Below are 96,164 nucleotides of genomic sequence, written 5' to 3' on the forward strand. Positions count from 1 at the left end.
TGCTCGTTCAGCCGGTGCTTAAAGATGCACCACGTCCGCATCCAACTTGTTATTGACGAGCATAACCGGCAATGCGAACAGAAACGAACATTCAGCAAAACCACCTTTTAGACCACCGCCAAATAACTAAAAAAAAAATTCAACCTGTTGTTTATCAATTCTTTAAACACAAAGATTAGTTCTTCAAAAACAAATGTATCAACACATAAAAGTGAAATAATCACACCTTCTCTTCTATACACCCTACTCTATCGGTATCCGGTACATCACGTCGGTAGCTCCCCCAAACAGCCCGTACCCCTTCTGCACATTCGAGGCCAGCGGGGCCGGCTCCGCGAAGGGGTTGCCGTAGCTTTCCTCGTAGCGCTGCACCGACTGGTAGAAGTCGTACGCTTCCCGGGTGATGGTGCTGATGGTTACTTCCACGAAGGCCGGCGCAGGAATACCCGGGTTTGTCGGGTTGTAGCCGCCCGTAAAGTAGCCCTGCACGTTCTGCCCCAGCACGATGGTGCGGCCGTTCACGTTCAGGTCGGCGTATACTTCGGGCCGGGAGTTGTAGCTGGCCGATAGCCGGAACCGCTCAACGTCCACCCCACTGTCGTTTTCGTCCTCATCCCGGTAATCAGGTCCCAGCGGCCCCCAGAAGCGGCCATTGGCATCCAGCACCCGGGCCGTGGCCAGGTAGTAGTCGGCGGTGGCGCCGTTGTCGGGCACGTTCACCGTGAGGCGGCCCGCAAAGGCGTATTCTCCCTGGTCGGTGGTGCGGCGAACAAAGGAAGCCTCACTGATGGTGGCCGGAGCGGGTAGGGCCATAGTACTTTCCGCCGTTTCCAGGCCCGGCAGGGTCGCCCGCAGCGTATAGCGCTGGCCCGGCTGCCCCGCAAAGCCGTTGCGGGGCACGTAGTAAGCGTCGAGGCTGTCCTGGGTAGTGGGGTTGTAGTAGCGGTACCGCCCCCGGAATTGCTCCACCACCTGGCCATTTGCGTCCAGCAGTTCCACCACCGCATTCACCGGCTGCCGCACCGGCTTGGTGTTGAAGTTCGACTGGCTGACGCTTACCGTCAGAAGGCGGTGGGGGTACGTCTGCCAGTACAGGGAGTCGGGTTGCTGGTTGCTGAGCACGTAGCTGAGGGCCAGGCGGGGCGTATGCTCGGGGGCCGGGATATCTACGGTGGTTTCGCAGCTGGCCAGCCCCAGCAGTGCTGCCAGCGGCAGCCATTGAGCTATAGTTTTCATAGCAGCGGCGTTAGAAGCGGAAGCTTTTGCTGAAGGACGGAATGATGGGAAACAGCGAAATCTGCCGGTAGGAAGACTTCTCGACTTCGTTGCCATTCTGATCGGTGCGGCCCTCCCGCAGGTACAGGAAATAGGGGTTTTTGCGGCTGTAGGCGTTGTAGAGGGAGAAGCTGTTCACAACTTCTCCCCAGCGTTTCTTCTTGGTATGGCTCAGGTCCAGGTCCATGCGGTGGTAGGCGCGCATGCGGTAGGAGTTGCGCGGGCCGAAGTCGTCGTACTGGTCGTACACGCCCAGGCGGTAGCGCCCTTCCGAAAGGGTTACCCCGTTGCCGGTGCCGTACACCCACGTGCCGGAGAGCAACAGGTTTTCCTTGAGTTTGTGAATAACCACCAGGGAGGCATCGTGGCGCCGGTCGTACTTAAAGGGGAACAGCCGGCCCTGGTTCAGGGCCGCAAACTTCCGCTCGCTCCAGGCCAGCGTGTAGCCAATCCAGCCGGTGGTGCGGCCGCTCTTCTTTTGCAGGAAGATTTCCCCGCCGTAGGCCCAGCCCCGGCCGCTGGTCACCTGGTTTTCCCAATTGCTGTCGGTAGTACCCAGGAAGCTGGCGCCTTCCCGGTACTCAATCAGGTTGTGCATGGGCTTGTAGTAGGCCTCCAGGCTCAGCTCGTAGTCCTGGTCGTGGTGGCGCAGGGTGCGGGCGGCACCGACGCTCAGCTGCTGGGCGCGCTGGGGCTTTACGCGGGCCGTGGAGGGCACCCACAAATCGGTGGGCAGCCCAATGCCGCTGTTGGCCAGCAGGTGAATGTACTGGGTAGTGCGGGCGTACGAGGCTTTAAATGCCCACTCGGGAGTGAGCAGGAACCGGGCCGCCAGCCGCGGCTCCAGCGACGGGTACAGCTTGCCATCCACCAGAAAGCCGTTCAGGCGCACGCCCCCGTTCACCTTCAGCCGCTCACTCACGCGGTAGTCGTCTTCGGCGTAGAGCGAGGCCTCGTGCGCGCCCAGCTGGGCCACCGAGTTCAGGGCCTCCGCCTCCACCGAGCCCTTGGCCTGAATGGCGCCCGGCTTAAAGGAGTGCAGGATGTACTGGCCCCCGGCCCGGATGTAGTGGTCCGGCGAAGGCAGGTAGTCCAGGTCCGATTTCAGGCTCACGTCCCGGATGTTGGTGAAGTAGCGCAGGCTGAACTTGTCGGTCTCGCCCTGGTTGCGGCTCTCCTCCTCCACCCCAATGTTGAACTGGTACTTGCTGTAGGTGAGGTGGGTATTGAGAAACAGCTGGTTGTTGAGCACCCGGTTCCAGCGCAGGGCCGAGGTAAGGTTGCCCCAGCCCAGCCCCGCCTTGTTGCTGTTGTAGTCCTCGTCTTGGTACTTGTCGCGGATGCGGGAGTAAAACTTGTCGTAGCCCGTGTAGGCGCTCAGGTACACCCGGTCACGGGAGCTGATTTTCCAGTTGAGCTTGCCGTTCAGGTCGTGGAAGAAGTAGCCTAGGGAGCCGCTGCTGTTCTCACTCGACAGCCCCGCCTTAATCAGCGGCTGGGCCAGAATGTCGATGTAGGTGCGGCGGGCCGAGAAGATAAAGGAAGCCGTATCTTTCTTGATGGGGCCTTCCAGCGTGATTTTGGAGGCAATAAGGCCCACGGCCCCCTCCCCGTGGAATTTCTCCATGTTGCCTTCCTTCATAGAAATATCCAGCACCGACGACAGGCGCCCCCCGTAGCGGGCCGGAAAGCCCCCCTTGATCAGCTCTACGTTGTTGAGTGCATCGGCATTGAACACGGAAAAGAAGCCGAACAAGTGAGCCGCATTGTACACCGGCGTACCGTCCAGCAAGATCAGGTTCTGGTCGGGGGAGCCGCCGCGCACGTACAGGCCGCTGGTGCCTTCGCCCCCGCTTTGTACGCCGGGCAGCAGTTGCAGCACCTTCAGCACATCGGTTTCGCCGAGCAGGGCGGGCAGGGTTTTGATTTGGGTGATGGGCACGTTGATGGTACCCATGCGCGTGCTCTGCGCAATTTTCTCTTCCCGGCTGCCCACCACTTCTACCCCGGCCAGCTCCGCCGACAAGGGCTGCAGCCGGAAATCGTGGGTCTGGCTGGCCTTGGCCGGCGCCGCCCACCGCCCCTTCTGGTAGCCCAGGTAGCTCACCACCAGGCGCACCGAGTCGGCGGAGGCGGGCAGCGTGAGCGAGTAAAACCCGTAGGTATTGGTGGCCGTGCCCTGGCCCGAGGACGGGTGCACCACCGCCACCCCAATCAGGTTTTCGCCAGTAGCGGCGTCGCGCACGTAGCCACTAATGGTTTGCTTTTGCTGAGCCTGGACAAAGCCCGGCACGAGCAGCAGGCCCAGCAGCCAGCCGCGTAATGGTTGTTTCATAGCGTAGAGTAGAGGTAGCAGAGCGTAGCAAACGGGGAGCAACTTGCCTTTGGCAAGAGCCCCCGCCGGGCTGGCGGGTTGCAACCGGCTCAGCACTTTTATGGGCTTTCGAAGCGTATTACCGCCTTTACAGAAAAAAGCCAGGCGCAATATTCCGTAAGTATCAGCTCGTTGCGCGGCAGCAAAAAGCCCCCGACACCGCACGGTCATCGGGGGCTTTTTGCTGCTCAGCGCATCGAAGGGCCCGACGCAGCCAGCTGGCTGCCTATTTTTTCTGGTAGGCGGCGTTCAGGTCGGCCAGTACTTCCTTGGTGATGTTGATGTCTTTGCGGCCGTAGGCAATAGCCCCGCCGGGCGCCGAAATCAGGATGAGGCGGTAGCCGTTGGCTTTTCCGTAGGCTTCCACCTGTTTATCTACCCGGTCCAGCACTTGCTTGGTCATGCGGGCTTCTTCCTCGGCGGCCTGCTGCTGCAGCTTCTGTTGCTCCTGCCCGCCTTTCACGCGCTGCATCTCCAGCTGCTGCTCGGTAGCGGCGCGCTGCTCCTGAGTGAGGGCGCCAGCCGTTTGCTGGTACTTCTGCACGGCGCTCTGAAACTGGCGGCCAATGGCGTCGTTCTGGGCGCTCCAGCGCTTTACTTTAGCCTCGAAGCTCTTCTTGGCCTCCTTCATGGCCAGGTAGCCTTCCAGCAGTTTTTCTGATTCCACGTAGGCGACTTTATCCGTATCGGCTACGGCTTCCAGGGCGGTGGTAGCCTGGCTGGTAGAGTCGGTGCTCACGGCCACTTTGCGGGCCGGGGCCGGCGTGGCGGCGGGCTTGCTGGCGAAGTGCAGGTAAAACAATACGGCCACCGCAATGACCAGTACCGCATCGATGACGAGGCGAAGGGGGTTATTCATTCGTGAAAAAAGAAGAAAACGAGAAATCAGCCCAATAACGGCTACCCAAAGAAACGGAAAATGCGGTAAGCTCCCGCATTTCGCTGCCCGGATATCTTTCTCGCCGCTGTTAAGCTACTGCCGGAGTGGCCGGGGCGTCGGGCTCATCGTCCTCCGGCTCGGGTTCCGAGAAACGCAAGGGCTTTTCCTCGAAAGGCGGGCTCAGATCCACCCGGCTCGGGGCTGCATCGGTGCGCCCCACGTGCAGCAAAGCGTCGCCCTGGTTGACGACGGGCATGTGGTTGAGGCCCACCACGTAGCCACTGACAATAGACTCCAGCTTCACCGACATTTCACCGTAGGGGTCGGTGATGGTGCCGAATACCTGGCCTTTCTCCAGGTAAGCGCCCAGCGGCACCTCACTGCGAAACAGGCCCGCAAACTTGGCCCGCAGCCAGGTATGACGCGGGCAGATGATGCTGGGCCGGGCCGGCGGCGCCGCGGATGGGGCCATGCCCAAGTGGTGCAGCACCCGAAACGTCCCGGCCATAGCCAGCTCAATGCCGGCCTCGTCAAACCGCAGCGACTCCCCCGTTTCGTACACGATAATGCGCCGGCCTTCCCGCATGGCCGCCTCGCGCAAGGAGCCGGGCCGCAGCCCGGAGTGCAAGGTAAACGGGGCCGCAAAGGCCGCCGCCAGCGCATCCGTCTCGGGGTCCTCGCCCAGCAGGCAGCGCACCTGGGAGCTGTTGGAGCGGGCCGCCCCGCCCGTATGAAAGTCGATGCCGTAGTCGACCAGGGGCATGATTTCGCGCATGAAGCGGTGGGCCACGCGGCTGGCCAAGGACCCGCGCGGGTTACCCGGAAACGAGCGGTTGACATCTTTGCCGTCGGGCACTTCGCGGGAGAAGTTCAGGAAGCCGTAAATATTGAGCAGGGGAATGGCAATGATGGAGCCTCGCAATGGCTGCAGCAGCTCCCGCCGGATCAGGCGCCGGATGGTTTCAATGCCGTTCACCTCGTCCCCGTGCATGCCGGCCATCAGCAGCACCGTAGGCCCCGGTACCGTAGAGCGGTACACGTTCACCGGCACATCGATAACGGTGCCGGAAGGCAGCTTGGAAATCACCAGCCGCGTAGTCACCCGCTCCCCTGGTTTGATGGTAAGGCCGTTGAGGTGGAAGTCGGCGGGCGGAGCAAAGGTGGCGGATGAGAGCATGCAGCAGGAAATAAGGCAGGGATAAGGCGCAGTACGCTGGCCGAATCAGAATACGGAATGTACGCTACGGCCGTCAATCCAGCACTATACGCCCAGCCCGCAGGGCTTAGGAACTTTGCTTATATCATCGTGGGAAACGGCTCAAAGCAACACCCTTCTTGCTGAGGTCTGACCGCGGTTACCTTAGCAATAGAACGCCTCTGCGGGGTCCCAATGGCAAAATGAGTAAGCAATGCTTTGGGGGCAGATCTACTCTACCACCAAGCGGGCCGTGCGGGCGGGCTGTGCGGGCGCGGTGGCCTGCAGCAAATAGAGGCCGGGGGCCAGACCCCGCACCGAGAGGCGCGGCCCCCGGCCGGTACGCACCTGCCGCCCCTGGGTATCGAGCAGGCGCAGGCTAGCGTTTGTGGGTAGCTCGGGCAGGCTCACATAGTCGTGGGCGGGGTTGGGAGCCAGGTGCAGGGCGGCGGTGTAGGCGGTGGGTGTGGTAACGGTGGGCAAGGAGCCAAAGATGAGCAGGGGCACGGGGCTGTATGCCTGCTGGCCATTACCAAGTTGACCGCCGGCGTTGTTTCCCCAGCCCCAGAGGGTGCCGTCAGTGCGGATAGCCAGGGTATGTGTAGATCCTGTCTTCACTTCTTGCCACGTTGTAGCCGTGCCCAGTTGTACGGGGGTAGTATGGTTCGGCAACAAGTCGCCGAGCTGGCCCGCGCGGTTATCTCCCCAAGTCCACAAAGTGCCATCGGTGCTGATAGCCGTCGAATGATGGTTATAGGCACTTACACTGTACCAAGTAGCATCTGTGCCAATTCGCTCAGGCATGGCCCGGTTTGTAGTGGTTCTATCCCCTAGCTGCCCCCGACTATTGTTTCCCCAGGCCCACAGCGACCCATCAGTGCGCACCGCCAGCGTGTGCGCTATGCCAGCACTTACGCTTTGCCAGTTAGTAGCGGTGCCTATCTGCACGGGCGTAGCCCGGTTGGTAGTGGTACCATCGCCCAATACCCCGCCGGTGTTACCTCCCCAAGCCCAGAGCGTACCATCGGTACGGATAGCCACGGTGTAGCCCGTGCCCGCCGCAACACTTTGCCACCTGGTAGCAGCACTTACTTGTTGGGGCGTCGTTTGAATAGTAGCTGAGCCACCCTCCGGAACACGACCCCACGTCCACAGCGACCCATCTGTACGGATTGCATCGGTGTGCATCTCGCCAACCGCTACAGCTTTCCAGTTGGTAGCGGTGCCCACTTGCGTAGGGGTACTTCGGCTGGTCGTGGTACCATCACCCAGCTCACCGTAAAAATTGAATCCCCAGGTCCACAGGGTGCCATCGGACCGGATGGCGGCGGATTGATTAATACCAGCAGCTACACTTTTCCAGGTCGGGCCGACTGCTATTTGCGTGGGAGTAGACTGGCCTTCGTTGGGAGTACCATTACCGAGCTTACCAAAGCTATTAGAGCCCCAGGTCCATAAAGAGCCGCCGGCCTGGACACCCATCGTGTATTCATTGCCCGCGCTAATGCTTTGCCAGGTGGCCGCGTTACCTATCTGCATAGGCAATACCCGGGTATTTCTGGGCAGAGCCGGAAAGCCTACCTGGCTGTCCGTGTTGTTGCCCCAGGCCCAGAGGGTACCATCCGTGCGCCAGGCAAGGGTCTGCGTGCTGGAGGAAACGTAGCTCCACGTCTTGGCCGTGCCAACCTGCACTGGGGTAAGGTGGTTGGTAGTAGTCCCATCCCCAAGCTGGCCGACGTCATTGCCTCCCCACCCCCACAGCGTACCATCCTGCCGGATAGCCAAGGTGTAGCCGCGGCCAGCGCTGGCGCTTTGCCAGTTGGTAGCCTTGCCAATCTGTACCGGGGCCCTGCGGTCGGTGGTGGTCCCATCCCCGAGCTGGCCGGCCCCGTTGAGGCCCCAGGCCCAGAGCGTACCATCCGTCCGGATGGCTACCGTGTGGTTGTCCTTGCAGCTGATGCTTTGCCAGGTGGTAGCCGTGCCTATCTGCACGGGCGCGGTCCGGTCGGTGGTGGTACCATCGCCCAACTGCCCGAGTTGGTTCTTACCCCAGGCCCAGAGGGTACCATCGGTACGGAGGGCTACCGTGTATAGAAAGCCGGTACTCACGCTTTTCCAGTTGGTAGCCGTTCCTACCTGTACCGGGGCATTACGGTCAACAGTAGTGCCGTCTCCCAGCACTCCCCCGTAATTATATCCCCAGCCCCAAAGCGTACCATCGGTTCGGATAGCTACGGTGTGCCAGGAATTGGCGCTGACACTTTGCCAGTTAGTGGCCGTACCTATCTGCACCGGCGTTTTGCGCATAGTCCGGGTACCATCGCCAAGCTGGCCGGTATTAGCTCCCCAGGCCCAGAGGGTACCATCGGCCCGGATGGCCATGGTATAATATTCGCCCGCACCTACCGTGCGCCATAAGGAGGTTCCTACCTGCGTCGGCTCGCTCTGCACAGAAGCACTACCGATACCCAACTGCCCATAAGTATCATCTCCCCAGGCCCACAAGGTTCCGTTGGGATGAATGAAGAGTGAATGATTGGTTCCAGCGGCCAGCTCCTGAGCCTGGGCAGCGTGCCGGCCACCGCCCAGAAGTACCGCCAAAACAGTCAGTAAACGGAAAGAGGTGCGGATAAACCGAACACGGGTAGCGGATAAGTGCTGCATAAACATAAATAATGAGGCCGGTAGCATTACCGGCCTCGAAACTAATGAAATACCCGGGGGATACGGCTCTCCTATTGCCGGTATTTTACCCAGTGGCAACCCGCTTTAGTCTGCCTGGGTATCGGGCATGGCCTTGGGGGCGGACTTGCCGGATTTGGTGGCTTTGGGCTTGCGCTTGCGGGCTATTTCGGCGGTGTATTCGATGATTTTGCCGGCAATATCGAGGCCGGTGGCTTTTTCGATGCCTTCGAGGCCAGGCGAGGAATTGACTTCCAGCACCAGCGGGCCGCGGGCACTTTGCAGCATATCCACGCCGGCTATGCCCAGGCCCAGGGCTTTGGTAGCCAGCAGGGCGGCGGCTTTCTCGGCCCGGGTGAGCTTCACCAGCTTGCCCGTGCCGCCCCGGTGCAGGTTGGAGCGAAACTCGCCTTCCTTGCCCTGGCGCTTCATGGCGCCCACTACTTCCCCGTTTACCACGAAGGCCCGCAGGTCGGCGCCCTTGCTTTCGGCAATAAACTCCTGCACAATGATGCGGGCCTTGAGGTTGTGAAACGCCTCAATAACCGACTGGGCGGCTTTTTCCGTTTCGGCCAGCACTACGCCCAGGCCCTGGGTGCCTTCCAGTAGCTTGATGATGACGGGGGCCCCGCCCACCTGCCGGATCATCTCGGGCACTTCCTCGGAGGAGTTGGTGAAGGCCGTTTTGGGCATGCCCACGCCGGCCCGGCTCAGGATCTGCATGGAGCGAAGCTTGTCGCGGCTGCGCACAATGGCCTGGCTTTCGATGGCCGTGCGCACCTTCATCATCTCAAACTGGCGCACCACGGCCGTGCCGTAGAACGTAACGGAGGCCCCAATTCGGGGAATAATAGCGTCGAAGCCGGTGAGGGGCTGGCCCTGGTAAATAATGCTGGGGGCACCCTTTTCGAGTACCAGGTTACACTGCAGATGATCAACCACTACCGCCTCGTAGCCGCGCTGGGCGGCGGCCTCTACCAGGCGGGTAGTGGAGTAAAGCTTCGGCTCGCGCGACAAAATCGCCAGTTTCATTGGAGGAGTGCTTAGAGGGGGTAGAAGGAGCCGAAGCGGACTGCAAAGATGCGAAACGACGCCTGGATTAGCGCTGATGGGCCGGACGCTGGGCCATGCGGTGCGAAACGTTACGCCGCATCACGTCCACCAGAAAACGGCCCTGGCGCAGCAGCGTGCGGCCAATAAGCACGGGGTAGCGCATGTCGGAACGGTCGGAAAGCGAGAATTCTGTTTCAAAATCCTCGTCGAACAGCCGTAACACCGCCCGGATAACGTAGCGTTCCTGCACCTCGCCGTTGGAGGAGCGAATATCCCGGAGCGAGAACGAGGCAAACTGCATGGGCGTGCCGTCGAAGTTGGGATGTGAGGGGTCGAGCAGCTGCACGTGTAGCACCTGCCGCCCATCGGGGCGGGTTTCCACGTGCATGTTGGAGCAGTGAATGGCCCCGGTATAAGCGCCGGTATCCACCTTTGCCTCTACGCCCCAGATTTGGAACTCCGGGAAGTCCACCAACTCGCGCCGCCCTACTACGCGCTTGGGTACTCGCTGCTTTCTCATGCGGGGCAAGATAGAGGCTAATGGGCGAATGTGGTTGAATGTGCTGCGCTTTGCTAAGGTGCTAATGAGGGGCGGTCATGGCGAAGAGGCACGACGTTATCCGTCCTGGGCAACGTGTCAGACCTGAAATGTAAAAGCCCTTTCCCGCTGCGTACGAGAAAGGGCTTTTTGGTAAAAGGTCGTGTCTGGTTTTGTGCAGGACAGATGGCTCGCGCCGCTCGCCATGACAGTTCCTCATTAGCACCTTAGCGAAGCGCAGCACATTCAACCACATTCGCCCATTAACTATCCTTTGTAGCTGATGCGGTACACGGCGTCGTTCTGGTCGTCGGAGACGAGCAAGGAGCCATCGGCCAGCACCAACAGGCACACGGGGCGGCCCCAGCTTTGCTGGCCCTGCAGCCAGCCTTCGGCAAAGGTTTCGTAGCCTAGCGCCTTTTTCCCGGTGGCATCGAGGCGCACGAGGCTGATGCGGTAGCCGAGCTTCTTACTGCGGTTCCAGGAGCCATGCTCGGGAATGAATATCTGGTTGCGGTACTGAGCCGGGAACTGCTTGCCGGTGTAGAACTTCATGCCCAGCGCCGCCACGTGCGGCCCCAGCTTCTGGGCTGGGGCCACGTAGGTGCCCTGGTTTTTGCCGGTGCCAAACTGCGGGTCGCGCACGTCGCCAGCAAAGAAGTACGGGAAGCCAAAGTGCTGACCGGGGCTGGTGGCGCGGTTCAACTCGTCGGCGGGCAGGTTGTCGCCCAGCTGGTCGCGGCCGTTATCGGTAAACCATAGGGCCTTGTCCTGGGGGCTCCAGTCGAAGCCCACGGTGTTGCGCACCCCGTAGGCTACCGTTTCGAGGCCGGTGCCATCGGCGTTGAGGCGGTTGATGGTGGCGTAGATGGGCTCTTCCGGCTCGCACACATTGCAGGGCGCGCCCACCGGCACGTAGAGCTTGCCATCGGGCCCGAAGCTGATGTACTTGAAGCCGTGCCACTCTTCGTTGGGCAGCTTGTCGTACACCACCACGGGCTTGGGCTTCTGCCGGAGACGCGCGGCAATGTTGTCGTAGCGCACAATGCGGTGAATTTCGCCCACGTACAGGGCCCCGTTGCGCACGGCTACGCCGTTGGGCGAGTTCAGGCCGGTGGCCACCGTCACCACTTCATCGGCGCGGCCATCTTTGTTGCGGTCGGGCAGGGCGTACACTTTGTCGTCCTTGGTGCCTACGTACACAGTGCCATCAGGGCCTACGGCCAGTTCACGGGCACTTTTCACGCCCTGGGCAAAGTAACTGATGACGAAGCCCTTGGGGAGCTTGATTTTGGTGAGGTTGGTATCGGCGGCCGTGGGCGCGGGGGCCGTCGTAAAAGCCAAAGCCAGCGGGGCCAGCACGGCAAGCGGAAGAAGGTGGCGCAGTTTCATACTGCCTGAAACCAGCCCGCCGCCGCTAAGGTTGCGTCATTTACCCTGAGCTGGCATTAGCAGTACTTATTGTTGCCCCTCGCGCTGGCGCAGGAGCCGCTCGTACTCACGTTCGGAAAGCTGCCCGCGGCCCAGGTTTCCGTAGGTGCCCAACCCCTGAAAAAACACGCCAATGCCCCAAAAAAGTGTCGACCACACGGGCCACGGCAGCGGGTCGGCGTCGCGGCCCGTCACGAACCAGATAACCCACAGCAGGGAGTTCACCGCCACGTACGTGAACAGATGGGACTTGAATTTGGCGCGGGCTTTGGCCATTCGCCAGAGTTGGGGGTCGCGGGGAGTAGTGGTCGTTTCCATGGGGCAGGCGTCGTTTTGAGGTGATTGATGCTTCAAACCTACCCGACGCGGCCACGCTTTTCCCTTTTACTTTGCCGAAGCGTCGATTCTCCGGGTTGAGGCGTCGAAACCACCTACCGAACGAAAATCCGCCTTATACTGAAGCTGTCTTTCTGCCAATTTTATGCCCTCTCCTACTCCACTTGCTTACTGGCGCGACGCCCCCGCCTTCGGCCGCATCCGCCTCTACCAGGGCGACATCACCAAGCTCGACACCGAAGCCATTGTGAATGCCGCCAACACCAGCCTACTCGGAGGCGGAGGCGTTGATGGCGCCATTCACCGGGCGGGTGGCCCGGCCATTTTGGAAGCGTGCCGGCAGATTCGGGCGCGGCAGGGCGGCTGCCAACCCGGCGCGGCCGTGCTGACTACCGGCGGCCGCTTGCCGGCGCGCTACGTTATTCACACCGTAGGGCCGGTTTGGCAGGGTGGCCACAAGCAGGAGCCGGAGCTGCTGGCTTGCTGCTACCGCCATAGTCTGGCCCTGGCCGAGCAGCAGCAAGTGGCAAGCGTAGCGTTTCCGGGTATCAGCACAGGCATCTATGGGTATCCCAAGGCTGAGGCGGCGGCTATAGCGGTGCGAGAGGCGCGGGCGTTTCTGGGGGAGCATGCGTTTCCCGGCACCGTGGTTTTCGTGGTTTTTGATGAGGAAGCCCGCCGCTTCTACGAACAAGCGCTGCAGGCCTGAGCTACCAGCGCACCTCGGGGTGCCGGCGCAGGTAGGCGGCCACATCGTAGAGCAGCCCACCGTGCCCCGTGTCCAGTAGCACCGTTTGCGCTCCTTTGATGCTGGCAATAAACCGCGCCAGCCCAGCGTGCGGAATTACTTGGTCGTGGCGGCCCAGGAAGAATGTGACTGGTATCTGGTGCTGATTGAGGAGCCGGCTGAGCTTTGAGAGCTGAAACGTGAGCGACCGAAAGCCCAGCCAGCTGCGGTACACGCGCAGACGCTTTTCGCGGCTGTCGAGCTGCCAGCGGGCAAAGCGCACGAGGCCGCTGTGTACCAGGCGGCGCTCCTCCAGGGTATCAAGCCAGCCCAGCAGGCGCTGGGGGCGCAGCACGGCCCGGCCCAGCACCCCGCGCATCCAGGGCGGATACGTAGCCAGCGAATACCAGAACTGCCGTTGCAGGCCGTCGGGGGCAATCAGCCAGAGCTTTTCTACCCTTTCGGGGTATTGTTCCAGCAGCGTGAGAGCAAACTTGGCGCCCATACTAAAGGCCAGCAGCCCGAAGTTGCCCACGTTTTCCTGCACCAGTACATCATTCAGCAGCTCGCCCAGGCGGTTTTTGTTGAGCGGAGCATCGGGATGGGCCAGGCGGCTGCGGCCGTGGTAGAACAGGTCGAAGCTCAGCACTGAAACATCCGGTCCCAGTACATCCAGCCAGCTGCGCCAGTAGCTTTCCTGCTGCCCGTAGCCGTGAAACGCCAGCACCACCCGCGGCCCGGTTCCATAGCGCCGGTAGTTGAGCAGGGTTTTCATGGGGCTGGGTGAGGTGAGGTGACACGTAAAAGCCGTGTACGGCTGATGTGGCGCGGGCGGTGGATGGCCGCTGGAGCGGCCGACAGTCAAAAGACTAGCTTCTATTCTTCGGCGGGCAGACGCGTCAGCAAGCTGGCTAATTCTGCCGCCAGCGCCTAACGCCCCTTACCTGTCACCTCATCAGCCATTTACAGCTTCGATACGCCGCCGGACACGATGAACTTCATGACTTCACTGCTGGGCAGCTCCAGGTAGGTTACGCTTTCCTTGGGCACCAGCTGTAGCTCGCCCGAGAAGTTGTAGGAGTGCGGATAGTATACGGCCATCAGCTCGGGGCGGTGCAGGCCGGCAATGTCGTCGCAGGTGGCAAAGCCGAGGCGGTAGGCCTTGGTTTCCTGGTTCACGCACACCAGCACCGGGCGGTTAAACTTCTGGTTGTCGCCTACGAAGGCATCAAACAGGTCCTTTAGGCTGGAATAGATGATGCTCACCAACGGGGTGCGGTGCAAAATCCGCTCGGCCAGCACCAGCAAGGGGCGCACGGCCAGGGAGCGGGCAACAAACCCTACCACCGTGACAAGCACAAACATGGTGAGCAGCCCCAGGCCGGGGTATTTTTCACTGTCGATGTTCATCAGCCCATCAACCCAGAAAAACAGGGCCACCAGGATGTACACCGTCAGCACGATGGGCGCTACCAGCAGCAGCCCGTTGAGGAAATATTTGATGAGTTTACCCATAGCAGGCGGAAGCTACGCAAGAAAGCCCGGCCAAAATGGCCGGGCCTGAGAAAATGACTACACGCGAATCAGGCGACGGATCTATACGGCCGCTTCGGGCACAGCGGAAATCCGGTCGGCTACGCGCTGCATCAGCCACATGGGCGTGCTGGTAGCCCCACAGATGCCCACCGAGTGCGCGCCCTCAAACCAGGTTTCATCCAGCTCCTGCTCGTTTTCCACGAAGTAACTGCGCGGGTTGGTTTGGTTGACGACGGAGAACAGAGCTTTGCCATTGGAGCTTTTGCGCCCGCTCACAAAGATGATAATGTCGTGCTCGATGGCAAAGCGGCGCAGGGCCGGCTCGCGGTTGCTTACCTGCCGGCAGATGCTGTCGTTGGCATCAAAAGCCTCCAGGGAGCCCCCGGCCGCCTGAATGCGCTCCTCCATCAGCTGCTTCATGCGGTAGAAGCCCGCCGTACTTTTGGTGGTCTGGCTGAACAGGGTAACGGGGCGCGTGAAATCAATCTGGCTGAGGTCCTCCTCGTTCATCACGATGATGGCGCGGTTACCCGTCTGCCCGTTCAGACCCGTCACTTCGGCGTGGCCGGGCTGGCCGTAAAGCACAATCTGCCCATCCTGGCGGGTGGTAGCATCAAAGGCGTGCTTTACGCGGTTCTGGAGCTTGAGCACCACCGGGCAGGAAGCATCAATCAGCTCCAGGTTGTTTTCCAGGGCCAACTGATAGGTTTCTGGCGGCTCGCCGTGGGCCCGAATCAGCACTTTGCAGTCGTGTAACGTTCCTAGCTGCTCCCGGTCGATGATGCGCAGGCCCAACGCATGCAGGCGCTCCACCTCCATACGGTTGTGCACAATATCGCCCAGGCAGTACAGGGTGGACTGGTGCGCCAGCTCGTCTTCCGCCATTTGAATAGCAAACTCGACGCCGAAGCAATACCCGGAATGTTTATCGATGGTAACGTTCATAGATTCTTTCTCAACAACGCTGGCCAAGATGTGGTGCAACTTTCGCGCCCGAAATGTACGGGCCGCTAGCGCACGGATTCACTGCCGGCCCAGTGGCCGGAGTTAGCCGCGGCAGTAGCCAGTAATACGGCCGACACGCGCTCCAGGACGAAATCCACCTGCTCGTCGATGGTAATATGGGACGTATCGAGGAGCACCGCGTCGGCGGCCCGGCGCAGGGGGCTTTCGGCCCGCGTGGAGTCGAGGTGGTCACGCTTGACGAGGTTGTCGATAATAGCTTCGAGTTCTACCTGCTCGCCCTTCACGGCCAGCTCCTCCTGGCGGCGCAGGGCGCGCGTGCGGGTATCGGCCGTCATGAAAATCTTCACCTCGGCATCGGGAAACACGGTGGTGCCGATGTCGCGGCCGTCCATCACGATGCCGCGCTTGCGGCCCATGCGCTGCTGCTGGCGTACCATAGCATGGCGCACGGCCGGAATCACCGAAACTTCGCTTACGGAGTTGGAAATGCGCATCTGCCGAATTTCGTCCTCGCGAATTTCTCCGTCCAGGCACAGCTCGTTGCGGCCCGTGCGGCGGTTACGCTTAAACGAAATCGTCATATCGTGCAGGGCCTGCTCAATGCGCGGCAGCTCCTCGAAACCAATGCTGTGTTCCAGCAAGTACAACGTCACTGCCCGGTACATGGCTCCCGTGTCGATGTAGGCATAGCCTAACTCAGCGGCAACGGCCTTGGCCGTGGTGCTTTTCCCGCACGAGGAGTAGCCATCAATGGCAATGACGAGTTGTTTCATGATGAGATGGATCGGCGCGGGGGCAAAGGTAGCGGTATCCACGTTCTCCGCGTTACAGCTGCCGGTGCTAATGTGGGCGCCACCTCCCGAAACAAGCTCAGCACGGCATCGACGGCGCCGTGCAGCAATTGTTTTTCAACGGAGCCGAACGGGTTGACAAACGTTCGGCTGCCGAGCCGGATGCCTACTTCCCCGTTGTCGGCCCGGTGCCACTGGCCCCCGAAGCTGCGGGCAATGCACTCGCCCAGAAAGCACCCCAGGGCGTTGATGACGCCGGCCCGCTCGGTTTCGGGCACGCTAGCGCGTTCTTTCTCAATAAACTGCGCCAGCGTTTGCACGGCTTTCTCGTCGAAGGACGAAATGTTCAGGTTTTGCCGCACTGCTTCGGCGGCTGCACGTAATTCTTCCACTGCTCATTGCGACCAGCTTCTCAGCTGACCAGTTTACTCAACCATAGGTGTGTTTCCGGGTGGACTCAGGGTGGGTTGAGTAAGTATATTTAATCAGTGCGGAAAAATGAAATTATTCTTCAAAAATTCTTATTTTATCCAGCTTTTGCGCTGTTGCGGGGCCTCCAACCGCTGCGGAATAGAAGCGAAAAAGGTGGATACCGACTGCTCTAAGCCTTTTTTCAGCTGCTCGCTTACCAAGAAGAAGGGGTTGAAAAATAGTCTTCCGGCCAGCCCCACGCCCGTGCTGCCATCGGGCCCGGCCGCCCACTCACCCTGATACGTGTCTACCATGCACTGCCCCAGAAAGCAGCCCAGCGCCATTATCACGCCTTCGCGGTCGGCCGGTTGAATAGCTGGGCGCTGGACCTCAATCAGGTCGGAAAGGCGCTGCACGGCGGCGGCGTCGAAGGCATTTACCTGGAGCTGCTGGCGTACGGCTTCGGCAGCGGCACGCAGGGAGGCAAGGGGAGATTCGGAAGACATGAATGATCAATTAGAACTATTGCTGGCCGGTGGGTTGTGATTTTGTACGCTCCCACTGGATGTAGGTGGTCAGGATTTCGCGCAGGTGTTGCTTCCCTAGTTTGCCTGCCTTGATTTTGGTGGCTAGTTCCGGACAATCACCAACGAGTGGCAGCATGGCTTTTTCGAAAGCGCCTCTGGTAGCAGGGACCCGCACTCCGTCGCCGGTACGTGGCTGGACGACCAGGCTATACTGTTCCGTGACGCCGAGAGCCAAGACGCCCACCGCCCCGGGCACACTATGCTCCAACTCAAAAACCGTGAAACTGCCTGCCCGGTAAAGCTGCCTGGCAAAAGCGCTGGACAAGCGACGTCGGGCCGAAATATCTACTCCCCGCACCACTCTGAAGGTGTCGAGGGCCAACACGAACGTTTGCACTTCGTTGGGTTGGTACTCCGTAATCTTTTTATCGTCGGGGTTGCGCACCCGCAGATGCTCACCGGCATCAGCGTACAACTGACCAGCACGCCAGCTCCCATCCTGCAGCTGGTAGACACCTGGCTTATACGTAATAATTTTCGGCAAGGCATTATTTCCGTACTGGGCTTGCGCCGAGCCGGCCAGCATGCCCAACCCAGCGGAGAATAGCAGCTTATAGATAGTAGTATGCTTCATATGGACATATTTTAGGCATTAGAATAACCCCTGCCCCCTAATGACTTTCGCAGGGGCACGGAATCTTACCGCTCTTGGCTTTGCGCTTGTAGGAGGCCGTTTTCTTTTGCAGGGACGAGTTGCGCGCGCAGCCCGTAGCGGCACTGCCCACCAGAAGCAGCATGCACGCGACCAAAAACAGGGAAATACTCTTTCTCACGGCAGAAACCTTGCTAAAATGTACGTAAAGTTAAGGTTCTTTACCCCGCAATGCCACCCGTTGCCCTTGTAGTATGCTGCCTATGTCTGCTGATTTTTCCCTGCTGGCCAATGTGGTCGACTTGTTTGCCAACACCATCCGCCCGGCCACGGTACGCGTAGCGGCCGGGCGCATTGCGGCCGTTGAGCCTACCGGCGCCACCGAGCCCGACGCCTCCCTCCCCTACGCCCTGCCTGGCTTTGTAGATGCCCACGTGCACGTGGAAAGCTCCTTGCTGGTGCCCGCAGAGTTTGCCCGGCTGGCCGTAACACACGGTACCGTGGCTACGGTGTCCGACCCGCACGAAATCGGGAACGTGCTGGGCGTGGCGGGTGTGCGGTACATGCTTCAGAGCGCGGCGCAGGTGCCGTTTAAGTTCTGCTTCGGGGCCCCGTCGTGCGTGCCGGCCACGCCCTTCGAAACGGCCGGGGCCGAAATAACGGCCGCCGACATCGAGCTATTATTCAAAGACCACCCCGAAATCGGGTACCTGGCCGAGATGATGAACTGGCCCGGCGTGCTCGGCCGCGACGCCAATGTCATGGAGAAAATCAGGCTGGCCCGGCAGTACGGGCGCCCCGTGGACGGGCACGCGCCCGGCCTGCGCGGCGAGGACGCCCGCCACTACGCTGAGGCGGGCATCAGCACCGACCACGAGTGCTTCACGGCCGAAGAAGCCCTGGACAAGCTGGCCGTGGGCATGAAAATTCTGATTCGGGAAGGCTCGGCGGCCCGCAACTTCGAAGCGCTGATTGACTTACTGCCGGCGCACTACGAACACCTGATGTTCTGCTCCGACGACAAGCACCCCGATACGCTGGTGCTGGGCCACATCAACCAGCTGGTCCAGCGCGCCGTGGCCCGGGGCCAGGAGGTGCTGAAGGTGCTGCGCGTGGCCTGCCGCAACCCCGTGGAGCACTACCGCCTGCCCGTGGGCCTGCTACGCGTAGGCGACGCGGCCGACTTTATCATGGTCGACGACCTGACCGATTTCCGGGTGCGCCAAACGTACCTGGACGGGCAGCTGGTCGCTGAAAACGGACAGACGCGTATTCCGGCCGGGCCGGTGGCCGTGGTCAACAACTTTGTGGCCTCCACCGTGCGGGCCGAAGATTTTCAGCTGCCTGCGCCCCAGCCCGCCGCTACGGTGCGCGTGATTGAGTGCTTCGACGGGCAGCTGATTACGGCCCGCCACGACGTGCCCGCCCGCACAGAAAATGGTCTGGTGCTGCCCGAGGTAGCGCGGGACGTTCTCAAGCTAAGTGTAGTGAACCGCTACCAACCGGCCGCGCCGGCCGTGGCCTTTATCCAGGGCTTTGGTTTGAAAGGCGGCGCCCTGGCCAGTTCCGTGGGCCACGATTCGCACAACATTACGGCCGTAGGCTGCGACGACGAAAGCTTGGCCCGGGCCGTAAATCTGGTAATGGAAGCCCGCGGTGGCTTGGCTGCCGTCGGCCCCGACGGGCAGGAGCTAGTTTTGCCACTACCGGTGGCAGGCCTGATGTCGGACCGGGAAGGCTACCACGTGGCCGAGGCCTACGCCGCCGTGGACGCGCTGGCCAAGCAGCTCGGCTCCCCGCTCCAGGCCCCGTTCATGACGCTGTCGTTTATGGCCCTGCTGGTGATTCCCAGCCTCAAGCTCAGCGACAAAGGTCTGTTCGATGGGGAAGCTTTCCGGTTCGTGGAAGCCGTGGTGTAGTGGCAAGCAGCGTTTTCGCTGTCATTGCGAGCAGCGCGAAGCAATCCGTCCCGGGCAATGGACCAAGCCCTGGGCTGTGAAAAGCCCCTGACATCCGCGGGGACGTCAGGGGCTTTCTGGTAGAAGAACGGGGCCGGGTTTGTTCAGGACGGATTGCTTCGGCTCTGCCTCGCAATGACCCGTCACCTACCCGTCATGACCGCTCAAAAACGCTTTTTCAGCAGCTTCTGCATCTTCTCCTCCGTCAGGGGCTTGGCCAGGTACTCCACATCGGGGTACTGGGCCACGCGGGCGGTGTCGGCGGCGTGCATGGAAGTGGTAAGCACGGCCATAACGGTTTGCCCGCGCACGGCATCAGGCAGCTTGTTGAAGAGCTCCAGAAACTCGAAGCCGTCCATACCGGGCATTTTCAGGTCCACGAATACCAGGTTGGGGGCATCGGCGCGGGGCTGCGCGTTTGGCCCGCCCCAGAGTTCCTGAAAGGCCTGCTCGGCCTTGGAAAACGTCTGAATTTGCTCGGCTACCTCCAGGCGGTTGAGCAGGCGGTTATTCAGGAAGCTGGTGGTTTCGTTGTCGTCGACCAGCACAATGCGCTGCAACTTCTGCGTCATAAGGAAGAGGATAAAGCCGGCAGGGGAAGGTACAGGGGTAGCTTAGAGCCAGCCCTGGGCCTGCATCCAGTCGTCGTTGTAGATTTTGCCGAGGTAGCGCGTGCCGTGGTCGGGCAGGATGATAACCATGGTGTCGCCCTCCTTCAGGTGTTCTTTGGCGTATTCGAGGGCGCCATGCACGGCCGAGCCGCACGACCAGCCCACGAACAAGCCTTCTTCTTTGGCCAGGCGGCGCGTCATCACGGCCGCATCCTGGTCGGTTACCTTGATAAACAGGTCGATGAGGTCGAAGTCAACGTTCTTGGGCAGAATGTCTTCCCCGATGCCTTCGGTCTTGTACGGGTAGATTTCGTTTTCGTCGAAAATACCCGTCTCCTTGTACTTCTTGAACACCGAGCCGTAGGTGTCGAGGCCCACGGCCACGAGGCTGGGGTTCTGCTCTTTCAGGTACTTAGCCGTGCCGCAGATGGTGCCGCCGGTGCCCACGCCGCAGGCCAGGTGGGTGATGGTGCCTTCCGTCTGCTGCCAGATTTCGGGGCCGGTGCTTTCGTAGTGGGCCGCGGTGTTGGAGAGGTTGTCGTACTGGTTGGGGTAGAACGAGTTGGGCGTTTCCTGGCTCAGGCGGCGCGCCACGGAGTAGTAGCTGCGCGGGTCTTCGGGGGCCACATCAACGGGGCACACTACCACCTGGGCGCCCACGGCCCGCAGAATGTCCTGCTTTTCCTTGCTCTGCTTGTCGCTCATCACGAAGATGCACTGGTAGCCCTTGGCAATGGCGGCCAGGGCCAGGCCCATGCCCGTGTTGCCGCTGGTGCCTTCGATGATGGTGCCCCCGGGCTTCAGAATACCGGCTTTTTCGGCATCTTCCACCATTTTCACGGCCATGCGGTCCTTCACCGAGTTGCCGGGGTTGAAGTATTCCACTTTGGCCAGCACGGTGCCCTTGATGCCGTCGGCTACTTTATTGAGCTTGACCAGGGGCGTGTTGCCAATGGCTTCAACAATATTATTCAGGTACATTATCAGAAAAGGTCATCTGGGTGAGAGCCGGCAAAGGTACGGATTTGCCGCCGTAGCCCGGGGGCCGGGCCGGCTTTCCTGGAAAGTCCTCCACCCGCCAAGCCCCATCGGCTTCTGCCCCGCCCGGCCCATGGCAAACAAGGCTTCGCGCTCCACCTAAAAAAGCCTACTTTTGCCCCGCCGATGCCTTTGGCTGCCGGCGAAATTCCCACCCTCAACCCGCAATTTTCCGCTAACCCCACTTCTATGAGTGTTCTGGTCAACAAGGATTCCAAAGTGATTGTGCAGGGCTTTACTGGCTCCGAAGGCTCGTTCCATGCCCAGCAGATGATTGAGTACGGCACCAACGTGGTGGGCGGCGTGACGCCCGGCAAAGGTGGCACCCAGCACCTCGACCGGCCCGTGTTCAACACCGTGGCCGAGGCCGTAGAGCAGGCCGGCGCCGATACCAGCATCATTTTCGTGCCCCCGGCTTTCGCCGCCGACGCCATCATGGAAGCTGCTGATGCCGGCATCAAGGTTATCGTGACCATCACCGAGGGCATCCCCACCAAGGACATGATTGCGGTGAAAGAATACCTGAAGGGCCGCGAAGGTCTGCGCATGATCGGGCCCAACTGCCCCGGCGTAATGACCGCCGGCGAGTGCAAAGTGGGCATCATGCCCGGCTTTATTTTCCAGAAAGGCCGCGTAGGCATCGTGTCAAAGTCGGGCACACTGACCTACGAAGCCGTTGACCAGCTCACCAAAGCCGGCCTGGGCCAGACCACGGCCATCGGCATCGGCGGTGACCCCATCATCGGCACCACCACTAAGGAAGCCGTGGAGCTGCTCATGAACGACCCCGAAACCGAAGGCATCGTGATGATTGGCGAAATCGGCGGCGGCATGGAAGCCGAGGCCGCCCGCTGGATCAAGGAAACCGGCAACAAGAAGCCCGTAGTTGGCTTCATTGCCGGCCAGACGGCCCCTCCCGGTCGCCGCATGGGCCACGCCGGTGCCATCGTAGGCGGCGCCGACGACACGGCCGCCGCGAAAATGGCCATCATGCGCGAGTGCGGCATCCACGTGGTAGACTCGCCCGCCGAAATTGGCGACACCATGCTGCGCGTGCTGAGCGGCAAGTAGAGTTCGGCTTTCTCCGTAAGCTAAAACGCGGCGCTTCCCCTGGCTGGGAGGCGCCGCGTTTTTTGTTTTAGATAATCTCGTCGGGCCAGGATGTTAATGATTGAGCGACGCTTATTTTGCGCCATCTTTTCGCCTTATCTCCTTGCTACATGAACAATCTGCACGCCGACGCCAACCTGCGCGAATGGGCAACTTACCTGCATCTTTCCCAGCTGGCCGGGCTGCTGGTGCCCGGGGCGGGCTACATCGTCCCGATTGTGCTGTGGCAAACCAAAAAGGATGAAATTCCGGGCCTCGATGCCCACGGCAAAATGGTCGTCAACTGGATTATCAGCACTCTGATTTACGGGGCGGTAGGTGCGCTGCTGTGCATCGTGCTGATCGGTATTCCGCTGCTGATGGCCCTGGGGCTGATATCCATCATCTTCCCCATCATTGGCGCAGTGAAGGCCCGGGACGGGGCCTTATGGTCGTATCCGCTGTGCCTGAAGATTATTTCCTAGACGCAGCCGGGCGCATCCTTATCTGCCCCATTGTAAACGGCCAAAAGCCGGTACCACGACACCGTGACGCAGCAGTGGCGACAGAGTCGCGTGGGGCAGTCGGTGGTGCTGCAGGAAGCCGCGTTTGAGTAATAAGCTATTTATCGTTTTATGTGTCGATGCATTTTTACCCTCTGGATGGTCCTTTTGCTAGTGGGGTTATTAAGCCCTTGGCCGGGTTTCAGCCAGGTTGCTACGTCCGACTCGGCTTACCGGCATGTTATTCTCCCTGAAGTAGCCGTGCAGGTGCACCCCAGGGCCCGGCTGCTGCGGCCCCCCGGCGAATCGCGCGGCCTGTACACGTCGTTCGGACATAAGCTGCTCCCGACCAGCCGGGTGGCCGTGTGGCATGGCCCGCCGGACAGCACGCGCACCTACCGGGTGCGGGCCGTGCGCGTACGGCTGGGCGCCCGCACGCCCGAAAAGGCCAGCGGGTTGTTTGAGGCCCGCCGCAACTTTCAGGAAGGCCGCGTAGCCCTTTGGCTGAGCCCCGGCACCCGCACCCTGGCCCCCGACGCTACCCGAAACCTGCTGGCCCAAAAGCTGCTGCTCACACCGGATAACGCGGGCGAAAAGAAGGGCTGGCTGCGCTTCGATGTGGCCGACCAGCGGGTAGTAGTGCCAGCTCAGGGGCTGTTCATCGTGGCCGAAGGGCTGACTACGCACCCGCAGGAAACCTACGTACGCCGCCGCATGCTGGTGCAGCCCCTGGATGGCAAGACGCCGCCCCAGGACCTGAATCTGCAAAATCCCAAGCTTAAAAAAGGTGACGGGGTGAGAGTGTATTCCTACGCGGAGGTTGCCCCACCTTCCGGCCCGCCCCGGCTGGCGGCCGAAAGCCTGTTCCCCACCTTGGCCTACCGCATGGTGGAGGAGCCTGGGCAGTGCCAGAGCTGGGTGTGGCGGGCTCCGACCGGCAAACAGCCCGCCCGGTGGATGTCCGTGACGGAAGTGCAGACGGCGTTACGCCAGCGGGAGCCCAAAGCTACCTACGCGCTGGACTTTAACTTCGACCTGGAGCTGGAAGTAGAGGAACTCTGAGCGGCCGTACGCGGTGCGCCTACCCGCGCCGCAGCTTCCCACGCACAAAAGCGCCCGTCCGGATAGCCGGACGGGCGCTTTGTTTAAAGAAAGGTGGTATTTACTGGCCCAGCTTGGCTTTCAGGTTGGTGTCCAGGGCCTCCAGGAACTCCTCGGTGTAGAGGTAGTCGCGGCCGTGCTCTACTTTGTTGCCGTGGATGCAGACGGCGAGGTCCTTGGTCATCTTGCCGCTTTCCACGGTTTCGATGCACACCTGCTCCAGGGCGTGGCAGAAGTCAATCAGCTCCTGGTTGCCGTCGAGCTTGCCGCGGAACTCGAGGCCACGCGTCCAGGCGAAGATGGAGGCAATGGGGTTGGTGCTCGTGGGCTTGCCTTTCTGATGGTCGCGGTAGTGGCGCGTCACGGTGCCGTGGGCGGCTTCAGCCTCCATGGTGCCGCCATCGGGCGTTACCAGGGTGGACGTCATCAGACCAAGTGAGCCGAAGCCCTGGGCCACGGTGTCGCTCTGCACGTCGCCGTCGTAGTTTTTGCAGGCCCACACAAAGTTGCCGTTCCACTTCAGGGCTGAGGCCACCATGTCGTCGATGAGGCGGTGCTCGTAGGTGATGCCGGCGGCCTTGAACTTGTCTTGATAATCCTGCTCGTAAATCTCCTGGAAGATGTCCTTGAAGCGGCCGTCGTACTTCTTCAGGATGGTGTTCTTGGTGCTCAGGTACAGCGGCCAGCCCTTCATCAGAGCCTGGTTGAAGCAGGCGTGGGCAAAGCCGCGGATGCTTTCGTCGGTGTTGTACATGGCCAGGGCCACGCCGTCGCTCTTGAAGTTGAACACCTCAAACGACTGCGCCTCGCCACCGTCCTCGGGCTGGAAGGTGATGGTGAGCTTGCCCTTGCCCTTGGTTACGAAGTCAGTGGCGCGGTACTGGTCGCCGAAGGCGTGGCGGCCGATGCAGATGGGCGCGGTCCAGTTGGGCACCAGGCGCGGCACGTTCTGCATCACGATAGGCTCGCGGAATACGGTGCCGTCGAGGATGTTGCGGATGGTGCCGTTCGGCGACTTCCACATCTGCTTGAGGTTGAATTCTTTTACCCGCTCCTCGTCGGGCGTGATGGTGGCGCACTTGATGCCCACGCCGTACTGCTTGATGGCGTTGGCCGCATCGATGGTCACCTGGTCGTTGGTCTCGTCGCGGTACTCGATGCCCAGGTCGTAGTACTTGATGTCAAGGTCCAGGTAGGGCGTAATCAGCTTGTCCTTGATAAACTTCCAGATGATGCGCGTCATTTCGTCGCCATCAAGCTCTACTACGGGGTTGGCTACTTTGATTTTGGTCATGTCGGAGGAGTTAGATTAAGTAGAAGGTTGGCCAAACAAGGCGGCTAAGGTACACGGCGCCGCCACAAGTTCTGGCATACCAGCCCCGGATTTCCGGTTGCTCCCGGCTGCCGGGCCTCAGCGCCTGCCCTCCTGCCCGCCCACGCTGAAGATGAGGCCGAAATTGAAGACCGAGTTGGCGGCCTTCATGTACTTGCGGTGGCGCAGGCCAAAGTTGCTGCCGCTGATAAACTGAAACTGCACCGGCCCGAACAGCCCTACCCGCGTCCAGGTGATGGGCTCGAGCAGGATGTTGGTTTCGGAGGGGCCGGGCTCGTTGTTGAGCTTGAAGTCGTACATGTTCATATAGCTCACGCGCAGGGCCGTGCCGTAGCTCACGGGCCAGTCGCGCTGGAGCAGGTGCACGGTTTTGCTGTCCTTGGAGGAGTAGTTCACCTGCACGAAGTACTTTTCGAGGCGGGCGTCGCGCCGCTCCGTCACCTCTCCTTCCCGGGTGCGCTCGGTGCGGCTGCTCTTGCCGAAGCCATAGCCGGCGTAGGCTTCAATCACGCGCTTGTCGCGCAGGCGGGTGAAGTAGCCCACGCCCAGCTCGCCGAAGTCGTGGTCCAGGGCTTTTTTCTTTTTATCGGTGTGCAGGAAGGAGGCCGTGCCGATAATGCCCAGGTGGTTGGTGGCCGCGTAGGCGCCCTGGGCCGTGAAGTTGCCCTGAAAGTTGACGTGGGCCCCGCCGCTGAACTCGCCCTGCTGGGTGAGTAGGGGCGCGTTGGGCGCGGGCGGAAAGTACATGGAGGCGCAGCCGCTCAGCAGCAGCGGCACCCCGGCCAGGGCAGCTCGGAAGGCATGTTTCATGAGGTTTCGGAGAGGATGGTCGGGGGCAGAACGACAAAAACCCGGTTTCGTTGTGTAGCCGTGGCCCCCGGCGCGCCGTATGGAAGGCGGCGCGGCGCTACGGCCGGGCTTCACGTAGTTTTTTTTATGGCAGTGGCTACTCTTTCCTGCGACGCATTGATTATCGGCTCGGGCCAGGCCGGCAACCCGCTGGCTACGGCCCTGGCCCGGGCCGGCCGGAAGGTAGTACTGGTGGAAAAAAACCTGCTGGGCGGATCCTGCATCAACTACGGCTGCTCGCCGGTGAAAGCCATGCTGGCCTCGGCCGAGCGGGTGCAGCAGGTGGCCACGGCGGCCGAGTACGGCGTGCAGGCCAGCGCCCCCCGCCCCGACCTGCGGGCCATTGTAGCGCGCAAGGACGCCATCATTCAGCAGCTGCGCGACGGGGTGCGCCGCAACCTCACCCGGGAGCAGGCCGGCATCACGGTACTGCACGGGCACGCCGCCTTCACGGGCCAGCACACGGTGCGGGTAACCCTGGAGGGCGGCCAGGAGCAGCTGGTAACGGCCCCGCTCATCTTCATCAACACGGGCACGCGGGCGGCCGTGCCGGACGTGCCCGGGCTGGCGGAAAGCGGATTTCTGACCAACGTGGAAATCCTGGACCTGAAAGAGCTGCCCGAACACCTGCTGATTCTGGGCGGGGGCTACCTGGGGCTGGAGTTCGGGCAGATGTTCCGCCGCTTCGGCAGCCGCGTGACCCTGGTCGAACACGCCGACCGCCTGCTGGAACACGAAGACTCCGACGTGTGCGCCGCCATGCAGGCCCAGCTGGCCGCCGATGGCGTGGAGCTGGTGCTGGAGGCCGAAGTGCGGCGGGTGTCGCGCAACAAGGCGGGGCAGTACACGCTCACGGCCAGTACTCCCGATGGGGAGCGGCGCCTGCACGGCACCCACCTGCTGGTAGCCACCGGCCGCACGCCCAACACCGACGACCTGGGCCTGGACGCGGCCGGCATCGAGACGGATGAGCGAGGCTACGTGCTGGTGAATGAGCGGCTGCAAACCAACGTACGCGGCGTGTACGCCCTGGGCGACGTGCACCCGGGCCCCCAGTTCACCCACCTGGCCTACGACGACTACCGCGTAGTGCGCGACGCGCTGCTGCACGGCAAGCGGCGCTCGGCCAAGGCTCGGCCCCTGCCCTACGTGGTGTTTACGGAGCCCCAGCTGGGCCGCATCGGCCTCTCGGAGCAGCAGGCGCGCCACCAGAAGATTCCGTACCACGTGGCTTCCATGCCGGTGCGGGTGGTGGGGCGGGCCCTGCAAACGGGATACACCACGGGCTTTATGAAAGTGCTGGTGGACGAGCGGCGCCGCATCCTGGGGGCCGCCATTTTCAGCGAGCAGGGCGGGGAACTTATGTCGATGATTCAGCTGGCTATGGCGGGCCGGCTCACGTGTGAGCAGCTGCAGGACACAGTGTTTGCCCACCCTACCTGGGCGGAGGCACTGAATAACCTCTTTGCGAAGCTGGTAAAAGCCCGCTAGCAGCTGTTGGGCGACGAGGCTGGCGGGATGCAGACTTTTTCATAACCTTGCTACTGCATTTTCTGCTGCTGGCCACGTATGCTCCAATTTCGCTCACTCCTGTTCGCCCTGGCTGCGTTGTGCTGGCTGATGGCCTGCGAATCTGCCCCGCCTGCTACTGCCACCCGTAGCCTTGCTACCAGCCGCCCACTGCGCACCCCTGTTCCGGCAGCCGGCAGCGCAACGGCCAATTTCGCAGTCCCCAAACCTAACTCCGAATATGCCGGAGTGTACGCCGTATCAGATACGGCTATCTGCCCGCTGTTCATCACCATCACCCGCCAGGGCAATGCCTACTTGTTTTCCTGTACCAACGGCCGCACGACGAAAGGCAACGTACAAATCAGCCGGGAAGCCGATGGCATGTACTTCACCTTCGTTGGCCTGAAGGGCGAGGACCTTGAGGAGGATATTTCAGCCAGCTGGGAGGACGGCACCTTGCGCATCCAGAACTATGGTAACTCCATGAACGAGTACACCCGCTTCGGCAACTGCGACGCCAAGTACCTGGAATTACGGCGGCAGTAGCTGCTACTTCCTCACCCAGCTAGCCCATATCCAGCGGAGCGTACCTTGGACCCGGCTGAATATATCAGTTATGCACTGTCACAATGGGGACAATAGTTGCCTATGGCAAGTCCGATGCATAGCGTAAGTTTGCTGAACGCCTGGCAGCTCCCGGCTGCGGTACTTACGCTTACCTGGGTTACACAATGAAACTATTCTTACCGCTGCTGCTGGGCTTACTGGGGGCCGAAGCTGCACAGGCCCAGCTCAAACTGGGCGCTACCGGGCTGATAGCGGGCTACACCACGCTCAAGGTGGACCCGCGCTTACAGATGGTGGGCCGGTTCCCGGTATACATCGGCGACACGGATATGGACAACATCCGGGTGGGCGCCTACACCACGTTTCAGCTCCCGCACGGCCTACAGCTGCGGCCGGAGGTCTCCTACGTTAATCATAGCATCTGGATGAGTGCCTGGAACCCCGACATGGACCCCATGGTGGACGATGCCAACTGGATAATGTCTACTATTCTACCGAACTATAAGCGGGCGGAAGTGGCGCCCCTGGTGGTGAAGCAGTTCAAGTACTGGCAGCTGCACACCGGCCTGTTCGGCTGGTACCGCCTCCCCGACCCGAATGCGGACCAGGTGCCCAGCCCACGGCCCAACCGCTACATCTTCTACGACATCGAGCAGGGTATTTCGCCCTTCGTGGGCGGGTTCAAGCTGGGCGGGGGCCTCACCCTAGGCCGCCTGCACGCCGATGTGAACTACAGCCGGACGCTCACCAGCATCACCAAGCGCACCATTATGCACAACGGAGTGCCCACGCCGTTTTTCCCCCGGCTGCACGCTTCCAGCTTCACCTACGACCTGCGCTTTGATTTGTACAAGCCGAAAGAGTAGGTAAGCGCAGCCTTGAGTAGTACGCCACGCTTCGTAAAAACGCCCGCCGCAACGTTCGTCGCGGCGGGCGTTTTGGTAGTACCTATTTAGTCCCGGCTGCTGAATACGGTGGCTACGCCGATGGGTAACTGCTGGTACTGCGCGACGAACTGGTGCAGCAGTGGCAACAGCTCCGGCACGGTGTTGCGGAACGTGCGGAACGCTACTACGCGCAAGGTGGGCAACAGCGCCAGGTTTTGCTGGAAGGGCAGGTTTTGGTCGGTGGTGAGGAGGAAGTCGAAGCCCGCCGCGGCAGCTTTGGGGAGGAGCGCGTCGTCGGGCTGGGCAGACCAGCTGGCTTCGGTTACTGTCTGTACATCGAAACCGGGTAGCTCCCGTTTCAGTCGCCGGGGAAGGCATTCATCAAGCAGCACTTTCACGCAGAAAGTCGGGCGAGGTCAGAAACTGCTGGGCGCGGTCGAGCAAAGCAAGGGCCTGCTCCCGGCGCACGGCGGGAAAATCGTCGAGGAAAATTTCCAGCGTTTCGCCGGTTTCGAGGTAATCGAACAGGGTTTTGACCGGCACCCGCGTACCGGCAAATACGGGCGCACCGCTCATCACGCGCGGGTCGACGGATACAAGCTGACTGCTCATGGTGCTGGTGGTTTTTGGCTTTGCTAAGTACGAATATTTTTACCTGACCATCGTGCAGAGCGGAGCGAAGCATTTCGCGTGCTGATGTTGTGCTGGTAATCTGATTACTACACTAGCGAGATGCTTCGCTCCGCTCTGCATGAAGGTTTAGCTTACTTTATAAATCAAACCGCCCGCCGCAACTCTCGTCGCGGCGGGCGGTTTTATCACTACCTCTCCCCTACTTGGCGTAGGCTACGGCGCGCATTTCGCGGATAACGGTGATTTTGATCTGGCCGGGGTACTGCATTTCCTTTTCGATTTTCTGGGAAATTTCGTAGCTCAGCTCCTGGGCGCGGTCGTCGGTCACGTTGTCGGCATTCACCATCACGCGCAGCTCGCGGCCGGCCTGGATGGCGTAGCACTGCAGCACGCCGTCGAACGACACGGCGGTTTCTTCCAGCTGCTTGAGGCGCTTGATGTAGCTTTCCATCATCTCGCGGCGGGCGCCGGGGCGAGAGCCGCTAATGGCGTCGCAGGCCTGCACCAGGGGCGAAATCATGGCCGTCATCTCGATTTCGTCGTGGTGGGCGCCGATGGCGTTGACCACGTCGGGGTGCTCCTTGTATTTCTTGGCCATTTCCATGCCCAGGATGGCGTGGGGCAGCTCGGGCTCCTCGGTGCTCACCTTGCCGATGTCGTGGAGAAGGCCGGCGCGCTTGGCGTGCTTCACGTTCAGGCCCAGCTCAGCGGCCATGGTGGCGCAGAGGTTGGCTACTTCGCGGGAGTGCTGGAGCAGGTTCTGGCCGTAGCTGGAGCGGAAGCGCATGCGGCCCACCATCTTGATCAGCTCGGGGTGCAGGCCGTGGATGCCCAGGTCGATGATGGTTTTCTCCCCGATTTCCACAATTTCCTCGTCGATGTTCTTGCGGGTTTTGGCCACGATTTCCTCGATGCGGGCCGGGTGAATGCGGCCGTCCTTCACCAGCAGGTGCAGCGAAAGGCGGGCCACCTCGCGGCGCACCGGGTCGAAGCCGGAGATGATGATGGCCTCGGGCGTATCGTCCACGATGATTTCGACGCCGGTAGCGGCTTCGAGGGCACGGATGTTGCGCCCTTCCCGACCAATAATCTTGCCTTTTACGTCGTCGGATTCAATGTTGAAAATCGAGACGCAGTTCTCGATGGCGTGCTCGGCGGCGGTGCGCTGAATGGTTTCGAGCACCACCTTTTTAGCGTCTTTCGTTGCCGTAAGCTTGGCCTGGGCCACCACGTCCTTGATATAGGAGCTGGCCTGAATCTGGGCCTCGTTCTTGAGGCTTTCCACCAGCTGCTCGCGGGCTTCGGAGGCCGTGAGGCCCGAAATGGCTTCGAGCTGCTGCTGCACCAGGCGCTGCTTTTCGCCGAGGTCGTGGCGGGTGGTTTCCAGCTCTTCTTCTACTTCCCGCTCGCGCTGCTCCAGCTTGGCCAGCTGGTTTTCCAGGGTTTGGCGGCGCTTCTCATCCTGGGCATCCAGCCGCTCACGCTGCTGCTGGGCCTGGGTTTCAATCTTTTCGCGGGCAATATCCAGCTCCTTTTCCTTGCGCTGAATCTGCTCGAGCTGCTTCTGGGTGGTTTGGGTGAGCTGCTTAATGCTTTGCTCCTGCTCAACCACGGTAGCGCGGCGCTCCGTCAGTTCCTGCTCCAGGGCTTGTTTCTGCCGGCGGCTTTCCTGCTCAAACTCCTGCTTGAGGTTGCGGAACTTGTCCTTGGATTGCTGAATCCGCTCGTCGCGGATGCGGTTGGCCTGCTGCTCGGCCTCCTGCAGCAACTGCTGGGCGCGGGCTTTAGCGTCGGCTTCGTGGTCCTGCCGGGCTTTGCCAGCCAGCAGGCGCCCCAGCACAAAGCCAACCGCGAGGGCCGCTATGGCTAAGACAATATAAATAGTTTCGGACATGAGCTATGGTTTTGGAAAGTGAAGAAACCCATAGCAGAGAACTGCGAAGCCGCGGGCCCCGGAGCCGTTTGCTCCCCGGGCCCGCGGGCTCCAAAACGTACGCGGCTCCGCCGCTACCCGAGTACTACCCCCGACAACAGCTCATCCAGGCGCGCCAGGCGTTCGGTTAGAGCTGCATCGGTACCGTCCTTCTCCTTGCCCACTTTCAGGCGGTCGGCCATGGTGGCCAGGGCCAACATGGCCAGCAAGTCCTGCTTGTCCTGAATGCCGTACTGGTCCCTGAATTCGCGCAGCCGCTCGTTGAGCATGCGCCCGGCCAGGCGCAGCCGCTCTTCGTCCTGGGCGGCTACCCGCATGGGGTAGTCGCGGTCGGCAACGCGGATTTTGATGGATAATTCAGTCATCAGCAGGTGGGCTGGCAGGGTAGATGGTCGTTACTCCCTCAAATAGGCAAGGCACTTATCTATTTCGCGGATGTATTCGTTGAGGCGAAGTTTTAGCTCGTTAACGTTGGCAGGTTCTCCTGCTATGGTATTGACAAGTTTAGTGATATTCTCCTGATTCTGGAAATCCTTCAACTGCCGCTCCCGGTCCCGCACGTCGGCGCGCAGTTGCTGAACCGTGGTGTGGGCGTCGGCCAGCTCCTCGCGCAACTGCTGATAAGCAGCCACTAAGGTGGTTACCTGCCGCTCCAGGCGGTCGAGTTGGGCAAGCTGCTGAGTGGAGGCCATTGGCAAAAGAGTTTCTGGTTTCTGGCTGCTAGTTTCTGGTTAGCGACCAGCATTTCGTGCTTATAGGTAGTGGGCAAGGCAGCAACTGGCGGCGCAACGGCATAACCCGGGCATCTAAACTAGAAACAAGCAACCAGAAACCAGAAACTCATTTCCGAATCAGCGCGCCCGCCTGCTTCTCGAACTGATCAATAAGGCGCTGCATCACCCCGTCGATGGCCTGGTCAGTGAGGGTTTGCGTGGGGTCTTGCAGGAAGAAACTCACGGAATAAGACTTTTTACCGGTGCCCAGGTTTTCGCCCTCGTACACGTCAAACACGTTCACCTGCTGGAGCAGCTTTTTCTCGGCGCGGCGGGCAATCTGCTGCAACTGGTCGAAAGTGACGGTCTTATCGACCACCAAGCTCAGGTCGCGGCGCACTTCCGGGAACTTGGGCAGCTCGCGGGCCACCAGGGTGTTTTTGTACTTGCGCATCAGCCAGTCCCAGTCCAGCTCGGCGTACCACACCGGCTGCGACACGTCCAGCTGCTTGAGCACCGTGCCCGACACGGCGCCCAGCTGCGCTACCGGCTGGTTCTGGGCCAGCAGGGTGAGCCCACCGGCCAGGTAAGGGTGCTGCACAGGCTGGGAAGCGGGCTGCCCAAAGCCCAACGAGGCCAGCACCTGCTGCACCGCGCCCGCCAGCTGGTGGTAAGAAGCCTTTTCCGATTTCTGCTGCCAGGTTTCGGCCGAGGCATTGCCCGTCAGGTAGAGGACCAGCTTGTTCTGCTCAGTGTACTGCCCATCGGCCTGGCGGTGGTAGGTTTTGCCGAACTCATAGAGCTTCAGGTCGCGCTGGCGGCGGTTCACGTTGTAGCGCACCACCTCCAAGCCGCTGTGCAGCAAGGTAGGGCGCAGCACGTTCAGCTCGGCGCTGTTGTAGTTGAGCAGCGGCACCAGGGTTTCGTCCCGCTCCCCGTTCTTTTCGAAGTACAGGGAGTTGGTGATGGAGTTGGTAATGATTTCCGAGAAGCCCTGCCCGCTCAGCAGGCGGGCCGTGTTCTGGCGGATGATTTCCGGGTCGGGGTTCGGGAACTTAGCCAGGTAGCTGGCCGAGTTGTGCGGGCGCAGGGCCACGTGGTTGTAGCCGTAGATGCGCAGTATCTCCTCAATAATATCCGCCTCCCGGGTCACGTCCACCTTGTGCGGCGGCACCGACAGAATCCACTCGGCGTGGCCAGCTTCGTCGGTCAGCTCCTCGCTGATGAGGATGTCGAGGTCCGTCAGAATCTGACGGATGCGCTCCGGCGCTATGAACTGGCCCACGAGCTTTTCCACCCGGGGCAAGCGCAGGCGCACAGGATTGTGGCCAATGTGTGTCGGGTATTCATCCACGATGGGTGCGGCCACGGTTGCACCGGCCACTTCCTGCAGCAGCAGGGCAGCGCGTTTCAGGGCAATGAGCACCATGTTGGGGTCGGTGCCACGCTCAAAGCGGAAAGAAGCATCGGTTTTGAGCTGATGCGTCTGGCCGGTTTTGCGCACCACGGCGGGACTGAAATAGGCGCTTTCCAGGAACACACGCGTAGTACCCTCCGACACCCCGGAGGTTTTGCCCCCGAACACCCCGGCCAGGGCCATAGGCTGGCCTTCCGCGTCGGCAATGACGAGGTCGGCGGCTTTGAGGGTACGCTCGGCGCCGTCCAGCGTCACGAACTTCTCCCCTTCTTCCGCCCGCTTCACGCGCACGTGGCTGCCGGTAATCTGGCTGGCATCGAAGGCGTGCAGGGGCTGGCCCAGCTCGTGCAGCACGAAGTTGGTCACGTCCACCACGTTGTTGATGGGCGAGAGGCCAATGCTGCGCAGGCGACGCTGCAGCCATTCCGGCGAGGGGCCTACGTGCACGTTGTCCAGCAGCAAGCCGGCGTAGCGCGGGCTGGCCGCAGCGTCTTCCAGGGTCACGCGGATGTTTTGCGCAGCCTCGGCAGGCGCATGGAAGCCGCTGATATCGGGCAGGTGGCAGGGCTGGCGCAGCAGGGCACGCAGCTCGCGGGCCACACCAAAGTGCGAAGCCGCGTCGGCGCGGTTGGGTGTCAGGCCAATCTCGAACACTGAATCGGAGCCCAGGCCGAAGTACTCGGCGGCGGGAGTACCGTTGGGCAGGTCGGTGGTGAGCACCATAATGCCGGCGTGCGAGTGACCCAGCCCGATTTCATCCTCGGCGCAGATCATGCCTTCGGAGGCCGCCCCCCGAATCTTGGATTTCTTGATTTTGAACGGCTCCCCTTCGCTGGGATACAGCATAGCGCCTTCCAGGGCGACTACTACCCGCTGCCCGGCCGCCACGTTGGGCGCACCGCACACAATCTGACGCGGGGTAGCGTCGCCTACGTCCACCGTCGTCAGGCTGAGCTTGTCGGCATCGGGGTGTTTTTCGCAGGTGAGCACCGTGCCCAGCACCACACCCCGCAGGCCGCCTGGCACGCTTTCCAGCTCCTCAATGCCTTCTACTTCCAGGCCCGAGCCAGTGAGCAGGCGCCCGATTTCCTCAGCGGGTTTGTCGGTTGGAATCAGGGTACGGAGCCAGTCGAGGGAAATTTTCATTAGAAATGCAGTCGTCAGAAATCAGTAATTGGCGTTGGTCCAGGCCAACAGGCCAGGCAAAGGTACGGATTTGCGCTACCGCAAAACGCCCGGTTTTTTGCCTACGGTCAGGTTACTCTTTGTCTCCGGCAGCGTGGTCGGCGTGGTCGTGAAACTCCTTTTCGCCGGCTTCAATGGCAATAGGCAGCCGGTTATCGGTGGGCGGCACGGGGCAGGCGTAGGCGTCGTTGTAGGCGCAGTAAGGGTTGTAGGCCTCGTTGAAGTCCAGCGCCAGCTCGGTGGCACCGGCTGGGGGCAGGGCCGCATCGAGGTAGCGCCCCCCGCCGTAGCTGGTGAAGCCATTGGTTTTGTCGGTGAAGGGCACAAACAAGGTGGAGTCCTGCCCATCGGCCTTCAGAAATAACGTGAGCTGCTGGGGTTGCTGATTGAGCTGAAAGGAGGCCCGACCCCACCGCAAGTAGTTTTCCGCCTTGCCATCGGTCAGGGCCATGCTCACCGTATCGGGCCGGGAATAGACTTCCAGCTGAGCCTCCACGCGGTAGTCCGGGTTGGGGGCAAAATAGCGCAGGCTGTCGAAGGTGTCGCGCTGCTCCTGGCTGAGCGGGGAGCCATCTACGCGGCGGAAGGCGTCGTTTTTCTCCTGCCGGGTTTTGCGCAGGCGCACGGCGTACTGGTTATCGTTGAAAACAAGGTCGGTCAGGAAGTAGCCGATAACAACCAGCAGGCCCAGGCCGATGAGGAATTTGGGAGTAAGGCGCATGCGGCAAAGGTAATTGCTCGTTGCCCGTTGTCCGTAGCCCGTTTCCAGATTAGGCCCTACTCACCTAATGGCCAGTTCACCTTACAGCATGCCTTCATCGGCGAAGCTGTAGTAGCCCGCGTCGGTGTAGATAAGGTGGTCGAGAATGGGTAGATCCAGGAACTGCCCGGCTTCCTTGAGCTTGCGGGTGAGAGCAATGTCGGCCGCCGAGGGGTTACGGTTCCCGCTGGGGTGGTTGTGCACCAGAATAACCGACGAAGCCAGCTGCTCCAGGGCTTCCTTGAAAATCAGCTTCGGGTCAGCCACCGTGCCTGCTACGCCGCCGCGGCTGATGCTGACCGTGCGCATCACCACGTTGGCCCGGTTCAGTAGCACCACCCAGAACTCCTCGTGGGGCAAGTCCTGCAAGTGGGGCTTGATGACGCGGTAGATATCGGCGGAAGAGCCGATAACCGGGCGGGCCGCGGCTTCGGTTTCTTTGCGCCGCCGCCCCAGCTCCAGCGCGGCCACAATGGTAATAGCCTTCGCCTCGCCAATGCCTTTCTGCCGCATCAACTCTTTCACCGACATGCGGGCCAGCGCGTTTAAGTCGTTCTGCACCGCGCTGAGCACCAGTTTGGCTACATCTACGGCCGAGAGGCGGGCGGTGCCGGAGCCCAGCAGAATGGCCAGTAGCTCGGCATCGGAAAGGGCCGACCGGCCTTTTTGCAGCAGCTTTTCACGGGGCCGGTCTTCCTCGGCCCAGGCTTTGATGCTGAAGGATGTCGGCGTCGCGTAGTGCAGGGGGGCCGTGTCGGATATTAATTCGGATAGCGTCATAGAAGGCTGCCTAAGATAGAATCCGACGGAATTATGCAAAAAATACAATAACACCCAGATCAATAAAGTAAAAAGCCAAAATTTTCGTCTTCTACTTTTGCCAGGGCGCCCCTGAACTAAAAGACTTGCGCCTGGTTTTGCCTCCTGATATGTCTCGACTAACTGGTTCTCTTTTCTTCCTGGCGGCCTTGCTGGCGGCCGAATGGTATAGTTTTCAAGCCGTGCGGGCCCTGGCCCCCGCGCCCGGCTCCCCGGCACGCCGTTTGGTGCTGGCCGGCTATTGGCTGCTGACGGTGGCCGTGTGGGCGCTGGGCATCTGGGCCATGAGCAACCGGCGCGAGCATCCTTCCTTTAAGTCGTACCTGGGCGGGGTGCTGCTGGCCATGCTGGCCGCCAAGCTGGTGGTGCTCATTCCGCTGCTGCTGGAAGACCTGGTGCGCCTGGGCCGCTGGGTTTGGCAGGCGGTGAGCCGGCCAGCGGGTAGCGGCAGCGGGCCCGCTATTTCGCGGAGTGAGTTTCTGAGCAAAGCCGCACTGCTGGCCGGGGCCGTGCCTTTCGTGTCCTTGCTCTGGGGCATGGTGAAGGGCGGCACCGATTACACGGTGAAGCGCGTAACGCTGCGTTTTCCCAACCTACCGGCCTCGTTCGACGGGTTCAAGCTGCTGCAGATTTCTGACCTGCACTCGGGCTCTTTTCACACCAAGGAGCCGCTGCAGCGGGCCGTGGCCCTCATCAACCAGCAGCAGGCCGATCTGGTGGTGATGACCGGCGACCTGGTAAACAACCTCGCCACGGAAGTAGAAGAGCACATCGATACGCTGGCGGGCATCCAGTCCAAACTGCCCATCTTCTCCATTCTGGGCAACCACGACTATGCCGACTACGTGGAGTGGCCCACCCGCGAGGAAAAGGTGGCCAACCTGAACCGCCTTAAGCAAAACCACGCCAAGATTGGCTGGCGCCTGCTGCTCGACGAAAGCCACACGCTTGAGCGCAACGGCGAAAAGATTTCCATCATCGGGGTGGAGAACTGGGGCGCGCAGATGCGCTTTCCCAAGTACGGCAACCTGGCCAAGGCCCACGCCACTTCCGGCGACGCCCCGTTCAAGATTTTGCTTTCCCACGATCCTTCCCACTGGGATGCCCAGGTGCACGAGTACCCCGATATCGACCTGACGCTCTCGGGCCACACCCACGGCATGCAGTTCGGCATCAACCTGTCGTTTCTGAAATGGAGCCCGGTGCAGTACGCTTATAAGCAGTGGGCGGGCCTCTACCAGCGCGGCAAGCAGTACCTGTACGTAAACACCGGGCTGGGCTTCATCGGCTACCACGGCCGGGTGGGCTTCCTACCCGAAATCACCGTGTTCGAGTTGAAGCGCGCTTAAGCCGTTCTTTTTGTTTACTTCTGAAACGCCACTGGTCTTTTGCCCAGTGGCGTTTTCGTTGTAGGGGTTAGCCCTATTGGTAACCGTGCTCCAAGCACTACCGTATAGGCTCCATCTTCCCTAACTCTCCCTTCCCCCTCCCACCAAACTGCTCTTTATCAAATGAAAAAGACCTTGCTTTTGCTCTCGTGTGCCGTGGCACTGACGATGGGCGCCTGTTCGCAGGAAAAAACAACCGACACCGCCACCACCAACATGGAAGGTGACGGTATGACGACCACCACCACCACGACGACAACGACGATGTCGCCGGCTATGTACACCAAGGAAGCCGTGGAAAGCCGCGCCGACCGGATGGCGGCTGACATGGCAGCTAAGATGAAGCTGGACGACGCCATGCGCACCAAAGTGCGGACCGTCTATGTGAACCGCGGCATGCGCATGAGCGAGCTGGCCAACAAATACGCTTCTGATACGACCGGCATGGCCGCTGATATGCGCAACGTATACAGCGAGGCCGATATGGAAATGAAGCAGGTATTCGTAGATCCGGCCATGTACACGCAGTACGAAACCGACCGGATGAGCTACTACGACACCAATTACATGGACGACACGAGCATGTCGGCTGATGCTTCCGGCTCTTCCGATGCCAGCATGGAAGCCAGCTCGAAGACCAAGTACGACGATGGCTCGAAAGTGAAAGTAAAAAGCGACGGTGACGTAAAAATCAAAGACGCCGAAGGCAACAAAACCAAAATGGACGCCGACGACGGCACCGTGAAGGACAAGCCGGAGAACGGCGACAAAACCGTTATTAAGTAAGCTCAGTCCGGCTGCCTTGGCCGGATCCTTGCTCTTCAAAAGCCACGCCGTGCAACGGCGTGGCTTTTTTTTGCCTCCTTTGGAGCCAGCCCGTCGATGAAAACGGCCGGCTGGGCGTTTTTCCCTGAGCTCCTACCCGGGGGTTGTATTAGCTTTGTACCCAGGATGTCTTTTCGATTGCTGCCCGTTGTTTTACGCACCCTACTGGGCTTTTTGGGCCTGCTGCTCGCTAGTCAGGCAGCGGCCCAGGTACGCGTGACGGGCTCCATAGAAGAAGCAGCTACGCGCAAGCCAATTCCCGGGGCCTCGGTAGTGGTGCAGCGCACGCGCCAGGGCGTAGTAGCCAACGAGGAAGGCGACTTCGGCATTACAGCCGGCCGCACCGACACGCTCATTTTTCGGGCCGTAGGTTTTAAGTCGCAGCGGTTGCCGCTGGGTGGCACGGGCTTGTCGCAGCTGATCGTGCAGATCAAGCTGGTACGCGACAGTATCCAGCTGGGCGAAGTGAAGGTGCGCAGTGGCCGCCCCGACGAAGCTACCATCAACCGGGCCCTGCGCAATATCAAGCGCCCCAGTACGGCTCCGACCAGCGCCGTGAAACGCCCCCCGGCGCCCAAACCCCTGTTCCCCGTCGATTCCATGGCGCCCAAGCCCCCGACTCCCTCCCTGCAAAGCCCGATAAGCTTGCTCTACGACCAGTTTTCGCGGGAAGGCAAGCAGCGGCGCAAAATGGAAGAGATTCAGGCGGCCGAGCAGGCCGCCGCGGAAGCGGCAAAAAACCGCAAAGCCCGCCAGCAATACAACCGTAACTTCAAGGATAATACGGGCTACGAGGTAGAGTAAGGGCTGCTGCTGCCAGGGCCCAATGTGGGCATTTCCGCGGCAGTTACCTTCAACCATTCAACCAGCCTGCCGTACAGTTGGGGTATGCGAATTGGTTATCCCTGCGTCAACGAATCGTTGCCGTGCACCTCGACTTCAACTTTCCGGCTGGCCTCCTACTCCGAGGAGCGGCTGGTACAGGCCGTCAGCAATAACCTGGCGTGCCTGCAAAATATCCTGGAGTACAACGTAGCGCACGGGCTCCTGTTCTTCCGCATGGGCTCGGGCCTGGTGCCCTTCGGCTCCCACCCCATCAACACCTTTCCCTGGCAAACGCACTTTGCGGCTGAACTGCGGGCCCTCGGCGACTACATCAAAGCCCACAACCTGCGGGTTTCATTTCACCCCGACCAGTTTGTGGTTCTGAACTCGCCCGACCCCGGCATTGTGGAGCGCAGCATCCAGGAGCTGGTGTACCAGGGCTCCTTGCTGGATCTGATGGGGCTGGACTCGACTATGAAGCTGCAAATCCACGCTGGTGGCCTTTACGGGGATATGGAATCGGCGCTGGCGCGCTGGATAGCCACCTACCACCGTCTGCCCGACGCCGTGAAAGCCCGCTTGGTGGTGGAAAACGATGACCGGCTGTACAGCCTGCGCAACTGCCTGCGCCTGCACGAAGCCGTGGGCGTGCCGATTCTTTTCGACAACCTGCACCACGAGTGCCTCAACCACGGGGAACCTATGGCTGAGGCATTACGAATGGCGTTTGCCACCTGGCATCCTACCCGGGACGGCGTACCCATGATGGACTACAGCGCGCAGTCCGTTGGTGAGCGGAAGGGCAAGCACACGGCTTCGTTGGACGAGGGGCTGTTCCGGGAGTTTCTTACCCACCTGCACGGCCACGACGCCGACATCATGCTCGAAATCAAAGACAAGGAAGCCAGTGCCCACCGTGCCTGCGCCATCATGCACGACATAGGCTTGCTGGTGCGCGCCGCCTCTCCCACCGTTTCTTCTTAACTACTTATCCCCTTTCCTACCTACATGGCACAGGAACCCACATCGGCCGATATGCTGGCCAGCACCATTCATGCCCTGCAAGCGGGGCTTACGCAGGTACCACTCAGCGCGGCCATGGATGCTACCGAGGCCTGGCAGCAGCAGTTCCTGCAAAGCGGCCAGCCGGAGCTCCAGGACATAGCCCGCGAAATCGGCAACCTGCAGTCGTTGCTGACGGAAAAGCCTTTAAATGGTCCCGCCATTGGCCGCTCCCTGAGCTTGCTGGGCAGCCAGGTAAGCCAGCAAACGGCGGCGGCCCCGGCCGAACGCCAGTTGGGCCTCTCGCAGCTGAGCACCCTGCTGCTGCGCCTGGGCGGGGAGCTGGAAACTGACAACAACGGTCAGTAAACTTCTTACTTGCTAGGCCAGAGCAGCTTCTGCTTTAAAACCATCCGAACACAAAACCGCCTCAGCATTCTGCGTAGCAGGACGCTGAGGCGGTTTTGTGTTGCGGCTACCGGGCAGGCTAGATGTACATAGCGTACGCGTCGGGCTGGTAGCTGGCGGTGATGCCGTCGGCTTCTGTGCCGAAGGCCTGGGCCAGATCCGCTATAAGGTCCTGCGGGTCTTCCACGCCTATCGACAGCCGAATCATCTGGGAAGAAATGCCCATTTCGCGCTGCACCTCGGGCATAATGTCGGAGTGCGTCATGGTGGCCGGGTGCTCGGCCAGGCTCTCGGTGCCACCCAGGCTCACGGCGAGCTTGATCAACTTGAGGCGGTTCAGAAACTGGAACGCCTCGGCCTCGCCCCCTTCGATATCAAAGGAAATCATGGAGCCGGGCGAAAGGCACTGCTGCTCGTAGATGGCCTGCTGAGCGGGGTCGTGCTCCAGGTGCGTGAGGTAGTAGGTCCGCGCCACCTGCGGGTGCTCGCGCAACCAGTCGGCAATAACCTGGGCGCTCTGGGCGGCCCGCTCCATGCGCAGTTTCAGGGTTTCGAGGCTGCGCATCAGCATCCAGCCGGTGTTTGGGTCGCACATGGTGCCCATGAAGGTGCGCATGGCTTTGATTTCCTTCATCAAGGGCTTGGAGGCCAGCACGGCCCCGGCAATCAGGTCGGAGTGGCCGCCCAGGAACTTGGTGGCCGAATACAGCACCACGTCGGCCCCGTGGTGCAGGGGGTGCTGAAATACGGGCCCCAGGAATGTGTTGTCGACCACTACGCGGATGGGCTGCTCCTCCGAGCCATGCTGGCGGGCTACTTCGGCGCAGGCTCGCAGATCCACCAGGTGGTTGGTGGGGTTGGCGGGCGTCTCCACGTAAATCATAGCCAGGCGGCCTTGCACAATCTCCGCTACCTGCGCCGACAGCTCTTCCTGACTGGCCTTGGGCGAAAAGCCTACGGCCGTGATGCCAAAGCGCGGCAGCACCTGCTTGAGAAAGAAGTCGGTGCCCCCGTACACGGGCTCGGAGTGCAGGACCACGTCGCCGGGCTTGAGCAAAGCCAGCAGCGTGGTGCTGATGGCGGCCATGCCGCTGGCGAAGGAAGCCGCTTCCTCGGCCCCGTCCCAGAGCGTGAGGCGATGCTCCAGAATCTCCAGGCTGGGGTTGTTGAGGCGGGAGTAAATCAGCCCCATTTCCTCGTCGGGGTCGGCCTGGCGCAGCCCGTAGGCCAGCTCAAAGAAAGCTTTGCCTTCCTCGGCGTTCCTGAAAACAAAGGTGGATGTCTGGAAAATCGGGCACTTGATGGCGCCTTCGCTCCAAGCCGGGGTGTAGCCGTAGCTCATCATCAGGCTCTCGGGCCGGAGACGGTGGCCGTTGATTTCGGCCGCTTCCTGTAAGGGTTTCATGGTGGGTGGGGATGGGTGGATGGGTTTGCGAAGGTAGAAATTTGCTTATAGCTGGCGGTACTTTATCGGCTTGCAACGCGTTACCGTCGAGCTGCTCTGGCCCCAAACCCGGGCTGCAACACCCGCCTATTGCCAGTCGCTGCTGTGGCAGGAATACCCAGGGCTTACTTTTTACCAGCGGCCGTAGATACTACCTCGTTAAGGCTCATTACGGCTGTTTTTTCACCCAGGGGCGCGGGCCCAAGCTCCTGCTTAGGCCGGTGACAGCGGGCACGCTGAAGGCGTTTTCAGCAACCCGCAAAAAGCCATAAGCTCGGCTTTGAAACGTGAGAAAAATCAGGTAAACTACTGATACCAGTCATGGAGCTGGTTGCCGGGGGGCGGCACCTTTGTGCGCAGCTCCGGGGCCAAATCCTAGCTGGCCAGCTGTCCTACCTCTTTTTCTCTACCACCATGAAAAACATCCTGGTTCCCACCGATTTTTCGCCCGAAGCGCATTACGCGTTTGAAGTTGCCGTGCAGCTGGCCCGGCGCACGGGCGGGCGCGTGCTGGTTCTGCACGTGGTAGAAATGCCCGAAACTGCCCAGTTCAGCACCTACGGCGGCCCGGTGACCGGCGATGAAACCGCGGGCGCGCACGGCAGCCTGGAGGAAGTATTCGTGCTGAAGCTGCTGCAGGCCACCAAGCGCCGCATGCACCAGCTCATAGCCGAAGCCGCCGAGCGGGCCCCGGAGGTGCCGGTGCAGGACATGGTGCACACGGCCCGCCTGCACACGGCCATCCTGCAGGTGATTGAGGAAAAGCAGATCGACTTGGTGGTGATGGGCGCCCAGGGTCATACCGTAGCCGAGCACTTCTTTATGGGCTCGAACACCGAGCGGCTGGTGCGCACCGCACCCTGCCCGGTGCTGGCCGTGAAGCACCCCATGCCCAATCTGGACGTGCAGAACCTTGTTTTCCCCTCCGATTTCGCGGCCGAAGCCGATTGCGCGGCCCCGGAGCTCCGCGCCATGCTGGCATTGTTCCCGGAGGCCACCCTGCACCTGCTGAACGTGGTACCAAGTGCGGCCCAGCGCGCCCCGGCCCTGGAGAAAATTACCCGGTTTGCCCACCGCCACCAGCTGGCGCGCACCTTGTCGGCGGTGGTAGAAGCGGCTAGTCCCAGCGTGGGCATTCCGGAGTATGCCCAGCAGGTGCCGGCCGGGCTGGTTATTCTGCCCACCCACGGCCGCACGGGCCTGAGCCGGTTTTTGCAGTCCAGCATTGCCGAGCAGGTAGCCACCCACACCTTTCCGCCGGTGCTCACGTTCCGGCTGGGACATAGCCGCGGCCTGGCCGACCCAACACCGGCCGCGGGTGCTACGTTACAGTCGGCATGACGAAAGCCGTTTTCATTGCTACCGCCGAACCGTATAGTGGCAAGTCCCTGGTTGCCCTGGGGCTGGTGAACATGCTCCTGGGCCAGGCACGCCGGGTGGGCTACTTCAAGCCCATCATCGACTACGACCCCGCCCAGGAGCCCGACCCGCACATCGATACCGTTGCCCGGTACTTTAAGCTGCCCTTCGCCTACGCCGATACCTACGCCTACACCCGGCCGCAGGCCCTGCAGCTGCTGGAAGCCGATGCCCAGGGCGAGCTGATTGACGTGGTCATTCACAAGTTCAAGCAGTGGGAAGAAGCCTACGACTTCACGGTGGTGGAAGGCAGCGACTTCCTGGGGCCGGGTACGGCCATTGAGTTCGACGCCAACGTGTCCATTGCCAAAAACCTGGGCGTACCGGTTATCCTGGTCGTGTCGGGCGAAGGAAAGAGCACGGCGCAGGTGGTCAGCTCGGTGCTGACGCTGCTGCGCACCTTCGAGGCCCGCGAGGTGCCGGTGCTGCTGGCCGTGGCCAACCGCGTGGCCCCCGAGCAGGCCGCCGACGTGCAAACCCTGCTGCGGGCCCAACTGCCCGAGGAGGTGCTGCTGGCCGTGATTCCCGAGGATCCGCAGCTGCGCCACCCTACCATGCGCGAAATTCACGCCGGGCTGGGCAGCAAGCTGCTGTTTGGGGAAGCCGGGCTGGGCAACCAGGTCGACAACTATGTGATTGGGGCCATGCAGGTACCCAACTTCCTGAACTATCTCAAGGAAAATGTACTGATTGTGACGCCCGCCGACCGGGGCGACATCATCGTGTGCGCCCTGCAGGCCAACCAGTCGGCCAGTTACCCGCGCGTGGCGGGCATTGTGCTTACGGCCGGGGCCGAACCCGACGAGCCCATCATGCGCCTGCTCGAAGGCCTGCCCAACGTGGTGCCCATCCTTACCATGCCCACCGGCACCTTCGAAACCACCACCCGCGTGGGCGCCATCAAGTCCCGTATCACCCCCGATACCCCGAAGAAGATTCAGCTGGCCATCAGCACCTTTGCGCGGTACGTGGAGGTAAAGGCGCTGGAGGAAAAGCTCATCAGCTTCCAGCCCGAGGGCATTACGCCCCACATGTTCCAATACCGGCTGCTGCAGTGGGCCCGCCGCCAGCGCCGCCACATTGTGCTGCCCGAGGGCAACGACGACCGGGTTCTGCGGGCCGCCGCCCTGCTCCTGCATCAGGATGTAGTGGACCTGACCATCCTGGGCAACCCCGCCGACGTGGCTGCCTCGGCCAAACGCCTGGGGGTGCAGCTGCCAGCCGGCCACGTGCGCGTCATCGACCCGGTGAACTCGGAGTACTACGCCGACTACGTGGAAACTTTCTACCAGCTGCGCAAAGACAAGGGCGTAAACCACGACATGGCCCGCGACCTGCTGCGCGACGTGTCGTACTTCGGCTCGATGATGGTGTACAAGGGCCACGCCGATGGCATGGTGTCGGGGGCGGTGCATACTACTCAGCACACCATCCGGCCAGCCCTGCAGTTCATCAAAACCAAGCCGGGAGTGTCAGTGGTGTCGTCGGTGTTCTTTATGTGTCTGCCCGACCGGGTAGCCGTGTTCGGCGACTGCGCCGTGAACCCGAACCCCACGGCCGAGCAGCTGGCCGAAATTGCCATTTCCTCGGCTGAAAGCAGCCTAGCCTTTGGCATTGAGCCGCGCATCGCCATGCTTTCCTACTCCTCTGGCACCTCAGGCGCCGGAGCCGACGTGGAGAAGGTGCGCCTGGCCACCGAGCTGGTGCGCCAGCGCCGCCCCGACCTGAAAGTGGAAGGCCCCATCCAGTACGATGCCGCCGTGGACCCGCTGGTGGGCCGTCAGAAGCTGCCCGGCTCCGAAGTGGCCGGCCAGGCCAGCGTGCTCATCTTCCCCGACCTGAACACCGGCAACAACACCTATAAAGCCGTGCAGCGCGAAACCGGCGCCCTGGCCATCGGCCCGGTACTACAGGGCCTCAACAAACCCGTGAACGACCTCAGTCGCGGCTGCACCGTGGACGACGTGTTCAACACCGTGGTGATTACGGCTATTCAGAGCCAGCTGGGGTGAAAAGACGTTAGAACGCCATGCTGAGCGGAGCCGAACCATCTCACTAGTGTGGCAAACCCTACGAAGCAGCAAATTTCAATAACCCGCGCAGCAATATGATGGGATTTTCGGCCCGCGCTTACTTCGCGTGGGCTTTCAGCAGAGTCAACAGCTCTTGGTTGAAGCTGGATTTCTTTGTCTCCAGAGTGGCAAAGAAATCCGCATCGAACTGCTCGATTAGTCCCACGGCGCGCTTGGTTGCTGCTGCTCCTTCTGGCGTGAGGGTTATGGTCTTGGCGCGCGTGTCGGAGTGATGCTCCTGCCGGTTGACTAGCTGTTTCCGCTGTAGCGTCCGGATAATGGTGGAGGTCGTCATCGGGTCGATTTTGCTGTGCACCGATAAATCAATCTGGGTAATGCTGTCTTTCTGCTTCGACAACCACAGCAAACTGGCCAGTATGACGAATTGCGGGTGGGTTAAGTCAATACCATCCAGTGCCTTCTTGATGCCTCGCTGCCAAAGGGTGGTCACCTGCCAAAGCAGAAAGCCGGAGCTTTCCTCGGCCGCGTTTACGCTGAAGTCGTTAGCTACTTTTTTCATATCGACTGATTAAAGCCCTTACAGCGCGCTGGCGGTTTCAATCTGCTTCTGCATATCAGTTGGCAATGCGTCCACAATAGTCTGCGCAACAAGCTTAATCCATAGAAAGGACAAAGGCCCCTGAACCGATAAGGTGTTGGTGATGCGCAGGCCCTCGGGCGTTTCTTCAAACGTGTGCTTGTCGTACATCTTAGCCAGTGGGAAGCTGGTCACGTCGAGGAAATGTTGGTTAACCTCCGTTTCCAACAATTTCACTTTCACTTTAGGGCCACCTTTGGGCTTTAAAGTAAAGTGGCTGCCCTTTTCGAATCGGCCTTCCAGTCGGGCAAATTCGATGCCTTCGTCCCACTGGTGCCAGTTGTTGACATCAGCAAAGAGCTTCCACATTTGTTCTTTGGTCACGGCAGTGGTGACGATTGAGTGCGACTTAGTCCACATAGTTTTTGATATGATATGTACAAATATAATATGTATACATATCATATCAAACATCAACTATGACTTTTTCGCTCTGAGTTACTGCTTAACCACACGGCCAGGACATTGCCGCGCAGCATAACGCTTATAAATAGCACGCAACTTCTTTTTTATTAATCAATTACGCCGTAAGCTTTTTTAGAAACAATGTCTACTTAACGCTTTCTGCTATGAAGCGCCTTCTATAGGCCAGACATCGTATTTCATACAGCACATACTGAGTATACCAACTTATATACTGACTACATAGGTCACTTCGCGGCTCTGTCTTCCTTAGGAAGACGAGCAGTAACTATGGATTAACCTCTTGTACTTTTTAATCCCATCAGGAGCCATTTCAGACACTATGACAACGAGCTTACCGCAGGGCAAGTACACGCAGTCAGTTGATACAAGCTTCGCACACAGCCTACTTTCTCTGCTAGTTTTGCCGGCGTCTGAAATCAGTGCTGCAGAAGCAAGCTTTCGGAAGCAGATACTGGTAGCCGACCAGCGTTACTTTGTTTTTGCTGCTTATGGCAACTAACTAACCATAGAAACTTGCCAAACCCGGTACAACCCTCCTCAGGATCTACATGCACATCTTCGTCATCAACTCCGGCAGCTCTTCCATCAAGTACCAGCTGTTTCGCTGGCCCCAGGAGCGGCCCGTGTGCAGCGGGCTGGTAGAGCGCATCGGCGCGGACCAAGCCACCATCACCCACAAAGTCTTTGCGCTGGATGCTCCGGAGATGCCGGCCACTGAGCAGCGCCTCACCCTGCCCCTACCCAACCACGAGGCCGGTTTGCGAGAAGTTGTGCGCCTGCTCACGGCCGCCCCCAATGGCGTGATTCAGGACCCGGCTGACATTGCCGTGGTGGGCCACCGGGTGGTGCACGGCGGGGAGGCATTTGCGGCTACTACTTTGATTACGCAAGCAGTGAAAACCGAAATCCGGCGGCTGTTTGCCCTGGCCCCCCTGCACAACCCGGCCAACCTGCTGGGCATCGACGTGGCGGAGCAGCTGTTTCCGCAGGCCCGGCAGGTGGCGGTGTTCGACACGGCTTTTCACCAGACCCTGCCCGAGTACGCCTTCCGCTACGCTCTGCCCGAGGCGTTGTACACCGAGCAGCGCATCCGCAAATACGGCTTCCACGGCACCAGCCACCAGTACGTAGCCGCCCAGGCCACAGCGTACCTGGGCCTCCCCGATGCCCGCCTGATTACGGTACACCTGGGCAACGGCTGCAGCGTAGCGGCCGTGCGCGGGGGCCTTTCCCTGGATACCAGCATGGGCTTTGGCCCCCTGGCCGGCCTGGTGATGGGCACCCGCACCGGCGACCTGGACCCTTCCGTGCTGCTGCATTTGCTGGGGCCGCTGGGCTACTCTCCCGAGCAGGTGAGCACCCTGCTGAACAAGGAAAGCGGGATGCTGGGCCTCACGGGTAGCAGCGACATGCGCGACATCGGGGCGGCCTTGGCGGCTGGCGACGCCCGCGCCCAACTGGCCTACGACCTCTACGCATACCGCATCCGCCAGTACATTGGGGCCTACGTGGCCGTGCTGGGCGGACTGGATGCGGTAGTCTTCACGGCCGGTGTGGGCGAAAACGACGCCTTGGTGCGCCGCCTCGCGTGCCAGGACATGGGCTTCTTTGGGCTGGAGTTGGATGAGGCAGCCAATCAGCAGCGCATCCCTGGCCTGCGGGAAATCAGCCTGCCTTCCTCCCGGGCGAAGATTCTGGTGGTGCCGACCAATGAGGAGCTGGAAATTGCGCGGCAGTGCGCGCAGTTGCTGGCTTAAGCCAGAAGCTGTCTTTTCGTTGTTGGCATACCCTGTTGCGTATGCCAACAACGGGAAATGCTGGTTGTCAAAGCATGGTTGGCGCTAAATTCAGGTTACGTCGAAGCTATTCGGAAAGTCTGCTTTCCCGCTTTAATTGTCATTCTGAGCGGAGCGAAGGACCTTATCACGCTTGAACGGCTTGTTCTGCTATGACAAGGTCCTTCGCTCCGCTCAGGATGACAACCATTTTTGACTTTAGTAAACAGCTTCGTCATGCTAAGCGCAGCCAAAGCAGCATACTTCCCAAACCCGCCCTTAGCTCAGCCAGTCGATGCCAGGGCGCAGCCAATGCTGGGTAGCTTCTTCGGGGGAGCCGGGCTCGATGGGAAAGTTGTAGTGCCACTCACACTGGGGCGGCAGGCTCATCAGGATGCTTTCGGTGCGGCCGCCGGTTTCCAGGCCAAACTTCGTGCCCCGGTCGATGGCCAAGTTGAACTCGGCGTAGCGGCCCCGGCGCACCAACTGCCACTGCTTCTGCCGCTCGGTGTGAGGAAGGCCGGCATTCTGGCGCATAAGGGTAGAATACGTACGCCCATACACCTCGCCTACGGCCTGCACGAAGGCGAACAGCTCCTCAAACGTGCCATCCTGGCCCACCGTCAGCCGGTCGAAGAAGATGCCGCCGATGCCGCGGGTTTCCTGGCGGTGGGGCAAGTAGAAGTACTCATCGGCCCACTGCTTGAAGCGCGGGTAGTAGGCCGGGTTATGCTGGTCGCAGACCTGCTTGATTTGCTGGTGAAACCAACGGGCCTGGGTTTCATCCACGTAGATGGGCGTCAAATCCAGCCCGCCGCCAAACCAGGCTTCCCCGTTGCCGGCCTCGAAGTAGCGCACGTTCATGTGGGAAATGGGCACGAGCGGGCTGCCCGGGTGCTGCACCACCGACACGCCCGTGGCAAAGTAGTTGGGGTCGGGCATGAGCAGGGTGCGGGCCGCCGCCTCACTTATGCGCCCTTCCACGGCCGAGAAATTTACCCCACCTTTTTCCAGCACCGCGCCCTGGCTGATAACGCGCGTGCGCCCTCCGCCCCCGCTGTGGTGCACCCAGGCATCTTCCCGGAACGTGCCGGTACCATCGGCCGCTGCCAACTGCTCACAGAGCCAGTCCTGAAACCAGCGCATCCACTCCGCTACCGTAGCCCGCACGGCTTGCGGCGCGGCCGGTGCATCATTTGTAAGTACCATACTAGTAAACGTGAAAAAGATGAGAAGTTAGCCGGCCGTAACCGGGGTAAAGCGCCCGGCCGCAGCAAGCGGCATTCCCTGGGTCAGCCGCCGGCTTTCGGCCGCCTGCCGCAGGTGACACTGGGCACAGCAGGTTTCCGTGGGCAGCTGGCTGGTGGGCAATAGCACCAGCGGGATGCGCAGATGATAGGCGTTGGTTTTGGTGTAGTGCGGGTGAAAAAAGCGGCGCACCAGGCAGCCATCGGCAGTAGCCAGCACGAGCAGCTGAGCCGCCTGCTGGGCGCAGAAGTCGCTGAGGCCTTCCAGGGCGTCTTCCTCCGGCAGTAAGTGCCCGGTAGCCTCGGGCAGGTGGGCCCGGGCTTCCATCAGCGCCTTTTTGAGGGGCGCCAAACCCACGTGGGTAGGCGCGTAGAACTGCACTAGGTCGAAGTGGGCTCCGGCCGGGCGCGTAAGCTGGGTCAGGAAAGGCAGGCGGCGCGCATCGAGGTGCGTAAAATCCCCCGACACCACCACGCGGCTGGGCAGCTCGTGGCGGCTGGGCAGCTCGTGGCGGCCGGGCGGCACCACCAGCACCGGGCAGCTCACGTGTTCCGGCAGCAGCATGGGCGTGGTGCCTTCAGCTGTGGCCGTGGCGCAGTCCATGAGCGTGAGGCCCAGCACCACCAGGCTCGCGCAGTAACCATTCACCAGCACTTCCAGGCCCTGGGCCAGGGGCTCAGCCAGCAAATGATAGTGATAGGTGATGCGCCGGCCGCTCTGCCGGGTTAGCTGCTGGTAGCGCAGCCGCTCGGCCAACGCCTGCAGCTGCCGCAGCAGCGCCGCCCGCCCCTCGGCCCCGGTACCCGGCGGGCAGCTATGCACCAGCACAATTTCGGCGGGCAGGCGTAGCGCCAGTTTGTTGGCATACCCCAGCGCGTTTTCGGCGGCGGCAGTAAAGTCAATGGGCACGAGGAGGGTCTGCATCGGGAGAAAGAGGTAAGGAGAAGGAAAACGGGAGGAGCAATTAGCGCGCGGAGGCGGCCTGAGGCACGCTCTGGCAATAGTGCACCGAGGCGGGCTGGCCTACGGGCGCCGCTACTGCCCCGGCCGTGCCCAGCTGCGGACTCAGATACGGAATGCCCAGCCCCAGGCCGCGCAGGATAAACAGGGCCGCCAGGCCCAAGGCCATTACCGGCACGGCCTGGCGCAGGCGCATACGCCACGGCAGCGGCACCAGCTGCCCGCTCAGGGACAAAGCCAGCATAAGCGGCACGGTGCCCAGCCCAAACAAGGCCATGTAGAGCACGGCGCCCGGCACCCCCGGGGCGCTGATGGCTCCGGCCAGGGCCAGGTACACCATGCCGCAGGGCAACAGGCCATTGAGCAGGCCGGTGGTGTAGAGGGCCCGGGCCGTGGGCTGCTGGAAGTAGTATCCCAATTGGTTTTTCACGGCGCCTAGCCCCCGGCTCAGCCCCAGCGCCATAGATGCCCGGCTGGTGTAGCGTTCCGGCACGGCCACCAGCAGCAGAATAAGCAGGCCCGAGGCAATAGAAAGTCCCTGCTGCCAGCCAGCCAGCCGCAACCCCTGCCCCACCATACCGGCCACGGCGCCCAGCAGCGAGTAGGTCGTGACGCGGCCCAGGTTGTAGAGCACCCGCCCCCGCACGTAGCGCCAGCCCACGGGGTTGCCCTGACCCGGCAACGCCAGCGCAATAGCCCCGCACATGCCCACGCAGTGGAAGCTACCCAAAAACCCAAATAAGAAACCAGCCCAGAGCATACGTGAAGGAGGGAATGGATACGGCAGTAAGCCCGCTTACTCGCTGATAGAAAGCTCTTTTTCCAGGAAATACTGCTGGTTGCCGGCCGTGAAATCAACCCGCAGGCGCCAGAGACCGGGCTGCAGCTTGCTGGTGTTCAGCTCCTGCAGGGCCGGAGTGCCAGCGGGCGCGAAGGGCAGCTTGAAATCCAGCTTCTGATCGGAAGGCCGGAAGAAGTGCAGCGTGCCCTCGATAGCCTGCCCGCTCAGGCCGGCCGGCAGCGCCAGCTTCAGGCGGTGAGCTGCGGCCTCGTGGGTGACGACCACCGGCGCGGGCAGGGCCGCCGTGCGCGCCACCGACTCCATGCGCTGCTGGTAGGCCAACTCCTGCTGGTAGTAATCGGGGCTTACCAGGTCGACGCTGGTGCGCATGGCCTGCTGCACCATAAAGCCGATGTAGCTGGCAAAGAGCACGAAGGCAGCAATGATGGCGTAGGGCCAGATGGTGCGTTTAGGAGGAGCTGGGGTAACCATAGCAAAGAAGGTGAGAATCGTTGGGGAGGCAGGGCGCGGGCTACTGCGGCGGCCCCAGAAACTTGGTATCGGTTTCCGTAATGAGCTGGCCGCCGCTAAACACCCCAATGCGAATTTCCTGGTTGGTAGCGTGCAGGGCCGACTTCGGCAGCTCGGCAAAAAACACGCCTTCCGTCAGGCCCTGGGCGGGCAGCGTGAGGCCGTCTTTGCCCACCAGCGCAATGGTGCCGCCGGCCGGCTCCAGCACCCGCAGGGTGATGGGGTACGGGCGGTTGGTTTTGTTGATGACGGAGATGTTGTAGAGGTTGGAAATGGTACCCCGCTCCGTTTTCTGGAACAGCTGCCCCGGGGTGCGCAGCACCGTGGCCTGCACGTTGGAGCGCGACACCAGCAGAAAGGTGAGCACGCTCAGCAACACCACCAGCACCCCCGAGTATACTTTCATGCGGCCCGTCAGCCGGAACGTGGTGCCATTGGCAATGTCGTTTTCCGAGGCGTGGCGGATCAGCCCTTTCGGCAGATCTATCATGGCCATGATGTTGTTGCAGGCATCAATGCAGGCGGTGCAGTTGGTGCACTCCAGCTGCTGGGCGCCATTGCGGATGTCGATACCCGTGGGGCACACCTGCACGCACTGGTGGCAGTCGATGCAGTCGCCGGCGGTGCGCTGCTGGTTTTTGCGCAGCTTCTCGCGCGGCTCGCCACGCTTGTAGTCGTAGGCCACCACCAGGCTGTCTTTGTCCAGGAGCACACCTTGTAGCCGGCCGTAGGGGCAGGCAATGGTGCACACCTGCTCCCGAAACCGGGCAAACACCGCGTAGAATACCCCCGTGAACACCACCATGGAGGTGAGGCCGCCCAGGTGCGCGGTTAGCGGATCGGTCACAATCTTCACCAGCGCATCCGAGCCAATGATGTAAGCCAGGAAGGTGTTGGCAATCAGAAACGAAATCAGCAGGAACAGCGCGTGCTTGCTGGTTTTGCGCCAGATTTTGTTCCAGGTCCAGTCGGCGCGGTCCAGGGCTTTCTGCTGGGGCGCATCGCCTTCCAGCCAGTACTCGATGCGCCGGAACACAAACTCCAGGAAGATGGTCTGGGGGCACACCCACCCGCAGAAAATACGGCCGTAGACTATCGTAAACAGGATAATGAACAGCAGAAAGGTCAGCGCCCCTATCAGCAGGATAAAGAAATCCTGGGGCCAGAAGATCTGCCCAAGGATGATAAACTTCCGCTCGGGCAGGTTCAGCATCAACAGGGGCAGCTCCCGGAAGCGCAGCCAGGGCCCCGCAAACAGCAAAGCCAGCAGGCCGTAGCTGATCCACTTGCGGGCGCGGTAGAGCGGGCCACTGGGCTGCTTCGGGTACAGCCACACGCGCTTGCCGTCAGCATCCACCGTGGCGATGGAGTCGCGGAAGTCGTCGTTGGGGTGAAAGGTGGTAACGGACATGGCGGGTGGCGCGAGCGGGTGGCTGCGGCGCCTGAACGGTGGGTAGGAAATGCGAGGCGGGCAGCCCGGGCTAGAGCTCCTTATCGCCCTGGGGCTCTTTGGCGCCAGCGGGCTTGGAGCCTTTCAGGCTTGCGATAAAGGACGACACCTGCAGAATCTGCTTGCCCGAGAGCTTGCCCTTCCAGGCCACCATGCCTTTGCTGGTGACGCCGAACTTGATGGTTTTGTACACGTGGTTGATTTCGCCGCCGTGCAGCCAGTACTCGTCCGTCAGGTTGGGGCCTACTTTGCCCTCGGCGTTGGGGCCGTGGCAGGGCGCGCAGTTGGTGGTGAAGATGGTTTTGCCGGCATCCAGGTCGGCGGGGGCTTTCAGGGCCGCGTAGGTAGTCAGCTTGTTGGGGTCGTCGTTATCAGCCGACACCAGCAGCGTGGCTTGTTGCATCTCGGTTTCGTACTCCGCCGTTTGCAGCTGCCCGGCCTGGGCCACGTGGTAGTAGCCCATGTAAGCCACCGCAAACACAATGGTGACGTAGAAGCCGTACTTCCACCACGGCGGCAGGTCGTTGTCGAACTCCGTGATGCCGTCGTAGTCGTGGCCCATCAGCTCATCCTTGTTCTTACCGGTTACCAGGGCCGGGTCGCCGATGAGCAGGCCCAGTACCTGGCCGCTCCAGGTGTCGTGCACCGTGGGCAGCTCGTAGAGCTTGCGCAGCTGGGGCTTCATCTTCACGATGATCATGGTGAAGAACAGCACAAACACCAGCAGCACCAGTGCCAGGGTACTCAGCAAAAACCAGAACAGCAGCATCTGCGTGTCGGCCCCGGCGGGCTTGGCGGATTCGGCTGGGGCTTGCGCCAGGGCGGTACCGGCTTGCAACAGCAGGACCGCAGCGGCCAGCGCCCGAAGAGAAGTCAGGGAAAAACTTAACATACAGCAGCTCCTTTCTGCGTGGAGGGGGTTTGGTCTTGAGTAGCGGGAGTTTGGGCGGCCGGGGGGCGCTGCACGGCGGAGGCTACCGAAGCACCGGCCACCAGCGTGAGCACCAGCACGATGCCTAGTACGCCCAGCAGCAGCCAGAACAGAATGGTAGAGCCCGAGGTAGCGGGGGCCGCGGCGGGGGTTTGCGCCCCCGCCAGGTAGCCGGTAAGCAGGCCGGTAGCCGTCAGCAGCACGGTGCGTTTGGTTAGCATAGCGCGTCGGGTTCGGAGTGAGGGGCCGCGGTTTCGTCGTCGCCGAGCAGGGGCATCAGGCTCATGGTGTGCAGGTGCTGGCGGTTGGCAATGACCACCCAGACCAGCAAGCCCAGGAAGAAGAGAAAGAAGATGCCGAAGGAGATAAGCGGGTATATCTCAATGCCGGCAATAGATTGCAAAACGTTCTTGTACATGGCAGTAGCGCAGGTTGGGAGGTAGGTACCGGGCTTTACTGAGCAGCCGCGGCAGCCTGCTCCGGCTTCACTTTGATATCGGTGCCCAGGCGCTGCAGGTAAGCAATGAGGGCCACGATTTCCTTGTCCGACCTTACTTCGATTTCCTCCTTCTTCAGCTCCTGCACAATGCCCTGGGCCTGGCGGCGGGCATCGGCCACGGCCTGCTTATCGTAGCCGGCGGGGTATGGCGTGCCCAGCTGCTGCAGCACCCGTATTTTCTTGGGTAGGGTGGAGTAGTCGATGTCGTTTTCAAACAGCCAGGGGTAAGGCGGCATGATGGAGCCCGGCGACATGCTGGTGGGGTCGAGCATGTGGTTGTAGTGCCAGGAGTGCGGGTACTTGGCACCCACGCGGTGCAGGTCGGGACCGGTACGCTTGCTGCCCCACAGGAAGGGCCGGTCGTACACAAACTCGCCGGCTTTGGAGTACTCGCCGTACCGCTCGGTTTCGGAGCGGAAGGGGCGCACCATCTGAGTGTGGCAGTTCGAGCAGCCTTCCTTGATGTAGATGTCGCGGCCCTGCAGCTCCAGCGAGGTATAAGGCTTCACCGAGGCAATGGTGGGCACGTTCGACTTGATCAGGAAGGTGGGAATCATTTCCACAGCCCCGCCGATGGCAATGGCTACGGTGGCCCACACGGCCATCTGCACGGGGCGGCGCTCAATCCAGCGGTGCCAGTGGCCGGCGTCGGCGTGGGGGTCCTCGGCGGCGGGCAGCAGGGCGGGTGCCTGGGCTTTTTCTGCGGCCAGCAACGAGCCGGCCTGGGCCGTTTTCACCAAGTTATAGAGCATCAGGAACACGCCGCTCAGGTACATTACCCCGCCAATACCCCGCAGGTAGTACATAGGCACCAGGTTGAGCACGGTTTCCAGGAAGTTGGGGTACTGCAGCATGCCCTCGGCATTAAACTGCTTCCACATCAACCCCTGGGTAAAGCCGGCCCAGTACATAGGCAGGGCGTAGAACAGAATGCCCAGGGTGCCAATCAGGAAGTGGGCGTTGGCCAGCTTCTTGGAGTAGAGGGGCGTGCGGTACAGGCGGGGCCACAGCCAGTAGAGCATGGCGAAGGTGAGGAAGCCGTTCCAGCCCAGGGCGCCCACGTGCACGTGCGCCACAATCCAGTCGGTGAAGTGGGCAATGGCGTTGACGTTCTTCAGGCTGAGCATGGGCCCTTCGAAGGTGGCCATGCCGTAGGCCGTAATGGCCACCACCATAAACTTGAGCACCGGCTCCTCGCGCACCTTATCCCAGGCCCCACGCAGGGTAAGCAGGCCGTTGATCATGCCGCCCCAACTGGGCGCAATCAGCATCACGGAGAAGGCCACGCCCAGGCTCTGGGCCCAGTCGGGCAGGGACGTGTAGAGCAGGTGGTGCGGCCCGGCCCAGATGTAAATAAAAATCAGGGACCAGAAGTGAATAATGCTCAGGCGGTACGAGTACACCGGCCGGCCCGCGGCCTTGGGCAGGAAGTAGTACATCAAACCCAGGTAGGGCGTAGTCAGGAAGAAGGCTACGGCGTTGTGCCCGTACCACCATTGCACCAGGGCATCCTGCACGCCGGCGTAGGCCGAGTAGCTTTTCATGAAGCTCACCGGCACCTCCATGGAGTTGACGATGTGCAGAACGGCTACGGTCAGGAACGTGGCAATGTAAAACCAGATGCCCACGTAGAGGTGCCGCTCCCGGCGCCGGGCAATGGTGCCGAACATGTTCCAGCCAAACACCACCCACACCAGCGTAATGGCAATGTCGATGGGCCACTCCAGCTCGGCGTACTCCTTGCTGGTGGTGTAGCCCAGGGGCAGGGAAATCAGCGCGCTCAGAATAATGAGCTGCCAGCCCCAGAAGTGCACCCGGCTCAGGGTTTTGGAGTACATGGCGGCTTTGCACAGGCGCTGCAGCGAGTAGTACACCCCCATGAAGATGCCGTTGCCCACGAAGGCGAAGATGACGGCGTTGGTGTGCAGGGGCCGGATGCGCCCAAACGTGGTAAACGAGGTGTGCAGGTTGGCATCGGGCTGGGCCAGCTGAAACGCGGCCAGGATACCCACCAACATGCCGGCAATGCCCCAGAAAATGGTGGCTATGCCAAAGTCGCGGACAATCTGGTTGTCGTAGAAAAACTCGTCGACCGCGCGGGACACCCGGCTCTGAACCAGCGGCGGCTCAGGAGCGGTGAGAGGCGAAGTAAAGGCAGCTTGCATGGGGCGAAGAAGTAGTGGTTTTACTTCTTCAAAGGTCCTGCCTGCTGCCCGCCGGAAGCATGACGAACGTCAAGGCCCCGCTTGATAGATGTCAATACCGCCCGCTTTTCAAATTCGCCTACGGCTGCTCTTCCTCATCAAAGAGCATGCGCACCGAGGGCGTGTAGGCGTCGTCGTACTGCCCGTTGCGCACGGCCCACAGGAAAGCCCCCAGAAACGTGAGGGCCACCAGCAGACTCACGAAAATCAACAGAAAAATAATGGTCATGGGGCTTGGGGCTTGATAGGTGTTAGAGACGGTAGCGCCGGGCTGCCCAGCGCACGAGCAGGGTGGCCACCACCATCACGCTCAGGGAGCTGATGGGCATCAGAATGGCCGACACAATGGGCGTGAACTTGCCCTGCACGGCCATGGCCAGGCCAAACCCGTTGTAGGCAAACGACAGGGCGAAGGTGATGAGCACGGCCCGCAAACACGCCCGCGAGAAGCCCAGAAACGTAGTAAGCTGTCCAAAGGCGCTGACGTCCAGAATAGCGTCGCAGGCTGGGGAGAAGTTGGTGAGCTTGTCGGTGAGGGCAATGCCGGCATCGGCCGCGCGTAGGGCTCCGGCATCGTTGAGGCCGTCCCCGATCATGACCACGGTGTGGCCCTGGGCGCGCCGCGCCGCAATGTAGGCCAGCTTGTCGGCGGGCGTCTGCTGGAAGTGCAGCTCGGCATCTTCCCCAAACAGGGCGCGCAGCCGGTCCTGCTCGGCGGCCGTATCCCCCGAAAGTACGGCCAGCGCGTAGCGCCCTTTGAGGCTGGCCAGCAAGGCCGGTAAGGCCGGCCGGTACACATTGTGAAACGTATAGTACCCGGCCGGCTCCCCATTCAGCCCCACGTACACGCGGGTTTCTGAGGTAGCGCCGGCGGCCAGAGCCACCCCGACAAAAGCCGCCGAGCCCAGCCGAACTTCCTGTCCTTCCACCACCGCCGTTACCCCCTGCCCCGCCACTTCCCGGCAGTCCGTCGGCTGCAGTGGTTTTACGTTCAGCTCCTGGGCCAGGCGCCGGCTTAGCGGGTGCGTAGACTGAGCTGCGGCCGTGGCTACCAGCTGCTTTTCCTTTTCTGATAAGGGTCGGCCCTCGTAGGCTACTTCCGCCTGGTGGGCGTCGGTGAGGGTGCCGGTTTTGTCGAACACCAGCGTATCGGCCCGGGCCAGGGTTTCTACCACGCCCGCGTTTTTCAGGTAGAGCTTGTGGCGGCCCAACACGCGCAGGGCGGCGCCCAGGGCAAACGGCGTGGCCAACGACAGCGCGCACGGGCAGGCAATAACCAGCACCGAGGTGAAGGCCTGCCACATCAGGGCCTGGTCGCGTGGGGCCCAGTAGGCCAGGGTGCCGGCCGCCAGCACCAGCGTAACGGCCACAAAGTAGCGGCCCACGCGGTTGGCGTAGGTTTCGAGGGTGCGGTGCGTTTCTTCCTTGGCAAAGGCGGGGTTGTTCCAGAGCTGGGTGAGGTAGCCCTGCGACACCTCCCGCGTCACTTCCAGGTCGATGGCCTCGCCCAGCTGCCGCCCGCCCGCGTACACCAGCTCGCCCGAGGCGCGGGCCACCGGCGTGCTTTCCCCCGATACAAAGGAGTAGTCAATCTGCCCGGCCCCGCGCAAAAGCACGGCATCGGCCGGAATAACCTCTTGGTTGCGCACCCGGATGCGGTAGCCCGGCTTCAGCTCCTTCACCGAAATGGGCTGCTCGCCAGCGGGCGTGAGTTGGGTGACGGCCACGGGGAAGTAAGACGTAAAGTCGCGGTCGAAGCGCAGGGCGTCGTAAGTGTGCTGCTGCACCCACTTGCCAATGAGCATGAAGAAGACGAGGCCGGTAAACGAGTCGAAGTAGCTGGGGCCGCTGCCCGTGAGTACGGCGTAGGTGCTCACCCCAAACAGGGAGGCCAGCCCCAGGCTGATGGGAAAATCGAGGTTGATGTAGCGCTGCCGCACGCCCTGCCAGGCCGAGCGAAAAAAGCCCTGGGCGCTGAACAGCAATACGGGCAAAGCCAGCCCCAGACTGAGGTAGCCAAAAAACCGCCCGAACCCCTGCTGCAGGCTTTCCACGAAGGAGAAGTAGTCGGGCAGGGCCAGCAGCATCACGTTGCCGAAAGCAAAGGCGGCCAGCCCCAGCTGGTAGTAGAGCGTGCGGCTGGCGCGGTGGGGCTGGGCGCCCAGGGCGGCCAGGGTAATCTGGGGCTCGTAGCCCACGGAGGCCAGCAGCTGCACCACGGCGCGCAGGCTGGTTTCGGCGGTGAGGTAAGTGATGGTAATTTCCTTGCGCAGAAACTGCACCCGCGCCTCCACGATGCCGGCGTTCAGGCGGGGCAGGTGCTCCAGCAGCCAGATGCAGGAGGTGCAGTGCATCTGCGGGATGCTGAGCGTGAGGCGGGCGCGCGTGTCGGAGCGGAAGGCCAGCAGCTGCTCCTGCACCGACGCGGTGTCGAGGTAGTCGAAGCGGCCGGGCAGCTCCACGTCCTGCACTTTCAGGCCGGGCTGCGCATCCAGCCGGTAGTAGGTGCACAGGTTGTTGGCCTCCAGCAGCTCGTACACGGTGCGGCAGCCGGCGCAGCAAAAGGGCACCTCCCCCAGCAGTAGCGGCTCGGGCGGGCAGTCGTCGCCGCAGTGGGCGCAGGCAAGATGAGTAGCGGGGGGAGCAAGAACAGCGGCAGGCACGGCAGGCACAGAAAAGTTTAGCTACAAAGCTCCGCCCCGGTGGCGCCCGGTCCGATGAGGGATGTCACCCCGCACCATGATTGATGTCAGGTACTCGTACGCCCGCGCGCCACATCTTTGCAGCAAGGTGCCGCTTCATGACAGTGCCTTTTCTTTTCGTGCTACCCTCTTTTCTTCCCTTGTTATGTCACGCGCTTTGCTTTCCCTGCTGCTGGTAGCCGCCCTGTTTCTGTGGGCCGGGCTGGTGGTCGGTATTTCCTTTCTGGAAGCTCCCCTGAAGTTTACGGCTCCGCACATCACCACCGTGCTGGGCGTCGGCATCGGGCGCATTGTGTTTGCCGCCCTCAACAAACTAGAGCTTGGCCTGTGCGCCGTGGGCTTACTGAGCGCGGCCGGGCTGCGCGCCCCGGCGCGGGTGTGGTGGGGCCTGGGGGTATTGAGTCTGATACTGCTGGTACAAACTGTGGGGTTGCTGCCCGCCCTCGATGCCCGCGCCCTGGCTTTGCAGGCCGGCCGGGAGGTGGCCCCTACCCTGCTTCACCCTACCTACATCGGCTTGGAAATTACCAAGCTGCTGACGCTGTTGTACACCGGCAGCACGGCGTTTTACTGGCTGCTCCAGCCGGCCCCAGCCGCCGTTGGCGCGGTGCAGCCCCGGCCTGCCGTTTTCTCGTAGTATTCCTTTCTGCTTTTGCCATGCCCCCATTCCGCCCCGATATTCACACCGAAGCCGACGTAAAAACGCTGGTAGACGCCTTCTACGACAAGGTGAATGCCGACCCGCTGCTGGCGCCCATCTTCAACGATTTTGCCCGCGTGAACTGGGAAGCCCACATGCCGCAGATGTACGATTTCTGGAGCGGGCTCCTGCTGCACACTTCCCGCTACCGGGGGCGGCCTTTCCTCAAGCACATTCCCCTGCCCATTGCGGGGGAGCATTTCCAGCGCTGGCTCGAGCTGTTTTTTGCTACCGTTGATGAGCTGTTTGCCGGACCGGTAGCCGCCGAGGCCAAGCTGCGGGCCCAAAACATTGCCCACGTTTTTGAAAGCCGACTGCGCCCCAATCCGCTGTCTTTGCTATAAGCGCTGGCTTAGCAAACAACGCCGTTCTTGTTCGGCGGCAACGCCCGCTGGGAGCTTGCTGCCGAACGAGAACGGCGTTTCAAATACGTAAGCCTAGCCTTTGCGGGGTGGCAGGGAACTGCGGCCAACTCAGGCCGGGCCGGCGGCGGCCAGCAGCCTGGTTACGCTGGCCTCGTCTTCGGGCAGGCCCTGCTGCCGCCACAGCTCCACGCCCTGGCGTACCAGCACGCAGGCCGGCAGCTCGGGGGTGCCGAAGCTGCGTACCACGGTGGGGTGGCGGGCCTCATCTATTTTCATGACGCGCACGGCAGTTCCCAGCCGCCGCTGCAAGGCTCGCAGGCTGGCCGCCACGTGCGTTTGCTGCTGCGCTTCGCTGGCCGGGGCCAACAGCACCAGCAGCACAGCCGTATCGGAGGACAAGGCAGGTGAGGGCGGAGAAAAGGGCATCAACGAAGAAATTAACGTGTAGCCGTAAAATTACCTGCTGGCCTGCCTGGCAGTCCATGAGCCTCCTCACCCCAGCGGTTGACAATTGTCATCACCCCGGATGGCTGCTTTTTTTTGCGCTACTTTGGGCGGGGCGGCCGTCTAAGGAAGACAATAACCGTCTCAGCTCTGTTTCTCCTATGACCACCGATTCCCTTGCGCAGGCCCTGGCCCACACGCTGCTCGCCCAGGCTACTGAGTTCGTGGGCGTATATGATGGCACGCGGGGCTGGTTTACGCAGGTAAACCCGGCCGGCGCCCAGCTGCTGGGGTACCCCTCCGCCCCCGCCCTGCTGGCCGACCCCACCCGCGCCCTGCGCACTCCGCTGCTTTCATCCGCCAATTGGGCCGCCCTGCTCGACCAGACGCGCCGGCAAGGCCCGCAGGTACTGGAAACCGACCTTACCCGGCTGGACGGCGAAACCCTAAGGGCACGTTTGGAGCTGACGTATTTTGCGGCCGACGGGGCGCCTTATTACCTGGTGCGCCTCAGCCAGCAACACGACCGGCTGCAGGAGGCCGAGCGGGAGCTGGCCCAGAGCGTGAGCCGCTTCGAGGCTATTTTCGCCAACGCCACCATTGGCATCATGGTGTGTAACCGCGCCGGCACCATCGTGTCGGCCAACCAGATGGCCGACCAGCAGTTTCGCTACCAGGCTGGGGAGCTGGTGGGGCTTTGCATTGATGCGCTGGTGCCCACTATGCCCGGCCGCAACCACGAGCAGCTGCGCGCTTCTTTCAACGCCCGCCCCTCCGTGCGGGCCATGGGCGGCCACCGCGGCGAGCTGGAAGCCTTGCGCAAGGATGGCTCCGTGTTTCCCGTGGAAGTCAGCCTGAGCTATTTCTACCTGGACGAGGAGCTCTACGTGGTGTCCTACGTGCTCGACATTACCGCCAAGCGCAACGCCGACCGGGCCCTGCTGGCCGAGCAGCAGCGCGTGGAGCGGCTCAACGCCGACCTGGAGCAAAAGGTAGCCGACCGTACCCACGCCCTGCTCAACACCCTGGAGCAGCTGGAGCAGCGCCAGGATGAACTGGCCAAAGCCCTGGCGGCCGAGCAGGAGCTGGGCGAGCTGAAGTCGCGGTTTGTGAGCATGGCCTCGCACGAGTTCCGCACCCCGCTCACGGCCGTGCTCACCTCGGCTTCGCTGATTGAGAAATACCCCGCCACCGAGCAGCAGGACAAGCGCGTGCGGCACCTGGACCGGATTCGGCAGTCGGTGAATCACCTCAACGACATTCTGGAGGAGTTTCTGTCGGTGGGCCGCATTGAGGAAGGCAAGGTGCTGGCCCGCCCGGCCCGCCTGCACCTGCCGGCTCTGGTACAGGATGTGGTGGCCGATGTGCAGGGCATGCTCAAGCCCGGCCAAACGGTAGTGCCCGCCGTAAACTGCCCCGCCGACGTGTGGCTCGATGCCTCCCTCTTGCGCAAGATTCTCGTCAACCTGCTTTCCAACGCCATTAAGTACTCGGGGCCCGATTCGGTGGTGAGCCTACGGGCGCAGTGCCAGGCGGGCCAGCTCACGCTCAGCGTGCAGGACCAGGGCGTGGGCATCTCGCCGGAAGACCAGGAGCATTTGTTTGAACGCTTTTTCCGGGCCCGCAACGTCACCAACGTGCCCGGCACCGGCCTGGGCCTGTACATTATTGCCAAGTATCTGGAGCTCATGCACGGCACCATCTCCCTGCAAAGCACCCTGGAGGTAGGCACCACCGTCACGATTACGATTCCCTATGAAAACCATTCTCCTGATTGAGGACAACGACTTCATCCGCGAAAACACCGCCGAGATTCTGGAAATGGCGGGCTATACCGTGGTAGCCGCCGAAAACGGCAAGGTAGGCGTGGAACAGGCCCTGCGTACCCGGCCCGACCTGGTGGTGTGCGACATCATGATGCCCGTACTGGATGGCTACGGAGTGCTGCACATCTTCAACCAGAACCCCCAGCTGCAAGGCGTGCCCTTTATTTTTCTGACGGCCAAAACCGAGCGGAGCGACCTGCGCCGCGGCATGGAGCTGGGCGCCGACGACTACCTGACCAAGCCCTTCGAGGAAAGTGAGCTGCTGAGCGCCATCAGCAGCCGGCTGGCGCGCTTCAGCCACCTCAAGCCCACCTACGACCTGCAGGCCAACGGGCTGCAGGAGTTTCTGCAGGATGCCCAGCAAACCGCCAGCCTGAGCAGCCTCACCCTGGACCGCAAGCCCCACTTGGTGCGCCGCAAGCAGGCCGTATACCGGGAGGGCGACGAGCCTACGCGCCTGTATTTTGTGCAGGCCGGGCGGGTGAAAACCACCAAAACCACGGCCGCCGGCAAAGAGCTGATTACGGGCATATACCAGGCGGGCGAGTTCTTCGGCTACAAGGCCCTGCTAGAACACAGCCCCCACCACGACTCGGCCATTGCGGTGGAAGACGCTACCCTGCTGCACATTCCGGGCGAGGATTTTATGCAGCTGCTGCTACGCAACCCCGAGGTAAGCCAGCAGTTTATTCACCTGCTGGCCGGCAACGTGCGCGAGCGGGAAGAGCAGCTGGTGGATATGGCCTACAACTCCCTGCGCAAGCGCGTGGCCGACGCCCTGCTGCGCCTGCACGAGCAAGCCAGCACCAGTGCCCCCGAGCAGCCCCTGATCCAGCTTTCCCGCGACGACATGGCCGCCCTGATTGGCACCGCTCCGGAGTCGCTCAGCCGCACCCTGAGCGAGTTCCGGCAGGATGGCATTATCGAGCTGAACAATAAGTTTATTCGGGTGCTGCTGCCCGAAAAGCTGCGCCGCGCCAACTGGTAGGGGCTATTCCGGCGGCCGGAGCACGTACTCCGGGGTGGCCGGGCTTGGGCGCCTGCCCTCAGCATTGCCAAAAGCTGCGCGGCTCCGTATAAAGCTCCTCTGTGCACGTCCGGTGTCTGCCCGTCAGGGCATGGGGCACGTCTTGCCTGGCGGTACCAGACGCTCTGCATGGCCCGGCGCCCGGTCGTTTTGCCCTACTTTATCCGTGAGTATGTCCAGCTTCTTTCCGTTACTGCAGCCGCTCCTTGAGGGAAGCAATGCGGTGTACTTTGTGTACCACCTGGAAACCCAACAGATTATCTACGTCAGCGCCGGCTACGAACACCTGACGGGCGACCCGGCCGCGCACGTAAACGACGATTTGCCCTACTGGCTGGAGCGCCTGCACCCCGATGACCGGGAATATCTGCGCTACCGATTTGCCCACGCCGCCCCGGGCGAAGTGGTGCAGGACGTGGAACTGCGGCTGGCTCAGCCCGATGAAGGCACCCAGTTCCTTTCGCTCACGGCCTGCCGGGTAGCGGAGCCCGATGGCCCAGGCTACCTAAGCGGCCGCCTGGAGGATATTACCCGGGCCAAGGAAATGGAAATCAATTCGCAGAAGTTCAACACCAAGAAAAACGCCACGCTCGAAATTCTCTCGCACGACCTGGCCACGCCCCTGGTGCTCCTGCAGCAGCTCACCGACCAGCTCACCCAGGAAGTGCAGGGCTCCTTACCGGAGTCGACGCAGCGGCTGCTGGAACTGATGGAGCGTACCAGCCGGCAGGGCCTCAACCTCATTCGCGACTTCGTCGACAACGAATTTCTGGAATCAGCCAACGTAGAGCTTAAGTGGGACCGGGCCGCCCTGGGCGTGTGGATGCGCACGACGGTGGAGGAATACCAGCGCGCCCAGCCCCACCTGCACCTGCAGGTAACGCTGGCCGTGCCGGCGCACCCGCTGTACGTGCGCATGGATATCAACAAGTTTCAGCAGGTTATCAACAATCTACTCAGCAACGCCCTCAAGTTTACTCCCGATGGGGGCCGGATTGAAGTGCGGGTGGAGGCCCACCCCGGTGTGGCCCGCGTAGTCGTAGCCGATACGGGTATAGGCATTCCCAGCAACCTGCAGCCGGGATTGTTTGAGAGGTTCACCAAGGCCCGCCGCCCCGGCCTGCGCGGCGAAAAAACAACCGGGCTAGGCATGTCGGTTATCAAAACCATTGTGGAGCTACACGGGGGCCAGATCTGGCTGGACAGCGCCGAAGGAAGTGGCTCCACCTTCACCCTGGAAATACCGGCTCTGCCGGCCTGAATTTTATCCCGCTTGCTGGCGGCGAACATAGTAGCAAAAAAAAGCCCTTCCCGATACCGGGAAGGGCTTTTCAGTGGAGCTGCAGGGATTCGAACCCTGGTCCAGACAAGGAAGGCGTCGAGCTTTCTACGTGTGTAGCTATGCTTGATTTGTTCGAAGCAGCCGAGGCGCACATCAGGCCTATAGGCTACCCTTATCTGCTTGAGTTTCGCTTGGGCGTCGCAGCGCCACCCAGGCTATCCTTATGCTTTCGACACCCCGAACTCGTCCGTGAAAAGGAAGACGGACGCGGGATGATGGCTAGTGCTTAGTACCTAGACTAGGCAGCCATGGCGTACGAGTAGTCGCCATTTATTGGTTGGAGGATTTTTTGGCGGGAGATTCATCCAACTCCCGACACGCTTACTCGCGACTTGCACGAGCTGTCAATTCCAGTCAGCCCCAGATTAGAAAGAACGAAACCACCCGAGAGGTGGGGTGCGAAGGTACGCACATCGGGGAATAAACGTTGCGAGCCCGCCAAAATGTTCCTTTGCTTCGCACACACCGTGTCAGCTCTGCCGTACTGTTGCCAGATAACCAGCGCGGCTTTTCAGTTTGGTGGCTAACCTCCATCCTATCCACACTTGCAGCGGCACCAGCACTACCATCAGCACCCGGTACCAGAGAGGGGCTCCGCGTAGCGGCCCCAACACAGCTAGCAGGTCAGAAAGTAGAAACAGACCGGCGAGTACCAGCAGAATAATTTTCCGGTGCGTACCACCTACCAAGCTCACTACCAAGCCAGCCGCAACGCCAGCTAGAAAGACGAGGCCGGAAGAAAGCGTTGCCGCCAGCGTGGTAGTGGGCACCCCCATTACCACGCTACCCGGTTGCACTTGGTTGAGAAGCCAATCGTGCGGTAGGTTCACGAGGATGACCATCAGAAATCCTAGCACAATGCTACCAATACCGCGAAAAATCAGACCTAGTGTGTGCATGCAGGGTGTAAGAAACAAAGCTGTTGTTAAAGCGCATTTCTTTTCAAGACTTGGGTCGCCGCTAAGCTGGTGCACCTTCCTGGTTCCCTACCCGACAGTTTCTGGCCTTTGTTCTGTGGCAGCTACTTCACGGCCGTAGGCTGGAAGCCGGGGGCGCCGGTTTGCCACAGGCCGAAGCTCATCAGGTCGGCAATGCTTTCAAACTGCTTGAGGCGGGAGTCGCCCATGCCGTGGCCGGCTTCGTAGTCGGTGAAGAACAGCACGGGCTTGCCGCCGGCCTGGCTGGCCTGCAGGCGGGCCGCAAACTTGGCTGGCTGCCAGGCAATAACGCGCGGGTCGTTGAAGCCGGCCGTGACGAGCGTGGCCGGGTACCGGGTGCCGGGCTTGAGGTGGTGGTAGGCGTCCATTTCCAGTAGGGCCTTGGCTTCGTCTTCCTTGGTCATGGTGCCAAACTCGGGCGTGTTCACGGGGCCGTTCGGCGAGTTTTCCATGCGCACGGCGTTCATACAGCCTACTTCCGGAATGGCGGCGGCAAACAAGCCGGGGCGCTCCGTCATGGCCCGGCCAATGAGGATGCCGCCGGCGCTACCCCCGTTGATGGCTATTTTGCCGGGCGCGGTGTAGTTGTTTTTCGTCAGGTATTCGGCGCTGGCAATCAGGTCTTTCCAGGTGTTAGGCTTGGTGGCTTTCTGGCCGGCCTTGTGCCAGGCCTCGCCCAGCTCCCCACCCCCGCGCACGTGGGGTACGGCCAGGATGCCACCCTGCTGGGCCCAAAGCAGGAACGGGGGCATAAACGTGGGCTCCATCGAAATAGAATAGGCCCCGTAGCCCACCATAAGCGTAGGGGCCGACCCGTCGCGCTTCAGGCCTTTCTTGTAGATGATGGACAGGGGCACCAGCACGCCGTCGTGGGAGGGCACCATGATTTCCTCCACCACCAGGTCGTTAAACTCGGGATACTGCGCCTCCGACGACAGGGCTTCCGGCACGAAGCGGCGGCCGGCCACGTCGTAGCGGTACCGCTTGCGGTCGGCCGTCCAGCCGCCCATGGTCACCCACAGCTCCGAGGACTGCACGTTTTTGCCGGCCAGCTCCAAGCGGCCCGCCGACTGCGGCAGCTTCAGCTCCTGCACGGTTTTGCTGCCCTTGGGCACGAAATAGAGCTTGGCCTCCACCCCGTTGCGGCTGCGCACGAAGTACAAGCCGTCTTTGGTGGTTTTCAGCTGCTCATCCAGGATGGCCTCGTCGGCGGCTTCGGGCACCAGCACCTCGGCCGCGGCCACGCTGGGCTTGCTCACGGGCATGCGCATAATCTTCTGGCGCGGCGTATTCCTGGACGTCACGAAGTAGATGTACTGCTCGTCGGATACGAAGTTGGTGACTTCTTCGGCGGGCTTAAACAGGGGCTGCCAGGGCACATTGGGCTTGGCGAGGGCCGCGGCCGGCGCGTAGTACGCCTTGAGGTAGCGGTCCACGGAATACAGGAAGCCGTAGGCCAGCTTCGCGTCCCGGTCGATGCCGGCGTACGGATAGTCGCTGGGCTTGATGTCGAGCTTGGGGTAGAGTTGGGTGGAGAAGATAGGCTTGTCCTGACTTTGGGGGGTGCCCACGCGGTGCAGCACGCACTGGGTTTTCTGGCGGGCGGCCATGTCCTTCAGGTCCCCGTTGTTGTAGGGCGTGTAGGTCAGGCTCTGGTTGTCGGGCAGCCACTGGCCGCTGCCTCGGTTGAGCTGGAGCTGCTCGGGGTAGAGCTTTTTGGTTTTCACCTCCATGATGAGCGTACGGCCCAGCTCAGCGCCTTTCTCGCTGAGGCCGAACGACACCTTCGAGCCGTCGTCGCTGGGCGAAAAACCGTTGATGTTGAACACCTTGCCTTTCTCGTAGCTCTCCGGATCGAAGAGCAACACCTCCTGCCCCTGATACCCGTCGCGGCAGTAGAGCTTGGGCTGCTGGTCCTGGGGGCGCGACTTAAAGTAGAAGTAGCGGCCGTTGTCGGTCACGCGGATGTCCGTCACGCGGGCAGCCTTGCGCTGGTCCATGGCCACCATCTGGTCGAGCAGCTGCTGGCGACCTGGAATGGCGTTGAGGGTGCGGCGGGCGTACTCGCTCTGGGCTTTCATCCAAGAAGCCACGGCCGAGTCCTGCAGGTTTTCGAGGTTGCGGTAGGGGTCTTCCACCTTCACTCCGAAGTAGGTATCGGAAGCGGACTTAGCCGGAGCCGCCGGCAGCCCCGACTGGGCCATGGCCGCCGGGGCTGCCAGCAGAAGAGCGAGAAACGGGAACGTTGTTTTCATGCGCAGAAAGGAAAGAAAGTGAAACGCTGCTACCACTTGGCCGGCGCATTGGCTACTATGCCTACCCCCGCCGCCGAATAGGTTAATTTACTATTTATCAACCACCTAAAGAAACGCTATTCCTTTACCCCTCGCTTTCACGCAGGTCGCAAACTGTTGCGCTCAGGTCTTATTCCACGAGATTTTACCGGGGGCTAGCGCTTCACCAGCTCCACCCGGCGGTTTTTGGCTTTGCCTTCCTCGGTGCTATTGTCGGCTAGGGGCTTGGTTTGGCCCAGGCCCTTGGGCTGTAGCCGCTCGGCCGCAATGCCCTGGGCGGTGAGGGCCGCTACCACGGTGGCCGCCCGTTGCTGCGAAAGCTGCTGGTTGCGGGTAAAAGCGCCGGTGTTGTCGGTGTGGCCTTCCACGGTGAGGCGCAGGGCGGGGTCCTGCTGGAGCAGCTTCACGATTTCCCCGATGCCCTGGGCCGCGTCGGGGCGCAGGGTGGCCTGGTCGGTGTCGAAGTTGAGGTACACGGCCACGTGGCCGTTGGCGTCCAGTGCCTTCTTCATTTCCTCGGCGGGCATCAGCTTGGCCGTCATCGGCAGGGCCTTGCGCTCCACAACGGTCAGCCAGTAGCCATTTTTGTTTTCGTAGGGCTCATACACTTCCACCCAGACTTCGCGGTCGGGGGTGCGCACCACGTACACCCCGGCTTTTTCGGCGCTCCAGATGCTGTAGTTGCCCCGGTGACGCTTTTCCTGCATCTGGAGCTTGCGGTTTTGGAACTCCTCCATGTTACCCTCCCACACGGTTACGCCGCCCAGGTCATGCACCAGCTTCTCGTAGGTTTTCTGCACCTGATAAAACGAAGCGCCATCCCCAACGGCTTTGGTGGTCATCAGGCGGCCATCCACTGGAATCAGCTTGGTGCCGTCGAAAAATTCGTAGCGGTCGAAAGCCACATCCTTGAGGTAGTCCTTGGCCGACGTGGACATCATGTTGCCCTTAGGGTCACCTTTCTGGTAGCCATCGAGCAGGCTGAAGTAGGGAAAACCACCGAGCTTGGGGTTCGCCACCGGTACCTGGCTGATGTCGAAGCCGGCAGCAGCCGTATCGGCCGGGGCGGCGGGCGGCGGGGCCGGTGCAGCCTCAGGCTTGGCCTGGGTGGTAGTGACGATGGCGGCGGGCTTGGTGGTGGGTTGGTCGGCGGGCTTGTCGGGGCCGGAGCAGGCTCCCAGTAAGCCCGCTGCCAGCACGCCCAGTTGAATATGGAAAGAATACTTCATGGTACTACGTAGGATAACTGGCCGGTGAATCTGCGCTACTTCGCCTGGTAGTTGACCTGCAGCTGCAGATCCGTCAGCGTGTTGATATCATTGAGCTTGGGGGCATTGGGCGGGAAGGTAAAGGCCTGGTACAGGAGCGCGAAATAGAGCAAAGTGCCCCCACCCGCGTTTGCGTCATCCTTGATCTGCTGCTGGTTGAGCTGGAAGCCCACCGACAGGCTGGACTTGGAGAGCGTAAACACCTGGAAATCGTAGGTGTCGCCGCTGCTGGTCACGCGCAACACTTCCTGGTTGTTCTGCCACGACCACGTCAGGTTTTCATTGGTACCGTCGGCTTCCTCCATAGTGCCCTTGCCGTCCGACGTGAAGCGGTAGGTGTACTGTTCATCGGCCGGCACTGTGTAGGTGCCCGTCACGCCGTTGACGCGCATGTTCATGTCATTCAGCAGCCAGCCTTTGCTGGTCAGCATGTCCGTGCGGGAAGGCTCGTTGTCTTTGTCCTTTTTGCAGGCTGCCACCGTCAGCAGTAGGCCTATCAGCACGAGGTAATGGCGGAAGGTTTTCATAAGAGAGGAGAAAATAAGTAAGTGAAAAGTTGAGGTGAAAGGCTTAGCGCCGTGCGCTGATTTCGGGCGTCCGGGCCGACTCGGCCGTGGGCGTGAGGGCGCTGAGGGAGTAGATGTAGAGCGTGCCGGGCTTGGCAGTTTGGTCGAGGTAGCGGGTTTGAGCGGCCGTGAGCGTAGCCACGCGCTGGGCCGTGGGCTGGTCGCGCTGACGGCGGTAGAGGGCGTAGCCTTTGGCCGGGGCTACCGCCGGCCGGCTCCAGCTTACCTCAAGGCCCGTAGCCACCGGGCGGGCCACCAGCTGACCCGGCGGCACCAGCGGAGCACCCGTCACGCGCACCACCATCACCGGCGACAAGGGGCTTTCATTGCCCTGGGCATCCACGGCGGCCACGGCGTATTGGTAAGTCTGGCCGGCTTTGGCAGCCGCATCAGTGTAAGCCGGGGAAACCAAATCCGTGGCCAGCCGGGTGAAATCTGAGGCCCGTGCCGGGCTGGCGGCCGCCGTAGCCGAAGCCGCGCGGCGGTACAGGCGGTACGCTACCACGGCGGGGTCGCGGCGGGCATCATCCCAGGTGAGCTGCACGGCCGAGCCCGCGGCGTAGGCACTCACCCCCAGCGGGGCCGTCACTGGCATGGCGCGGTTGGGCCGGGCCGCCGCCAAAGCCGAGAAAGGACTCAGCTGCATGTTCTGGTTGGCATCGCGCACGGCGTACACGTACTCGCGGCGGCCGTTGCGGGCAGTGGTATCCAGAAACGTCAGCACGTTGCCCCGCAGCGGCGGCGACACCACCACCAGGGAGTCCTGGGCCGAGGTGCCGCGGTACACATAGTAGGCATCGTGGGTGAGGTCGGGGGCGGCGGGCTGCCAGCGCAAGCGCACTCCCTTCCCTTCCGGCTCGGCCGTGAGGGCTACGGGAGCCAGCAGCGCGGCCATGGTTCCGGGCTGGTGGCTGGCAAAGGCCGTGGCCGAGGTCGTGCCGGGCGTGGGAATACCTTTCGGCAACAAAGCCCGCAGGCGGTAGTGGTAGCCGATGTTGGGCAGCAGGCGGGTGTCGAGGTAGCTGGTAGCCGTGGCCGGAATGGTGTCGAGGCGCACGTAGTTGCCACGGGCGTCGCGGGAGCGTTGAATTTCGATGCCCGCCAGATACGCCTTGCGCGGCAGAGCGGGCCAGCGCAGTACAATGCCCGTTGTGGTATCGTGGGCGGTGGCACGCTGCACCAGCGGCATGCGCCCGGGCGTCACGGACAGCACGTAGGCCGTATCGGAGGCCGGGCCGGGGTTGCCCACAAAGTCCAGGGGCTCGAGGTAGTAGCGGTACATGGCCTCGGGCTCTACCCGCTGCTCCAGCACGAAAAACGCCGAGTCGCGCACCTGACGCACCAGCAAGCGGCCAGGCAGCAGCGCGAAACTTTTTTCGCCCGGTCCCTGCCGGTACACGCGTCCAAACACGGTGCTGGCCCCGGGCTGCACGCGGGCAGCCCAGCGCACTACCACCGATGAGTCGCGGCCGAGGCTGCGGCGGGCGCGCGGGCGCGGCAGGGAGCTGCGGCGGCCTATTTCCACGGTTTTCTCCAAGGGCTTGATGGCTGCCGCGGCGGCCTTTTCCGGCTTAAAGCCCGAGGCCGGAGCCAGGCGGTATATATAGCGGGTGCCGGGCGTAGCCTGGGCCGCCGAGGCATCGAGCATCACCGTGCCCAAGGCCCGGCGCAGGTTCATACTCAGGCCATGCACGCCGTAGCTGTCGAGGTTAGGGTGACTTTCCACGAAGGTCCACACCGCCTCGTCGGAGGGCAGGCGCAAGCCGGCGCGCAGCGCGTCGATGGTAGCCTGCCCGGCCAGCTCCCGGAGCTCAGCCAGGGATGTGGCCGCCCGCAGCACGGCTACTTCCCGAAAGTCGTTGGAGCCGGCGGCGGCGCGCAGTAGGCGGGCGCCCAGCAGGGTTCCGGGGCCGGGCTCGGGGCGGTTTTTGGCCAGCACTACCCACACGCCCTCTGGCGAGGGGTACGCAGGTAGCTCGGCATTTTTGGGTGCCGGAGCTTGGGCGCTGACCACCGCAGCAAGCAGCGTCAACAAGAACAGTAGAGTTAAGCGTTTCATAAAAAGTCAGTTGTCAGTATCCGGTTGCGTTTTGTCAGAGATGCTTCGACTCCGCTCAGCATGACGGCCTTATGCTCTCAGCTGCTTCGTGAATTGGCAACTCAAAACTTGAGATAGGCATCTACCCCGTCGTTGGAGGTGTAGGTGACGTGCAGGTTGGGGTGCACGCACACCTTAGCCCCGGTGGGGATGGTGCATACTTCACAAGACTTCCAGCCAAGGGTGGCGTAGTAGCAGGGGTCGACGCAGCCAGCTTCCCAGCAGATTTTGGTGGCGCAGTCATTGGTACAATCCCCGAAGGAGGCAATGAGGTGGGCTTCGGCTTCGCCATCGAAGTTCCAGCCCTGGGTTGGGTTGTAGCCCCCGCTCACGGCGTATTTGGCCCCAATGTCCACGCTGCCCAGCGTATAGCCGGCTACGCTCAGGTCGGCGCCCCCGCCCCAGGCCGCCGCGATGCGCAGGCTATAGGCGTTGTCCTTGAAGTTGGCGTTGAGGGCCATTTCTCCATCATTGTAGAGCCAGGCCTTGCCCGTTACTTCCAGGAAAGAAACCGACCAAGGGTTATCCTTGCTGCGCCCGAAGTGCGAAGTCCCAAGTAGGTGGGCGCCGTTCACGGTAGTACCACCCGAGAGGTAGTTTTTGTCGATGAAGTAGGTGTACTCGTTCATCTCGGGGTGAGCCGCTAGGTTCATATTCTGGGCCGCCAGAATGTTGGTATTGGCATCCAGCAGCCCCAGCAAGCTGGAGTGGGCGTACATGCCCAGGGCCCAGTAGGTGTCGTTGGCTTTGCCGCTGACCACGATTTTGCCGCCGGCCGTGGCCGAGCTGACCACGGGTATGGGGTCGTAGTTGATGAGAATCTCTACTGAGGCTAAGGAGTTGGGGAAATCGAGCACCAGCTTAGCATCGGATATAGCCTTGTCGAGCACCGTCAGGCTGGCCGTGCCGGTTACCACCGGGCCGGGCTCTACCGTTACCTCAATCGGCTTCAACGCCAGGCCGGCCTCTACCCCCACAAAGCTCACCGTCCCTCCTACCGACACTTTTTTCAGTTCCCCGCCACTAAAGCCAATGCCGCCTGAAATACCCGTTAGAGCCAGCCCGGGGCCCACGGGAATAGGCGGCGTGCTGGTCTTAATTTTGGCGTCAAACTCCACGAGCCCGTTTACTTTGGCGTAGGCGAAGTCCGTCTGCACGTCCAGCACGCTGATGACCTTCAGGCCCAGGTCGCCCTTAAAACCATTGTCCTTGAAGCTGATGCCGCCGCCCAGCGTGCCTACCCCAATGGGAACGTGCAGGCTCGCATCGAACTTGGGCGCTTCCCCCTGGCGGTACTTTATGTTGCTTACCTCGGCCTGCACCACTGGAAGCTGCAGGCGCAGGTCGCCCAGCACATCAATGCCCAGGGTGCCGATGGAGTTGAACTTGACGCCGGTGATGTTGAGTTCGGCCATGTCCAGGAAGGTCAACTTGTAGTCGGCGGGTACCTGGGCCGAGAACTTGCCATCAGAGCGTACCGTGAACGACTCGATGGTAACCGTCTTATTGATCAGCCCCAGCGTGGTTTGCGCGCCCCCGCTGAAGAAAGAAGGCCCCTCAGCCAGCTTGCCAAAGGCCAGCGGGCTGCCCTTCACGGGCTTGAACCGGGCCAGCCCAAACACATCCAGCCCCACTTCGGGCAGGGCAAACTTGCCCCCGTAGAACTGCTTGGGCCCAATGGCCAGATCGGCGAAGCTGATGTTGGTGGCTTCCGAGCCGGGCACCGTCACTTTCACATTGCCGTTCAGGCTGAAGCCCTGCTCGGTGAGGCCACCGCCCGTGAGCGTGAAGCCAAACCCACCGATGGACACGGCTACCGGCGGCGAGAAACCCAGCTTGGCCGTTTTGATGCTGCCATCGGTGCCTATCCACAGTTGCGACACCTGAATGGCGGCTGAGCCCAGGCCCGGCACGCTTTTCAAATCCACGCTGCCCGTCAGGTGGAGGCCGTCGGTGGCTACGCTGCTCTTGGTCAGGTCTACGGCAGCCCCAAAGCCGTATAAGTCCAGCCCCACCGACTTCACGGTGCTCCGGATTTTGAGGCCGTTGGTGTAGGGCACGGTGCCGTCCGAAGTCAAGACCATGAGCGGCGGCACCGTACCGGTCCCGTTGGCCTCGCTCAGAAACAGCTTCACGCCGTCCTGCCAGGTCCAGCCCAGGGCCGAGCCCAGGGAGCTGAAGTTGGGTACTACCATGCCCGCCAGCTGCCCCTTGGCGGGGTTGCCGGCTTGCATCTGCACCTTCAGGCCAGTGGGCTCGACCACCAGCACGGGCAGGTATTTGAAGGCTTTGAGGGCCAGCTCGGTGGCGTCCGTCAGCACAAAGTCCTTGCCTTTGGGGCGCGGTAAGCCGGTTTTTCCTACGTGGATGGGTATGTTGGCAAACTCCAGGCGCGTAGTTGCCGCTACGCCAAACGCGGCGTTGCCGGGCAAATTCACGAAGGCCCCAGTCAGCAGGGTATCGGCACCCAGCGTGAGGGTTTTCACTTCAATGGGGAAGCCCAGCAGCTTGTCGATGGCAAAGCCCGCGTTGGTGAGCGTGAAGTCGACGGTGGCGGTGGTGCCGGGCGCAAACTTCCTGGTCTGGCTCTGGCCCACCAGCCCCGACTTGGTTGCGTCGAGCGTCCAGCTGCCTTTGGGCACGCCCACTAGCTCGTACTGGCCGGTGGCCGAGGTCTGCACCGTCAGCTCGGGGCGGCCCTGCACCCGCACAGTGGCTCCGGCTACGGCCAGGGTGCCGGCGCGCACGGTGCCCTGCACGCGTGTGCCGGGGGCTAGCTTCACGGTAAGCAGCGTGGTGGCGCCATCTACCGCTACCGTCACGTCCTGTAGGGCGGGGACGTAAGCTACTGGGCCCTTGGCCGGGCCGCTCACGCGCAAGCTCACCGGCCCGCCGGGAGCTTTGGCGAAATACGTCTGTCCATCGGAGCCCGTAGTTTGCTCCAGCGCGGGCTCTGCGCCCGCAAAGGCGACCAGCGCCCCCTGCAAAGGCTGACCGCTGGCCGAGTCGAGCACCGTTACGCGCAGGCGGCCCACCAGCTTGGTTAGCGTGAACTGGCCCAGGTCCTGGCCGGCCCCCAGAGGGGTGCTGGCATTCACCCCGAGCCCACCCAGGTAGCCCGTCAGCGCGTCTTTGTCGGAAAACAGGCCCCCGGCATATGTATTGGCGCTTCCTATGCTTACTTGGTAGCCCGTCTTGCTGCCACTTCCGGAGTTGTTGTTGCCAGCGGAAGCGGGGTTGCCAGCTCCCGGCAATTGAAACGGCGGGGCACCGGCTACCTGCAAGCTGGAGGCACCGTCCAGGGTGTTGCTCAACTGCTTGGCCGCGCCCTGCATTTCCTTGGGCGTTTCGATGTTGAAAAAGGTACTGGAGCTGTTTACCATCACCAATTTGCGCAGTTCCTGGAAGCCCAGGCGGCTAATGATCAGCGTGTCGGAGCCGGCTTGGTGGGTGGTCAGGAAGCGGCCGTATTCGTCGGTTTGCCAGGGCTGGCCACCCGTGCTCCAGCGCATACTGGCCTGAGCCACGGGGCCACCTTCACTGCTGTTTACCGCGCCCATCACCGGGTGCAGGGTCACATCCACGGGTATAGGGTCGCGGGTGATGATGCCGGCCGGACCGGTTTTGTTGAGCTTAAGGTTTTCTTCCTTCCAGCCTTTCCCCACTTCCGCACCGGGCAACACTTCCAGCGTCATAGGTATGAAGCTTACGCCAACAGTCGTGATGGAGAAGCGACCCTGGGCATCCGTTTGGGTGGTGTAGACTTTGCCGCTGCCGGGCGTGGAACGGGCCAGGCGGATGTTGGCTCCGGCAATAGGCGAGCTGTCGTGCTGGCGCACCACGCGGCCGCGCACCTGGGGCGGGTTGCTGTTGAGCGTGTAGGTTTTAGTGACGGTGACGACGCCTTCCTCGTAGTCCTGGGTGCCCGGCTGCACGGCTATCGAGGTGGTGAAGTCACTATAGCCGTCGGCTTTGAGGGTGATGAGGTATTTGTCGGCCGTGCCTTCCAGGTTCGGAAACAGGCGGGTAAGGTCCTTATCGGCCGTGGCTGCTTGCGTCACGACGGTGCACTGGCCCTGGGTGGCGCTGTTGGGGTTGTCAAATACCACGGTGGGCCGGTTGTCGGCGGGCAGCTGACCTTCCTGGCGGGCGTAGGCGCGGGCTTTGGGGTCGTACCAGTTGCTCAGGCGCAGTACCTGCACCTGCACGGGGCCGGTAGCCGCCTTGGTGGCCGATTCCATCACCTTTATTTTGAGCCGATAGGTGTTGGCCATACACACGCCTTCGCCTAGGTCGTAGCCACCCTCGGCGGCCGTTTTCAGGGAATACGCGGCCGGCTCGGAGAAAAAGCGGGGGTTGACCACTTCCACGTGCAGGTAGCCAATTTCCTCGGGCTTGCCGTCAATCAGCCATTTGATGTAGGCTTTGGTGCCGGCAGGTTGGGCCGCCGGGTCGTCGAAGGGTGTGGGCGACACCACCCCGATGCTGAAGTTGCCTTGGTCGTCGGTGGTACCGTGGCCCAGCACTTCCTCCCGCTCGGGGTTCAGCATGGGGTCGTTCCAGCCTACCTGGCCCTTGCTGATGCGGTGGTAGCGGTACACGAGCCGCACTTTGGTAAAGCTCAGCGGAAACCGCCCGGAGCCCAGCAACGGCGTGAGCTTAAACTCCGGGGCGGCGCCGTACTCCTGAATAGGGCCAATGTCGCCGGGCTTGCTGGATTTGCCCGCGCCGCTGTTGTAGGTGCCATTGCCCACCAGCACGCCGTTGAATACGCCGCCACCATTTACTACGGTGGTGCTGCCGAGGTCGGCGCCCGCCTTGCCGCTGGCACTGCCTTGCATCACGCTCACCAGTGGTCCTGTGGTAGTTGTGTTGGTGCTATAGGTGCCGGTGGGATTCTGGCTGGCCGAAGGCGCAGCGGCACTGCTCTGGCTGCTGCCCCCGGTTTTGCCAGCTTGCATCGCCCCGATAATAACCGCACTGCCGCTGCCGCCGGTGGTAGGGTCGAGCATGGCCGCGTAGGCCGCGCCCTGCATTTCTACGCCCGGCGCGGGCACCGAGGCAAACGATACGCCGCCTTCCTCGCTTTTGCGGAAAGCCCACAGCACCCGTCCCCGAATCTGCACCGCGGGCATTTTTATGTCGGTTTTTATCTCCGAAATGGGCTTGGTGGTGCTTTTGGGTGGCTTGGTGGTGACTACGGGGCTGTTGCTCTTGGGGGGCGTACTGGTTTCGCCGTACACGAAGGTGCCTACCTCGGACCGGCCGTTGTTACGGAAGGCGGCGCGGCCCTGCGGGTCGCGGGCCGTAACGGCGTAGGCGTAGCGGCGACCCGGAATCAGGGCCGGCTCGCCGGGACCGTAGAGCAGCGTGGTTACGCCCAGCACGGTGCGCTCAAACAGCGGAGGCGTGGTGCCGGCCAGGAAGGCGTCGTTGGGGTTGCGGCGGTTGTCCGACAGCTCCACAATGCGCACCTCGTACTCAGTGGTAGCCGCCGCGCCGGCCGGGCGCGTCCAGGTGAAAAGGATGTTCTGGGGGCTGCGGGTTTTCACTACTTCGTCGGGCGTTGGGCGCACGAGTTGGGGCGGCTCCAGACTGCGCAGCAGAAACGACTTGCTGCACCCCAGCGGGTTTTCGGCTGACAAGGGGCGCAGGGTGGTGTAGTCGAGGGCGCGCACGCAGATGGTGTAGGTGCCTTCGGGCAGGCCATTGCCGCGCACCATCTGCTGCAGGGTGATGCCTGAGTACGTCAGCTGGTTTTCGTCGAAGAGGCGGCCCAGCTCGTCCTGGTCGAGGCGGCGGGTTTGCAGGGCGGCCAGCTCCAGGGGCCGGGCCGAGCGCACCTGGTCGCGGGTGCGGGCCTGCACGCCATTGTCGCCGGTGAGGGTACCGGCAAGCTGCAGCTGCAGGGGCTGGCGCGTGGTGTTCGTGAGCGTGACGACGAGGCGGTTAGGCTGGTCTACGTAGTCCGACAAATGCGTGGAGTAGGGTGGCAGGGCCAGCACCGTCACGCGCACCTCCGTGCCCGACTGGGCCCAGGCCCGCGGGCCACTCAGGAGCGCCAGCAGCGGCAGTAGCCACCACCAGCGGCCCGTAGTACGAGTTGTTTTCATAGCAGCAAGAGAGAAGGTAAGAGAGGATTCAAAGCGTGAAGGCATAGCCAATTTCCCCGCGCGTTTCGCTGTAGCGGCGGTTTTGGGTGGTTTCGTCGCCGGTGGGGTAATGGCCGGTGAAGGCCACATCGGTGCGGAAGGTGTGGTGGCGGCTCACGCGCCAGGCGGCTCGCAGCCCTCCGCCTACCAAGCGGCTGGGTTGGTCGGCTCGGAGGCTGCGCAGCAGGGAGCCGCGCACGCCCAGGCGCATCCGTCCGTCTTGCCCAAAAGCCTGGTCGGCGTTGAGCTGGAGGCCGTGGTCGCCGTCGTCGCCGGTGGCTAGCTTGAGCTGGGTGTAGTTGTAGGTGGCGCCCACCGAAAAGCGGCGCGGCACCCAGGTAAGCTGGTAGCTGAGAAAGGCATTGTAGGACGTAAACTCGCCCAGCTTGCCCAGCTCATCGGGGCTCTGGTCGCGCAGGATGGCGCGGTCGGCGCTCAGCAGCACGGTGTGGCCCCAAGTTTCGCCAGCGTAGGTGTAGCGCGGGGCTACGCTCAGGCTTTGCTGGGTTTGGGTTAGCCGAAACGTGTCGGCGACCTGCACGGCCCCGGGCTGCTGGTCGGTGGTGTAGTTGGTGTAGCTCACATCCAGGCCCAGCCGCTCGGTAAACTCCGCGGAGGCATTCAGGGAGCCAATGAGGCGGCGGCTGGTGAGCTGCTTTTGCTCGCGCAGGTTGTCCTGCTGAATGCCCACACTGCCCGTGAGGCGCAGCTTCTGCTGCCAGAGCGTGAGCGTGGGCACCAGCGTGAGGTTCTGCACGTCGTCCTGGAAATAGTACGCGCCCATGCTCTGGAACCCCGGCGACACCCGGCGGTAGCGCACTTTCAGGCCGTTGCCATTGTGCTGGTAGCCGGCCGCCGCCTGCCAGGCGGTGTAGGCTTCGGTGGAGCCATTCACGGCAATGAGCTTGCTGAGCGGCTGGCGCAATGCTTTTGGCAGGGCGTCCTCCACGCCTAGGGAGCTACCCACGTCGCGGGTGAAAAAGCTGAGGCCACCGTCGGCTTCCAGCAGCCAGTCTTTTTTGATGGTGAGGCGGCCGCTCAGGCCCAGCACTAGGTTGGCGGCGGGCAGCACCCGGTTGTTGGCAGCCCCAGTGGTTTCGGCCAATTGGCGGGTTTCGCGGCTCACGCTACTGCTGTCGTCGCGGGCCCGCACTAGGCTAAGGTCGATAAAGGACTTCTCGGTGCCGAAGCCCAGTTTGCCGGCATAGCCCTTGCGCGAAAACGAAAACGGCATCAGGGAGCCACTCACGGGGTCGACGCTGGTGGCCCGGCTGAAGCGGCCCACCATGCTGGCAAAGCGCAGCTTGCCGGGGTTTAGCTCCACGCCCCCACCCAGCACGGTGTGCCCGGCCAGGGTGAAGGGCGAAAATGTGAGGTTGCGGTAACCGGCGTGCACCGTCACCCACTTATAGGTGGGGCTTAGACCAAACTGGTTGAAAGGCTGGCGAAACCGCCGGTCCTGCTCGCTCAGCACAAAGCTCACGGGCACGGCAATGCCGTAGATGCTCAGCGTAGGCGAACCGGCCAGCACGTAGGAAAACGGCTTGCGACGGGCTTCAATGCCCTGGGCCCGGTAGAAAATGCCGCGCACATCCAGCGTGCCCGAGAGCGTAACGGGCTTCTGCTGATCGAGGGTGGCTATATCCTGCGCGGCGGCCGGTGCGGCCAGCAGCGCGCTCAGGCCGAGTAAAGCTCCCCCTACCCCGCACCAACCGGCGGGCTTCCAAGTTTTCATAGCAGTAGTGGAATGGCGGGTGAAAAGCGGCGCGGCCTACCGGAAGCGGTGGAAGCTGAAGGTGCCGTTGGTAATGGTTTGGGTACCGGTGCCGTTACCGAAGGGCACAGCCCCGGCCGTGAAGCTGAACGTACCTTCCAGCTTCTGCGTGGCCTTATCGTAGGCCGTCACTTTGATGGTACCATTCACGCTGCCGCTGGCACTAAGCGTGTTGTATAGAGCGCCAGTCTGGCCGTTGCCTACCACAATGGCCCCTACCGAACCATCATCCTGCGCGGAGCTTTTCTTCAGCTCGTAGGTACCCACACCTTTGGCATCCAGCCCATCAATTGCCAAGCTCAGGGTTTCTTCGTTGATATTCTGGGAGGCCGAAATTTTCATCACATCCTTCACGTACATATTGTCGTCGTAGAAGGCCCCGGAATAGATGGTGCTGGTAATGGTTTTGCCGTTGCGCGTCCAGGTTACCGTGCCGTCGGAGTCGGGTGCGGCATCTTCCTCATCATCTTTGCCGCAGCCGGAAAGTAACAAGAAGGAACAAGCCAGCAGCAGCGGCCGGAACAGAAAGGAAGTCGTTTTCATAGCTGTGGGGTGGTAGAGTGAAAACTGGTTAGTATTTGTAGACTGACTTGAAGTTGAAGGAGCCGCTGGTAACCTCTACCGAAGGCCCAAACGTGCCGCCCGTGTTGCGCACGCGGGCTTTAAAAGAGAAAGTGCCTTTCACGTGGGTTGTATTGGGGTCCCACTCTGTTATTTCCACTGTACCCGCCGGGCTGCTGGCGGCCCATATGCTGATGTAGGTGCTCTTCGAGCCGGTCATTTCGGTGAGGCCACCGCGGGAGTTGCCATTAGGCACCAAGGTGTAGGTGCCCTTGCCGGTGAAGTTGTCGATGAGCACGCTCACTTGGTAGGTCTTGGAGTCGTCGGCCAGAATGAGCAGCTCCTTGTTCTTGTCGTCGGCACTGCTGGGGCGGTAGTGGCCCTGGGTCTGCACGTTGCTGCCGAAGCCGGCGTACTCGGTGCCGCTCACCTTCCAGCGCACTTCATCGCCGCCGTTCTGGGTGGTGGGGTCGGGGTCGTCTTCCTTGTCGCCGGAAGAGCAGGCCGTGAGTAGTGGCAGACACACGAGCAACGAGAGCAAGCGGAAAGCCAAAGGGTGGTTCGTTTTCATGAGCTTGATAAGAGAAGATGTTTCGCAGAAAGATTCTCAGATGAAATGCGCGTTTTCCGGGAGGCGCTAGCAATGGCCCAAAAGTGCGGCCCCAGGATCCGAAAGGCATTCATCCTCGTCGCAAAGGCATGCGCACAAGTCGCACGCAAGCAAATGCGACGTGCGCTATACCGGCGCGGCCGGGCGCACCATTCCCCAGCAGGGCACCGGCAGCCCCGGCCCGGGCAGTTCGCCGTAGCTGGCTACTTCAAACCCTAGCCGCTGCCCAAAATGAACCGCCGCCAGCGTGTGTACATTGGCGTAGCAAGGTGCGTAGCGGGCCCCCAGCGCCGCCAGTGAGGCGCGCAGCAGCGCCCGGCCCTCACCCCGCCGCTGCACGCCCGGGCGCACGCCCAGTGCCAGCAGGTAATGGTGCGGCAGCGGCAGCACCTGCTGGCGTATTTCATCCTGCTGATGCTGCCAGCCCACCAAGCGCCAGAACCGCGACCAGCCCACGCCCAACGGCCAGGCCAGCTGCCCGGCTTTCAACACCTGCTGCCAGGAAAAATCGGCCGCTTCGGCCGGTAGCCACACGGCCACGGCCTGTCCACTAGGGCTGGCATACACGCAGCCCGTGCGCAGGGCGTAGCGCACCACTAGGCGGAGGTAGTAGTTGGGCTGGGTGGGGCAGTTTGGTTCCGGCCCAAACAGGGGGTCGGCCGCGTAGGCTTCGGCTAGCAGCCCGGCAGCCCAGCTTTCATCGGAAGTAGTAAGGCGACGGGCCGGAAGAACCAGGGTGTGCATAGCGCCAGCGGGTTAGAGCAAGTGCCAGCAAAGGACGCCGGGAGGCGCGGCCACGGCATTCACGCAGGTCGCAAAGGCTTGCGCACACGTCGCGAAGGGAAGTTTCTAGTAGGTAATTTCTCGTTGTTGGCCAGCCCATCAATGCTGAGCTTGCCGAAGCATCTCCACCGCTTCGTCTCCACAATTGAGTCAGCCAGCGGTAGAGATGCTTCGACTCCGCTCAGCATGACGGGCTATTGACTGAAACCAATCGTTAGCGGCATCAACTAGCAACTATCAACTCGAAACTAGGCTGGGCACCTCGCTGGGGGCGTAGCCGAAATGGCGGGAGAAACTGGTGCTGAAGTGGGCCGGGGAGTTGAAACCGACCTGATAGGCAACTTCCGACACCGTGCCGGAGCGGGCGGCCAGCAGCACGTGGGCCCGCCGCAGCCGCAGCCCCCGGATAAAGTCGCTGGGGGCTTGGCCGGTGAGGGCCTTGAGCTTGCGGTGGAGCTGCGCCCGGCTCAGGGCAACCTCGTCGCCGAGCATTTCCACGCTGAACTCCCCGTTGTCGAGGTGGCGCTCAATGGCTTGCTCCACTCGTTTCAGGAAACACTGGTCGAGGGAAGGCAGGGCCGACACGGCAGCCGCGTAAGCCGCATAAGAATCGGGCAGCGCGGCGGCGGCCGGGTTTTCCGGCGAGGCATCGGGCACAGCCGCCAGCAGCCCTAGTTGCGTTTGGGTGCCCCTGCGTAGCGCCAGCAGGTTGCGCACCTGGGCACGCAACTCCCGCGGGTCGAAGGGTTTGGGCAGGTAGGCATCGGCCCCGGTTTCGAGGCCGGCGAGGCGGTCGGCGGCTTCGGCGCGGGCCGTGAGCAGCACAATGGGCACGTGGCTGGTGGCCAGGTCAGCTTTCAGCTGGCGGCATAGCTCCATGCCATCAAAGCCCGGCATCATCACGTCCGACACAATCAGACTGGGGACCATTTCGCGTGCCATCCGCACTCCTTCTGGTCCATCGGCGGCCTCCAGCAGGCGGTAGCCCGCGCTGGCCAGGGTTTCCTGCACGAAAGCGCGCACCTCGGCGCTGTCGTCTACTACCAGCACCACTTCGGCATCCTCAGCGGGCTCGGGCAGGGTGGTTTCCATTGGTAGAGGCGGCGCAGTACTCGTAGGGTTCGTGACTGGCTGCGCGGGCACGGCTGAGAGCAGGCCCCGCGGTAGCCTCACTACGAAGGTGGTGCCAGCGCCTGGGGTGCTCATCACCTGCACCGTGCCTCCGTGTCGCTCGGTCAGTTCCTTCACCAACGCCAGCCCTACCCCACTACCACCCGAATCGGCACCGCTGCTCAGTACCTGATAAAACCGGTCGAACAGGTGCGGGAGGTGACTTGGCGCAATGCCTACGCCAGTATCCTGCACGCTCAGGACCACGGTGCCCTGGGGTGCCAGCGGCGTGGGCGCCTCGTCGTGCACGGCCAGCGTGACGTGCCCCCTGGCGGGCGTGAAGCGCAGAGCATTGGCGAGCAGGTTGCTCACCACTTCCTCCAAGCGCGTTACGTCAAAAACCAAAGGCACCGGCTGGGCGGGCGCGGCGAGGTGCAAGCCAATCTGCCGGGCGGCGGCCAAGTGCTGAAACCCCGCTAGCCAGGCCCGGGCCGAGGCTGCTACGTCGCCGGCCTGGGGCTGCAGGGTAAGGCCCCCCGCTTCCAGCTTGCTCAGGTCCAGCAGCTGGTTGATGAGGCGCAGTAATTTGCGGGCATTGTCGCCGATGCGCAGGCCGTGGCGGCGGGCCGGGGCGGGCATGGCTTCGTCATAGGCTAGCTCCTCGGCCGGGCCCAGGATCAGCGTGAGCGGGGTGCGCAGCTCGTGGCTGATGTGCGTGAAGAAGTCGGTTTTCACCCGGTCCATTTCCTGCAGGTGCACCAGCGCCTGGTACTCCAACTGCTGCTGGGCCCGCTCCCGCTCCCGGCGCTGGGTGTTGCGGCGTACCACGTAGAAGGCCCCGGCCACGCCCGCCGCGTACAGCGCATAGGCCCACCAGGTGCGCCACCAGGGCGGGCTAATGGTGAAGGACAGCCGGGTAGGCTGCGCATTCCAGCGGCCCACGTTGTTGGCGGCCTTTACCTCAAAGGTGTAGCTACCCGGCGGCAAGTTGGTGTACGTGGCCGAAGTAGCCTCGGCGGGCTTGCTCCACCGCTCGTCGAAACCCGCGAGGCGGTACTGATAGCGGACTTTGGTAGGACTAGTAAGGCTGATGCCCACAAACTCAAAGGCCAGCTGGTTGAGATGGTGAGGCAAGGTGAACCCCGAAGCCAGCACGGTGTCGCGGCCGAACACGCGCAGGTGGGTGACGTGCGTGCTGGGCGGCACGGGGTTGGGGCGGGCCTGGCGCGGGTCGTAGCGCATGAGGCCATTCACGGTGCCGGCCCACAGCAGGCCGTTAGGCTCCAGCAGCACGGCGTTCTGGTTGGTTTCCTGACCCAGAAAGCCCTCGGCAGTGCCGTAGCTCACGGTGCGGCGCGTGGCTGGGTCAAATAAATCCAGGCCCAGGTTGGTGCCCACCCACACCCGCCCCCGAGCATCGCAGCGCACGAAGTAAGGATTATTGGATTTCAGCCCGGCTTCCGGTCCGTAGGCTTTCAGGCGGCGCCCATCAAATTCCAGCAGCCCTTCATTAATGGAGCCCAGCCAGAGGTGGCCGCGCAGGTCTTCGGTAATAGAGCCGATGCTCAGGTGGTCGGTGCGACCGTCGGCGCGGCGCAACTGGTCGGGGCCGTCGGCCTGCACATCTACGCGCACCAGGCCTCGGTCGTCGGTGCCCAGCCAAAGCGTGCCTTCGTGGTCCCGGAAAGCGGCCCACAGCGCGTTGGTGCCCAGGCCCGAGCTGGCCCCGTAAGTTCGACTGGCGCCGGTGGCAGGGTTGAGCACCACGGTAGCCCCGGCGGCGGCCGTCACGGCCCACACGCGGCCTAGCTTATCCTGGGCAAACTGGCGCACATTCTGGCCCACCAGGCCCGGAACGTTGCTCAACTCCTGCCAGCGGCCGGTAGCCGGCGTGTACACGGCCACGCCGCTACCCCGGCTGCCCAGCCAGATACGGCCCTGCGCGTCCTTGAACAGGGCCCGCACAAAGTTGGCCGCGTCGCCGCCCGGGCGCCGGTAAGCCAGCCGAAACTGCCGGCCAGCGGGGTTGTTGGGTCGAAATTCCCACAGGCCCAGCCGAGTGCCTACCCAGTACTCGCCCGGCGCTACGTTCACAATATTCTGCACGTCGGCCCCGCCGGGTTCGTTGCGGCCCCCCAGCCCTTCGGCCGACCCAAACAAGGCAAACTGCTCGTCGGGAATATGCTGGAGGATGCCGTCGTCGAGCACCACCCACATGCTGCCTTCGCGGTCTTCGAGCAAGCCACAGGCGGTTTGGTCGCTGAGTAGGCTGTGCTGGGGAAAGCAGCTGACGCGGCCCGTGGCTGGCTGGTAGCAGCTAACGCCCGCCGCCGACACGGCCCACACCCGCCCAAGGCGGTCGGGCAGCACCCGCTGGGGCGCGGAAGCGCACAGGCCCTGCTCCTGCCCTATCAGCCGCAGCTGCCAGGGCTGAGAGGACGAGGAACGCGTGAGCTGACCTAAGCCATTTTTCAACCCCAGCCAGTACGCATTATCGGAGGCGCGGTGCACCGAGTACACGCGTTCCTGGCGGATGGCGGCGGGCAGGGCCGCTGTGGCTTCCTGCAGCGGCTGCCCGGTGCTGGCGTGTACAATGACTACGCCCTGGGCAGTAGCTACCCACAGCTCCTGGGCAGCGCCGGCGGCTATTTGAAAGATTGTGTCGGAAGGCAGGCCTTGCGGGGCTGCTAAGTGCCTAACCGGGCCGGAGCCGGCTTGCGGCAGGTGATATAAGCCGTTGCCGAGGGTAGCTACCCACAGCTGCTGGTTTGGGGCTGGCAAAAGCTGGCGGATGCTGGCATTGGCGCGCCACTGGGCCGGGCCCAGCTTGCCCACCTGCCCATTCTGGCTGATGGCCGTGATGATGCCGGCTGCGTGGCCCAGCCACATGCCGCCCGGAGCCGGGAGCAGACTGCTCACGTGGTTATCGGGGAGGCCCTGGCGGGCATCGAGGGTCTGGAAGCTGCGGCCATCAAACCAGCACACCCCTCCCTGCGTGCCGGCCCATAGCCGCCCGCCCGCATCCTGGGCCAGGCAGTACACGGTGCTTTGCGGCAGCCCGTCGGCCAGGCCATACACGCGGGTAGCCAGGGTTTGGGCGCGGCTGGTACCCATACCGACTACCAGCGCAACGGCTAGTAGCCAGCAAAAAGAGCGTAAGCCGAAACGGGCGGAGTAGTGCAGCATCGGCGACGGTGGAGGTTGGTTTGCTACCGAAGTACCCGAAGGGTTTTTACTGGTAGAAAAATCAGATAAAATGGCACTATAAAAACAGGTTACAAGGTGACATATCCGCTTATCGTTCTCAATCACATGATGATGTGAAAGCCTCAGCTGAACTGTACCACCATTGCAAGCTGGGTCAAAGCTACCGGCTATAGTCCTAGTGAAAATGAGTAAGATTACCTACTGGCGTAAGTAGGCTATTCCGGCGTTGTCGTTATCTTCCCGAATGATTCGTCTGCGCCACGCCGATTTTCTCCGCCTCAACCAGGCTATTGAGCTGGTCCACGCCGAGGCCGGGCCGCGGAGGTTGTTTGGGCAGCTATCGAGGGCGGTGATGCTGGCTATTTCGGCCGAAACGGTGTGCTTCGACGGCTACGACCTGAGTGGCCGCATTGGCCACCTGGGTGCTTACCCCGAAGGCTTGTTTGGAGCCGACGACTTTCCCCTGCTTGGCAACCACATTGTCGAGCACCCGCTGTTTCCGGCCATTATGGAGCAGCGCCGCTCCGAGCCCCTGCGCACCAGTGACTTCTGCCGCATGCCGCAGTACTTTCGGACCACCCTGTTCAACGCCTTTTACCGGCCCCTGGCTCTCACGCACCATATGATTCTGGGGCTGGAGCTGACGGATTATGGCTGGGTAACCTGCGCGCTGGCCCGGCGGCGCCGCAACTTCACCGAGGCCGACCGCCAGGTGCTGCACCTGCTCAAGCCCCACGTGCAGGTAGCCGTGCGCCACGCCCGCACCGTAGCCCGCCTTCAGACCCAGCCGCCCGCTGCCCCGGAAATGGCTTTGCTCACGGAGCTTACGGCCCGCGAAACCCACGTGCTGACCCTGCTCAGCCGGGGCCTGACCGACAAGGAAATAGGTCAGCAGAGCGGCATTAGCACCCGCACGGTGCAGAACCATTTGCAGAACATCTACAGCAAGCTGGGCGTGACCAATCGCACGGCGGCACTGGGGCAAGTATTGGGACGCGGGGCGTACTAGCGGCCCGGATGGGGCGGAATCGGGCGGGCGGTTGCGTATCTTTGTGACTAGCTCGTATGGAAAATTTCGTTGTTTCGGCCCGTAAGTACCGCCCAGCCACGTTTCGCAGCGTGGTGGGGCAGCAGCACGTTACTACCACCCTGCAGAACGCCATTGCCTCCCAGCACCTGGCCCAGGCGTTTCTGTTCTGCGGCCCCCGCGGCGTGGGCAAAACCACCTGTGCCCGTATCCTGGCCAAAACCATCAACTGCGAGTTTGTAGAGCAGCACGTGCGCCAGGGCCGCCCGGTATCGGAATTAATCCAGACCCAGCCCGACATCGTGCCCACGGCCCTGCAACAGGCTGCCGACCCCGACAACACGCCCTTCGAGCTGGAGGCCTGCGGCAAGTGCGCCTCGTGCCGGGCTTTCCAGGAAAGTGCCTCCTTCAACGTGCACGAGTTGGATGCCGCCTCTAACAACTCGGTGGAAGACATCCGCAGTCTGGTTGAGCAGGTGCGCTACGCCCCGCAGCAGGGCCGCTTCAAGGTGTACATCATCGACGAGGTGCACATGCTCTCGAATGCGGCCTTCAACGCCTTTCTGAAGACGCTGGAGGAGCCGCCAAGCTACGCCATCTTCATCCTGGCAACGACGGAGCGGCACAAGATCATCCCCACCATTCTGTCGCGGTGCCAGATCTTCGACTTCAACCGCATTAAGGTGGACGACATGCGCAAGCACCTGCGCTATGTGGCCACCCAGGAGCATATTCAGGCCGAAGACGACGCCCTGCACCTGCTGGCCCAGAAAGCCGACGGCGGCCTGCGCGACGCCCTGAGCATGTTCGACCAGATGGTGACGTTCTCGGGCCAGAACCTGCGCTACCAGGACGTGGTGCAGAACCTGCACATCCTAGACTACGAGTACTACTTCCGGCTGGTAGACGCGCTGCTGACGGAGAACCTGAGTGCCACGCTGCTTTTGTTGGATGAGGTGATGCAGCAGGGCTTCGATCTGCACAACTTTGTGGTGGGTGCCGCCGAGCACCTGCGTGGGCTGCTGGTGTGCAAAGACCCCGTGACGGTGCAGCTGCTGGAAGTGTCGGACAACATTCGGGCGCGCTACGTGCAGCAAGCCCAGGCCGCCCCGCTGGCGTTCCTGCTCTCGGCCCTGAACCTGGTGAGCTTGTGCGACCGGGAGTTCAAGCAAGCCAAAAACCAGCGCCTGCACGTGGAGCTTACGCTCATGAAGCTGGCGTACCTGAACGGGGCCGTGCAGTTTGCCCGTGACTTGCAGGCAGCTCCGGCCAACGCCCCGCAAGCATCGTCGGACAACGGCGAGGCGAAAAAAAAAAGTAGTGTAAATCCTGAAGCGGCCCCTGCCCCGGTAGTGGCCGCCGCCAACGGCCAGCCGAGTACGAACGGTACCGCCGTATCCCCGACTAGAGCGGCAGCTAGCAGCCCGCCCCTGGCCCACGCTCCCGCCGACCCCGAGCCCATTGTGCCGGTAGAAAGCGGCGTGGAGGAGCTGCACGACACCCCGAGTGTGGAAGATGAGGCAGCTACGCAGGTGCCTCCCACCCGCCTGGTGCGCGACACAGTACCGCACGTCGATACGGGCCGCCCCAGCGTGGCTGGCCACGAGCCCGGCGACGCTCCGGTGGTAGCGGCCCCCATACGCCCGCTGCCTTCGCTCACCAAGGGCCTGGGCGTGGCTTCCAAGCTGCCTAGCCTCACGGCCATGAAAGAGCAGGCCGCCCGCCAGAGCGCCGCGCCCAAAACTGCCGTCATCGAGGAAGATGCCCCGAGTGCAGCAGCCGGCTCGTTGCCCGCCATCGACGATGCCCGCCTGCAGCAGGTGTGGAACGAGCTGAAGGAGTTGCGCAAGGCCGGCAGCATGAGCGAGTACACGGTGCTGAACCGCCCGGTGCAGGCCGATGAGCGGCACGTGATTGTGCTGCGCGTAGACAACCCCGTGCAGGAAGATGTATTCAACGACTTCCGGGCCGATTTCCTAGGGGAGCTGCGCCGCCGCACGGGCTATCCGCGCCTCACGGTGCAGGTGGAAGTGGTGGAGCAGCAAAGCACCGGCCGCAAGCTCTACACCTCCGCCGATAAGTTTGAGTACCTGGCCGAGAAGTTTCCTGCCCTGGTTGCCATGAAACAGCGCCTGGGTCTGGATACCGACTTTTAGAGCTTGGTTGGTTTGTGCTTTCGAGTCATGCTGAGCGAAGTCGAAGCATCTCTACCGCTTCGTCTGCATACCACTGCAACGAAGCAGTAGAGATGCTTCGGCTTCGCTCAGCATGACGTTCTAAAGAAGGATTTAAGAAACTCAAGCACGTTCTTCTACCAATATGCTGATGTGGGGGCTTCGCCTCAACCTGCCCTTGTTTTCGTTCTATTTCGGCGGTGGGTATGCAGGGTAGGTTGTAGTGCCGGGGAGGACGAAATGGATATACTCACTATGAAGGCACTCTTAACTCATCCTTTAGGAGCGCTCCGCGGGCTACTACGGAGAAATACTATTTCGCGCCGGTAGGCAGCGGCTATTCTTCACCCGCCATTGCGAGCAGGTAGCGCACCAAGCCCAGGCAGAAGCTTCCCGGCTTGAGCGAGACACCAAACCTGCGTTGTGGTAAGGCTCCGATGTGGAGGCTGTAGCGCGCCCCCCAACTCGTGCTACGACACTTCTATTCAGGTAGCGCACCGGCGCATTTCCCATCGTAGCGCAACGAAGTACATTAACTCAGCGCCTTTATCTTTGACGTTCATTCTTCTGCCCTACTTCATCTGTTTTCCGTGAAAAAAACCCTGATGCTCGTGCTGCCGGCTATGGCGGCGCTGAGTCTAACCCAGTGCCAGTCGAGCAAGCCGGCCGCTACAGCTGCCGCAACGACTCCGGCCCCTGCTGCTGCGCCAGCCCAGAAGGAATATAAGTACCAGACCGTGGAGGGTGACCCGCTGAAGGCCCGCATCTACACCCTCGACAACGGCCTGACGGTGTACCTCTCCGATTACAAGGACGCTCCGCGCATTCAGACCTACGTAGCGGTGCGCGCCGGCTCCAAGAACGACCCGCACACGGCCACCGGCCTGGCCCACTACCTGGAGCACATGGTGTTCAAGGGCACTTCCAAGCTGGGCACCCAGAACTGGGCCGCGGAACAGGTCGAATTGGCCAAGATTGAAGCCCTCTACGAGCAGTACCGCAGCAAAACCGACGTGGCCGAGCGCAAGCGCCTCTACCACCAGATTGACTCGGTGTCGGGCGTGGCGGCCAAATACGCCGTGGCCAACGAGTACGACAAGGTGATGGGCGCCATCGGGGCCAAGGGCTCTAACGCCTATACCTCGGTGGAGCAGACGGTGTACCAGGAAGACATTCCGAGCAATCAGGTGGAGAAGTGGGCGGCCATCCAGGCCGAGCGGTTTGGGGAAATGGTGCCTCGCCTGTTCCACACCGAGTTGGAAGCCGTGTACGAGGAGAAAAACCGCACCCTCGACAGTGACTTCAGCAAGGAATACCAGGCCCTGAACGCCGCCCTCTACCAGAAGCACGAGTACGGCACCCAGACCACCATTGGCACCATTGAGCACCTGCAGAACCCGTCCATCACGGAAATCAAGAAGTACTTTACCCAGTACTACGTGCCCAACAACGTGGCCCTGACGCTGAGCGGCGACCTGGACTACGACCAGACCATCCGCGTCATCGACAAGTACTTTGGCGGGCTGCAAAGCAAGCCGGTACCGGCGTTTACGCCCGCCCAGGAAGCGCCCATCACGGCCCCCCTTGTAAAGGAAGTGAAAGGCCCCGACGCGGAAAACGTAATGCTGGGCTTCCGCTTTCCCGGTACCACTACCCCCGATGCGGTGGTGCTGCGCATGATTGACAAGATCCTCACCAACGGTCAGGCCGGGCTGGTGGACCTCGACCTCAACCAGCAGCAGAAAGTGCTGCAGGCGGCCACCTTCACCGACCTCAACAACGACTACTCCACCCATGTGCTCTACGCCACCCCGCGCCAGGGCCAAAAGCTGGAGCAGGTGCGCGACCTGCTCTTGGCGGAGCTGACCAAGGTGAAGAAGGGTGACTTCCCCGACTGGCTGATTCCGGCCATCATCAACAGCGAAAAGCTGCAGCGCACCAAGAGCTACGAAAGCAACGAGGCCCGCGCTGGTGCCTTCGTCTCGGCCTTTATTGCCCGCCAGGACTGGAAGGACTACGTAAAGCAGATTGACGACTTCGCCAAGATTACCAAGGCGGACGTGATGCGCGTGGCCAACCAGTATTACGGCCAGAACTACGTGGCCGTGTACAAGCGCACCGGCCAGGACCCCAACAAGGTGAAGGTGGTGAAGCCCACCATCACGCCCGTGCCCGTGAACCGCGACGCCGCCTCCGGCTTCTACAAGCAGGTAACCAGCCTCCCGGCCCCGGCCCTCCAGCCCGTGTTCGTGGACTATAAGAAGGACATTCAGGAAACCAAGCTGGCTTCGGGCGTGCCGGTGTTCTACACCCGCAACACCGAAAACAACCTCTTCGACCTGTACTATGTGCTCGACATGGGCACCAACAACGACCCGCGCCTGGGCCTGGCCGCCGACTACCTCCAGTACCTCGGTACCGATAAGTACACTGCCGCCCAGCTGCAGCAGGAGTTCTACAAGCTGGGCTGCTCCTTCGGGGTGCAGAGCGGGGCCGACCGTATCTACGTGAGCCTCTCCGGCCTCGACAGCAACTTCGAGCCGGCCGTGCAGCTGTTTGAAAGCCTGCTGGCCAAGCCCAAGCCCGACGCCGAAGCCCTGCAGAACATGGTGGCCGGGGTGCTGAAAGCCCGCCAGGATGCCAAGCTCAACAAAGGCGTGATTCTGAACCAGGCCCTGGTGAACTACGCCAAGTACGGCCCCAAGAACCCCTTCACCACCCAGCTCAGCGAGAAGCAGCTCAAAGCCCTGAAACCCCAGGAGCTGACGGCCCTCATCCAGAAGATTCCGACCTACGAACACCGCGTGCTGTATTACGGGCCGCGCTGGGTTATTGAAGGAGACGAGCTACCTGCAAAAGTGAAAGACCCGATGACAGGTAAGGATACCAACGTAGTGAAACAGCCCATTACACGTAGTGGAACCAAGTTAGGACTGTACTCGATACTCAACCAGCTCCATAAAACGCCCGCCAAGCTCACGCCCGTGCCGGCGGCCAAGGACTTTGCCGAGCTGCCCATGAACAGCCGCAAGGTGTATTGGGTGGATTACAACATGGTGCAGGCCGAAATCGTGTTCCTGACCAAGGGCGACGTGTACGACAAAGCCCTGGTGCCCACCGTGAGCCTCTACAACGAGTACTTCGGCGGCAGCATGGGCAGCATCGTGTTTCAGGAGCTGCGCGAAAGCAAGGCCCTGGCGTACTCTGCCTACTCGGGCTACTCCAACGCCGGCAAAGTGGGCCGCTCCAACTACATCAGCTCCTACATCGGCACCCAGAGCGACAAGCTGCCCGAGGCCATGGCCGGCATGCAGGCCTTGCTCAACGATATGCCCGTGGCCGAAGCCAACCTGCAGATTGCCAAAGATGCCATCCGCAACAGCATTGCCACCGAGCGTATCACCAAGAGTGACATCCTCTTCAGCTACGAGCGGGCCAAGCGCCTCGGCCTCGACTACGACCTGCGCCGCGACGTGTACGAGCAAACTCAGAACATGAGCTTCGACGACCTGCGCAAGTTCCAGCAAGCCAAGGTGAAAGGCCAGAACCAAACCATCCTGGTGATTGGCTCCAAGGACCGCCTCAACTTCAAGGAGCTGGCCAAGTACGGCCAGGTGCAGCAGCTGACGTTGAAGGAAATCTTCGGGTACTAGGTTCTCACTCCAAGGGCAGAGAGGTAGTTCCCCTTCTGCAACGACTGCGGGAGCATTGAGCACAGGCTCGATGCTCCCGCTTTTTTATTCCCAATCAGGAGCCGAAGCCGGAGCTTCCTGGGTTGGGGCGTAGCGTGCGCGAGGCAGCTCCGCTTCGACATCAGTGCCCGGTTTCCCTGCCTTAAAAGAAGGCCTGAGGCTGGTCCACAGGTGAGGAAAAGGCGCGGCTGGCATATACGACATTTTTTTGAAACGCTTGTTTCCCCCCGATTTTAGTCGGTGCTTTGCATCCTGTTACGGCGACGACACGTCCTTTTTGCCTGTTTTGGCCGTCAGCGCCCTTTCGCTCTTCCTAAAACCCTCTAACCCCCGCGTCATTTTCCTGACAACGTAGTATATGGCAGACCAAAAAATCACCATCAAAAACGGCAAGCTGAACGTTCCGGATCAACCCACGATTCCCTTTATCGAGGGCGACGGCACGGGTCCGGACATTTGGGCGGCTTCCGTAAAAGTGTTCGACGCGGCGGTGGCAAAAGCGTATGGTGGTGCGCGCAAGCTGGTATGGAAAGAAGTGCTGGCCGGTGAGAAGGCCTTCAAACAGCTGAATAACTGGTTGCCCAACGAAACCCTCGACGCTTTCCGTGATTACCTGGTCGGCATCAAAGGCCCGCTGACTACGCCCGTAGGCGGCGGCATCCGCTCCCTCAACGTGGCGCTGCGCCAGGAGCTCGACCTCTACGCCTGCGTGCGGCCCGTGCGCTGGTTTGAGGGCGTGCCTTCCCCGGTAAAGCAGCCCAACCTGACGGACATGGTGATTTTCCGCGAAAACACGGAAGACATCTACGCCGGCATCGAGTACATGAACGGCACCCCGCAGGCCCAGAAAATGCTGGAATTCCTGCAGGACGAGATGGGCGTGAAGAAAATTCGCTTCCCCGAAACGTCTTCGTTTGGCATCAAGCCCGTGAGCAAGGAAGGCACGGAGCGCCTGGTGCGCGCCGCCATCCAGTACGCCATCGACAATAAGAAGCCGTCGGTGACCATCGTGCACAAGGGCAACATCATGAAGTTCACCGAGGGAGCCTTCAAAACCTGGGGCTACGAGCTGGCCGAGCGCGAGTTTGGCGACAAAGTATATACCTGGGCGCAGTACGATAAAGTAGCGGCCAAGCAGGGCCAGGAAGTAGCCGACGCCCAGCAGAAGCTGGCCCTCGACAGCGGCAAAATCCTCATCAAGGACAGCATTGCCGACGCCTTCCTGCAGCAGATCCTGCTCCGCCCCGCCGACTACTCCGTAGTTGCTACCCTGAACCTGAACGGCGACTATATCTCCGACGCCCTGGCTGCCATCGTAGGTGGTATCGGCATTGCCCCGGGTGCCAACATCAACTACGTAACGGGCCACGCCATCTTCGAGGCTACCCACGGCACGGCGCCTAAGTACGCCAACCAGGACAAGGTGAACCCCGGCTCGGTTATCCTGAGCGGTGCCCTGATGCTGGAGCACCTGGGCTGGCAGGAAGCCGCCGACCTGATCTACAAAGGCATCGAAGCCACCATTGCTTCCAAGCGCGTTACCTACGACTTCGAGCGCCTGATGGAAGGTGCTACCCTGCTGAAGTGCAGCGAGTTCGGCGAGGAGATTGTAAAGAATATGTAGTAGCTTGGCTTAGGCCAATCAACCACAAGAAACCCCGCGTTGGCTTCAAGGCCGGCGCGGGGTTTATAGTTGATTGGCGAAGGCATATAAATCCTATAATTTTTCTTTTTAATTATGAGTAAAGTCTATATTTTCGCACATAAACCTCCCAAAAGTAAATTTTATGATGAAAATATCCAAGATTTTTTTGCTCTCCGTTTTGAGTTTAACTTTTTCTTGCTCAGAATCAGAGCTAGGTTCTTTATCTTCATCTTCCACTAAGGACTACGACTCAAATAATAGTACTGCACTCCTAAAATCGCAGGAAACAAAGTTATCAAATGATGCTGATTTCAAGGCCTATGTTAAATTGAACGAAAGGATTACAGAAAAGCTAAGAAAGAAGTTATCTAAGTTAAACGGCGACAATGCAAGAAAAGAAAATTCCCTTCGAATTAGCTATTTACTCAACAAACCAAATATAAAACAATCCGAATTTAACGAGTTAGTACAAGGTCTTGGTTTTGATAATATAGAGGATTATAGATCAACAACACTAAGCATTATTGAATTAGCAAATAAAATAAAAAGGAAATATCCAGAATTTTCCTCAATATCAAATGCAAGCTTCTCTAAAGCTTACAAAGAGAGTAAAAAGGATTTAACCAACCTAAGCGGATTCAGCTCGGATATATGCACAGATTGCTTTTTCGGCAGTGGTCTAAAGGGTGGTTTTTGCTATGTTGAGGCATGATTCAAACCACCATCTGTTGCGGTAAGTGCGGCAGCACGGCGCTGCGCAAGAACGGGCATAGCAAGGGCAAAGCCAAGTA

80 protein-coding genes, 1 other RNA gene and 1 pseudogene are annotated in these 96,164 nt (G+C 61.6%); 26 read left to right on the forward strand and 56 right to left on the reverse strand.

Annotation, left to right across the window (positions count from 1 at the left end):
• Positions 1-243: 243 nt before the first annotated feature.
• The 9 genes from FY528_RS16445 to FY528_RS16485 form a co-directional block, all read right to left on the reverse strand.
• The gene (locus tag FY528_RS16445) at positions 244-1,236 is read right to left on the reverse strand and encodes a DUF4249 domain-containing protein (protein ID WP_187632160.1); all 993 of its coding nucleotides are present in this window, start codon (positions 1,234-1,236) and stop codon (positions 244-246) included.
• A gap of 10 nt (positions 1,237-1,246) precedes the next feature.
• On the reverse strand, positions 1,247-3,610 hold the full coding sequence (locus FY528_RS16450; protein WP_149072119.1) for a TonB-dependent receptor: 2,364 nt from the start codon (positions 3,608-3,610) through the stop codon (positions 1,247-1,249).
• Between the two features lie 265 nt (positions 3,611-3,875).
• A complete protein-coding gene (locus FY528_RS16455) occupies positions 3,876-4,508 on the reverse strand; it encodes an OmpH/Skp family outer membrane protein (RefSeq protein WP_149072120.1) in 633 nt (210 codons plus the stop codon).
• Positions 4,509-4,617: 109 nt separating this feature from the next.
• Entirely contained in the window at positions 4,618-5,706 is a 1,089-nt protein-coding gene (locus FY528_RS16460; RefSeq protein ID WP_149072121.1) for a succinylglutamate desuccinylase/aspartoacylase family protein, read from the reverse strand.
• Between the two features lie 249 nt (positions 5,707-5,955).
• Positions 5,956-8,325 carry an RCC1 domain-containing protein gene (locus FY528_RS16465; protein ID WP_187632161.1) on the reverse strand — a complete coding sequence of 790 codons (2,370 nt, stop codon included), beginning with the start codon at positions 8,323-8,325 and terminating at the stop codon, positions 5,956-5,958.
• 168 nt (positions 8,326-8,493) lie between these two features.
• Entirely contained in the window at positions 8,494-9,438 is a 945-nt protein-coding gene (gene rimK / locus FY528_RS16470; protein WP_149072123.1) for a 30S ribosomal protein S6--L-glutamate ligase, read from the reverse strand.
• A gap of 67 nt (positions 9,439-9,505) precedes the next feature.
• Complete coding sequence (locus FY528_RS16475) at positions 9,506-9,979, reverse strand: ATP-dependent zinc protease family protein (protein WP_149072124.1); 474 nt, start codon at positions 9,977-9,979, stop codon at positions 9,506-9,508.
• A gap of 285 nt (positions 9,980-10,264) precedes the next feature.
• On the reverse strand, positions 10,265-11,389 hold the full coding sequence (locus tag FY528_RS16480) for a PQQ-dependent sugar dehydrogenase (protein WP_149072125.1): 1,125 nt from the start codon (positions 11,387-11,389) through the stop codon (positions 10,265-10,267).
• A gap of 66 nt (positions 11,390-11,455) precedes the next feature.
• Positions 11,456-11,746: a 2TM domain-containing protein gene (locus FY528_RS16485; protein ID WP_149072126.1), complete on the reverse strand. Its 291-nt coding sequence runs from the start codon at positions 11,744-11,746 to the stop codon at positions 11,456-11,458.
• A gap of 163 nt (positions 11,747-11,909) precedes the next feature.
• Between FY528_RS16485 and FY528_RS16490 the strand changes: the two genes are divergently transcribed.
• A complete protein-coding gene (locus FY528_RS16490; protein WP_149072127.1) occupies positions 11,910-12,473 on the forward strand; it encodes an O-acetyl-ADP-ribose deacetylase in 564 nt (187 codons plus the stop codon).
• 1 nt (position 12,474) lies between these two features.
• Here FY528_RS16490 and FY528_RS16495 read toward each other — a convergent pair whose 3' ends face one another.
• The 8 genes from FY528_RS16495 to FY528_RS21625 all read right to left on the reverse strand — a co-directional run bounded on the left by FY528_RS16495 (position 12,475) and on the right by FY528_RS21625 (position 17,519).
• Positions 12,475-13,266: an alpha/beta fold hydrolase gene (locus FY528_RS16495; RefSeq protein ID WP_149072128.1), complete on the reverse strand. Its 792-nt coding sequence runs from the start codon at positions 13,264-13,266 to the stop codon at positions 12,475-12,477.
• Between the two features lie 188 nt (positions 13,267-13,454).
• Positions 13,455-14,006, reverse strand: coding sequence for a DUF502 domain-containing protein (locus tag FY528_RS16500; protein ID WP_149072129.1), 552 nt, complete (start codon positions 14,004-14,006; stop codon positions 13,455-13,457).
• 81 nt (positions 14,007-14,087) lie between these two features.
• The gene (locus FY528_RS16505) at positions 14,088-14,972 is read right to left on the reverse strand and encodes a 4-hydroxy-3-methylbut-2-enyl diphosphate reductase (protein WP_149072130.1); all 885 of its coding nucleotides are present in this window, start codon (positions 14,970-14,972) and stop codon (positions 14,088-14,090) included.
• A gap of 65 nt (positions 14,973-15,037) precedes the next feature.
• A complete protein-coding gene (gene cmk / locus FY528_RS16510; RefSeq protein WP_149072131.1) occupies positions 15,038-15,766 on the reverse strand; it encodes a (d)CMP kinase in 729 nt (242 codons plus the stop codon).
• Complete coding sequence (locus FY528_RS16515; RefSeq protein WP_149072132.1) at positions 15,763-16,176, reverse strand: hypothetical protein; 414 nt, start codon at positions 16,174-16,176, stop codon at positions 15,763-15,765. Before FY528_RS16515 ends, cmk begins: the two co-directional genes overlap by 4 nt.
• A 129-nt stretch (positions 16,177-16,305) precedes the next feature.
• Positions 16,306-16,701, reverse strand: coding sequence for a hypothetical protein (locus FY528_RS16520; RefSeq protein WP_149072133.1), 396 nt, complete (start codon positions 16,699-16,701; stop codon positions 16,306-16,308).
• A gap of 16 nt (positions 16,702-16,717) precedes the next feature.
• The gene (locus FY528_RS16525; RefSeq protein ID WP_149072134.1) at positions 16,718-17,356 is read right to left on the reverse strand and encodes a hypothetical protein; all 639 of its coding nucleotides are present in this window, start codon (positions 17,354-17,356) and stop codon (positions 16,718-16,720) included.
• 37 nt (positions 17,357-17,393) lie between these two features.
• Positions 17,394-17,519, reverse strand: a complete 126-nt coding sequence (locus FY528_RS21625) for a hypothetical protein (protein WP_262384034.1) — start codon at positions 17,517-17,519, stop codon at positions 17,394-17,396.
• Between the two features lie 118 nt (positions 17,520-17,637).
• On the opposite strand from FY528_RS21625, the gene ade reads away from it, so the two are divergent.
• The gene (ade, locus tag FY528_RS16530) at positions 17,638-19,293 is read left to right on the forward strand and encodes an adenine deaminase (RefSeq protein WP_149072135.1); all 1,656 of its coding nucleotides are present in this window, start codon (positions 17,638-17,640) and stop codon (positions 19,291-19,293) included.
• A gap of 203 nt (positions 19,294-19,496) precedes the next feature.
• Here ade and FY528_RS16535 read toward each other — a convergent pair whose 3' ends face one another.
• Positions 19,497-19,904 (reverse strand): response regulator, encoded by a 408-nt coding sequence (locus FY528_RS16535; RefSeq protein ID WP_149072136.1) that lies wholly within the window; start codon positions 19,902-19,904, stop codon positions 19,497-19,499.
• Positions 19,905-19,949: 45 nt separating this feature from the next.
• A pseudogene (locus FY528_RS16540) lies at positions 19,950-20,924 on the reverse strand (PLP-dependent cysteine synthase family protein); the annotation flags it as partial.
• 246 nt (positions 20,925-21,170) lie between these two features.
• Between FY528_RS16540 and sucD the strand changes: the two are divergent.
• The 3 genes from sucD (at position 21,171) to FY528_RS16555 (ending at position 23,635) form a co-directional block, all read left to right on the forward strand.
• Positions 21,171-22,052 (forward strand): succinate--CoA ligase subunit alpha, encoded by an 882-nt coding sequence (gene sucD, locus FY528_RS16545; RefSeq protein WP_149072193.1) that lies wholly within the window; start codon positions 21,171-21,173, stop codon positions 22,050-22,052.
• A 149-nt stretch (positions 22,053-22,201) separates the two neighbouring features.
• Entirely contained in the window at positions 22,202-22,555 is a 354-nt protein-coding gene (locus FY528_RS16550) for a DUF4870 domain-containing protein (protein WP_149072138.1), read from the forward strand.
• 177 nt (positions 22,556-22,732) lie between these two features.
• A complete protein-coding gene (locus FY528_RS16555; protein WP_149072139.1) occupies positions 22,733-23,635 on the forward strand; it encodes a hypothetical protein in 903 nt (300 codons plus the stop codon).
• Between the two features lie 100 nt (positions 23,636-23,735).
• Here the strand turns inward: FY528_RS16555 and FY528_RS16560 are convergent, their stop codons facing one another.
• Positions 23,736-24,968: an NADP-dependent isocitrate dehydrogenase gene (locus FY528_RS16560; RefSeq protein ID WP_149072140.1), complete on the reverse strand. Its 1,233-nt coding sequence runs from the start codon at positions 24,966-24,968 to the stop codon at positions 23,736-23,738.
• A gap of 117 nt (positions 24,969-25,085) precedes the next feature.
• Positions 25,086-25,817, reverse strand: a complete 732-nt coding sequence (locus FY528_RS21305; RefSeq protein ID WP_187632162.1) for a hypothetical protein — start codon at positions 25,815-25,817, stop codon at positions 25,086-25,088.
• Between the two features lie 126 nt (positions 25,818-25,943).
• On the opposite strand from FY528_RS21305, the gene FY528_RS16570 reads away from it, so the two are divergent.
• From FY528_RS16570 to FY528_RS16580, 3 genes are all read left to right on the forward strand, one after another.
• Complete coding sequence (locus tag FY528_RS16570) at positions 25,944-27,347, forward strand: mercuric reductase (protein ID WP_149072141.1); 1,404 nt, start codon at positions 25,944-25,946, stop codon at positions 27,345-27,347.
• A gap of 78 nt (positions 27,348-27,425) precedes the next feature.
• Complete coding sequence (locus tag FY528_RS16575; RefSeq protein ID WP_149072142.1) at positions 27,426-27,914, forward strand: hypothetical protein; 489 nt, start codon at positions 27,426-27,428, stop codon at positions 27,912-27,914.
• 185 nt (positions 27,915-28,099) lie between these two features.
• A complete protein-coding gene (locus tag FY528_RS16580) occupies positions 28,100-28,801 on the forward strand; it encodes a hypothetical protein (protein ID WP_149072143.1) in 702 nt (233 codons plus the stop codon).
• Positions 28,802-28,887: 86 nt separating this feature from the next.
• Here FY528_RS16580 and FY528_RS16585 read toward each other — a convergent pair whose 3' ends face one another.
• From FY528_RS16585 to radC, 8 genes are all read right to left on the reverse strand, one after another.
• Positions 28,888-29,220: a DUF5615 family PIN-like protein gene (locus FY528_RS16585; RefSeq protein WP_149072144.1), complete on the reverse strand. Its 333-nt coding sequence runs from the start codon at positions 29,218-29,220 to the stop codon at positions 28,888-28,890.
• Entirely contained in the window at positions 29,204-29,434 is a 231-nt protein-coding gene (locus FY528_RS16590) for a DUF433 domain-containing protein (protein WP_149072145.1), read from the reverse strand. Before FY528_RS16590 ends, FY528_RS16585 begins: the two co-directional genes overlap by 17 nt.
• 220 nt (positions 29,435-29,654) lie before the next feature.
• On the reverse strand, positions 29,655-31,349 hold the full coding sequence (rny, locus tag FY528_RS16595) for a ribonuclease Y (protein ID WP_149072146.1): 1,695 nt from the start codon (positions 31,347-31,349) through the stop codon (positions 29,655-29,657).
• A 113-nt stretch (positions 31,350-31,462) separates the two neighbouring features.
• Positions 31,463-31,753 (reverse strand): cell division protein ZapA, encoded by a 291-nt coding sequence (locus tag FY528_RS16600; protein ID WP_149072147.1) that lies wholly within the window; start codon positions 31,751-31,753, stop codon positions 31,463-31,465.
• Positions 31,754-31,783: 30 nt separating this feature from the next.
• Positions 31,784-32,080 (reverse strand): hypothetical protein, encoded by a 297-nt coding sequence (locus FY528_RS16605; RefSeq protein WP_149072148.1) that lies wholly within the window; start codon positions 32,078-32,080, stop codon positions 31,784-31,786.
• Between the two features lie 148 nt (positions 32,081-32,228).
• Entirely contained in the window at positions 32,229-34,664 is a 2,436-nt protein-coding gene (gene pheT, locus FY528_RS16610) for a phenylalanine--tRNA ligase subunit beta (RefSeq protein WP_149072149.1), read from the reverse strand.
• 112 nt (positions 34,665-34,776) lie between these two features.
• On the reverse strand, positions 34,777-35,424 hold the full coding sequence (locus tag FY528_RS16615; RefSeq protein WP_149072150.1) for a DUF1684 domain-containing protein: 648 nt from the start codon (positions 35,422-35,424) through the stop codon (positions 34,777-34,779).
• 81 nt (positions 35,425-35,505) lie between these two features.
• Positions 35,506-36,243, reverse strand: a complete 738-nt coding sequence (gene radC / locus FY528_RS16620; RefSeq protein ID WP_149072151.1) for a RadC family protein — start codon at positions 36,241-36,243, stop codon at positions 35,506-35,508.
• A gap of 149 nt (positions 36,244-36,392) precedes the next feature.
• Between radC and FY528_RS16625 the strand changes: the two genes are divergently transcribed.
• From FY528_RS16625 to FY528_RS16645, 5 genes are all read left to right on the forward strand, one after another.
• Positions 36,393-37,631: a metallophosphoesterase gene (locus FY528_RS16625; RefSeq protein ID WP_149072152.1), complete on the forward strand. Its 1,239-nt coding sequence runs from the start codon at positions 36,393-36,395 to the stop codon at positions 37,629-37,631.
• Positions 37,632-37,793: 162 nt separating this feature from the next.
• Positions 37,794-38,456, forward strand: coding sequence for a hypothetical protein (locus FY528_RS16630; protein ID WP_149072153.1), 663 nt, complete (start codon positions 37,794-37,796; stop codon positions 38,454-38,456).
• A 165-nt stretch (positions 38,457-38,621) separates the two neighbouring features.
• Positions 38,622-39,299 (forward strand): carboxypeptidase-like regulatory domain-containing protein, encoded by a 678-nt coding sequence (locus FY528_RS16635; protein WP_187632163.1) that lies wholly within the window; start codon positions 38,622-38,624, stop codon positions 39,297-39,299.
• Positions 39,300-39,383: 84 nt separating this feature from the next.
• Positions 39,384-40,304 carry a UV DNA damage repair endonuclease UvsE gene (uvsE, locus tag FY528_RS16640; protein WP_149072155.1) on the forward strand — a complete coding sequence of 307 codons (921 nt, stop codon included), beginning with the start codon at positions 39,384-39,386 and terminating at the stop codon, positions 40,302-40,304.
• 24 nt (positions 40,305-40,328) lie between these two features.
• Positions 40,329-40,691, forward strand: a complete 363-nt coding sequence (locus FY528_RS16645) for a hypothetical protein (protein ID WP_149072156.1) — start codon at positions 40,329-40,331, stop codon at positions 40,689-40,691.
• 118 nt (positions 40,692-40,809) lie between these two features.
• Here the strand turns inward: FY528_RS16645 and FY528_RS16650 are convergent, their stop codons facing one another.
• The gene (locus FY528_RS16650; RefSeq protein ID WP_149072157.1) at positions 40,810-42,135 is read right to left on the reverse strand and encodes a cystathionine gamma-synthase family protein; all 1,326 of its coding nucleotides are present in this window, start codon (positions 42,133-42,135) and stop codon (positions 40,810-40,812) included.
• Between the two features lie 453 nt (positions 42,136-42,588).
• Here FY528_RS16650 and FY528_RS16655 point away from each other — a divergent pair, with 453 nt between their 5' ends.
• Both FY528_RS16655 and pta read left to right on the forward strand, forming a co-directional pair.
• A complete protein-coding gene (locus FY528_RS16655) occupies positions 42,589-43,515 on the forward strand; it encodes a universal stress protein (RefSeq protein ID WP_187632164.1) in 927 nt (308 codons plus the stop codon).
• Positions 43,512-45,605, forward strand: coding sequence for a phosphate acetyltransferase (gene pta, locus FY528_RS16660; RefSeq protein ID WP_149072159.1), 2,094 nt, complete (start codon positions 43,512-43,514; stop codon positions 45,603-45,605). The genes FY528_RS16655 and pta overlap by 4 nt, the downstream gene beginning before the upstream one ends.
• Positions 45,606-45,723: 118 nt before the next feature.
• Here the strand turns inward: pta and FY528_RS16665 are convergent, their stop codons facing one another.
• Positions 45,724-46,185 carry a MarR family winged helix-turn-helix transcriptional regulator gene (locus FY528_RS16665; protein WP_149072160.1) on the reverse strand — a complete coding sequence of 154 codons (462 nt, stop codon included), beginning with the start codon at positions 46,183-46,185 and terminating at the stop codon, positions 45,724-45,726.
• Between the two features lie 18 nt (positions 46,186-46,203).
• Positions 46,204-46,623: an SRPBCC family protein gene (locus FY528_RS16670; RefSeq protein ID WP_149072161.1), complete on the reverse strand. Its 420-nt coding sequence runs from the start codon at positions 46,621-46,623 to the stop codon at positions 46,204-46,206.
• A gap of 614 nt (positions 46,624-47,237) precedes the next feature.
• Here FY528_RS16670 and FY528_RS16675 point away from each other — a divergent pair.
• On the forward strand, positions 47,238-48,446 hold the full coding sequence (locus FY528_RS16675; protein ID WP_149072162.1) for an acetate/propionate family kinase: 1,209 nt from the start codon (positions 47,238-47,240) through the stop codon (positions 48,444-48,446).
• 297 nt (positions 48,447-48,743) lie between these two features.
• On the opposite strand, the gene hemF is transcribed toward FY528_RS16675, so the two are convergent.
• From hemF to FY528_RS16730, 11 genes are all read right to left on the reverse strand, one after another.
• Complete coding sequence (hemF, locus tag FY528_RS16680; RefSeq protein WP_149072163.1) at positions 48,744-49,673, reverse strand: oxygen-dependent coproporphyrinogen oxidase; 930 nt, start codon at positions 49,671-49,673, stop codon at positions 48,744-48,746.
• A gap of 27 nt (positions 49,674-49,700) precedes the next feature.
• Complete coding sequence (locus FY528_RS16685; protein ID WP_149072164.1) at positions 49,701-50,636, reverse strand: universal stress protein; 936 nt, start codon at positions 50,634-50,636, stop codon at positions 49,701-49,703.
• A gap of 40 nt (positions 50,637-50,676) precedes the next feature.
• Complete coding sequence (locus FY528_RS16690; RefSeq protein ID WP_149072165.1) at positions 50,677-51,432, reverse strand: sulfite exporter TauE/SafE family protein; 756 nt, start codon at positions 51,430-51,432, stop codon at positions 50,677-50,679.
• A gap of 36 nt (positions 51,433-51,468) precedes the next feature.
• Positions 51,469-51,945 (reverse strand): FixH family protein, encoded by a 477-nt coding sequence (locus FY528_RS16695; protein WP_149072166.1) that lies wholly within the window; start codon positions 51,943-51,945, stop codon positions 51,469-51,471.
• Between the two features lie 40 nt (positions 51,946-51,985).
• Positions 51,986-53,395 (reverse strand): cytochrome c oxidase accessory protein CcoG, encoded by a 1,410-nt coding sequence (gene ccoG / locus FY528_RS16700; RefSeq protein WP_149072167.1) that lies wholly within the window; start codon positions 53,393-53,395, stop codon positions 51,986-51,988.
• A gap of 70 nt (positions 53,396-53,465) precedes the next feature.
• Complete coding sequence (locus FY528_RS16705; RefSeq protein WP_149072168.1) at positions 53,466-54,326, reverse strand: cbb3-type cytochrome c oxidase N-terminal domain-containing protein; 861 nt, start codon at positions 54,324-54,326, stop codon at positions 53,466-53,468.
• On the reverse strand, positions 54,320-54,586 hold the full coding sequence (locus FY528_RS16710; RefSeq protein WP_149072169.1) for a hypothetical protein: 267 nt from the start codon (positions 54,584-54,586) through the stop codon (positions 54,320-54,322). The genes FY528_RS16705 and FY528_RS16710 overlap by 7 nt, the downstream gene beginning before the upstream one ends.
• Entirely contained in the window at positions 54,580-54,783 is a 204-nt protein-coding gene (locus FY528_RS16715) for a hypothetical protein (RefSeq protein ID WP_149072170.1), read from the reverse strand. The genes FY528_RS16710 and FY528_RS16715 overlap by 7 nt, the downstream gene beginning before the upstream one ends.
• Positions 54,784-54,818: 35 nt before the next feature.
• Positions 54,819-57,029, reverse strand: coding sequence for a cytochrome-c oxidase, cbb3-type subunit I (gene ccoN / locus FY528_RS16720; protein ID WP_262384036.1), 2,211 nt, complete (start codon positions 57,027-57,029; stop codon positions 54,819-54,821).
• A 118-nt stretch (positions 57,030-57,147) separates the two neighbouring features.
• Positions 57,148-57,297, reverse strand: a complete 150-nt coding sequence (gene ccoS, locus FY528_RS16725) for a cbb3-type cytochrome oxidase assembly protein CcoS (protein ID WP_149072171.1) — start codon at positions 57,295-57,297, stop codon at positions 57,148-57,150.
• Positions 57,298-57,319: 22 nt separating this feature from the next.
• Complete coding sequence (locus FY528_RS16730; RefSeq protein WP_149072172.1) at positions 57,320-59,731, reverse strand: heavy metal translocating P-type ATPase; 2,412 nt, start codon at positions 59,729-59,731, stop codon at positions 57,320-57,322.
• 184 nt (positions 59,732-59,915) lie between these two features.
• Between FY528_RS16730 and FY528_RS16735 the strand changes: the two genes are divergently transcribed.
• A complete protein-coding gene (locus tag FY528_RS16735) occupies positions 59,916-60,407 on the forward strand; it encodes a hypothetical protein (RefSeq protein ID WP_149072173.1) in 492 nt (163 codons plus the stop codon).
• Between the two features lie 20 nt (positions 60,408-60,427).
• Complete coding sequence (locus FY528_RS16740) at positions 60,428-60,814, forward strand: group III truncated hemoglobin (protein ID WP_149072174.1); 387 nt, start codon at positions 60,428-60,430, stop codon at positions 60,812-60,814.
• 129 nt (positions 60,815-60,943) lie between these two features.
• Here the strand turns inward: FY528_RS16740 and FY528_RS16745 are convergent, their stop codons facing one another.
• Positions 60,944-61,261 carry a thioredoxin gene (locus FY528_RS16745; RefSeq protein ID WP_149072175.1) on the reverse strand — a complete coding sequence of 106 codons (318 nt, stop codon included), beginning with the start codon at positions 61,259-61,261 and terminating at the stop codon, positions 60,944-60,946.
• Positions 61,262-61,440: 179 nt separating this feature from the next.
• Between FY528_RS16745 and FY528_RS16750 the strand changes: the two genes are divergently transcribed.
• The 3 genes from FY528_RS16750 to FY528_RS16760 all read left to right on the forward strand — a co-directional run bounded on the left by FY528_RS16750 (position 61,441) and on the right by FY528_RS16760 (position 65,393).
• Positions 61,441-63,057 carry a sensor histidine kinase gene (locus tag FY528_RS16750; RefSeq protein WP_149072176.1) on the forward strand — a complete coding sequence of 539 codons (1,617 nt, stop codon included), beginning with the start codon at positions 61,441-61,443 and terminating at the stop codon, positions 63,055-63,057.
• Positions 63,035-64,093 carry a response regulator gene (locus tag FY528_RS16755; RefSeq protein WP_149072177.1) on the forward strand — a complete coding sequence of 353 codons (1,059 nt, stop codon included), beginning with the start codon at positions 63,035-63,037 and terminating at the stop codon, positions 64,091-64,093. Before FY528_RS16750 ends, FY528_RS16755 begins: the two co-directional genes overlap by 23 nt.
• A 211-nt stretch (positions 64,094-64,304) precedes the next feature.
• Positions 64,305-65,393, forward strand: coding sequence for a PAS domain-containing sensor histidine kinase (locus FY528_RS16760; protein WP_187632165.1), 1,089 nt, complete (start codon positions 64,305-64,307; stop codon positions 65,391-65,393).
• Between the two features lie 71 nt (positions 65,394-65,464).
• Here the strand turns inward: FY528_RS16760 and ssrA are convergent.
• The 12 genes from ssrA to FY528_RS16820 form a co-directional block, all read right to left on the reverse strand.
• Positions 65,465-65,836, reverse strand: a transfer-messenger RNA (tmRNA) gene (gene ssrA / locus FY528_RS16765).
• Positions 65,837-65,944: 108 nt separating this feature from the next.
• Complete coding sequence (locus tag FY528_RS16770; protein WP_149072179.1) at positions 65,945-66,373, reverse strand: hypothetical protein; 429 nt, start codon at positions 66,371-66,373, stop codon at positions 65,945-65,947.
• A gap of 122 nt (positions 66,374-66,495) precedes the next feature.
• A complete protein-coding gene (locus FY528_RS16775) occupies positions 66,496-68,667 on the reverse strand; it encodes a prolyl oligopeptidase family serine peptidase (protein ID WP_222931829.1) in 2,172 nt (723 codons plus the stop codon).
• A 194-nt stretch (positions 68,668-68,861) separates the two neighbouring features.
• Positions 68,862-69,935 carry an OmpA family protein gene (locus tag FY528_RS16780; protein ID WP_149072180.1) on the reverse strand — a complete coding sequence of 358 codons (1,074 nt, stop codon included), beginning with the start codon at positions 69,933-69,935 and terminating at the stop codon, positions 68,862-68,864.
• Between the two features lie 35 nt (positions 69,936-69,970).
• Positions 69,971-70,501: a hypothetical protein gene (locus FY528_RS16785; protein ID WP_149072181.1), complete on the reverse strand. Its 531-nt coding sequence runs from the start codon at positions 70,499-70,501 to the stop codon at positions 69,971-69,973.
• Positions 70,502-70,544: 43 nt separating this feature from the next.
• Positions 70,545-72,599, reverse strand: coding sequence for a fibronectin type III domain-containing protein (locus FY528_RS16790; RefSeq protein ID WP_149072182.1), 2,055 nt, complete (start codon positions 72,597-72,599; stop codon positions 70,545-70,547).
• A 101-nt stretch (positions 72,600-72,700) separates the two neighbouring features.
• Positions 72,701-78,751 carry a carboxypeptidase regulatory-like domain-containing protein gene (locus FY528_RS16795; protein WP_149072183.1) on the reverse strand — a complete coding sequence of 2,017 codons (6,051 nt, stop codon included), beginning with the start codon at positions 78,749-78,751 and terminating at the stop codon, positions 72,701-72,703.
• A gap of 28 nt (positions 78,752-78,779) precedes the next feature.
• Positions 78,780-80,525 carry a hypothetical protein gene (locus FY528_RS16800; protein ID WP_149072184.1) on the reverse strand — a complete coding sequence of 582 codons (1,746 nt, stop codon included), beginning with the start codon at positions 80,523-80,525 and terminating at the stop codon, positions 78,780-78,782.
• A 36-nt stretch (positions 80,526-80,561) separates the two neighbouring features.
• A complete protein-coding gene (locus tag FY528_RS16805) occupies positions 80,562-81,107 on the reverse strand; it encodes a DUF6252 family protein (RefSeq protein ID WP_149072185.1) in 546 nt (181 codons plus the stop codon).
• 28 nt (positions 81,108-81,135) lie between these two features.
• On the reverse strand, positions 81,136-81,696 hold the full coding sequence (locus FY528_RS16810) for a Riean_0653 family protein (RefSeq protein ID WP_149072186.1): 561 nt from the start codon (positions 81,694-81,696) through the stop codon (positions 81,136-81,138).
• A 165-nt stretch (positions 81,697-81,861) separates the two neighbouring features.
• Complete coding sequence (locus tag FY528_RS16815) at positions 81,862-82,479, reverse strand: GNAT family N-acetyltransferase (RefSeq protein WP_149072187.1); 618 nt, start codon at positions 82,477-82,479, stop codon at positions 81,862-81,864.
• Positions 82,480-82,755: 276 nt separating this feature from the next.
• The gene (locus FY528_RS16820; RefSeq protein ID WP_149072188.1) at positions 82,756-86,814 is read right to left on the reverse strand and encodes a hybrid sensor histidine kinase/response regulator transcription factor; all 4,059 of its coding nucleotides are present in this window, start codon (positions 86,812-86,814) and stop codon (positions 82,756-82,758) included.
• 265 nt (positions 86,815-87,079) lie between these two features.
• On the opposite strand from FY528_RS16820, the gene FY528_RS16825 reads away from it, so the two are divergent.
• The 5 genes from FY528_RS16825 (at position 87,080) to FY528_RS16845 (ending at position 96,085) form a co-directional block, all read left to right on the forward strand.
• Positions 87,080-87,844, forward strand: coding sequence for a helix-turn-helix transcriptional regulator (locus FY528_RS16825; RefSeq protein ID WP_149072189.1), 765 nt, complete (start codon positions 87,080-87,082; stop codon positions 87,842-87,844).
• Between the two features lie 56 nt (positions 87,845-87,900).
• The gene (gene dnaX / locus FY528_RS16830) at positions 87,901-90,018 is read left to right on the forward strand and encodes a DNA polymerase III subunit gamma/tau (RefSeq protein ID WP_149072190.1); all 2,118 of its coding nucleotides are present in this window, start codon (positions 87,901-87,903) and stop codon (positions 90,016-90,018) included.
• A gap of 608 nt (positions 90,019-90,626) precedes the next feature.
• Positions 90,627-93,689, forward strand: a complete 3,063-nt coding sequence (locus FY528_RS16835) for a M16 family metallopeptidase (RefSeq protein WP_262384037.1) — start codon at positions 90,627-90,629, stop codon at positions 93,687-93,689.
• Between the two features lie 397 nt (positions 93,690-94,086).
• Complete coding sequence (icd, locus tag FY528_RS16840) at positions 94,087-95,352, forward strand: NADP-dependent isocitrate dehydrogenase (RefSeq protein ID WP_149072191.1); 1,266 nt, start codon at positions 94,087-94,089, stop codon at positions 95,350-95,352.
• Between the two features lie 163 nt (positions 95,353-95,515).
• The gene (locus FY528_RS16845) at positions 95,516-96,085 is read left to right on the forward strand and encodes a hypothetical protein (protein WP_149072192.1); all 570 of its coding nucleotides are present in this window, start codon (positions 95,516-95,518) and stop codon (positions 96,083-96,085) included.
• The last annotated feature ends 79 nt before the right edge of the window (positions 96,086-96,164 follow it).

Origin of the sequence: Hymenobacter lutimineralis, from assembly GCF_008271285.1 — a bacterium.
In the GTDB taxonomy this organism is placed as follows: domain Bacteria; phylum Bacteroidota; class Bacteroidia; order Cytophagales; family Hymenobacteraceae; genus Hymenobacter; species Hymenobacter lutimineralis.

Excerpts from the sequence above, each read along its gene's own strand:
- FY528_RS16445 (WP_187632160.1), bottom strand. The coding sequence starts at position 1,236 with ATGAAAACTATAGCTCAATGGCTGCCGCTGGCAGCACTGCTGGGGCTG.
- FY528_RS16450 (WP_149072119.1), bottom strand. The coding sequence starts at position 3,610 with ATGAAACAACCATTACGCGGCTGGCTGCTGGGCCTGCTGCTCGTGCCG.
- FY528_RS16455 (WP_149072120.1), bottom strand. The coding sequence starts at position 4,508 with ATGAATAACCCCCTTCGCCTCGTCATCGATGCGGTACTGGTCATTGCG.
- FY528_RS16460 (WP_149072121.1), bottom strand. The coding sequence starts at position 5,706 with ATGCTCTCATCCGCCACCTTTGCTCCGCCCGCCGACTTCCACCTCAAC.
- rimK (WP_149072123.1), bottom strand. The coding sequence starts at position 9,438 with ATGAAACTGGCGATTTTGTCGCGCGAGCCGAAGCTTTACTCCACTACC.
- FY528_RS16475 (WP_149072124.1), bottom strand. The coding sequence starts at position 9,979 with ATGAGAAAGCAGCGAGTACCCAAGCGCGTAGTAGGGCGGCGCGAGTTG.
- FY528_RS16480 (WP_149072125.1), bottom strand. The coding sequence starts at position 11,389 with ATGAAACTGCGCCACCTTCTTCCGCTTGCCGTGCTGGCCCCGCTGGCT.
- FY528_RS16485 (WP_149072126.1), bottom strand. The coding sequence starts at position 11,746 with ATGGAAACGACCACTACTCCCCGCGACCCCCAACTCTGGCGAATGGCC.
- FY528_RS16490 (WP_149072127.1), top strand. The coding sequence starts at position 11,910 with ATGCCCTCTCCTACTCCACTTGCTTACTGGCGCGACGCCCCCGCCTTC.
- FY528_RS16495 (WP_149072128.1), bottom strand. The coding sequence starts at position 13,266 with ATGAAAACCCTGCTCAACTACCGGCGCTATGGAACCGGGCCGCGGGTG.
- FY528_RS16500 (WP_149072129.1), bottom strand. The coding sequence starts at position 14,006 with ATGGGTAAACTCATCAAATATTTCCTCAACGGGCTGCTGCTGGTAGCG.
- FY528_RS16505 (WP_149072130.1), bottom strand. The coding sequence starts at position 14,972 with ATGAACGTTACCATCGATAAACATTCCGGGTATTGCTTCGGCGTCGAG.
- cmk (WP_149072131.1), bottom strand. The coding sequence starts at position 15,766 with ATGAAACAACTCGTCATTGCCATTGATGGCTACTCCTCGTGCGGGAAA.
- FY528_RS16520 (WP_149072133.1), bottom strand. The coding sequence starts at position 16,701 with ATGTCTTCCGAATCTCCCCTTGCCTCCCTGCGTGCCGCTGCCGAAGCC.
- FY528_RS16525 (WP_149072134.1), bottom strand. The coding sequence starts at position 17,356 with ATGAAGCATACTACTATCTATAAGCTGCTATTCTCCGCTGGGTTGGGC.
- FY528_RS21625 (WP_262384034.1), bottom strand. The coding sequence starts at position 17,519 with ATGCTGCTTCTGGTGGGCAGTGCCGCTACGGGCTGCGCGCGCAACTCG.
- ade (WP_149072135.1), top strand. The coding sequence starts at position 17,638 with ATGTCTGCTGATTTTTCCCTGCTGGCCAATGTGGTCGACTTGTTTGCC.
- FY528_RS16535 (WP_149072136.1), bottom strand. The coding sequence starts at position 19,904 with ATGACGCAGAAGTTGCAGCGCATTGTGCTGGTCGACGACAACGAAACC.
- sucD (WP_149072193.1), top strand. The coding sequence starts at position 21,171 with ATGAGTGTTCTGGTCAACAAGGATTCCAAAGTGATTGTGCAGGGCTTT.
- FY528_RS16550 (WP_149072138.1), top strand. The coding sequence starts at position 22,202 with ATGAACAATCTGCACGCCGACGCCAACCTGCGCGAATGGGCAACTTAC.
- FY528_RS16555 (WP_149072139.1), top strand. The coding sequence starts at position 22,733 with ATGGTCCTTTTGCTAGTGGGGTTATTAAGCCCTTGGCCGGGTTTCAGC.
- FY528_RS16560 (WP_149072140.1), bottom strand. The coding sequence starts at position 24,968 with ATGACCAAAATCAAAGTAGCCAACCCCGTAGTAGAGCTTGATGGCGAC.
- FY528_RS21305 (WP_187632162.1), bottom strand. The coding sequence starts at position 25,817 with ATGAAACATGCCTTCCGAGCTGCCCTGGCCGGGGTGCCGCTGCTGCTG.
- FY528_RS16570 (WP_149072141.1), top strand. The coding sequence starts at position 25,944 with ATGGCAGTGGCTACTCTTTCCTGCGACGCATTGATTATCGGCTCGGGC.
- FY528_RS16575 (WP_149072142.1), top strand. The coding sequence starts at position 27,426 with ATGCTCCAATTTCGCTCACTCCTGTTCGCCCTGGCTGCGTTGTGCTGG.
- FY528_RS16580 (WP_149072143.1), top strand. The coding sequence starts at position 28,100 with ATGAAACTATTCTTACCGCTGCTGCTGGGCTTACTGGGGGCCGAAGCT.
- FY528_RS16590 (WP_149072145.1), bottom strand. The coding sequence starts at position 29,434 with ATGAGCAGTCAGCTTGTATCCGTCGACCCGCGCGTGATGAGCGGTGCG.
- rny (WP_149072146.1), bottom strand. The coding sequence starts at position 31,349 with ATGTCCGAAACTATTTATATTGTCTTAGCCATAGCGGCCCTCGCGGTT.
- FY528_RS16600 (WP_149072147.1), bottom strand. The coding sequence starts at position 31,753 with ATGACTGAATTATCCATCAAAATCCGCGTTGCCGACCGCGACTACCCC.
- FY528_RS16605 (WP_149072148.1), bottom strand. The coding sequence starts at position 32,080 with ATGGCCTCCACTCAGCAGCTTGCCCAACTCGACCGCCTGGAGCGGCAG.
- pheT (WP_149072149.1), bottom strand. The coding sequence starts at position 34,664 with ATGAAAATTTCCCTCGACTGGCTCCGTACCCTGATTCCAACCGACAAA.
- FY528_RS16615 (WP_149072150.1), bottom strand. The coding sequence starts at position 35,424 with ATGCGCCTTACTCCCAAATTCCTCATCGGCCTGGGCCTGCTGGTTGTT.
- radC (WP_149072151.1), bottom strand. The coding sequence starts at position 36,243 with ATGACGCTATCCGAATTAATATCCGACACGGCCCCCCTGCACTACGCG.
- FY528_RS16625 (WP_149072152.1), top strand. The coding sequence starts at position 36,393 with ATGTCTCGACTAACTGGTTCTCTTTTCTTCCTGGCGGCCTTGCTGGCG.
- FY528_RS16630 (WP_149072153.1), top strand. The coding sequence starts at position 37,794 with ATGAAAAAGACCTTGCTTTTGCTCTCGTGTGCCGTGGCACTGACGATG.
- FY528_RS16635 (WP_187632163.1), top strand. The coding sequence starts at position 38,622 with ATGTCTTTTCGATTGCTGCCCGTTGTTTTACGCACCCTACTGGGCTTT.
- uvsE (WP_149072155.1), top strand. The coding sequence starts at position 39,384 with ATGCGAATTGGTTATCCCTGCGTCAACGAATCGTTGCCGTGCACCTCG.
- FY528_RS16645 (WP_149072156.1), top strand. The coding sequence starts at position 40,329 with ATGGCACAGGAACCCACATCGGCCGATATGCTGGCCAGCACCATTCAT.
- FY528_RS16650 (WP_149072157.1), bottom strand. The coding sequence starts at position 42,135 with ATGAAACCCTTACAGGAAGCGGCCGAAATCAACGGCCACCGTCTCCGG.
- FY528_RS16655 (WP_187632164.1), top strand. The coding sequence starts at position 42,589 with ATGAAAAACATCCTGGTTCCCACCGATTTTTCGCCCGAAGCGCATTAC.
- pta (WP_149072159.1), top strand. The coding sequence starts at position 43,512 with ATGACGAAAGCCGTTTTCATTGCTACCGCCGAACCGTATAGTGGCAAG.
- FY528_RS16665 (WP_149072160.1), bottom strand. The coding sequence starts at position 46,185 with ATGAAAAAAGTAGCTAACGACTTCAGCGTAAACGCGGCCGAGGAAAGC.
- FY528_RS16670 (WP_149072161.1), bottom strand. The coding sequence starts at position 46,623 with ATGTGGACTAAGTCGCACTCAATCGTCACCACTGCCGTGACCAAAGAA.
- FY528_RS16675 (WP_149072162.1), top strand. The coding sequence starts at position 47,238 with ATGCACATCTTCGTCATCAACTCCGGCAGCTCTTCCATCAAGTACCAG.
- hemF (WP_149072163.1), bottom strand. The coding sequence starts at position 49,673 with ATGGTACTTACAAATGATGCACCGGCCGCGCCGCAAGCCGTGCGGGCT.
- FY528_RS16685 (WP_149072164.1), bottom strand. The coding sequence starts at position 50,636 with ATGCAGACCCTCCTCGTGCCCATTGACTTTACTGCCGCCGCCGAAAAC.
- FY528_RS16690 (WP_149072165.1), bottom strand. The coding sequence starts at position 51,432 with ATGCTCTGGGCTGGTTTCTTATTTGGGTTTTTGGGTAGCTTCCACTGC.
- FY528_RS16695 (WP_149072166.1), bottom strand. The coding sequence starts at position 51,945 with ATGGTTACCCCAGCTCCTCCTAAACGCACCATCTGGCCCTACGCCATC.
- ccoG (WP_149072167.1), bottom strand. The coding sequence starts at position 53,395 with ATGTCCGTTACCACCTTTCACCCCAACGACGACTTCCGCGACTCCATC.
- FY528_RS16705 (WP_149072168.1), bottom strand. The coding sequence starts at position 54,326 with ATGTTAAGTTTTTCCCTGACTTCTCTTCGGGCGCTGGCCGCTGCGGTC.
- FY528_RS16710 (WP_149072169.1), bottom strand. The coding sequence starts at position 54,586 with ATGCTAACCAAACGCACCGTGCTGCTGACGGCTACCGGCCTGCTTACC.
- FY528_RS16715 (WP_149072170.1), bottom strand. The coding sequence starts at position 54,783 with ATGTACAAGAACGTTTTGCAATCTATTGCCGGCATTGAGATATACCCG.
- ccoN (WP_262384036.1), bottom strand. The coding sequence starts at position 57,029 with ATGCAAGCTGCCTTTACTTCGCCTCTCACCGCTCCTGAGCCGCCGCTG.
- ccoS (WP_149072171.1), bottom strand. The coding sequence starts at position 57,297 with ATGACCATTATTTTTCTGTTGATTTTCGTGAGTCTGCTGGTGGCCCTC.
- FY528_RS16735 (WP_149072173.1), top strand. The coding sequence starts at position 59,916 with ATGTCACGCGCTTTGCTTTCCCTGCTGCTGGTAGCCGCCCTGTTTCTG.
- FY528_RS16740 (WP_149072174.1), top strand. The coding sequence starts at position 60,428 with ATGCCCCCATTCCGCCCCGATATTCACACCGAAGCCGACGTAAAAACG.
- FY528_RS16745 (WP_149072175.1), bottom strand. The coding sequence starts at position 61,261 with ATGCCCTTTTCTCCGCCCTCACCTGCCTTGTCCTCCGATACGGCTGTG.
- FY528_RS16750 (WP_149072176.1), top strand. The coding sequence starts at position 61,441 with ATGACCACCGATTCCCTTGCGCAGGCCCTGGCCCACACGCTGCTCGCC.
- FY528_RS16755 (WP_149072177.1), top strand. The coding sequence starts at position 63,035 with ATGAAAACCATTCTCCTGATTGAGGACAACGACTTCATCCGCGAAAAC.
- FY528_RS16760 (WP_187632165.1), top strand. The coding sequence starts at position 64,305 with ATGTCCAGCTTCTTTCCGTTACTGCAGCCGCTCCTTGAGGGAAGCAAT.
- FY528_RS16770 (WP_149072179.1), bottom strand. The coding sequence starts at position 66,373 with ATGCACACACTAGGTCTGATTTTTCGCGGTATTGGTAGCATTGTGCTA.
- FY528_RS16775 (WP_222931829.1), bottom strand. The coding sequence starts at position 68,667 with ATGAAAACAACGTTCCCGTTTCTCGCTCTTCTGCTGGCAGCCCCGGCG.
- FY528_RS16780 (WP_149072180.1), bottom strand. The coding sequence starts at position 69,935 with ATGAAGTATTCTTTCCATATTCAACTGGGCGTGCTGGCAGCGGGCTTA.
- FY528_RS16785 (WP_149072181.1), bottom strand. The coding sequence starts at position 70,501 with ATGAAAACCTTCCGCCATTACCTCGTGCTGATAGGCCTACTGCTGACG.
- FY528_RS16790 (WP_149072182.1), bottom strand. The coding sequence starts at position 72,599 with ATGAAACGCTTAACTCTACTGTTCTTGTTGACGCTGCTTGCTGCGGTG.
- FY528_RS16795 (WP_149072183.1), bottom strand. The coding sequence starts at position 78,751 with ATGAAAACAACTCGTACTACGGGCCGCTGGTGGTGGCTACTGCCGCTG.
- FY528_RS16800 (WP_149072184.1), bottom strand. The coding sequence starts at position 80,525 with ATGAAAACTTGGAAGCCCGCCGGTTGGTGCGGGGTAGGGGGAGCTTTA.
- FY528_RS16805 (WP_149072185.1), bottom strand. The coding sequence starts at position 81,107 with ATGAAAACGACTTCCTTTCTGTTCCGGCCGCTGCTGCTGGCTTGTTCC.
- FY528_RS16810 (WP_149072186.1), bottom strand. The coding sequence starts at position 81,696 with ATGAAAACGAACCACCCTTTGGCTTTCCGCTTGCTCTCGTTGCTCGTG.
- FY528_RS16815 (WP_149072187.1), bottom strand. The coding sequence starts at position 82,479 with ATGCACACCCTGGTTCTTCCGGCCCGTCGCCTTACTACTTCCGATGAA.
- FY528_RS16820 (WP_149072188.1), bottom strand. The coding sequence starts at position 86,814 with ATGCTGCACTACTCCGCCCGTTTCGGCTTACGCTCTTTTTGCTGGCTA.
- FY528_RS16825 (WP_149072189.1), top strand. The coding sequence starts at position 87,080 with ATGATTCGTCTGCGCCACGCCGATTTTCTCCGCCTCAACCAGGCTATT.
- dnaX (WP_149072190.1), top strand. The coding sequence starts at position 87,901 with ATGGAAAATTTCGTTGTTTCGGCCCGTAAGTACCGCCCAGCCACGTTT.
- icd (WP_149072191.1), top strand. The coding sequence starts at position 94,087 with ATGGCAGACCAAAAAATCACCATCAAAAACGGCAAGCTGAACGTTCCG.
- FY528_RS16845 (WP_149072192.1), top strand. The coding sequence starts at position 95,516 with ATGATGAAAATATCCAAGATTTTTTTGCTCTCCGTTTTGAGTTTAACT.